Origin of the sequence: Streptomyces flavalbus (genome assembly GCF_042674625.1) — a bacterium.
Taxonomy (GTDB): domain Bacteria; phylum Actinomycetota; class Actinomycetes; order Streptomycetales; family Streptomycetaceae; genus Streptomyces; species Streptomyces flavalbus.
In genome coordinates this window covers 1,762,511-1,875,217 of sequence record NZ_JBHTEB010000001.1, presented here as the reverse complement: position 1 = coordinate 1,875,217, position 112,707 = coordinate 1,762,511, and the positions used below count along the sequence as shown (strand labels likewise).

Below are 112,707 nucleotides of genomic sequence, written 5' to 3'. Positions count from 1 at the left end.
CGACGTCATCGAGGACCAGGCCAAGTCCGCCACGGACGGCCTCGTCAGCGAGCTGCGGATCAACTGGGTGTGGATGCCGCCGTGGGGCCCGGACAAGATCACGGACGACGGGCGTGAGCAGTTGCGCGCGCTGGGCTTCAACGTCTGAGTTCGTCTGAGGCGTCTCAGCCGGATGAGACGTTCCGCGTACGAGCGTACACAGCGATGTGTACGCTCGTACGCATGGGTTACCTGCTGCTCGCCGGTGCCATCGCGGCGGAGGTCGCGGCGACCACCGCGATGAAGTACAGCGACGGCTTCAGCAAGCTCTGGCCGTCACTGGTGACCGGACTGGGGTACCTGGTCGCCTTCGTGCTGCTCGCGCAGACCCTGAAGACCGTGTCCGTGGGCACGGCGTACGCCATCTGGGCCGGGGTCGGGACGGCGGCCATCGCGACGATCGGGATGCTCTTCCTCGGCGAGGGCATGAACGCGGCCAAGGCCGCCGGGATCGCGCTGATCGTGGTCGGCGTGGTCGTGCTCAATCTCAGCGGCGCGCACTGATGGCGCGGCGCTACGACCCCGAACGGCGGCGTCGGATCATCGACGCCGCCATGCGTGTCGTGGGGGAGAAGGGCATCGCCGGGCTCAGCCATCGGACGGTGGCGGCGGAGGCGGACGTGCCGCTGGGCTCCACGACGTACCACTTCAAGACCCTCGACGAGCTGCTGGTCGCCGCGTTGCGGCAGGCGAACGAGGGGTTCGCCCGGCTGGTCGCCTCAAGGGACGGTCTCAGCGATCCCGCGAGTGACCTCGCCGCCGAACTTGCCGCTCTGATGGGCGAGTGGTTGTCCGGTGATCGTGCCGGGGTCGAGCTGGAGTACGAGCTGTATCTGGCCGCCCTGCGGCGACCCGCGCTGCGGTCCGTGGCCGCGGAGTGGGCGGACGACCTCGCCGGGCGGTTGGCGCGGCGGGTGGACGCGGGGACCGCGCGGGCGGTGGTGGCGTTGGTGGACGGGATCTGTCTGGAGGCGCTGCTGTTCGGTGTGCCGTACGACGAGGGGTGGGCTCGGGAGATGCTCGGCAGGGTCATCGGGTGACGGGTGGGGTGGTTGCTCGTTCGTTGCCGGGTGCGGGTTGTGGTGGGCTGGTCGCGCCCGCGCGGCGGAGCCGCATATGGACACAGCCCCGCGCCCCTATAGGTTGGCTGGCCAGCCGTTGGTCGTATGGCGGACCGGTTCGCTCCCGTGGGGGCGAGGGCGTTAGGTTGCCCTTATGACCGACACGACTGCTCCTCGTACCACCGGCGCCGTGGCCGCCGGGCTTGCCACGGTCGCCGCTGACGGCACCGTTCTCGACACCTGGTTCCCCGCGCCCGAGCTGGCCGTCGAGCCCGGACCGGCCGGGACCGAGCGGCTGGACGCCGCGCGTACCGCCGAGCTGCTCGGTACGCACGCCGTGACCGCGCTCGGCAGGGACGAGGTGCGCGGTGTGGAGGTCGTCGCGGTCCGCACGGTCATCTCCTCGCTCGACGACAAGCCGCTGGACACCCACGACGTCTATCTGCGCCTGCACCTGCTCTCGCACCGGCTGACCCGGCCGAACGAGCCCAACCTTGACGGCGTCTTCGGCCTGCTCGCCAACGTCGCCTGGACGTCGCTCGGCCCGGTCGCCGTCGACACCCTGGAGACCGTGCGGCTGGCCGCCCGCGCCCGCGGTATGCACCTGAGCGTCTTCGGCGTCGACAAGTTCCCGCGGATGACCGACTACGTCGCCCCGTCCGGGGTGCGGATCGCCGACGCGGGCCGGGTCCGGCTCGGCGCCCACCTCGCCTCCGGCACCACCGTGATGCACGAGGGTTTCGTCAACTTCAACGCGGGCACCCTCGGCAGCTCCATGGTCGAGGGCCGGATCTCGCAGGGCGTCGTCGTCGGGGACGGCTCCGACATCGGCGGCGGTGCCTCCACCATGGGCACGCTGTCCGGCGGCGGCAAGGAGCGGGTGGCCATCGGGCAGCGGTCCCTCGTCGGCGCCGAGGCCGGTATCGGCATCGCGCTGGGTGACGACTGCGTGGTCGAGGCGGGGCTGTACCTCACCGCGGGAACCCGCGTCACCATGCCCGACGGGGAGATCGTCAAGGCCCGTGAGCTGTCCGGCGCCTCCAACATCCTCTACCGCCGCAACTCCGTGACCGGCACCGTCGAGGCCCGCCCCAACAACGCCGAGTGGGGCGGACTGAACGACATCCTGCACGCCCACAACTGATCACGAACATCACTTGAAAGAATTACCCTCCGTGACCTCGGAGGCGTTTTTCCCGATGAACGGGTGAACGCAGGGTCCGAGAGACGAGGGTGGAGCGATGAGGAACGAGCGGTTGGGGACCGGGGTGGCCGTCGCCGCGGCGGCGGCGGTGTGCTGGCTGTCGGCGGCGGGTGTCGCGCACGCCGACGAGACCAACACCGCCTCGCACAACGGTCCGCGGGTCGGGCTGGTCAACGTCGGCCAGATCGACGACCCGATGGAGGACGTGCTGGAGCACTTCCGGCTGGTCGGGGACGAACTGGTCGCCGACTGAACGCCGTACGAGGGGCCCACCGCCGGTCAGGCGGTGGGCCCCGTCGCGTGCGCGTACGCCGTCAGCAGGCCGTCCACCGCCCGCGGGGACGCCGCGCGCAGCGGGGCGCGGACCGGGCCCGCGGGCAGGTCGAGCCGGTCCAGGAGGGCCTTGGCCGTCACCGCGCCGGGGAGGCCCGCGCACATCATCGCCTCGACCAGCGGGACCGCCGCCCGCTGGAGCCGGGCCGCCGTCGCCGTGTCGCCCGCGTCGAACGCGTCCAGTACGGCACGCAGTTGACGGGGGATCACATTGGCGACCGTGCTGACGTAGCCCGCCGCGCCGACCGCGTACAGGGCGAGGTCGTGCTCGTCGCAGCCCGCGTAGTACGCCAGCTCCGTGGCCGCGATGAGCTTCTGGGCGGCGAGGAAGTCGTAGGAGCAGTCCTTGACGGCGACGATCCGGGGGTGCCCGGCGAGCCGGAGCAGCGTCTCCGGCTCGATGCGGGTGCCGGTGCGGCCCGGGATGTCGTAGAGCATGACCGGCAGGGCGGAGGCGTCGGCGATCTCCCGGAAGTGGGCCTCGACGGCGTCCTGCGGCGGTCGGCTGTAGTACGGGGTGACGACGAGGACGCCGTCCGCGCCCGCCTCGTGCGCGGCGGCGGTGAGCTGGAGGGTGTGCCGGGTGTCGGGGGTGCCGACGCCCGCCACGATCACGGGCCCGGGGCCCACCGCCTCCCGGACGGCGGCGATCAGCGCCGCCTTCTCCGCGTCCGTCGTCGTCGGTGACTCGCCCGTCGTGCCGGAGAGCACCAGGCCGTCGCAGCCCTCGGCCACCAGCCGGGCGGCGAGCCGCCGCGCGCCGTCCAGGTCGAGGCCGCCCGACGCGGTGAAGGGCGTGACCATCGCGCAGAGGGCGCGGCCGAAGGGGGGCGTGGAGCCGGTGTAGGTCATGGCAGCAGTGTCGACGCGGTGATCATTCAGATCTACTTAATTCTGCTGCGAGGTACCGGCAAGGGGTCCTTAAGTGTCGCACCTCGTGCGCCCCCTCAGGCGCCCTGCCGAACGGGGCCTTCATGGGTCACCATGGCTGGGACGGTCATCGACCCCAGTTCATGGGAGGCGTCATGAAGCTCGGCAAGGCACTCGCCACCGGAGTCGCGCAGGAGCGGCCCGGCACCCACGAGGAAGCGACCCCACTCCCCGAGGAGACCACCGGTGAGGTGCGCGCCGAGGCCGCGCCCTCCGTGCCCGAAGAGGTGCCGGTCGCCCGATGAGGCTGCGGCTGCCGGAGGAACGCCCTGCGGAGCCGCCGACCGGATACAAGATCGCCCGCCCGGTGCTGTCCCAGGACGGCACCCGGGCCGGGTTCACCGGGGTGTCGCTGGGCGGCACGCTGCCGTACGGGGTCCTGGCCGACGCGTCCTGCGCCTACGGCCTGCGGCACCGGGCACCGCACCGCCGCTGCGACTGCGGCTTCCACTGCGTGCACGAGCGCGCGGTGGCCGAGGGGCTGCTGTGCACCACCGAGCACCGGGGCGCCGTACTGCTCCACGTCACCGTCCTGGGCGCCTACATCCGCTTCGAGCGCGGGTTCCGCTACGCCCGCCAGCGGGTACGCACGGCGACCGTCGGCCCGTGCGCCTGCGGCGCCACCGCGGTCGCGCTGGCCGACGCGGGCTGGGGGCGGCCCGGCTGGCGGGGCCTCGGGGCCGCCTGCGCGGGGTGCGTGCGGGGGCGTACGTCGCTGTCGCTGGCGGCGTTCGCGCGGCTGGCGGGGGAGGGGCTGCGGGTGGTCGCCGGGGAGGGGAGGCCCGCCGACGCCTTCGGGGTGCCCGAACTCGTCGCCGAGGCCGCCCTGTTGCAGGCCCGCCTCGACTGGTTCCAGACCCAGTTGGCCCGGCTCGGGCAGGGGCGCGAGGGTGGTGCCACGGCACAGGGGTAGCGCCGTGCGCGCCGGGTACCCGGATGGTCGCTGACCGAGGCGGGCACATGCCTGTGCCCACCGAGGAGATCAACGGAAGGGTACGTCGATGACGGACAGGGCAGCCAAGGGGACCGGTGGCGCGAAGGGGCCCGACGAGCTGCGGCAGCAGGTGGAGCAGACCAGGGGCCGACTCGGTGACACCGTGGAGCAACTGGCGGCGAAGGCGGATGTGAAGGGCCGGGCCCGCGCCCGCGCGGCCGACTTCAGGGACAAGGCCGGTGCGATGACGGTCCAGCTTCGCAGCAGCGCCGCGCAGGCCGGGCACACCGTGCAGGACCGGGCGACCCAGGCGGGGCACGTCGTGCAGGGCAAGGCCAGCCAGGCGGGCCACGCCGTGGAGCACCGGGCACCGCAGCCGGTCCGCACGGTCGTGCAGGCCGGGCTGCGCCATCCGCGGCCGGTGCTGGTCGCGGGGGCGGCGGCCGGTGCGGCGGTGGTCGCGGTGGGCGTGCTGCGGCGACGGCACAACGGGCACTGAGCGGAAGTGGTGGGGCGTACGGGCGTACGCCGGGCGCGGTCAGGGCGGCCAGGGGGTCGTCCGGGCCGCGCCGTTTTTGGCGGGCGGCTTGACCTCAAGTTTGGTCGAGGTTGAAGGGTGGAGCCGTACGCCCGAACCGCGACCGCACGGAGGCCCGGCATGACCCGCCGTACCGACACCCACCCCGACCTCACCCGCCCGGACGTCGGCGCGCCCCTGTTCAGCACCTGGCGGGTGGACACCCCCGACCGGCAGCGCGCCACCGTCGACGCCATCGCCCGCACCTGGCAGCGCCGCCCGTGGCCCACCGCCGACCTGCTCTCGTACCACGTCTACACCGGGACCGACGGCGCCACGCTCCTGCACCACTCCCAGTGGACCGGCGAGCACGCCTACGAGGCGTTCGCGAAGACCCGGCGCCAGGAACGGGTCGACGAGATCGACACCGCCGTCCCCGGCATCCAGCGGCTGGGACTCGGCCGCTACCGCCATCACCGCTCGCACACCCGCGCCGCCGGGGACGACAGGGTGCCCGGACTCGTCGTCACCGTACGGATCGACTTCGAGCCGCACGCGGCCGAGCGCCGCGAGGACTTCGCCGACACGGTGCTCGCCGCCCTCGCCGACGACCCCGACGGCCACCGCGGTCTGATCTCCGCCCACTTCCACCTCAGCGCCGACGGCACCCACGTCCTCAACTACGCCGAGTGGGAGAGCGGTCGGGCCTACGACGAGAGCCTGGCGGCGCCGTCGACGCCGACGTGGGAGCGGGTGCGGACGTACCCCGGCGTGCGTGGCTTCACCGGCAGCCGGTACGCGCACGCCCTCGGGCTCGTCCCGGAGTGAGTCACCGGTTCCGGCCACTTCTGAGGGATTCGGCCATGTCCGGTGGCCGACCAGGAGATGAACCGGGCGGCATGGGTGGAAATCCGTCTAGGCTGAGCGGCTGAACCTCACCTCCTAGGAGAACCAGCCGATGTCAGACAGCTCCCCCCTGCCGCCGGTGCGGTTGTCCTCCGAAGCGGAGCTGGCGCGCGCCGCGCTGGCCACGCCGCTGCTGTCCCGGGCCGCCCGCCTCGCCCGCTGGGCGGGGCCCGCGACCCGGGTGGACGCCGGGGGCGGGCTGGCGGAGGAGCACCTGCCCGCGGCGGCCGAGGCGCTCGGGCTGACCGGCGAGGACGCCGCCGCGTACGCCAGCGAGGCGTGGCGGGTCGCCGTGGACACCGGGCTCGTGGAGATCACCGACGAGGACGAGGGCACCGTGACGGCGGGCGCCGACCTCGCGGTGCTCACCGGCGGCTCGCCGCAAGACGTGCTCGGCGTGTGGCTGGCCGCCCTGGAGACCGTCCTCGCCGACGCGAGCGTGCCCGACCTGGACCCGCTGATGGAGGCGATGGACGAGGGCGGCCGGGTCGACCTGTCCGAGCTGGGCTGGGACCCCGACGCGGAGGCGGCCTTCCTCGACGGGGTGCTCGGCAGCCTGTACCTGCTCACCGTCACCGAGGACGGCCCCGGTGACGTGCCCGTGCCGCTGCCCGCGCTGGCCGCGTCCGTGCTCGTGCCCGGCGACATGGCCGAGCCCAGCAACGACGTCCTGGAGCAGGTGTCCGAGGCGATGATGCGCCTGGACGACCAGTTCCGGGTGCTGGAGCCGGTGGGCCTGGTGGAGTACCAGCCCGTCGACGAGACCCTGCTGGCCGACGCCGACGAGGAGCCCGCCGCGCCGGTCGACGACACCGACGTCTCCCGCTACGGCATGGTCCGGCTCACCCCCCTCGGCCTCTACGGGCTGCGCGCCCGGCTGCTGGAGTCCGGCGTCGAGGCACCCGCGGTCGGTGACCTCGCCGACAAGGGCGCGGACGTGCTGCTGGACGGGACCGCCGCGTTCGGGCCGCGGGCCGCGCAGGCCGAGACCGAGCAGTGGCTCGCCCGCCGCCCGCCCCTCGCCGCCGCCCGGGAACTGCTGGCCGCCGCCCGCGGCTCCGACGCCGGGGCACCGCTGCGCAGGCTGCGCTGCCAGCAGGCGCTGTCGCTGGTCGGCGCGGAGGCCGAGCCCGCGCTGCGGGAGGTCCTCGACGACCCCGAACTCGGCGGGCTGGCCCGGGTGTGGCTGACCGAGCAGGGGCTGCCGGACGTGCCCGCGCCGTCCCAGGACATGATCTTCTGGCTCACCGTCGACACCCTCGCCGCCCAGCTCGCCGCCGAGGGCAACTCCGACGAACTGCGCGCCCTCGTCGAGGGCCTCGCCCAGCAGCACAGCGGCTTCTTCACGGCGGCCTGGCGCGTCGACCACCCGGCCACCGCCGACGTCCTGGAGGCCATGGGCCGCCTGCACCCGGACAAGAAGGTCGCCAAGGAGGCCCGGAAGGCGGCCTTCAAGGCGCGCTCACAGCACGGCGGTTGACGTGCGCTGAGAGGGAACGCCCCGGGTGGGCGAGGGACTGGGGCCCCTTACAGCGCCTGGGCCGCGGGCTTCACCATGTTGCGGACCGTGCGGGCCTTGACGAAGTCGCCCATGGCCGTCATCTCCCACTCGCCGGAGAACTGCCGGATCAGCTTCGCCATCATCACGCCGGTCTGCGGCTCGGCGCTGGTGAGGTCGAAGCGGACCAGCTCCTCGCCCGTCGTCGCGTCCAGGAGGCGGCAGTACGCCTTGGCGACCTCGGTGAACTTCTGGCCGGAGAAGGAGTTCACGGTGAAGACCAGGCCGGTGACCTCCTGCGGGAGACGGCCGAGGTCGACGGTGATCACCTCGTCGTCGCCGCCGCCCTCGCCGGTGAGGTTGTCACCGGAGTGCTTGATCGCGCCGCCGACGATGCTGAGCTTGCCGAAGTAGCAACTGTCGACGTGGTTGCGCTGGGGGCCGTAGGCGATGACCGAGGCGTCCAGGTCGATGTCCTTGCCGCGGTAGGCGGGCTCCCAACCGAGGCCCATCTTGACCTGGGAGAGCAGCGGGCGCCCGCCCTTGACGAGGGACACGGTCTGGTTCTTCTGGAGACTGACCCGCCCCTTGTCGAGATTGATCTTCCCGGCGCCGGGAGCGGGGGCGGCGGGGGCGGCCGGGGGCGCGGGCGGCATCGGCGGGGTCACCGCGGCGGCCGGGACCGGCGGCGTGACCGGCGCGGGCGCCGGGGTCGGGGTCTGGACGGGGGCCGGGGCCGGTTCCTCCACCGTGACGCCGAAGTCCGTGGCGATGCCCGCCAGGCCGTTGGCGTAGCCCTGGCCGACCGCGCGGGCCTTCCACTGGCCGTTGCGCAGGTAGATCTCCACGACCACCAGGGCCGTCTCACTGCCGAGCCGCGGCGGGGTGAAGGTCGCCAGGACGCCGTTGTCGGCGGCGTTGCGCAGGGTGGCGGTGGGTTCGATGCCCTGGAAGGTCTGGCCCGCCGCGTCCGGGCTGGCGGTGACGACGATCCGCTCGATGCCCGGGGGGACGGCGGCGGTGTCGACGGTGATCGCGTCGGGCGCGGTGCCGCCGCCCGACCGGTAGGTCACGCCGGGTCCGCTCGGCTGGTTGTAGAAGATGAAGTCGGCGTCCGAGCGGACCTTGCCGTCGGCGGTGAGGAGGAGGCCCGAGACATCGAGCCGCACCGGTGCGGTGACGTCCACCGTCACACGGGGGGCGGTCAGCGGGATGTTCGAGCCGGGGGTCATAGCGGTCATGCCGGGTGAACGATCGAAGCCCTCTTACCGTTCCCTTACCCGGCCCATACGGCGGCGGCCGTCAGGGCACCACCACGATCTTGCGGCCCACGCCCGCCTTGAACTGGTCCAGGGCCTCGGGGTAGCGGTCCAGGGGGACGCGGTCGCTGATGAAGACGGACGGGTCGAGGACGCCGCCCGCGAAGAGTTCCGCCGCGCGTTCGAAGCTGTGCAGGACGGCCATGGAGCCGGTGATGGTGATCTCCTGGTTGTAGATCCGGTACGGGTCGATGGTCACGCGGGTCGCGTAGTCCGCGACGCCGAACTGGAGGAACGTGCCCGCCTTCGCCACCCGGTCCAGACCGTCCTGGATCGCCGCCGCGTTGCCCGTCGCGTCGATGACCAGGTCCCAGCCCTGGGGGCGGTCCAGCTCGTCGGGGTTGGCGGCGGCGGCCGACACGCCCAGGTGGCGGGCGGTCTCCAGGCGGGAGGGGTTGACGTCCACGATGTCGACGCTCGCCGCGCCGGTCCGCTTGGCCAGCTCCAGCATCATCAGGCCCATCGTGCCCGAGCCGTAGATCAGCACGTGCGCGCCCAGGCGGGACTTGAGGACGTCGTAGCCGCGGACCGCGCAGGACAGCGGCTCCACCAGGGCCGCGTCCTCGGTGCGGACGTGCTCGGGGAGCTTGACGCAGTTCGCGACCGGCGCCACCGCGTACTGGGCGGCGCCGCCCGCCGTCGTCACGCCGATCGCCGCCCAGCGCTCGCACATGTTGTTGTGGCCGTCGCGGCAGTAGCGGCACTCGTGGCAGTAGAGGGAGGGGTCCACCGCGACCCGGTCGCCGACCGCCAGCTCCGTGACCTGGGTGCCGACGCCGACCACCGCGCCCGCGAACTCGTGGCCCGGCACGATCGGCAGCTTCGGCGCGAACTCGCCCTGGAGGATGTGCAGGTCGGTGCCGCACAGGCCGCACGCGGCGACCTCGACGACGACCTCGCGCGGGCCCGGCGTCGGGTCCGGGACCTCGGAGACGACGGCGCGGCCCACGGACTCGATGACGGCGGCCTTCATTTGACGGCTCCCAACGACAGGCCCTGGACCAGCTTGTCCTGGGCGGCGAACCCCGCGGCGAGCACCGGCAGGGAGATGACGAGCGACGCGGCGCACACCTTCGCCAGGAACAGGCCCTGGCTGGTGATGAAGCCGGTGAGGAAGACGGGGGCCGTCTCGGCCACCACGCCGGTGAGGACCCGGGCGAAGAGGAGTTCGTTCCAGGAGAAGATGAAGCAGATCAGGGCCGTGGCCGCGATGCCGGGCAGGGCGATCGGCGCGACGACGCGGCCGAGGACCGTCGGCAGCCTCGCGCCGTCGATCTGGGCCGCCTCGATGATCGCCACCGGGACCTCGGAGAGGAACGACTGCATCATCCACACCGCGATCGGCAGGTTCATCGCCGTGTAGAGGATGACCAGCGCCCAGACGTTGTCGAGCAGTCCGGTGTTCTTCGCGAAGAGGTAGATCGGCAGCAGGCCCGCCACCAGCGGCAGCATCTTGGTGGAGAGGAAGAAGAACAGCACGTCCGTCCAGCGCTTCACCGGCCGGATGGAGAGGGCGTACGCGGCCGGGAGCGCCAGCAGCAGGGTCAGCAGCGTCGAGACCACCGACGCCATCGTGGAGTTGATCAGCGCGGGCCAGGGGCTGGCGCCGCCGTCCACGCCGAAGAACTCGCGGTAGCTGTCCAGGGTGAGCGAGGCGGCGAGCGACGGCGGGTTGGTCGCCGCGTCGGCCTCGGAGTGGAAGGACGTCAGGACCATCCACAGGAGGGGCGCGACGAACAGCAGCCCGGCCAGCCAGGCGGTGACACCGAGGGCCGCGCCCTTGATCCGGTGGCCACGGGGGCGGGGCGGGGTCGCGGTCGTGGTGGCCATCAGCGGGACACCTCCTCACGGAACAGCGACGACACCACGCGCAGCGCGAAGGTCGCCAGGATGATCGAGCCGATGACGACGACCACGCCCGCCGCGGAGGCGAGACCGTTCTCGTGCGCCTGGTAGAAGGTCTGGTAGATCGTGTAGGGGAGGTTCGCGGTGCCCAGGCCGCCGGAGGTGATGGTGAACACCGCGTCGAAGTTCTGCACGATGTAGATCGAACCCAGCAGGATGCCGAGTTCCAGGTAGCGGCGCAGGTGCGGCAGCGTGATGTGCACGAAGACCTGCCAGTCGCTGGCGCCGTCCATCCGCGCCGCCTCGACGAGCTGCGGGTCCCGGCTCTGCAGCCCGGCGAGCAGGATCAGCATCATGAACGGCGTCCACTGCCAGACCAGCGACGCCTCCACCGCCATCAGCGGCATCTCGGAGATCCAGTCCGGCTGCGCGGCCCCGTCGCCGCCGATCCAGTGCAGTACGCCGTTGAACAGGCCGTACTCCGGGTTGAACAGGACGTGCTTCCACAGCAGCGCCGCGGCGACCGGCACCAGCAGGAACGGCGCGATGAGCATGGTCCGCACGGCCGCCCGGCCCCGGAACCGGCGGTCGAGGAGCAGCGCCAGCAGCAGCCCGAGCAGCAGGCTGACCAGGACGACCGTCGCCGTCAGGACGATCGTCGTCCAGACCGACCTGCGCAGCTCCGGGGTGCTCAGCACCTCCGAGTAGTTGGACAGGCCCGCGAACTTCCGGTCGTCCGGGTAGAGCGCGTTCCAGTCGAAGAACGAGATCACCAGCGTGGCGACGAAGGGCAACTGCGTCACGACGACCATGAAGATCAGCGCGGGCAGCAGGGGCGCCCGGGTGGCCCAGGCGCGCATCCGGTTCGGCCGCCGGGCCACCGGCCGCGCGGGGGCGGCGGCGACCCGGGTGGGGGGCGTGGTGACGGTCATGATCCCTCGTACTTCTTGCCGACCGACTCGGCGAGGGACTGCGCCTTCTCCAGGGCGCTGTCGACGGACTGGCGGCCCGCGATGGCGGAGCTGATCTCCTGGGAGACCTTGGTGCCGAGGTCGGTGAACTCGGGGATGCCGACGAACTGGATGCCGGGTGCGGGGCGGGGCTGGACGCCCGGGTCCTCCGGCTTGGCGCTGGCGATGGCGTCGCGGGTGACGTCGGCGAAGGCGCCCGCCTCCTTGCGGTACTGCGGGATGTCGTAGGTGGAGGCGCGCTTGCCCGCGGGGACGTTGGACCAGCCGATCTCCTCGCCGACGAGCTTCTCGTACTCCTTGCCGGAGGCCCAGGAGATGAACTTCCAGGCGTTCTCGGCGTTGCCGGACGCCTTCTGGATGCCCCAGGCCCAGGTGTAGAGCCAGCCGGAGCTGTCGGTCTTCTCCACCGGCGCCGCGACGTAGCCGATCTTGCCCTTCACCGGGCTGCCCTTGGCCTCCAGGGACCCGGCGCCCGCGGTGGCGTCGTACCACATGGCCGTCTTGCCCTGCGTCATGTTGTTCAGGCACTCGGCGTAGCCCGCCTGGGGGGCGCCGGACTCGCCGTGCTCGCGGACCAGGTCGACGTAGAACCGAGTGGCCTCCTTGAACTCCTTGGAGTCCAGCTGGGCCTGCCAGTCCTCGTCGAACCAGGTGCCGCCGAAGGTGTTGACGACGGTGGTGAGCGGGGCCATCACCTCACCCCAGCCGGGCAGGCCGCGCAGGCAGATGCCCTTCATGCCGGACTCCGCGCCGTCCACCTTCGCGGCGAGGTCGGCGACCTCCCGCCAGGTGGGCTTCTCGGGCATCGTCAGGCCCGCCTTGTCGAAGACGTCCTTGCGGTACATCAGGAAGGAGGACTCGCCGTAGAAGGGCTCGCCGTAGAGCTTGCCGTCCTCGGCGGTGAGCGCCTGGGTCATCGGGGGCAGGACGTCGGCCTGGTCGAAGGCGGTGTCGCCGTCGACGTAGGAGTCCAGGGCGTGCAGCCAGCCGTTCTTGGCGTAGATCGGTATCTCGTAGTTGCTGAGGGTGGCGACGTCGTACTGCCCCGCCTGGTTGGCGAAGTCCTGGCTGATCTTGTCGCGGACGTCGTTCTCCGGGAGGACGGTGAAGTTCACCTTGATCCCGGTGTCCTTGGTGAAGTGGTCGGCGGTGAGCTTCTGCAACTCCACCATCTGCGGGTTGTTCACCATGAGGACGTTGATGGCGTTGCCGTCGGAGGAGCCGGAGCCGCCCGCGCCGGAGCAGGCGGCGAGCGGGGTGATCAGCGTCCCTAGGGCGGCCACGGCGAAGAGGGTGCGTGGCGCCCGTCGGCTCTGGGTTCGCATACGGTACTCCCGAACAAGTAGGGGCAAAGATGGATAAAGAGGGCGTGTTGCGGGTGTGTGGTCCTACGCGAGGGCTCGGGTGCGGGGTGGTGTCAGACGCGGATGACCTGGGGGCCCAGCAGGGAGTAGCGGTGGGCCTCGGCGGCGGGCAGCAGGGTGCTGGTGACGATCGTCTCCAGGGCGCCGACCTCGGCGAACCGGCAGAAGCTGACCGCCCCGAACTTGGTGTGGACGCCCGTGAACACCGTGCGCCGGGCGGACCGGATGGCCTGCGACTTGACCTCGCTGACGGCCGGGTCGGGGGTGGTGAGGCCGTGCTCGCGCGAGATGCCGTTGGCGCCGATGAAGGCGAGGTCGATGACGAACCCGGCGAGCATCTTCGTCGTCCAGTGGTCGACGGTCGCCAGGGTGCCGGAGCGGACCCGGCCGCCGAGCAGCAGCACCGAGACGTTCTCGGCCTCGGCGAGCGAGCCCGCGACCGGCAGGGACGCGGTGACCACGGTCAGCGGCCGGTCCCGGGGCAGTGCCTCGGCGACGAGCTGCGGGGTGAAGCCCTCGTCGACGAAGACCGTCTCGGCGTCCCCGAGCAACTCGGCCGCCGCGACGGCGATCCGGCGCTTCTCGGGGACGTGGCTGGTGGCGCGGAAGGCGAGCGTCGTCTCGAAACCGGCGCTCTCCACGGGGTAGGCGCCACCGTGGGTGCGGCGCAGCAGGCCGTGGTCCTCCAGGACGCGCAGGTCGCGCCGGACCGTCTCCTTGGCCACGCCCAGCTCGGTGGCGAGTGCGGTGACGTCCACCGCGCCGGTGGCGCGCGCCACGCGCACGATCTCGCGCTGGCGCTCCTCGGCGCTCCTCGCCGCCTTCGCCGTCGTCATCGTCGACTCCCGCTTCCGTGCTCCGCCCTGGTACGGCCCTCCCCGGGCGCCGGAGCTGCCCGTTCGGGCCCCGAGGTGGTCATGGGGGAAGTTCTACAGCGGGGATTCGACGCTGAACAGGTCTGTTACGAATCCGATGGTGCCCGGTTGTGCCCGTTTGGCCGTGTCGGGGTCCGTCTCGGACCTGCGCGGGTGTGACGGGTGGGGTGGGATCGGGCACGGCGGATGCCCGAATGCCGGAGCGGGCGGGCCCGTTCGGTGCCCGCCCGCTCCCGCGAACGTCCGCTTTCGGCCGCCGAGGCCGAATCCGCGACGCCGGTCAGCGTCTCTCTCAGTACGGCCACACCGGCGGGTCGGTGACGAAGTGGCCGCCGAGGGTGGTGTGCGCCGGGTCGGCCGGGTCGTTGAGGTCGCCCTGTTCGGCGATCAGCTTCTCGGCGTACGGCTCGGAGTCGTCCTGCGGCGCGTAGCCGAGCGCTCGCGCGGAGCTGAGGTCCCACCACAGGCGGGTGTTGGCGGAGGAGCCGTAGACGACGGTGTGGCCGACGCCCTCGGCGGTCAGGGCGGCGTGGAAGAGGCGGGCGCCGTCGGCGGGGCTCATCCAGATCGAGAGCATCCGCACGCTGGTCGGCTCCGGGAAGCAGGAGCCGATGCGCACCGAGACGGTCTCCAGGCCGTGCTTGTCCCAGTAGAACTGGGCGAGGTCCTCACCGAAGGACTTGGACAGGCCGTAGAAGGTGTCCGGGCGGTGCGGGGTGTCGACGGGGATGAGGGGGTCGTCGCCCTGGGGGCGCGGGGTGTAGCCCACCGCGTGGTTGGAGGAGGCGAAGACGATCCTGCGCACGCCCTCCTCGCGGGCCGCCTCGTACAGGTTGTACGTGCCCTCGATGTTCGCCTTGAGGATCTTCTCGAACGGGGCCTCAAGTGAGATCCCCGCGAGGTGGATGACCGCGTCGACCCCGCGCACCGCCTCGCGCAGGGCCGCCCGGTCCGCGAGGTCCGCGGTGATCGCGTCCGGCGCGCCCTCGACGGGGCGTACGTCCAGCAGGCGCAGCTCGTAGCCGTACTCGGGGAGCAGGTCCCGCATCAGGGTGCCGAGTCCACCGGCGGCACCGGTGAGCAGAACGGTACGGGGAGCGGGCATCCTGGGGTCTCCTCGGGTCCTCGAAGCTCCGTGGCTGGTCAGCCGTATTCATATCCCGGATTCATATGGGTGGACAAGGTGCGGAGCGCGCCACTTGCCTGCCGAGGGTGGCGGAGCAGGTGTTCATAAACATAAACTCTGATCAGAGACTTGCACGAGTCGCATGATGTGGTCCACCCGTACCCGTCTTCCAGGGAGAGCCCGTGACGCCTGCCGACCTCGCCGCCCGGCTCAGTATCCCCAGCGGGCCGCTGTTCTTCCCGGTCACCGCCTTCGGCCCGGACGGCGCCGTCGACCTCGACGCCTACCGCGCGCACGTGCGCCGCGGGGTGGAGGCCGGGGCCGCCGCCGTCTTCGCCTGCTGCGGCACCGGGGAGTTCCACGCGCTGACGCCGGAGGAGTTCGAGGCGTGCGTGCGGGCCGCCGTCGAGGAGAGCGGCGGGCGGGTGCCGGTGCTGGCGGGCGCCGGGTACGGGACCGCGCTCGCCGTGCGGTACGCGCGGCTCGCCGCGGCGGCCGGGGCGGACGGGCTGCTCGCCATGCCGCCGTACCTCGTCGTCGCCGGGCAGGAGGGGCTGCTGCGGCACTACCGCGAGATCGCCGCCGCGACCGCGCTGCCCGTCATCGTCTACCAGCGCGACAACGCCGTCTTCACCCCTGACACGGTCGTGGAACTCGCCCGCACGGAGGGGGTCATCGGCCTCAAGGACGGCCTCGGTGACCTCGACCTGATGCAGCGCGTGGTGAGCGCCGTCCGCACCCAGGCGCCCGGTGACTTCCTCTACTTCAACGGGCTGCCGACCGCCGAGCAGACCCAGCTCGCCTACCGCGCCGTCGGCGTGCCGCTGTACTCCTCCGCCGTGTTCTGCTTCGCCCCGGAGATCGCCCTCGCCTTCCACCGGGCGCTGGAGACCGGCGACCGCGCCACCGCGGACCGGCTCCTCGACGGCTTCTACCGCCCCTTCGTCGAACTCCGCGCCCAGGGCCGGGGGTACGCCGTCGCCCTGGTCAAGGCGGGCGTACGGTTGCGCGGACTGGACGTCGGCGAGGTGCGGCCCCCGCTGCACGAACCGGGCGAGGACCACGTCAAGCAGCTCGCCCAACTGATCGAGCGCGGCCACGCGCTGCTGGAGGAGTCGGCCAAGTGAGGACATCGGCGTTCGTCTACCCGTGGGACGTCAACGGGGACCCCAAGGCACCCGCGCGCCTCGCCGCGCTCGGCGTGGGCCAGGTGACGCTGGCCGCCGCCTACCACTCCACGCGCGCCCTCACCCCCCGCCACCCGCGCCACCGCGTCGTCACCGCCGAACACGCCGCCGTGCTCTACCCGGTGGCCGAGGGCCGCTGGGCCGGACGCGTCCCGCGCCCCTACCCGGCCGGTGACTGGGCGCCCGGCGACGCCTACGGCGAGGCCGCCACCGCCCTCGCGGAGGCGGGTCTCGAGGTGCACAGCTGGGTGGTCCTCGCGCACAACTCCCGGCTCGGCGCCGAGCACCCGCACACCTCGGTCGTCAACGCCTACGGCGACCGCTACCCGTGGGCGCCGTGCATCGCGCAGCCCGCCACGCGCGCGTACCTCACCGACCTGGCGGCCGAGGCGGCGGTGCGGCCCGGGGCGCGCGGCACCGAGCTGGAGTCCCTCGGCTGGTACGGCCTGGCGCACCTGCACGCCCACGACAAGACCGGCGGCGTGGGACTCGGGGACGCCGGGCAGTACCTGATGTCGCTGTGCTTCTGCCCCGACTGCCGCGCCGGGTACGGCGCCCAGGGCCTCGACGCCGACGAACTCGCCGCCGCCGTACGGGAGGCGCTGGAACCGGTGTGGCGGGGGGCGCCCTCCGACGGGGGCTGGGCGGGCGTGGAGAAACTCCTCGGCGAGCCGAAGGCGACCGCCACGCGCGCGTGGCGTGACGGCACCGCGCGCAGCCTCCAGGAACAGGTGGTCGCCGCCGTCCGCGCGGCGGCGCCGGGCGGCTTCCAGGTCCTGCTGCACGCCGACCCCGTCTCCTACCACTGCGGCGCCAACGCGGGCGTCGACCCCGCGCACATCCTCTCCGTCGCCGACGGGGTGGTGGTGCCCTGCACCGGCGGGGCCGGTGCGCTGACGCCGTTCGCGGCGCGGGCGCGGGACGGCGCCGTCCTCGCCGCCAACCTCACCGTCGTCTCCGGCATGGGCGGCAGCCCCGGCACCCTGGCGACGGACGCCCGGCGCGCCCTGGACCTGGGGGCCAGCGAACTGCGGCTGTACCACGCCGGGCTGGCGTCGGACGCGGACCTGACGGTGGTGGGGGAGGCGTTGCGGGGGCTCTGACGGTCAGGCCCGGAGCGGGTGGCGGAGCTGAGCAACCGACAGCAACTGGGCCGCGCCCAGCAGCACCAGCAGCGGGCCGTAAGGGAGCGGTTCGACCAGGGCCGCGCCCGCCGCGAGGCCGAGCACGTTCGGCACGAACACCAGCGTGCTCGCCGTGGCCGCCGCGCGGCCCCGCAGCCCGTCCGGCGTCAGCCGCTGCACGGCGGTGAACGCGGCGATCAGCACGCACGGCAGGCCCGCGCCGACCGCCGCGCTGCCCACCAGCGCCAGCGGGTCGGACGGCACCGCGCGCAGCGCCACCGCCACGCCGGTCAGGGCCATGCCGCAGGCCGCGAACCGGCGTTCCCCCAGCCACCGCAGCGCGGCGCCGGAGGCCAGGCCCACCGCGACCGACCCGGCGCCCTGGACGGCGGCGAGCACACCGGCGTACGCGGGCGGGTGACCGAGGCCGTCGACGACGGCGTACACCAGCGCGCCGTTGACCCCGGCGCACAGCATCGTCGTACCGGCCGCGACGACGAGGGGGCGCAGCCGCGCGGTCCCCCACAGGTGGCGCACGCCCTCGGCGGTGCGGGCCCGCCAGCCCGTCGTCGGCGGCGCGGGGCGGGGGCCGTCGGACCGCAGACCGGCGTACAGGGCGGTGGCCAGCAGGAACGTGGCCGCGTCGAGGAGGACGACGGCGGTGCCGCCGTACGCCGCGTACACCCCCGCACCGGCCAGCGGGGCGACGAGTTTCATGCCCTCGTTGGCGGTCATGCGCAGGCCGTTGAAGTGGCCGAGCAGCGCCGGGTCGAGGGTGGTGGCGACGAGCGCGGACTCGGCCGCGTCCTGGACGACGCCCGCCGCGCCGTAGGCCAGCAGCACCGCGAGGACCAGCCAGACGTCGCCGGGTGAGTCGACGGTGAGGAGCGTCAGCAGCAGGACCGCCAGCAGCAGGTTCGTGGTGATCAGCAGGGGCGTGCGGGGGAACCGGTCGGCCAGGGTGCCGAGCAGCGGGCCGCACAGGACCGGCGCCCACATCGCCAGCAGGGTGAGCGCGGCCAGCCCGTTGGAGCCGGTCAGGTCCTTCACCCACACGCCCGAGGCCAGCCACAGCGCGGAGGTGCCGAAGCCGGAGACCACCACCCCGGCCAGACACCGGCCCGCCGTGCGGTCGCGCAGCACGCGCACGGCCGTCCATGTCGTCGTCGTCATGTCTGGTCATCGTCGCCCTAAGGGGGGTCGGCCGGGATCGGGCAGGTGCCCTAGAGACCGGGCCGCCGACCGATGAGTCGCGGCCGCCGCATCGGTCTGCCTCCCGATGGACCGATCCCAGGTGAGGAGCACCCGATGAACGACCCGACCGCGCACGCCCCCGTCGACCTCGGCGCGCAGACCCGTATCGTCGCCGCACTCGTGGCCGGTGTCGGCGACGACCGGCTCGCGGACCCGACGCCGTGCCCGAAGCTCGCCGTGCGCAACCTGCTCGGGCACCTGCTGGGGCTCGCCGTGGCCTTCCGGGACGCCGCCCGCAAGGACCTCGGCCCCACCACCGACACCAGCCCCGACAGCGTCGTACCGGACATCGGGCCGGGCTGGCGGGAGGAGCTGCCCAGGGCGCTGGACGAACTCGCGGAGGCGTGGCGCGACCCGGCCGCCCTGACCGGCGAGACCCGCGCGGGCGGCGTGACCCTGCCGGGCCCGGTCGCCCTGGCCGTCGCCGTCGACGAACTGGTCATCCACGGCTGGGACCTGGCCCGCGCCACCGGCCAGCCCTACGCCCCCGACCCGGCCGCCCTCGACGTCACCCACGACTTCGTGCGCGCCGTCGCCGCCGAACCCGAGCCGTCGCCCGGCCTCTTCGGACCCGCGGTGCCGGTGCCGCCGGACGCGCCGCTGCTGGACCGCGTGGTGGGGCTGAGCGGCCGGGACCCGGAGTGGGGCGCGCACCTCTGAGCAGGCGGCCTCGGATTTTCTCTGTCAGAAGCATTGACGAAACACAGGGGCGCTCTTACCTTCATCGCGTCGTACGTCGTACGTCATATATGAGACGCGATATGTGAGATCCGAGAGGCGCGCATGACCTCTGTGCCCACGCCCATCCCCTCCCGCACGCAGTACGTGCTGGAGGGGATCAAACACCGCATCCTCACCGGGCAACTGACGCCAGGTCAGGCCCTGGTCGAGACCGAGCTCGCCGCACAGTTCGGGGTCTCCAAGACCCCGGTGCGCGAGGCGCTCAAGACCCTGGCCGGGACCGGACTGGTCGTGATGAGCCAGTACAAGGGCGTCACGGTGCGCATGGTGGACGCGGACATGGCGCGCGAGGTCTACGACGTCCGGCTGCTCCTGGAGCCCGAGGCGCTCCGCCGCACCGTGCGCCGCAGGGCCTCCCTGGACGCCGCCCGATCCGCGCTGACCCGCGCCGACCAGGCCACCGACACCGCCGAACGCTCCCTCGCCAACCGGGAGTTCCACCGCGCGCTGTACGTCCCCTGCGGCAACCCGCTGCTCGGCCGGATGCTCGACGAGGTCCGTGACCAGGCCGCCCTGGTCTCCGCCGTCGCCTGGGCCGCCGACCCGTCGTGGGAGCGCGAGGCCAGCGAGCACCGCGAGATCCTGCGGCTCGCCGCCGAGGGCGACGCCGACGGCGCGGCGCGCGCCCTGCACGCCCACATCGAGTCGTTCGTGCTGAAGGCCTTCCCCGACGCCGGGACCGAGGCCACCGAGGTCCAGGGAGAGGACGGTCAGGAATGACAGCGACGTTCGAGGTCCAGCGGGCGGCACTCGCCGACGTGGTGGCGATCCCGGTGACCCCGTTCGCCGAGGACGGGTCCGTCGACCAGGACACCCACCGCGCCCTGCTGCGCCGACTGCTCGACGGCGGTGTCACCACCCTCACCCCCAACGGCAACACCGGCGAGTTCTACGCCCTCTCCCCCGAGGAGCGCCGCCTCGTCACCGAACTCACCCTCGACGAGGCGGGTGACCGGGGCGTGGTCCTGGTCGGCGTCGGACACGACGTGCCCACCGCCGTCGCCTCCGCCCGGCACGCCCGCGAACGCGGCGCCGCGATGGTGATGGTGCACCAGCCCGTCCACCCCTACGTCTCCCAGTCCGGCTGGGTCGACTACCACCGCGCCATCGCCGAGGCCGTGCCCGAGCTGGGCGTGGTGCCGTACATCCGCAACGCCCAGCTCTCCGGCGCCCGGCTCGCCGAACTCGCCGACCACTGCCCCAACGTGATCGGCGTGAAGTACGCCGTGCCGGACGCCGCCCGGTTCGCCGCCTTCGCCCGCGACGCCGGTCTCGACCGGTTCGTGTGGGTGGCCGGGCTCGCGGAGCCGTACGCGCCGTCCTACTTCTCGGCGGGCGCCACCGGCTTCACCTCAGGGCTGGTGAACGTCGCCCCGGCCGTCTCCCGGAACATGATCGAGGCGCTGCGCTCGGGCGACTACCCGGCCGCGATGAAGGTGTGGGAGCAGATCCGCCGCTTCGAGGAGCTGCGCGCCGCGCACGGCTCCGCCAACAACGTCACCGTCGTCAAGGAGGCCCTCGCCTCGCTCGGCCTGTGCCGCCGTGAGGTGCGTCCGCCAAGCAAGCGCTTGCCGGAGAGCGAGCGCGCCGAGGTCGCCGCCATCGCCGCCGGGTGGTCCATATGACCGACGCGACGACCCCGCGCAGGCGCCCGGAGGAGCTGCGCAGCCACCAGTGGTACGGCACCGACGGACTGCGCTCCTTCAGCCACCGCGCCCGCACCCGCCAGCTCGGCTACCTGCCCGAGGAGCACCTCGGCAAGCCGGTCATCGCCATCCTCAACACCTGGTCCGACATCAACCCCTGCCACGTCCACCTCCGGGACCGGGCGCAGGCCGTCAAGCGCGGGGTGTGGCAGGCGGGCGGCTTCCCGCTGGAGTTCCCGGTCGCCACGCTCAGCGAGACGTTCCAGAAGCCGACCCCGATGCTCTACCGCAACCTCCTCGCCATGGAGACGGAGGAGCTGCTGCGCTCGTACCCCGTCGACGGGGCGGTGCTGATGGGCGGCTGCGACAAGTCCACGCCCGCGCTGCTGATGGGCGCGGCCAGCGTCGACCTGCCGACGGTGTTCGTGCCCGCCGGGCCGATGCTGCCGGGCCACTGGCGCGGCGAGACCCTCGGCTCCGGCACCGACATGTGGAAGTACTGGGACGACAAGCGCGCCGGGCTCATCGGCGACTGCGAGATGACCGAGCTGGAGAGCGGCCTCGCCCGCTCGCCCGGTCACTGCATGACCATGGGTACGGCGTCCACGCTGACCGCCGCCGCGGAGGCGCTCGGCGTGACCGTGCCGGGGGCGTCCAGCATCCCGGCGGTGGACTCCGGGCACGACCGGATGGCCGCCGCGGCGGGCCTGCGCATCGTCGAACAGGTCCACAAGGGCCGCACGCTCCGCCAGATCCTCACCCAGGAGGCGTTCGAGGACGCCGTCACCACCGTCCTCGGCCTCGGCGGCTCCACCAACGCCGTCATCCACCTCATCGCCATGGCCAGACGCGCGGGCGCCCGGCTCACCCTGGACGACTTCGACCGCATCGCGCGCACCGTGCCGGTGCTGGCCAACGTCCGGCCCGGCGGACAGACGTACCTGATGGAGGACTTCCACTTCGCGGGCGGCCTGCCCGGGTTCCTCTCCCGCGTCACCGACCTGCTCCACCTGGACCGCCCCACGGTCTCCCACGACACCCTGCGCGAGCAGCTCGCGGGCGCGGCGGTCCACAACGACGACGTCATCCGCCCGCGCGGCAACCCGGTCGCGGCCGAGGGCGGGGTCGCGGTCCTGCGCGGCAACCTCTGCCCGGACGGCGCCGTCATCAAGCACATCGCCGCCGAACCGCACCTGCTCAAGCACACCGGACCCGCGGTCGTCTTCGACGACTACAGGACGATGCAGCGCACCATCAACGACCCGGCGCTGAACATCACCGCCGACAGCGTGCTGGTGCTGCGCAACGCCGGACCCAAGGGCGGCCCCGGGATGCCCGAGTACGGCATGTTGCCGATCCCCGACCACCTGCTGAAGCAGGGCGTACGGGACATGGTGCGGATCTCCGACGCCCGGATGAGCGGCACCAGCTACGGCGCCTGCGTCCTGCACGTCGCGCCGGAGTCGTACGTCGGCGGACCGCTCGCGCTGGTGCGCACCGGCGACGAGATCACCCTCGACGTCGCGGCACGCACCCTGCACCTGCACGTCGACGACGCCGAGCTGGAGCGCCGCCGGGCCGCCTGGACCCCCCCGCCCGCCCGCTACGAGCGCGGCTACGGCGCCCTCTACAACGACCAGATCACGCAGGCCGACACCGGCTGCGACTTCGAGTTCCTGGCCTGCTCGGGCCACGTGCCGGACCCGTACGCGGGTTGACGGACCCTCAGTCCCAGCACGGCCAAGCACGCACCGCGCACCCCAAGAAAGCGCTTCACCGACAGCTCCGCAGACAGCTCCACCGACAGCTCCACCGAGAACGGAGAACAGTCATGGCCCAAGCCGCAGCCGTGGCGAAACCGCCCGCGCCACCGAGGCGGCGCCGTGCCTCCGCCACCCCGCGCAGGCTGCCGTACCTGCTGATCGCCCCGGCGGCCCTGCTGATGCTGGGCTTCATCGCCTACCCGGTGTTCAGCGTCTTCTACTACAGCCTCCAGGACTACAACCCCACCAAGCCATGGCGGAACGGCTTCGCGGGCTTCGACAACTTCGTCCACGCCTTCACCGAGGACCCCCTCTTCTGGGACACGCTGGTCTTCAGCGCCAAGTGGGTCGTCGTCGAGGTCGGACTCCAACTGCTGTTCGGACTCGCGCTCGCCCTCATCGTCAACCAGACCTTCGTCGGCCGGGCCCTCGGCCGCGCCATGGTCTTCTCCCCGTGGGCCGTCTCCGGCGTGCTGACCAGCGCCATCTGGGTGCTGCTCTACAACTCCCAGACCGGCATCACCCGCTACCTCGCGGACATGGGCATCGGCTCCTACGGCACCAGTTGGCTGTCGGACCCGTCCACCGTCTTCCCCGCGGCGATCGTCGCCGACCTCTGGCGCGGCGTCCCCTTCTTCGCCATCCTCATCCTCGCCGACCTCCAGTCCGTCTCGAAGGACCTCTACGAGGCCGCCGAGGTCGACGGCGCCAGCCGCCTCAAGCAGTTCTGGCACATCACCCTGCCGCACCTGAAGGACGCCATCGTGCTGTCCACGCTGCTGCGCGCGGTCTGGGAGTTCAACAACGTCGACCTGCTCTACACCCTCACCGGCGGCGGACCGGCGGGCGAGACCACCACGCTGCCGCTCTACATCGCCAACACCAGCGTCGACGCCCACAACTTCGGCTACGCGTCCGCCCTGACCACGGTCGCGTTCGTGATCCTGCTCTTCTGCTCGATCGTCTATCTGCGGCTGAGCAAGTTCGGAGGTGACAACAAGTGAGCGCCACCAAGGAAGCCCCCGTCGCGCCGCCCGCGCGTCGGCACGCCGCACCTCAGCCGCACCGCCCGGCCACCCGGCACCGCGCCTGGGACGAGGCCCCCCGCTGGCAGATCTACCTGCCGCTGTCGATCTACCTGCTCTTCACCCTCGTCCCCTTCTACTGGATGCTGCTGTTCGCGCTGCGCCCGGCGGGCTCCACCTCGCTGGTGCCCTGGCCGATCACCTTCGACCACTTCGAGAAGGTGTGGACCGAGCGGAGCTTCGGCACCTACTTCGAGAACAGCGTCTACGTCGGTGTCGCCACCCTCGTGACCACCACCGTCGTCGCCCTCGCGGGCGGCTACGCGCTCGCCCGGTTCGACTTCAGGATCAAGCGGGCGTTCATGCTGGCGCTGCTCTGCTCCCAGTTCGTGCCGGGCGCGCTGCTGCTGGTGCCGCTGTTCGAGATCTTCGCCGAACTCCAGATGATCAACTCGCTCGGCAGCGTCATCATCGCCGAGACGGTGTTCCAACTGCCGCTGTCGATGATCCTCATCAGCAACTTCATCAAGAACGTGCCGTACTCCCTGGAGGAGGCGGCCTGGGTCGACGGGTGCGGTCGCTTCACCGCCTTCCGCCTGGTCGTGCTGCCGCTGCTGCGCCCCGGACTGATCGCGGTCGGCTCCTTCGCCTTCGTGCACTCCTGGAACCACTTCCTGTTCGCCCTGATGTTCCTCAACAACCAGGGCAAGCAGACCATCCCGGTCGGCCTGAACACCCTGATGAGCGCGGACAGCGTCGACCTCGGCGCGCTCGCCGCGGGCGGCATCATCGCCGCCGTCCCGGTGGTCCTCGTCTTCGCCTTCATCCAGAAGTGGCTGATCACCGGCTTCAGCGCGGGGGCGGTGAAGGGATGACCACACCGGGGATGACCACACCGGGGATGACCCCACCACCGCCCGTCCCCGTCGTCCTCGCGGGCGCCCGCGGCCACGGCCGCTGGCACGTCGAGAACATCCGCCGCCTCACCGAGCGCGGCCTGGTCCGCCTGGTCGGCATCTGCGAGCTGACCCCGCTCACCGAGGCCGAGTACGGCGGCGAACTCCCCGCCCAGTCCGATGACTTCGGCGCGCTCCTGGAGTCGACCGGCGCCCGGGCCGCGGTGGTCTGCACCCCGATCCCCACCCACACCGACCTGGCGCTGACCGCCGCCCGCCGCGGCGTGCACCTGCTCCTGGAGAAGCCCCCGGCGCCGTCCTACGCGGAGTTCCGCCGGATGGCCGACGGGGTCGCGGAGGCGGGCGTCGCCTGCCAGATCGGGTTCCAGTCGCTGGGCTCGCACGCCCTGCCCGCCATCCGCGAGCTGATCGCCGAGGGCGCCATCGGCGAGGTGCGCGGCATCGGCGGCGCCGGGGCCTGGGCGCGCGACGAGGCGTACTTCCGGCGCGCGCCCTGGGCGGGCCGACGGCGGCTGAACGGCGTCGACGTGATCGACGGGGCGCTGACCAACCCGCTCGCGCACGCCGTCGCCACCGCCCTGGCGCTGGACGGCGGCACCCGCGCCGAGGACGTCACCGCCGTCGAGACCGAGCTGTGGCACGCCAACGCCATCGAGGCCGACGACACCTCCTGCGTGCGGATCACCACCACCGCCGGACGCCAGGTCACCGTCGCCGCCACCCTGTGCGCCGAGCACCCCGGCGACCCGTACGTCCTGGTGCACGGCAGCCGCGGCCGGATCACCTTCTGGTACAAGCAGGACCGCGTCCTCCTCCAGCGTGCCGACCACGGCCCCGAGGAGTACGAGTACGGCCGCACCGACCTGCTGGAGAACCTCGTCGGCCACCTCACCACCGGCGCCGACCTGCTCGTCCCCCCGGACGCCACCGGCGCCTTCATGAGGGTCGTCGAGGCAGTCCGCAGCGCCCCCGACCCGGCCCCGCTGCCCGACACCGCCTGGCGGACGCTGCCCGCCGAACGGCGCCGGATCGTGCCCGGCGTCGACGGTCTGGTGGCCGCCGCCGCCGACACCCTGTCCCTGTACTCCGAACTGGGCGCCGACTGGGCGCCGTACCAGCCCCAGGCCCCGCGGAAAGAGGTGAGCGCCCGATGACCACCCCCGACTCACCGGTGCTGCGGGTCGCGGGCCGCCCCGTCGGCCGCTACGTCACCCGGCCCGAGCTGCCCGACCGGCTCTCCCCGCGCCCCTATCTGCACCCCGTCACCACCCTCTCCGGTACGGCGGTCACCGAGCTGAGCCCCGCCGACCACCTCCACCACCTCGGCGTCGGTGTCGCCGTTCCCGACGTCGAGGGGCACAACTTCTGGGGCGGGCGCACCTACGTCCGCGACCAGGGCCCGACCGAGCTGGCCAACCACGGCTCCCAGCGGCACGTCGCCTTCCCGCTGCGGGACCCGGACGGCTTCGTGCAGGAGCTGCGCTGGATGGCCGGGGGCGGCGAGCTGCTGCGCGAGCGCCGCACGGTCGCGGCCACCGAACTCACCGCCACGGCCTGGGCGCTGGACTTCACCTTCGCCCTCACCAACACCACCTCCGCCCCGCTGTCCATCGGCAGCCCCGCCACCAACGGGCGCCCCGGCGCGGCCTACGGCGGCTTCTTCTGGCGGGCCCGCAAGGAGGCCACCGCCCCGGAGGTCTTCACGCCCGACGCCGAGGGCGAACAGGACGTGCACGGCCGCCCCGCCGACTGGCTGGCGCTCGCCGGATCGACCTGGACCCTGGTGTTCGCCGGGGTCACCGACGCCACCCGCCGCGACCCCTGGTTCGTGCGCACCGCCGAGTACCCCGGCGTCGGCTCCTCCCTCGCGCACACCGAACGCGTCCCCGTCGCGCCCGGCGACACCCTGGTCCGCCGCGTCGTGACCGTCGTCGCGGACGGCCACCTCGACCGGGACGAGGCGACGGCCCTGGTCCGCAAGGCGGTGACGCAGTGAGCCCAGTGAGCCCGGAGACCGAGACCTACGCCAACCCCGTCCTCAACGCCGACTGGTCCGACCCGGACGTCATCCGTGTCGGGGACGACTTCTACCTCACCGCCTCCAGCTTCGGCCGCGCCCCCGGACTGCCCCTGCTGCACTCCCGGGACCTGGTCAACTGGACCCTCGTCGGCCACGCCCTCGAACGCCTCGAACCGGCCGCCGAGTTCCGCGTCCCCCGCCACGACTGCGGCGTCTGGGCCCCGTCCCTGCGCCACCACGACGACCGCTTCTGGATCTTCTGGGGCGACCCCGACCAGGGCGTCTACCAGGTCAACGCCCCCGAGATCCGCGGCCCGTGGACCGCGCCGCACCTCCTCAAGCCCGGCAAGGGCCTGATCGACCCCTGCCCCCTGTGGGACGAGGAGACCGGCGAGGCGTACCTCGTGCACGCCTGGGCGAAGTCACGCTCCGGCGTCAAGAACCGCCTCACCGGCCACCGGATGCGCCCCGACGGCACCGCCCTGCTCGACGACGGCGAGGTCATCGTCGACGCGGACCGCATCCCCGGCTGGTTCACCCTGGAGGGCCCCAAGCTCTACCGGCACGACGGCTGGTTCTGGATCCTCGCCCCCGCCGGGGGAGTGGAGACCGGCTGGCAGGGCGCCCTGCGCTCCCGTGGGTTCTTCGGACCGTACGAGCACCGGATCGTCCTGGAGCAGCGGGACACCGACGTCAACGGCCCCCACCAGGGCGGCTGGGTGCGCACCGCGACCGGCGAGGACTGGTTCCTGCACTTCCAGCAGCGCGGCGCGTACGGCAGGGTCGTCCACCTCCAGCCGATGCGCTGGGGCCCGGACGGCTGGCCGGTGCTCGGGAACGACGGCGCCCCCGTCGCCGTACACCGCCGCCCCGACCTGCCCCCGCAGCCGCCCGCCGCGCCCGCCACCGACGACGACTTCCCCGGCGGGCGGTACGGCCGCCAGTGGCAGTGGACCGCCAACCCCGAGGACGGCTGGGCCACCGAGCACTCCGCCGACGGGCTCCGCCTCACCTGCGTCCGCTCGGCCGCCGCGCACGACCTGCGCAGGCTGCCGAACGTGCTGACCCAGCGGCTGCCCGGCCTCCCGAGCGTGGTCGAGGTGGAGCTGCGGCTCGACAGCGACGCGCCCGGCGCGCGGGCCGGACTCGCGGTGCTCGGTGACGCGTTCTCCTGGATCGGGCTCCAGCGCGGGACCGACGGGACGGTCCACCTGGTGCACCGGTTCGCGGAGTCCGTCGCCGAGGCCGAACGGGACGCCGACCACCCACGGACCGCCCCCGAGGGCCGCGCCACCCTGCGCGTCGAGATCGGCGCCGGGGCCCGCTGCCGCTTCTCCTACGACGTCGGGGACGGCCCGCGTCCCTCCGGCCCGGTCTTCGCCGCCACCCCCTGGCGCTGGGTCGGTGCCCTGCTCGGCCTGTTCGCCCTCGCACCGGAGGGCTCCGGGCACGCCGGGGCGGCCGAGTTCACCCGGTTCAGGATCAGCGCCCTGTAACCGCCCAAGCCCCACAACTCCATCACTCCGGACCGCGCCCCACGCCGCCCGGAGACCTCCGTTGGATCCCGAAGAAGCGACTCAAAGAAGAGAGCCGACCCTATGAACACCAACAAGCGCAGAAGCACCACCGGCAGGCAGCGGCTGTCGGCCGCCGTCGCCCTGAGCGCCGTCCTCGCGCTCACCGCCACCGCCTGCGGCGACGACGGCAGCGGCGGGGGCGGCGACAAGGGCGCCGACGGCAGCGGCACCGGGAAGATCGTCTTCTGGGACAACAACGGAGGTGTCCGCACCGACGTCTGGAAGGAGATCATCGCCGACTTCGAGAAGGCCAACCCGGACATCGACGTCGAGTACGTCGGCATCGCCTCCACCGAGTACCAGTCCAAGGTGGACACCGCCATCCAGGGCGGCGGCCTGCCCGACGTCGGCGGCGTCGGCGCGGCGATGCTCGCCGGGTTCGCCGCGCAGGAGGCGCTGGAGCCGCTGGAGAACCGGCTCACCGGCTCCTCCCTCAACGGCAAGCTCAACGACGACATGATCGAGTCGCTGAAGGCGGCCGGTGACTCCGAGCGCCTGTACTCGGTGCCGACCTCCGCCAACAACGGCGTCCTGTACTACCGCACCGACCTCTTCGAGAAGGCCGGTCTGGACGAGCCGACCACCTGGGACGCCTTCTACGAGGCCGCGGAGAAGCTCACCAACGCGGGCAAGAACGAGTTCGGCTACACCATCCGCGGTGGCGCCGGTTCCATCGCGCAGGCGCTGGACGCGATGTACGGGCAGTCCGGGATCACGTCCTTCTGGGATGCAAGCGGTGAGAAGACCACCGTCAACGACCCGAAGAACGTCGAGGCGCTGGAGAAGTACGCCGCCCTGTTCAAGAAGGTCACGCCCGCCGCCGACCTCAACAACGACTTCACCAAGATGGTCGCCCAGTGGGACTCCGGCACCATCGGGATGCTCAACCACAACCTGGGCTCCTACCAGGACCACGTGAAGGCGTTCGGCGCGGACAAGTTCCGTGGCATCCCGCAGCCGGTCGGGACCGGCGGCAAGCGGGTGCAGGTGTCCAACCCGGTGGACGGGCTCGGCCTGTTCAAGAGCAGCAAGAACAAGGACGCGGCCTGGAAGTTCATCGAGTTCGCCGCGGGGCACGAGTCGAACTCCAAGTTCAACCAGTCGGCCGGGCAGGTGCCCGCGAACCTCGACGCGGCGAAGGACCCGTGGGTGTCGGAGGCGGAGCCGACGAAGCTGGCGGCCCAGGCGCTGACGGACGGCTCCACGACGATCGTGCAGTTGCCGTACTACCTGCCTGACTGGAACACCATCTCCAAGGCCGACAACGAGCCGAACTTCCAGAAGGTGCTGCTGGGGAAGATGAGCGCGAAGGACTTCTGCGACACGCTCGCCGAGCAGTTGAACGAGGCGCAGGCCGAGTGGAACGAGCAGCACGGCTGACTGTGCCGGGGGGCGGCTCGTGGTTGTTCGGCTGCGGGCCGTCCTTGGCTGGGCGCGCAGTTCCCCGCGCCCCTGAGGACGTCCACTGTTCCCCTTTCGGAAGGTACCGACGTGTCGCTTAGTCGTCGGCAAGTTGCTGGTGCCGCTTTTGCCGCCTTGCCCTTGAGTACTCTCGCCGGGACCGCTCAGGCCCAAGAGCAGCGGGCCCGCACCCTCTTCATCGCCGGGGATTCCACCGCCGCGCAGAAGTACGCCGATGCCGCCCCCGAGACCGGGTGGGGAATGGCGTTGCCGTTCTTTCTGAAGCATGACACCCGGGTCGCCAATCACGCCGTGAACGGGCGGAGTTCGAAGAGCTTCGTCGACGAGGGGCGGCTCGATGTCGTACTCGGCGCGATCCGGCCCGGCGATCTCCTGCTCGTCCAGTTCGCGCACAACGACGAGAAGAAGGACGACCCCACCCGGTACACCGAGCCGTGGACGACGTACCAGGAGCACCTGCGGCTGTACGTCGACGGGGCGCGGGCGCGCGGGGCGCGGCCGGTGCTGGTGACGCCCGTGGAGCGGCGGCGGTTCGACGCCGCAGGGAACGCGGTGCCGAGCCACGGTGAGTACCCCGCGGCGATGCGGGCGCTGGCCGCGGCGGAGGGCGTGGCGCTGCTGGACGTACAGGCGCTGTCGCTGGCGCTCTGGCAGGAGCTGGGCGTCGAGGCGACGAAGACCTACTTCAACTGGACCGCCACCGAGCAGGACAACACGCACTTCAACCCGCCCGGCGCGGTCGCCGTGGCCCGGCTGGTCGCGCGGGAGCTGCTGCGGACGCGGGTGCTCGCGCCGCGCGACGTACGGCGGCTGGCGGAGGAGATCCCCGAGGAGTGGATCACCTGGCCGCAGGCCGCCGCGTAACACCCCCTGAAGCTGAGAGAAGGAGAGCCGCACCATGGAAGCAAAAGGCTGGCATGGGCATGTCAGAGTGGCCGCGTTGGTGGGCTGTACCGCCCTCGTGGTGTCCCTGACCGGTACCGCCGCCCAGGCCCACGGCCGGGACCTCGGGCGTCAGGTGCTCGGCGCCCACGACGGCTGGGCCGCCGAGGGCACCGGGACGACCGGTGGGGCGGCGGCCGACGCCGCGCACGTCTACACCGTGACCACGTGGGAGGAGTTCCGGGCCGCGCTCGCGGACGGCGGCTCCGCGCCGAGGATCGTCAAGGTGAAGGGCACCATCGACGCCGTCTCGCGGGGCTGTGAGGCGTTCGAGGCGGAGGGGTACGACTTCGACCAGTACCTCGCCGACTACGACCCCGCGGTCTGGGGCCACGACACCCCCGTCAGCGGTGAGCAGGAGGACCTGCGGGCCGCGTCCGCCGCCAACCAGGACAAGGCCATCAAGGTCGACGTCCCGGCCAACACCACCATCGTCGGCGTGGGCCGCGACGCCGCGATCCTCGGCGGCAGCCTGCAGATCCGGGGCGTGGACAACGTCATCGTCCGCAACCTCACCATCGAGGCCCCCATCGACTGCTTCCCGCAGTGGGACCCCACCGACGACAACAAGACCGGCGCCTGGAACTCGGAGTACGACGGCGTCGTCGTCTACGGCTCCACCCATGTGTGGGTCGACCACAACACCCTCACCGACGGCCGCTACCCGGACTCCACGCTGCCGTCGTACTACGGCAAGGTCTACCAGCAGCACGACGGGCTCCTCGACATCGTGCGCGGCGCCGACCACGTCACCGTGTCCTGGAACTCCTTCCGGGACCACGACAAGACCATGCTGATCGGCAACAGCGACAGCGCGGGCGCCACCGACGCGGGCAAGCTGAGGGTCACCCTCCACCACAACCGCTTCGAGGGCATCGTCGAGCGGGCGCCCCGCGTCAGGTTCGGGCAGGTCGACTCGTACAACAACCACTTCGTGGTGACGGCGGACCAGCCCTACGGCTACGTCTACGGCATCGGCAAGGAGTCGCGGCTGTACGCCACCGACAACGCGCTGTCGCTGGCGGAGGGCGTGAGCGTGGCCAAGGCGCTGAAGAAGTGGAGCGAGGCGCCGCTGACCGCCGAGAACAACTACGTCAACGGCAAGAAGACCGACCTGATCGCCGTGCACAACGCGGAGATCCCCGCCGAGACCCTCCAGTCCGGCGCGGGCTGGACGCCCACCCTGCGCACCACGGTGCACCACCCGAAGGCGGTCCCGTGGATCGTCGACCTGGGCGCGGGCGCGGGCAAGCTGCGCTGACCCCGACCGGCTGACCGGGGCGGCGGCGCTCCCGCCCCCGCCCCGGCCCCGTCCCCCCTCCCCCCGAGCACCAACCTCCTTAAGGACCACCACCCTGATGTCCCTCACCCGCAGAGACCTCCTCCTGGCGGGCGCCGGGGCGGGCGCGGCCCTGGGCCTCGCCGCCGTCCCCGCCCACGCCACCGGACGCCGTCCCTTCGGCCGTCACGGTTCGCCCGCCGCCCGGCCCAGCGACCGCCACCTCTACGTCGACCCGCACGGCCGCGGCGACTTCACCACCGTCCAGGCCGCCGTGACCGCCGCCACCGGCGGCGGCTGGACCCTCGTCCTCGCCCCCGGCACCTACCGCGAGACCGTCGCCGTCAGCTCCGACCGCACCGCCATGACCTGGATCGGCGCCGCCGAGGACCCCCGGGCCACCGTCATCGTGTACGACAACGCCGCGGGCACCCCGAAGCCCGACGGCTCCGGCACCTACGGCACCAGCGGCTCGGCCACCACCACCGTGCAGGCCGACGGCTTCACCGCCCACTGGATCACCTTCGCCAACGACTGGCTGCGCGCCGACCACCCCGGCGTCAGCGGCACCCAGGCCGTCGCCCTCAAGGCACAGGGCGACCGCACCGCCTTCTGGCACTGCCGGTTCCTCGGCCACCAGGACACCCTGTACGCCGACACCCGGTCCCTGGACGCCTTCGCCCGCCAGTACTACGCCCACTGCCACATCGAGGGCGACGTCGACTTCGTCTTCGGCCGGGCCACCGCCGTCTACGAGCACTGCCACTTCCGCACCCTGGACCGCACCGACCTGACCGGCGCGCCCTACGGCTTCGTCTTCGCGCCGTCCACGGCGGGCGCCAACCCGCTCGGCTACCTGGTCACGCGCAGCCGCGTCACCAGCACGGCGCCGGACGCCTTCTACAAGCTGGCCCGGCCCTGGGTGCCCAGCTCCGACCCGACCGCGCGGCCCATGCTCACCGTCCGGGAAACCTGGCTGGGCCCGGGCATCGACGCGGTGGCGCCGTACGCGAACATGCGGGACGCCTACCCGTGGCAGTCGATGCGGTTCCGTGAGTACGCCAACTCCGGCCCCGGAGCGGTCGTCTCCGTGCCCGAGAACCGGCCGCGGCTCACGGCCGAGGAGGCCGCCCGGCACACCCGGCGCGCCTACCTCGGCGACTGGCGGCCCGATGACCTGGGTCAGTCGTAGCTGAGGTCGGAGGCCGTGTAACGGCAGTACGTGCCGTCGGGTCCGGAGCCCAGTTCCTTCGGCTCGGCGCCGGTGTCGTTGCCCTGGAAGCGGGTGCACGGCTTGATCTTCTTGCCGCTGTCGCCGTGGATGCGGACGCCGCGCAGCGCCGCCGTCTCACCGAAGTTGGAGTTGATCCCGACGATCGACTTGCCCGGCGCGGTGACGTCCACGTCGTTGATGATGACCTGGCGGTTCTTGTACTGCGTGGAGCAGTTGCCGCAGGTCCGCACCAGCTTGCCGAAGTCGGAGACCTGGAACTTGGTCACGACCAGCTTGCCCGCGCCGTTGAACTGGAAGACCTTGTCGTCGGCCTTCCTCGCGCCGCCGCCGTACACGGTGTAGACCGCCGAGGACGACTTGCCCTTGAAGGTGGCGGCGTCCTCGCCGACGTCCTCCCACCAGACGTTCTGGAGCGTGCAGCTACCCGAGCAGTGCACGCCGTCCGCGGCCGGGGAGCCCAGGATGACGTTCTTCAGCACCGCGCCGTCGGCCAGCTTGAAGATCGGGTCCTGGCCCTCGTCCTGGCCGTCGCCGCCGAGCGCGCCACTGCCGTAGAAGCGCTGGTAGCCGCCGTCGTAGGTGCCGGAGACCGCGATGGTGCTGCTGACCGCCTTGCTGCCCTTGGCCGTCGGCCAGGCGGACGCGGCGCCCGCCGTGGAGAGCAGGGACGTGGTGGCCAGCGCGGCGCCGGTGAGACCGAGCGCGGCCACCGAGCCGATCACGGCCCGCCGCCTGGTGAGCCCGCGGCGGTGCCGGGCGCGCTGTTCTGCTGGAGCACTCATGTGCCGAATCCTTCGTGGGATGGTGACTGTTGCGCCTTCTGGTCGCCACCGGTGCGCGCGAGGTTGCCGTGACCTCGAAAAAAATCTCCCGGACCGCCCGCGGCGCCTAGTCGTCCTCGCCCTGGGGCGCGAAGTCGCCCGTCACCGCGTGCGGTTCGGCGTTCGTCGTCGTCGTGTGGACCGTGTAGTCGTCGTCCCCCGCGTCCCGGCCGCCGCGCTCGTGGTCGTACTGGCCCGCGAAGACGAACTCGCCCTCCGGGACCGTACGGCCCTCCTTGAGCGCCCAGGTGTAGACGAGGTAGCCGTCCCGTTCCGTCACCGCCAGGTCGAAGTCGGCCTCCGGCAGGGAGCGCCAGGCGCCGGTGGAGGTGACGCCGCCGGTCTGGGCGATCCGCAGCTCGACGGTGAGGGACGCCAGCCGCTCGGTCGTCTTCACGGTGACGTTGCTCTGCGCCCAGAACTCGTTGCTGTGCGGGTCCACCGAGCCGTCCGACCAGAGCGGGCCGTCCGCGACGTCCGTCGCGGTCGCGGGCGGCGCGCCGGTCGAGGTGGCCGTGGACGACGGCGTGCGCGAGGCGGACGCGCTGGGCGCGCGGGACGCGGCGGAGGCGCTCGGCGACGGGTCGGGCGGTGGCGCGGGCGGACGGCTGGTGGCGTCGGGGGACGGCGTCGGCGTCGCCGACACGGCGACCGTGCCCTGCGGCGGGGCGTCCTCCCTCACCGCGGACGCCACCGCGTACCCGCCGACCGCGAGGACACCCGCGACCGCGGCCGTGGCCCCGGCGACCCGCAGCCAGCCCCACACCGGCGGCAGCACCGCCCCATCCCCGCCGGGCCGCTCCCGCTCGGCCATCCCGCGCTCGATCCGGGCCATCATGCGGGCGCGGTCGGGCTGGTGCGTCCCGGCCGCCTCACGCAGTTGGGCGCGCAACTCCTCGTGCACGTCCCGCCTCATCGGTTCCTTCCTCCGCCCTCTGACGTGGGCACCATCGCCGTCCGCAGCCGCCGCGGGGCGCCCGCCGCGCCCTCCGCCCCGAGCAGCCGCTGGAGCTCCGCCATCCCCTTGGAGGTCTGGCTCTTCACCGTACCCACCGACACCCCGAGGGTGAGCGCGGTGTCCTTCTCCGACAGGTCGAAGGCGTGCCGCAGCACCACGCACGCCCGCTTGCGGAACGGCAACCGACGCAGCGCCTCCTGGACGTCGACCACCCCCGGCACGTCCGGGTTCTCGGTCCTCTCCTCGCGCTGCGACCAGAACAGCGCGATCCGCCGCCGCTCGCGCACCGCGCTGCGCACGCGGGTGCGGGCCAGGTTGGCGACCACCCCGCGCGCGTACGCCACCGGATGGTCGGCGGCGCGGACCCGGTCCCAGCGGTGCCAGAGCGCCAGCAGGGCGTCCGCCGCCAGGTCGTCGGCGGCGTCCGGCTCACCGGTCAACAGGTGGGCCAGCCGGGCCAGTTCGGCGTAGTGACGCTCGAAGAAGGCGTGGAACTCCACGGAGGCCGCGTCGTCGACGACTGTCCCCACGGGCTCTCTCCTCGCAGCGATGGCCCGGCGTCGAACAGCCGTACGCCGGGACGAGATCCGGACTGTACCAGTGATCACTGAGCACGCCGTACGAGGGTTCGAACAACGTATGGCGGACCGAACGGCCTGACGGTGATTCCGTAACACGGGGAAAACCTGAAACGCACTCGGCGGGGGAACAATCCAGCCAGCATCCGCACACTGATCACCCGGCACCAGGGAGCAACCGCCATGCCAGACACACAGCAGGTGACCGACCGGCCAAGTCCCCCGCCACCAGCGGCGAACGGCGTCGACCGGTTCTTCAAGATAACCGAGCGGCGCTCCACCATCGGGCGGGAGATACGCGGCGGCTTCGCCACGTTCTTCACGATGGCCTACATCCTTGTCCTGAATCCCATCATCCTGGGCAGCGCCGAGGACAAGTACGGCCACCACCTCGACGCCGTCCAACTCACCACCGCCACCGCGCTGGTGGCCGCCGTGATGACGGTCATCATGGGCGTCGGCGGCAACCTGCCGATCGCACTCGCCGCCGGGCTCGGCCTCAACGCCGTCGTCGCCTTCCAGATCGCCCCGATGATGAGCTGGCCCGACGCGATGGGCCTCATCGTCCTCGAAGGACTGCTGATCTGCGTGCTGGTGGTGACCGGGCTGCGCGAGGCCGTGATGCACGCCATCCCGCAGTCGCTGAAGCAGGCGATCAGCGTCGGCATCGGCCTGTTCATCGCCCTCATCGGCTTCGTGGACGCCGGGTTCGTCAGCCGCGTCCCGGACGCCGCGAACACCACCGTGCCGGTCCAGCTCGGCGGCACCGGCACCCTCAGCGGCTGGCCCCTCCTGGTGTTCTGCGTCGGGGTGCTGCTGACCATCGGGCTGCTCGCCCGCAAGGTCAAGGGCGCCATCCTCATCAGCATCGTCACCATGACGGTCGTCGCGATCCTCATCAACTCCGCCGCCGACATCAAGAGCTGGGGCCTGACCACGCCCGAGTGGCCCGACAAGGTCGTCGACACCCCCGACTTCGGACTGCTCGGCGAGTTCAGCCTGTTCGGCGCCTTCGACGAACCCGGCGTCGGCGTCATCACCGTCGTCCTGCTGGTCTTCACCCTGATCCTGTCCGACTTCTTCGACACCATGGGCACCGTCGTCGGCATCAGCGCCGAGGCCGGGCTCCTCGACGAGGACGGCAAGGTGCCGGACCTGAGCCGGGTGCTGCTCATCGACGGCGCCGCCGCGGTCGCGGGCGGCGCGGCCTCCGCCTCGTCGGCCACCTCCTACATCGAGTCCGCCGCCGGGGTCGGCGAGGGCTCCCGCACCGGCTTCTCCAACCTGGTCACCGGCGGCCTGTTCGCCCTCGCCCTGCTGTTCACCCCGCTGCTGACCATCGTCCCGCTCCAGGCCGCCGCGCCCGCCCTGGTCGCCGTCGGCTTCCTGATGATGACCCAGGTCAAGCACATCGACTGGGACCGCTACGAGATCGCCATCCCGGCGTTCCTCACCATCGCCGTGATGCCGTTCACGTACTCCATCACCAACGGCATCGGCGCCGGGTTCGTCGCCTACGCCCTCATCAAGACCGTCCTCGGCAGGGCGAAGGACGTCCACTGGCTGCTGTGGGGCGCCGCCGCGCTGTTCCTGGTGTACTTCGCGATCGACCCGCTGGAACAGCTCCTCGGCGTGAAGTGAGCCGCTAGTCGCTCAGGGCCGCCTCCATCATGGCCTTGGCCACGGGGGCGGCCAGACCGTTGCCGCTGACCTCCGAGCGGGCCGCGTCCGACTGCTCGACGACCACCGCGACGGCGACCGCCTTGTCCGAATTGTCCGACTTGGCGTACGAGGTGAACCAGGCGTACGGCGTCTGGCTGTTGTTCTCGCCGTGCTGGGCCGTGCCCGTCTTGCCGCCCACCTCGGCGCCGGGGATGCGCGCGTTGGAGCCGGTGCCCTCGTCGACGACCGTCCGCATCGCCGACGTGAGCTGCTCGGCCGTCCCGGCGCTCACGATCCGCTGGGACGCGGCACCGTCGTCGTACTCCTCCAGTACGTCGCCGTCGCTGTCGGTGATCTTCGAGACCATGTGCGGGGCGACCAGCTCACCGCCGTGGGCGAGCGCCGCAGACACCATCGCCATCTGGAGCGGCGTCGCGGTGACGTCGAACTGGCCGATGCCGGTCAGCGCGGTCTGCGCGTCGTCCATGCCGGTCGGGTAGACGCTCTCGTAGGCGCGCACCGGCACGTCCCGCTCGTCGTCGTTGAAGCCGAACCTCTCCGCCATGGCCTGGACCTTCTCCGCGCCGAGGTCGACGGCCATCTTCCCGAAGACGTTGTTGCACGAGTACTGGAGCGCGGTGCGGATCGTGGCGTTCTCGCAGGGCGCGTCCGGGTTCTCGTTGGACAGCACCCGGGTGGTGCCCGGCAGGGTGTACGGGTCCGGGCTGTCGGTCCGGTCGTCCACCGAGTCGTACAGGCCGTCCTCCAGCGCGGCGGCGGCCACCACCAGCTTGAACGTCGACCCCGGCGGCAGCGGCTGGCGCAGCGCGCGGTTGGTCAGCGGCCTGTCCTCGTCGGCGTTGAGTTCCTGCCACGCCGACCCGGCGGTGTTGGCGTCGGTCAGCGAGGACGGGTCGTACGACGGTGTCGACACCACGCCGAGAATCCGCCCCGTCGACGGGTCGATGGCGACGGCGGCGCCCTTCTTGTCGCCGAGCGCCTCGTACGCCGCCCGCTGCACGTCCGGGTCGATCGTCGTCACCACGTCACCCGGGTCGGCCCGCTCCCCGGTCACGGTGTCCAGCACCGTCCTGAGGCGGGTGTCCGTGCCGTTGAGCAGGTCCTGGTAGACGCCCTCGAGCTGGGTGGACGCGTACGCCTGCGAGGCGTAGCCCGTCACCGCCGCGTACAGCTCGCCGTCGGTGTACGTGCGCTTGTAGGCGAGGTCGCCGGAGGTCCGGGCCGAGCCGGTGACCGCGTGACCGGCCACGATGATGTCGCCGAGCGGGGCCGCGTACGTCTCGATCGCGTTCCGCCGGTTGTCCTTGTCGTCCGCGAGGGCCTGGCCTTCGTAGAACTGCACCCAGGTGGCCCGCACCAGCAGTGCGAACACCAGCAGCAGCGTGAGGACCGAGGCGCGCCTGATCGTCTTGTTCATCCCGCGGAGAAGACGAACGGGGCGGACCGGGGCGTTCCCGTCCGCCCGCTTTCTCATCAGGTGTTCATGAAGGGCACCGGTCGCCTCACCCCTCCAGGTGCAGCACGACCTCTTCGATCTCCTCACCGCGCGCCTGCGCGAACCCGGTGGTGTGCGCGGTCACCCGGAAGCCACAGCGCTCCAGGACCCGCAGCGACCCGGCGTTGTCCGCCGCCGCGCGCGCGTACAGCGGACGCTCGGGCACCTCCGCGAGGAGCTGGCGCAGCGCGGCCGTCGCGATGCCGCGCCCCCAGTAGGCGCGGTCGATCCAGTACGTGACCTCCCGCTCGCCCGGCGTCCCGTACACCGCCGCGCTGCCCACCACGTCACCGTCGGCGAGCACGGTCCGCACCACGTCGTCCGAGGCGCGGACGCGCGCCCAGTGGGCGTCGAAGGCGTCCCGGTCGGCCGGGTCCTTCGCGGTGAAGGCGGCCATCCGGAGCGACTCCGGGTCGTTCATCTGCCGGAAGAACACCGGCAGGTCGCTGTCGTGTACCGGGCGCAGGGCGATCAGCATGGGGTTTCAGAGCCTCCGGGTGGCGAGGGTCAGGCGGTCACGGGCGTCGAAGAGGGCGTCCTTCACCATCTGCTCGTGGGCGGGCGTCAGCCGCGCCACCGGGATCGAGCAACTGATCGCGTCCCGCGCCGGGGTGCGGTACGGGATCGCCACGCCGAAGCAGCGCAGGCCGAGGGTGTTCTCCTCGCGGTCCACGGCGAAGCCCTGCTCCCGCACCTGGTGCAGCTCCTCGATGAGCCTCTCCCGGTCGGTGATGGTGTGCTCGGTCAGCGCGGGCAGCGTCTCCGGGAGCATCTTGCGGACCTGCTCGTCGGAGTAGGTGCTCAGCAGCGCCTTGCCGAGGGAGGTGGAGTGCGCGGGCAGGCGGCGGCCGACGCGGGTGAAGGGGCGCAGGTAGTGCTGCGACTGGCGGGTGGCGAGGTAGACGACGTTGGTGCCGTCGAGCCGGGCCAGGTGGATGGTCTCGGTGGTGTCGTCGGAGAGCCGGTCCAGGGTGGGCCGGGCGACCGCCACCACCTCGTCGCCGTCGATGTAGGAGGTGCCCACCAGCAGCGCCCGCACGCCGATGCCGTACCGGGTGCCGGTCGCGTCGGTCTCCACCCAGCCCAGCTCCACCAGCGTGCGCAGCAGCATGTACAGGCTGGACTTGGGGTAGCCGACGGCCTCCTGGACCGCCGCGAGGGAGTGCATACCGGGGCGCCCGGCGAAGTACTCCAGCAGTTCGACCGTCCGTACCGCGGACTTGACCTGCGCGCCGCCCCCCGTCTCGCCAGCCGACATCGCCCTTTGACCCCTTCGTTCGACGAGGACCTGAAGATATAGTCTCCAGCAGCATATTCACCATCAGAGACAGCGTTCAGTATATCGAACAACCCTGGTGGATGACCCAGATACACGTGGAGGGACCCGCGGTGGCAGCAGCACCAGTCTGGAGTGTCGACCCCCGAACCGGGAAGCAGCGGGAACAGGTTGCGGTGGAGGCCACGGCCCAGGAGGTGGACGCCGCCGTCCGGGCCGCCCATGACGCCCGCGGCTCCCTCGCCGACCGCGCCGTGCGCGCCGCCTTCCTGCGGACCGCCGCGGACGCGCTGGAGGCGGCGAAGGACGGCCTGGTGGAGACCGCCGACGCCGAGACCGCGCTGGGCCCGGTCCGGCTCACCGGGGAACTCGCCCGCACCTGCTTCCAGCTCCGGGCCTTCGCCGACATCGTCGACGAGGGCGCCTTCCTGGACGTCGTCATCAACCACCCCGACGACACCGCCACCCCGCCGATTCCCGACCTGCGCCGCTACAAGGTGCCGCTCGGCGTCGTCGCCGTCTACTCCGCCTCCAACTTCCCCTTCGCCTTCTCCGTCGCGGGCGGCGACACCGCGAGCGCGCTCGCCGCGGGCTGCCCGGTCGTCGTCAAGGCCCACCCCGACCACCCGGCCCTGTCCGAACTGGTCGCCAAGGTGCTGCGCCGGGCCGCCGCCGAGCACGGCGTGCCCGAGGGCGTGGTCGGTCTGGTGCACGGCTTCGAGGCGGGCGTCGAGCTGATCCAGCACCCGCTGGTCGCCGCGGCCGGGTTCACCGGCTCGGTGCGCGGCGGGCGCGCCCTGTTCGACGCCGCCGCCGCCCGTCCGGTGCCGATCCCCTTCCACGGCGAGCTGGGCTCCCTCAACCCGGTGCTGATCACCGAGGCCGCGGCGGCCGAGCGGCCCGAGCAGATCGGCGGCGGCCTCGCGGGCTCGATGACGATGGGCGTCGGCCAGTTCTGCGTCAAGCCCGGCTTCGTCCTCGCCCCGCAGGGTCCGGCGGGCGACCAACTGCTGAAGTCCCTCACCGAGGCCGTCAGCGACACCGCGGCGGGCGTCCTGCTCGACCACCGGATGCGGGACAACTTCCTCGCCGGGATCACCGAGCGCACCCAGCTCCCCGGCGTGGAGTCCCCGGTCACCCCCGGCGCGGCCAGCGAGCACACCGTCAGCCCCGGCTTCCTCACCGTCCCGGCGGCGAAGCTGGCCGAGGAGGGCGAGTACGACCTGCTGCTCGAGGAGTGCTTCGGCCCGGTGACCGTCGTCGCCCGGTACGCCGACGAGGCCGAGGCCAAGGCGGTGCTGTCGCGGCTGCCGGGGAACCTCACGGCGACGGTGCACCTGTCGACGGAGGAGGCCGCGGGGCAGGGGCGGGGCCCCGAACTGCTGGCCGAGCTGACGCCGCTGGCCGGTCGCGTGCTGGTCAACGGCTGGCCGACGGGGGTCGCGGTGGCGCCCGCGCAGCACCACGGCGGGCCGTACCCGGCGACGACGTCCACGTCCACGTCCGTGGGCGGGACGGCGATCGAGCGCTGGCTGCGGCCGGTGGTGTACCAGAACGCCCCGGAGGCGCTGCTGCCGCCGGAGCTGCGGGACGCCAACCCGCTGGGGCTGCCGCGCAGGTTCAACGGGCAACTGGAGCGGTAGCCGGTCCGGCATGGGCCGGGAAGGCGCAGGTCGGGGCGGACGTATAAGCGTTCCTTAGCGGAATCACGTATTTATTCGCGATGGACTTGGGGAGCCGCGGGTCGCAGAGTGGACCCATGGAGACCTTCGAGAGCCTCGTCCGCACCGAGTTCCGCCCGGAGAACACCTACCTCAACACCGCCAGCACCGGGCTGCTGCCCGCCCGTACGGTCGCCGCGATGCGTACGGCCGTGGAGGCGGCGTCCGTGGGGCAGCCCACGGACATGTTCGACGACGTCGAGGCGTCCCGGGCGTCCTTCGCGCGGCTGACCGGCGTGGCGGCCGACCGGGTGGCGGCCGGGGCGTCGGTCGCCGTCTACTCGGGGCTGGTCGCCGCCTCCCTGCCGGAGGGCGCCGAAGTCGTCACCGCCGAGGGCGACTTCAGCTCGGTGGTGAACCCCTTCCACGTCCGCGCCGACCTCAAGGTGCGCACCGTGCCGCTGGAGGGCGTCGCCGACGCGGTGCGCCCCGGCACCGCGCTGGTCGCGGTGAGCGCCGCGCAGTCCGCGGACGGCCGGATCGCCGAGCTGCCCGCGATCCGCGCGGCGGCCCGCGAGCACGGCGCCCGCACCTACGTCGACGCCTCCCAGGCCGTGGGCTGGCTCGACTTCGACGCGGACGCCTACGACTACACCGCCGCCGTCGCCTTCAAGTGGCTGTTCTGTCCGCGCGGGGTGACGTTCCTGACCGTCCCCGGCGACCTCGGGGGGCTCACACCGCTGTTCGCCGGGTGGGTGGCGGGCCAGGAGCCCTGGGCGAGCTGCTACGGCCCGGTCGGGGAACTCGCCCGCTCCGCCCGCCGGTTCGACGAGAGCCCCGCGCTGTTCTCCTACGCGGGGGCCCGGCGCTCCCTCGCCCTGCTGGAGGAGATCGGCGTGGCCGCCGTACGGGAGCACGACCTCGGGCTCGCCGCGCGGTTCCGGGCCGGGCTCGACGCGCTCGGGCACGCGGCGGTGGCCGCGCCCGGGTCACCGATCGTGTCGGTGCCGGGGCTCGGCCACCGGCAGTCCGCGCTCAGCGGCGCGGGCATCGAGGTGTCGGACCGCGCGGGCAACCTCCGCGCGGCCTTCCACCTCTACAACACGCCGGCCGACGTGGACCGGCTGCTCGACGCGCTGTCCGGCTGAGCCGCTTCAGCGCACCGGCGTGAAGTCCCGGGCGCCGATGAACTCCGGTCGGCGCACCGGGGCGGCGAAGGGCTCCACGGCCTGGTTCTCCACGCTGTTGAACACGATGAAGACGTTGCTGCGGGGGAACGGCGTGATGTTGTCGCCGGAGCCGTGCATACAGTTGCAGTCGAACCACACCGCGGAACCGGCGCGGCCGGTGAACAGCCTGATGCCGTACTCGCTCGCCATCTCGGTGAGCGCCTCGTTGGACGGCGTGCCCGCGTCCTGCATCTGGAGGGACTTCTTGTAGTTGTCCTTCGGGGTGGCGCCCTCGCAGGCCAGGAACGTCCGGTGCGACCCCGGCATGATCATCAGGCCGCCGTTGGTGTCGAAGTTCTCGGTCAGCGCGATCGAGACGGACACCGTGCGCATGTTCGGCAGGCCGTCCTCGGCGTGCCAGGTCTCGAAGTCGGAGTGCCAGTAGAAGCCGCTGGCGCCGAAGCCCGGCTTGACGTTGATCCGGGACTGGTGGACGTACACGTCGGAGCCGAGGATCTGCCGGGCGCGGCCGACCACGCGCTCGTCGCGCACCAGCGAGGCGAACACCTCGCTGATCTTGTGCACCTCGAAGACCGAGCGGATCTCCTGCGACTTCGGCTCCACGATCGAGCGCTCGTCGGCGCGGATCGCCGGGTCGGCGATCAGCCGGTTCAGCTCGTCGCGGTAGACCTTGACCTCGTCGTCGGTGATCAGGTCCTCGATGGCGAGGAAGCCGTCACGGTCGAACGACTCCAGATCGGCGCCGGGGATCGGGCCCGGCGTGCCCGGGGCGCCCCAGACGACGGGGTCCTTGCGGGGGATCCTCACCTCGGCGGTGCCCCGGCTGGGGTAGAGGTCGGTGACGGTGGTGTTCGTGGTCGTGGTGGTCACTGGGACTCACACCTCCTCGGTGAGCAGGGGGTAGACGCCGTTCTCGTCGTGGTCCTCACGTCCGGTGACGGGCGGGTTGAAGACGCAGATGCAGTGGAAGTCCTCCTTGACGCGGAGCGTGTGCCGCTCGTGCCCGTCCAGGAGGTACATGGTCCCGGGAGTGATCGTGTACGTCTTCCCGGTCTCGCGGTCGGTCAGTTCGGCCTCGCCCTGGGTGCACACGACGGCCTCGACGTGGTTGGCGTACCACATGGACGTCTCGGTCCCGGCGTACAGGATGGTCTCGTGCAGGGAGAAGCCGACCTTCTCCTTGGCGAGCACGATGCGTTTGCTCTCCCAGGTCCCGGACGCGGACTTGACGTGCCGGTCGGTGCCTTCGATGTCCTTGAAGGATCGGACGATCACGGTGTGGCGATGCCTCCTCGTAGGCGTGGGTGTTCGGTCGTTCAGACGGTGGCCGGTGCGGTCTCCCGCACGGCGCGGGCCAGCGTGCGCAGGCCCTCGTCCAGCTCGTCGGGGGTGATGGTCAGGGCGGGCAGCAGCTTGACGACCTCGCTCTCCGGACCGGAGGTCTCCACCAGCAGCCCCAGCTCGAAGGCGCGCTGCGCGACGCGGCCCGCGCGCTCCTTGTCGTGGAACTCCATGCCCCACACCAGGCCCCGGCCGCGGTACTCCTTGACGTCGGCGAGGTTCTCCTCGGTGATGGCGATCATGGCCTGTTCGACCTGCTCACCGCGGGCGCGGGTCTGCTTCTCCATGGCGGAGCCGTCGGTCCAGTACGCCTCCAGCGCCGCCGTCGCGGTGACGAACGCCGGGTTGTTGCCGCGGAAGGTGCCGTTGTGCTCGCCCGGCTCCCAGATGTCCAGCTCCGGCTTGAACAGGCAGAGCGACATCGGCAGGCCGTAGCCGCTGATGGACTTGGAGACGGTGACGATGTCGGGCGTGATCCCGGCCTCCTCGAAGGAGAAGAAGGCGCCGGTCCGGCCGCAGCCCATCTGGATGTCGTCGACGATCAGCAGCATGTCCTGCCGCTCGCACAGCTCGGCCAGCGCGCGCAGCCACTCCGGGCGGGCGACGTTGATGCCGCCCTCGCCCTGCACGGTCTCCACGATCACCGCGGCGGGCTTGTTGAGGCCGGAGCCCTGGTCCTCCAGGAGCCGCTCGAACCACAGGAAGTCCGGGACCCGGCCGTCGAAGTAGTTGTCGAACGGCATCGGCGTGCCGTGCACCAGCGGGATGCCCGCCCCGGCCCGCTTGAAGGCGTTGCCGGTCACGGCGAGGGAGCCGAGCGACATCCCGTGGAAGGCGTTGGTGAACGACACGATCGCCTCGCGCCCCTTCACCTTCCGCGCCAGCTTCAGCGCGGACTCCACGGCGTTGGTGCCGGTCGGGCCCGGGAACATGACCTTGTAGGGCAGGTCACGGGGGCGCAGCACCAGGTTCTGGAAGGTCTCCAGGAACCGGCGCTTGGCGGTCGTCGACATGTCGAGGCCGTGGGTGACGCCGTCGCGCTCCAGGTAGTCGATCAGGGCGCGTTTGAGGACGGCGTTGTTGTGGCCGTAGTTCAGCGACCCGGCTCCGGCGAAGAAGTCGAGGTACTCGTGGCCGTCCTCGTCGTACATGCGGCTGCCCTGGGCGCGGTCGAAGACGGCGGGCCAGCCGCGGCAGTAGCTGCGCACCTCGGACTCCAGGGTCTCGAAGACGCTCAGGTCGGGCTGGGTGATGGTCACGGCGAATCGCTCCTCGGTGCGACAGTGGGCCTGTGATGAGTCGGTGCGGGTTCTCGGACGGAGTTCGACTGATCGGTCAGCGGTTCGACAGGTCGGTCAGCGGGGCGATGCGGTAGAGGACTTCCGGGTCGTGCGGGCCGTCCGGGAAGTGGTCGGTGGCGAACAGCACCTCGCGCTCGACCCGGGCGCCGTGCCGGGCGGCGTACGAGGTGAACAGCCGCTCGGAGGCGGTGTTGCCGGGCGTGATGGTGGTCTCCACGGCGTCCAGACCGCGCTCGGCGGCGACCTGGGTGGTCAGCGCGTCAAGGAGCCGGGCCGCCAGCCCCCGGCCGCGGTACGCGGCGTCCACGGCGACCTGCCACACCAGCAGCGTCCCCGGGCGGTCGGGGCGCAGGTACCCGGTGACGAAGCCGACCGGCTCCCCGTCGTCCCCGCGGGCCACCACCGAGGTGCCGGAGAAGTCACGGCACCACAGCAGATAGGCGTAGGAAGAGTTCAGGTCGAGGGTTCCGGATTCCTTGGCCAGCCGCCAGAGAGCGGCCCCGTCCGTCACCCCCGGACGGTCGATGTACAGGTCTGCGTGTGCGGCGGTCATGCGAATTGAATTTACCGAGAGAAAAATGAAATTGCATGGCCGCAGACCCTTGGGTCCCGTGGTCCGATGTGTTATCGCGCGGGCGCGAGTGATCACCCCGGCACTGTCCGACCTGGGATGATTTCACCCGTAAATACGGCGCAAATCGGGCGCGCTTGTGTGACGAGTCACAAACACGTAACCCTTGCGAGACGCGCCCGAATTATGTCGCTTGGCCTTGGTGAAACCTTAGTGTTTAGGCTGCGGAAAAGCGGGCAGAAGAAAACGGGAAGCTGCGCTCCGTAGAATTATGGAATTGGGGATTGTGGAATCCGGTGAAGGCCAGGAATTTAGGAAACCGTCATCCGCGCCAGCTCTCCCCGGCCGCCCGCAGCGCCGCCCCCGGGTCCACCTGAAGGCCCTCCTCCGCCAGCGCCGCGCCCAGCGCCACCAGACAGCCGCGCACCGCGCCCGGCGTGGCGTCGGCGCCGTAGTGGTTGACCCGGACCATCTCCTTGGCCAGCGCGCCGCCCCCCGCGGCCAGCGGCAGCGCCGGGTCGACCGCCAGCGCCCGCGCCACCAGCTCCGCCGCCACCGTGCCGGACGGCACCCGCAGCGTCGTCGCGACCGGCGCCGCCTGGGCGTCCGCCACCACGTACGGCTCCAGGCCGCCGCCCAGCGCCCGCGCCCCCGCCCGGGTCGCCGCGGCGGCCCGCGCGTGCCGGGCCATCACCGCGTCCAGGCCCTCCGCCTCGATCCGCGCCACACACGCCTCAAGCCCGAGCATCTCCAACTGCGCGGGCGCGTGCGGCAGCGCCCGGCGCCCCCCGTCGAGCCAGCGCTCCTTCCAGTCCAGCAGCGACAGGTACGACCGCCGCGGCGCCCTCGGGTTCGCCGCCATCCGGGCCCACGCCCGCTCGCTCACCGACACCGCCGACACCCCGGCCGGACCGCCCATCGCCTTCTGCGCCCCGATCACGCACAGGTCCACGCCCCAGGCGTCCGGCAGCACCGGCTCCGCCCCGACCGAGGCGACCGCGTCCAGGTAGAACAGGGCACCCCGCTCCCGTACCACCGGGCCGATCTCCGCGACCGGGTTGGTGTTGCCGGTCGCCGCCTCCGCGTGCACCAGCGAGACGAAGTCGATCTCCGGGTGCGCGGCGAAGGCGTCCCGGATCTGCTCGGCCGTGACGGCGGTGTGGAAGGGGACCGCCAGGTCGATCACCGTCGCCCCGCAGTCCCGCAGCCAGTCACCGAAGGTCTGCCCGTAGGGGCCGGTGATCACGTTCAGCGCGGTGGTGCCGGGACCGGCCGTGGCGCGGATCGCGCCCTCCAGCGGCAGCAGCGCCTCACCCTGCATGATCACGACGTCCTGCGCGGTACCGAGCAACCGGGCCACCCGGTCCTCGATCGAGGCGAAGCGCTCGGCGCTCAGCGGCGCCAGCTCCAGGAAGGGATGGGTCACGGCGGTGCTCTCTTCGGCGTGCGGCGGAACAGGACGAATGGTGCCGAGCTTAGGCCAGCGCCTCCAACCCCCCATCACCGGAGACTTCTTAGGCCGGGCGGCCTCGTAGCCAAGGGTTTAATTTGAGGAACCCCAACATCTCCTTATAATCGGAAGTCACAGTTTCTGCACAGGAGGTCCCCCGTGATCACGCTCCTAGGGCGCCGGGCCCGCGTACTGGCCGCCACCACCGCGACGGCCGGGCTGGTCCTCGTGGCCGGTTGCTCCTCGGACGACGACGGCGGCAGCGGCGGCAAGACCGCCGCGGGCGGCGTCGAACTGGTCAAGGGCGGCCAGCTCACGACCTGCACCCACCTGCCCTACCCGCCCTTCCAGTCGGAGATCGACGGCAAGGTGCAGGGCTTCGACGTCTCGCTGATCGACCTGGTCGCCGACGACCTGGGCGTGCAGCAGAAGATCGTCGACCAGCCCTTCGAGAACTTCAAGACGGGTGGCTCCCTCAACGCCGGGCAGTGCGACCTGGCCGCCGCCGGTATGACCATCACCGACGAGCGCAAGAAGAACGTCGACTTCTCCGACCCGTACTTCGAGGCTACCCAGGCCGTGCTGGCCGACAAGGACAGCGGCGTCGGCTCCTTCGCGGACCTCAAGGGCAAGAAGGTCGGCGCCCAGGCGCAGACCACCGGCGAGGACTACGCCAAGAGCCAGGGCCTGGACCCGGTCTCCTTCGAGTCCTCCGACGCCGTCCTCAACGGCCTGCGCACCGGCCAGGTCGACGCCGTCGTCATCGACTACCCGGTCGTCCAGGGCTGGCTCAAGGACAAGGCCAACGCCGACGCCTTCACGGTGGCCGAGCAGGTCAACACCGGTGAGCAGTACGGCTTCACGGTGAAGAAGGGCAACGACAAGCTCCGCGAGGCCATCAACAAGGCGCTCGCCCAGGCGAAGTCCGACGGTACGTACAAGAAGCTGTACGAGCAGTGGATCGGCCCGTACGACGAGGACGCCGCCGCCTCCCCGGCCGCATCCTGACCCCATGGCCGATACCGACACACCCGTAGTACAGCCGAAGAAGAAGGGCCTCACCCGGCGGCAGAAGTGCAGCCTGTCCCGGGGGGCCCAGTACGCCGTGTTCGTCGCCGCCGTGATCGCGTTCGCGGTGGCGGCGGACTGGGACCGGCTGCGCAACCAGTTCGCCCAGAAGGCCATCGCGGAGCAGATGTTCCCCGAGGTCATCACGCTGGCGCTGAAGAACACCGTGCTCTACACGGTCACCGGCTTCGCCGTCGGACTGGCCCTCGGCATGGTCATCGCCCTGATGCGGCTGTCGTCCGTGGGCCCCTACCGCTGGCTCGCGGGCGTCTACATCGAGATCTTCCGCGGGCTGCCCGCCCTGCTGATCTTCATCTTCATCGGCGTGGCCGTGCCGCTGGCCTTCCCCGGCACCGAGATCCCCGGCGGCACCTACGGCAAGGTCGCGCTCGCGCTCGGCCTGGTCGCCGCCGCCTACATGGCGGAGACGATCCGCGCCGGGATCCAGGCGGTGCCCAAGGGACAACTGGAGGCGGCCCGCTCGCTGGGCTTCTCGCCCGCCCGCGCGATGGTCTCGATCATCATCCCGCAGGCGTTCCGGATCATCCTGCCGCCGCTGACCAACGAACTCGTCCTGCTCTTCAAGGACTCCTCGCTGGTGCTGTTCCTCGGTGTCACCCTGGAGGAGCGGGAACTGTCGAAGTTCGGCCGCGACCTCGCCAGCCAGACCGCCAACTCCACCCCCATCCTGGTGGCGGGCCTGTGCTACCTGCTGATCACCATCCCGCTCGGCTTCGTCGTGCGCCGCATGGAGGCCAAGGCACAGGAGGCCGTGCGATGACCCGTCCCGAGATCGAGGTCCGTGGCCTGCACAAGGCGTTCGGCGACAACGAGGTCCTCAAGGGCATCGACCTGGAGATCCAGCGCGGCGAGGTGGTCTGCGTCATCGGCCCGTCCGGCTCCGGCAAGTCCACGCTGCTGCGCTGCGTGAACCTGCTGGAGGAGCCGACCAAGGGCCAGGTCTTCGTCGGCGGCACCGAACTGACCGACCCGGACGTCGACATCGACGCCGTACGCCGCCGCATCGGCATGGTCTTCCAGCAGTTCAACCTCTTCCCGCACCTCACGGTCACCGAGAACCTGACGCTGCCGCAGCGCCGGGTGCTGCGCCGGGACAAGGCGACGGCGGCGAAGGTGGCCGCGGAGAACCTGGAGCGGGTGGGCCTCGCGGAGAAGGCGTCCGCGTACCCCGCCTCCCTCTCCGGCGGCCAGCAGCAGCGCGTCGCGATCGCCCGCTCGCTCGCCATGGGCCCCGAGGTGATGCTCTTCGACGAGCCGACCTCGGCGCTCGACCCCGAGCTGGTCGGTGACGTCCTCGCGGTGATGCGGATGCTGGCGACCGAGGGCATGACGATGATGGTCGTCACCCACGAGATGACCTTCGCCCGCGAGGTGGCGGACCGGGTCGTCTTCATGGACGGCGGCGTGGTCGTCGAGGACGGCGACCCCGCACAGGTCATCGGCTCCCCCCGCCACGAACGCACCCGCCACTTCCTCTCCCGCCTCCTCGACCCGGCGATGGCCGAGGTGGAGGAGGAGACGTCGGACCAGGTGGGCAGGACCTCCTAGCGCCTGACTATCGTGCGGTGCATGAGTGGTGGTGAGGTACTGCACGTCACGGGACGGGTGCTCGTCGGTCCCGAGGAGATCCGCGACGACCTGTGGGTGATCGACGGGCGGATCTCCTACGACCGCCCCGTCGGCGCCCGCGACGTCCGCACGGTGTCCGGCTGGGCGCTGCCCGGCCTGGTCGACGCCCACTGCCACGTGGGCCTGGACGCGCACGGCGCGGTGCCCCGGGACGTCGCGGAGAAGCAGGCGCTGACCGACCGCGAGGCCGGGACCCTGCTGATCCGCGACGCGGGCTCGCCCTCCGACACCCGCTGGATCGACGACCGCGACGACCTGCCGAAGATCATCCGCGCCGGTCGGCACATCGCCCGCACCCGCCGCTACATCCGCAACTACGCCCATGAGATCGAGCCCGAGGACCTGGTGGCGTACGTCGCCCAGGAGGCCCGGCGCGGCGACGGCTGGGTCAAGCTCGTGGGCGACTGGATCGACCGCGACCTGGGTGACCTGGCGGCGTGCTGGCCGCGCGGGGCCGTGGAGGCGGCGATCGCCGAGGCGCACCGGCTGGGCGCCCGGGTCACCGCGCACTGCTTCGCGACGGACTCCCTGCCGGACCTGGTGGAGGCGGGCATCGACTGCGTCGAACACGCGACGGGCCTGACGGAGGACCTGATCCCGCTGTTCGCCTCCCGGGGCGTGGCGATCGTCCCCACCCTGGTCAACATCGCCACGTTCCCCGGCCTCGCGGACGGCGGGGAGTCCCGCTACCCGCGCTGGGCGGCCCATATGCGGCGGCTGTACGACGCCCGCTACGACACCGTCCGCGCCGCCTACGACGCCGGGGTGCCGGTGTACGTCGGCACGGACGCCGGGGGCGCGCTGGCGCACGGGCTGGTGGCCGGTGAGGTTGGGGAACTGGTCACCGCGGGCATCCCGCCCGTCGAGGCGCTCTCGGCGGCGTCCTGGGCCGCCCGGCGCTGGCTCGGCCGTCCCGGCCTGGACGAGGGGGCCCCGGCGGACCTCGTGGTGTACGACGCGGATCCGCGGGCCGACGTGCGGGTGCTGGGGGCGCCGCGGTGGGTGGTGCTGAACGGGCGGGTCGTCGAGGGAGGATGACGATTCGGCCGTCTGTGCGGGATACCCACGATGGGGTGAAGTGACGCTGGATGGCTGACCGTTCACTCTCCGTGGGTAATTCTTGGCGGGTCCCGAGCAAGTCCGCACGGCTCCATGCCCGTTCCGCGTGGCTCCGTGCCTGTTGAGAGGTCCCACCATCGTGAACAGCACGTCCTTCCGCCTGCCCGCACGCCGTCTCACCACCGCCGCGGTGGCCACCGCCCTGGCCGCCGGACCGGTCGCGTTATCCGGCGCGCACCCCGCGCACGCCACCGGCGACGAGGGCCACGCCAGCGCGGCGGTGCTGCGCACCGGGCTCGACGTGGCGCTGCTCAACAAGACCGTGCGGGTGCCGCTCACGGTCTCCCTGAACGAGGTCGAGGCGCCTCAGAGCGCGGAGAAGACCGCGCTGACGGCGCGGCTGGACGGCGTGGACGGGGGACGCCCCTTCACGGTCCTGGGGGCGGAGGTGGCGCAGGCCAAGGCGACGGTGACGGCGTCGAAGGCCGAGGCGTCCACCCATCTGGCGCGGGCCTCGCTCCACGTCCCCGGGTTGCCGCTGCTGTCCCTGATCGAGGTCGAGGGGATCACCTCCACGGCGACCTGCGTGGCAGGGAAGGCGCCGGTCGCCGAGGCCAACGTGCTGGGGGCGGTGACGGTGCTCGGGAAGCGGGTCACCCTGACCGCGGGCGGTACGACGAGGGTGGCCGTCCCCGGCGTCGGTGAGGTCCGCCTCGACCTGTCGAAGCGGGAGACCACGACGCGTACGGCGACGGCGACCGCGCTGGAACTCGCCGTCGAGGTGAACCCGCTGGAGCTGAACGTGGCCGAGGTGACCGGGTCCCTCACGCTGGCGGAGGCCACCTGCGAGGCGCCGCCCGCGCCCGTCCGCACCACCACGGAGCCGTCCGCGCCGCCCGCCGCGGACGTCAGGCCGCAGGGGGTGCCTGCGGAGACCGGGCTCGCTGAGACTGGTGGGAGTTCCGTGACGCCGTATGTGGCGGGCGGGGCTGTGGCGTTGCTGGTGGTTGGTGGGGGAGCGCTGAGCTTGACTCGGCGTCGGGGGGTGGGTCGCGCGGCCCGGCGCTAGCGGGGTGCCGCTGCGCCCACCCTCCCCCAAGCTCTCGGCTTCGCTCGAGCAGGGGGGACCCCCATCGCCCCAGCGGCACGACTGCCCGCAGCTATGCCTGAGGCGTTGCCCGCCGCAAGGCCGTCAGGAACGCGTCCGTCGTCCCCCGGTCGCGTACCGCCAGCCGTAGCCACTCGCCGTCCAGGCCGGGGAACGTGTCGCCGCGGCGGACCGCGTACCCCAGGTCGCGCAGACGGCGCCGGACGGCGGGCGCGCCCGGCACCCGGACGAGGACGAACGGGCCCTCCGCTGGCCCCACCACCGTCACCCCGGCCGGGGCCAGCTCCGCAAGACCGGCGACCAGGTGGGCCCGGTCCGCGGCGATCCGGTGGGCCGCGTGGGCCGCCTCCGCCAGGGCGCGGGGGCCCACGCAGGCCTCGGCGGCGGCCAGCGCCGGGGTGGACACCGGCCAGAGCGGCTGGGCGCGTGCCAGGTCGGCGATCGTGTCCGGCGCGGCGAGGACGTAGCCGATGCGCAGCCCGGCCAGCCCCCACGTCTTGGTCAGGCTGCGCAGCACGATCAGACCGGGCACGTCGGTCCGCCCGGCCAGCGCCTCCCGCTCGCCCGGCACGGCGTCCATGAACGCCTCGTCGACGACGAGGAACCGCCCCGGCCGGGCCAGCGCGGCGACCTCCCGAGCCGGGTGCAGCACCGACGTCGGGTTCGTCGGGTTGCCCACGACCACCAGGTCCGCGTCCTCCGGCACCGCCGCCGGGTCCAGACGGAAGCCGTCCGACGCCCGCAGCAGCACCCGGTCCACACTGTGCCCGGCGTCCCGCAGCGCCGCCTCGGGCTCGGTGAACTGGGGGTGCACCACCACCGGGCGCCGCACCTTCAGCCCGCGCGCCAGCAGCACGAACGCCTCCGCCGCGCCCGCCGTCAGCAGTACCCGCTCCGCGGGCAGCCCGTGCCGCGCCGCCACCGCCGCCCGCGCGGCCCGCCCGTCCGGGTAGGCGGCGAGGCCGGTGAGCGACGCGGCGATGTGCTCGCGCAGCCAGCCCGGCGGGGTGTCCGCGCGGACGTTCACCGCCAGGTCGACCAGGGCCGAACCGTCGTCGCGTACCTCCGCGTCCCCGTGGTGACGCAGGTCGTGCCCGTCAGTGGTGTGCATGGGAGTGGCTGTGTCCTCCGTGGTGATGGTGGTGGCCGTCACCGTGGCCGTGCCCGTCGTCGTCGGGGTGGAAGTGCGGCTGCTGCGGCGCGCCGACCTTGTCCTCGAAGCCCGGCAGCGCGATCCGGTACACGCACGAGTCGCAGTTCATCCGCAGGTTGCCGCCGACCGCCTCCCGGTACCGCTCCATCACCAGGTCGAGGAGTTCCGGCTCGGGGCCGATGACGTCCGCCGACCGCACCTCCACCTCCGGGTGCGCCGCCGCCCAGCCCTCGGTCTGCTCACGGACGCGGTCCGGGAGGATGCCGGTGAAGAGGAAGTAGGGGAGGACGACGATCCGCCGCGCGCCCAGCTTCGCGCACCGGTCGAGGCCGCCCGGCACGTCCGGCGCGGCCAGCGACACGAACGCCGTCTCCACCCCGGCGTACCCGCGCCCCTCCCACAGCAGCCGTGCCGCCTTGTGCACCTCGGCGTTGGCGTCCGGGTCGGTCGACCCGCGCCCCACCAGCAGCACCGTCACGTCGGCCCGGTCGTCCGGGGTGCGCCCGCCGCCGAGGGCCTCGTCCAGGCGCCGTTCCAGCACCGACAGCAGCGCGGGGTGCGGGCCCAGCGGGCGGCCGTAGGAGTACGTGATCCCCGGGTGCCGTTCCTTCTCGCGGGCCAGCGCGGCCGGGATGTCGCCCTTGGCGTGCCCGGCGGACACCAGCATCAGCGGGACGGCGGCGAAGCGCCGTACACCGCGCTCCACCAGTTCGGTCACCGCGTCGCCCAGCGGCGGCGGGGACAGCTCGATGAAGCCGCCCGCGACGGGCAGTTCGGGGCGGCGGCGGCCCAGCTCGCGCACGAAGGCGCGGAACGCCTCGGCTCCGGCGTCGTCCCGGGTGCCGTGACCGGCGATGAGCAGGGCGGGCGGCGGCGGGGTGGTCACGGGTTCTCCTCAGCGGAAGTCGGGTGGTACAGCAGGGCGTTGAGCGCGGCGGCGGCGACCGCCGAACCGCCCTTCTCGGACACGTTGCTGACGGCGGGCAGCCCGCTGTCGCGCAACGCGGCCTTGGACTCGGCCGCCCCGACGAAACCGACGGGCAGACCGATGACGAGCGCGGGGGAGGCGTCCAGGGTGAGCAGCTCCTCCAGGGCGGTCGGCGCGCAGCCGATCACCCACAGCGCGCCGGGCCCGACCTGCTCGTAGGCGAGCCGGACGGCGTGCGCGGAGCGGGTCAGGCCGGGACCGGCGACGGCGTCCTTCAACCGGCAGACGGTCTCGCGGCGGGTGATCCCGGCCGCCACCATCTCCACGTCCACGACGACGGGCGCACCGGCGTGCAGCGCGGCGTGCGCCGGGACCAGGTCCGCCTCCGCCATGACCAGGTCGTCGGCGTACTCCAGGTCGGCGGCGGAGTGGATGACCCGCTCCACCACCGCCCGGGTCAGCGGCGGGAGGCCGGAGGTGTCCAGGCGGGCGCGCAGCCGCCGGAAGGACTCCTGCTCGATGGGGTGGACGACACGGCTCACTTGGGCTCCTCCTGCCAGCGGTAGCCGCGCGGGGTCACCATGCGGCCCGCTATCCGCCGGGTCGCGGTGTTGCCGACCGTGACCACCGTCATCATGTCGACCGTCGCCGGGTCGAGTTCCGCGAGCGTGGTCACCCGGCTGGACTCGTCCGTGCGGGACGCGTTCCGCACGACGCCGACCGGGGTGCCCGGCTCCCGGTGCTCGGCGAGGATGCCGAGCGCCTTCGGCAACTGCCAGTCCCGGCCCCGCGAGCGCGGGTTGTAGAAGGTGACCACGATGTCCGCCTCCGCCGCAGCCCGCACCCGCCGCTCGATGACCTCCCACGGCGTGTGCAGGTCGGACAGGCTGATGGAGACGTGGTCGTGGCCCAGCGGCGCGCCGAGGACCGCCGACGCCGCCAGCGCCGCCGTCACCCCGGGCACCCCGACCACGTCGATGTCGTCGGACGCCTCCGCGAGCGCCGGGGACGCCATCGCGTACACGCCCGCGTCGCCGCTGCCGATCAGCGCCACCGCGTGCCCGCGCCGCGCCTCCGCGACGGCGGTGCGGGCCCGCTCCTCCTCGGCGCCGAGCCCGGACTCCAGCACCCGCGTGCCCGGTCGCAGCAGGTCGCGGATCTGGTCGACGTACTGGTCGAGCCCCACCAGCACCGACGCCCGCCGCAGCTCGGCCAGCGCGCGCGGGGTCAGCAGGTCGCGGGCGCCGGGCCCGAGGCCGACCACCGCGAGCCGACCGCGCCCCGGCCGCCGTACCACCGCGCAGGTCGCCATCGCGGGCCGCGCCGCCGACTTCCGCTTCGGCACGAGGAGTTCACCGCCGCGCACCAGCGCCGCCGCCTCCGCCACCGACGGGGTGCCGACGGCCGCGAGCGGGGCGTCCGACGGGTTGGGCACCTCCACCTGGGACAGCTCCTCGGCGGAGTAGGTGACCACGGGCACCCCAAGACGCTCCGCCGCGCCGACGATGCCGGGCTCCTTCGCCTTCGCGTGCACGGTCGCCAGCTCCGCGACGCTCCGCGCCGACAGCCCCGCGTCCGACAGCGCGCCCTCGACCAGCCCCAGCACCTCGTCCACCGGGGCGCCCCTGGAGGCGCCGACGCCGACCACGAGGGACGGCGGCCGCAGCAGCACCTCCCGCTCGCCGGGCGCCACGGCCCGGTCGGTGACGCGCACGGTGTACGCCGCCCGGCCCGGCTCCGTCAGCGGCAGCGCGGGCAGCGGCCACGGCACCTCCGCGTCCAGCGCGACCGGCTCACCGTCCAGCAGCGCCCGCGTCACCCGGGCCAGGTCGCCCTCCACCGGGAAGCCGAGGGTGTCCAGACCGGGCAGCCCGACCGCGTCGGTCGCCGTCGTCACCACCGGCTCGGCACCGAGCACCGCGCCCACCTCGCGGGCGAGGTCGTTGGCGCCGCCGTCGTGCCCGCCGACCAGCGACACGGCGTACCGCCCGCCCTCGTCGACGCACACCACCCCGGGATCGGTCCGCTTGTCGGCCAGCAGCGGGGCGAGGAGCCGTACCACCGCGCCCGTCGCCAGGAAGCACACCAGTTGCTCGCACTCCGCGAACGCGGCCCGCACGGCACCGGGCACCGGACCGTCGTACACCCGCGTCCGGTCCGGCCAGGCCGCGGCCAGCCGGTCCCGGGCCGCCGCCCCCGCCGCGGTGGCGGAAATGAGGCCGATCACTGGTCAACTCCTTCTTCAGTACCGGTGCGGGGACGCTCGCCCCACAGCAGGAAAACGGGATTGGCCGCCGCGAGCCGGGTCACCTCGCCCGGCAGCGGCGCCAGCCGGGACGACTGCAACAGCACCCCGTCACACTCCAGACCGGCGCCGGTCAGGGCCGCCCGCACCGCGGGCACCCGGTCCAGCGCCGCCACCGCCACCACCACCGTGCGCCGGGCGCGCCGCGCGCACGCCGTCACGATCGCGGGCAGCTCACGCCCCCCACCGCCGACGAACACGGCGTCCGGGTCGTCCAGGTCGGACAGCACCGTCGGCGCCGCCCCGTGCACCACCCGTACGGCGACCCCGTGCGCGGCGGCGTTGGCGCGGACCCGCCCCACCCCGTCCGGCGTCTTCTCCACGGCGGTGACGGCGGCACCGAACCGCGCGCACTCCACGGCCACCGAACCCGACCCCGCGCCGACGTCCCACACGTGGTCGCCGAGCCGCGGCCCGAGCCGGGCCAGCGCCAGTGCCCGCACCTCGAACTTGGTGATCATCGAGTCCCGGTGCGCGAAGGCGTCCTCGCCCAGCGCCCACCCGGCGGGCCCCGGACCCGGCCCCGCGACCGTCCGCACCGGCCCGAGCACCCGCGCCGGGTCCAGGCACAGCACCACGCTCACCACCGACCCCCAGTCCCGGGCCGCGGCCTCGGCGGGCGTCACCCGCTCCACCCGCTCCCGCGCCGGATCGCCCAGCGCCGAGGCGACGACCAGCACCCGGTCGTGGTGCAGCAGCGCCGCGCCCAGCTCGGCCGGACCGGCACCGGGACCGGTCAGCACCGCCACCTTCGGCCGCGCCCGGCACACGTGCACCGCCGTCCGCGGCTCCCGCCCGTGCGCGCTGACCACCACCGCGTCCTCCCACGGCAGCCCGACCCGCGCGAACGCGGCGGCCACCGACGACACCCCGGCCCGCACGTCCAGCCGCTCCGCCCCGAACCGCTCGGCCAGCGCCCGCACGATCCCGAAGAACCCCGGGTCCCCGGAGGCCAGCACCAGCACCGGCCGCTCCTTGGCGACGTACTCCCCGATGGCGTCCAGCGCGGGCGCGAGCGGCCCGAGCACGATCCGCTCGACCCCCTCGGGCAGCCCTACGGCGTCCAGGTGGCGCTGCCCGCCGACGACGAGGTCGGCCCCCGCCACCAGCTCGGCCGAGGGCGGCGGCGCCCCCGTGCCCGTACCGACGACCGTGATCACGTCCGCGGCCCCCGCGCCGCGCGCAGCTCCCTGCGGGCCTCCGGGTCGGCCTTGCGGTACCCGTGGAAGTGGCCGGGGTGGTACAGGTGCGAACGGGTGCCGTGCGCGTCGAGCGCCGGGCCGACCAGGAACAGGGTGTGCTTCCAGAGCTTGTGCTCCTTGACCGTCTCCTCCAGCGTCCCGATCGTGCACCGCACCACCAGCTCCTCCGGCCAGGTCGCCTGGTAGGCGACGACCACCGGAGTGGACGTCGGATAGCCGCCCTCCAGCAGCTCCCGCACCAACTGCCCGCTGCGCGCCGCCGACAGGAACACCGCCATGGTGGTGCCGTGCCGGGCGAACTCCCGCACCTCCTCACCCGGCGGCATCGGCGTCTTCCCGCCGCCCAGCCGGGTCAGCACCACCGACTGCGCCACCTCCGGGATCGTCAGCTCCCGCCGCGCGAGCGCCGCGACCGCGGAGAACGCGGACACCCCCGGCACCACCTCGGTCGCGATCCCGATCTCCGCGCACCGGTCCAACTGCTCCTGCGTACCGCCCCACAGCGCCGGGTCACCGGAGTGGATGCGCGCCACCCGCAGCCCCTGCGCGCACGCCCGCTCGTACACGGCGACCACGTCCTCCAGCGACATGGCCGCCGAGTCCAGGATCTCCGCGCCCTCCCGGGCGTGCTCAAGGACCTCCGCCTGCACCAGGCTCGCCGCCCAGATCACCACGTCGGCCTCGGCGATCGCCCGCGCGGCCCGGAACGTCAGCAGATCGGCGGCGCCGGGCCCGGCACCGACGAAGGTCACCTTGCCGGTGGAGGCATCGGCCATGAGTCGGAGTCCTCTCCTGAGAAACGTCTCTGTGGTGGGTGTACTGCGGTTGCTACGGCCGGACGTGCGCACACACGCCGCGATCCGCTACCAAAGGGGGATGGCGGTCTTCGTCGCGCTCGGCGCGTTCCTGATGACGCTGGCGGGCGGCTGGACGGCACAGCGCGTGACGGACCGCCGCCACCTGGTGCTGGGCCTCGCGGGCGGCCTGATGCTGGGCGTCGTCGGCCTCGACCTGCTGCCGGAGGCGCTGGACGCGGCGGGCGACGAGGTGTACGGCGTCCCCGCCGCGCTGCTCCTCTTCGTCGCCGGGTTCCTCCTGGCCCACCTCGTGGAACGCCTGCTCGCCGCCCGTCAGGCCGCGCACGGCGCCGAGGAGCGCGACGGCCGCATCCCCGAGGTCGGCCTCACGGCCGCCGCCGCGATGGTCGGCCACAGCGCCATGGACGGCATCGCCATCGGCGCCGCCTTCCAGGTCGGCGGCGGCATGGGAACCGCGGTCGCGCTCGCCGTCATCGCCCACGACTTCGCCGACGGCTTCAACACGTACACGATCACCAGCCTGTACGGGAACGCCCGCCGCCGCGCCCTGACCATGCTGGCCGCGGACGCGGTGGCCCCCGTCGCGGGCGCCGCCTCCACGCTCCTGTTCACCATCCCGGAACGCCTGCTCGGCTGCTACCTCGGCCTGTTCGGCGGCGCGCTGCTCTACCTGGCGGCGGCGGAGATCCTCCCCGAGGCCCACCACCGCCACCCCGCCCGCCCGACCCTGCTGTGCACGGTCGCCGGGGTGCTGTTCATCTGGCTGGTCGTGGGCGTGGGGGAGTGAGACGCGGCGGGTCACAGCTTCCCGCCCCGCCCGCCGTCCCGCCGCGCGGGCGCGATCAGCGTCGACAGGTACGGCAGTACGGCCCCGTCCAGCTCGGCGGCGGGCCGGACCGACTCCTCCGGCAGCCCCAGCGCCGACCCCCACACGGCACCGTCGAGCCGCCCGCTGTCCCGCAGCGCCGCCACGACCTCGGCGGCCTGCCGCCCGAACTTGTACGCGACGACGGTCCCCGGCCCCTGGAGGGCGTCCTTCAGCACCCCCGACCCGGCGGTCACCGGCACCAGCGTCAGCGGCTCGGTCCCCTCGGTGAGCACGGCGCCCGACCGCGCGGCGAGATCCTGCATGGCGGTGATCCCCGGCACGGTCTCCACGACCAGCCCCGGCACCGCGCCCGCGACGGTCTGCGCCAGATAGGTGAAGGTGGAGTACACGTTCGGATCGCCGATCGTCGCGAACGCGACGTGCCCGTGCTCCCGCAGCAGCCCCGCCACCCGCTCACCGGCCGCGTCCCACGCCGCCTCCCGCCGCGCCCGGTCCGTCCGCTCGTTCAGCGCGAACACCACCCGGACGACCTTCTCGCCTGGCACGTAGTGCAACACGGTCGCCTCGGCCCGCCCCCGCTCGCCGGTGTCCATCACCGGTACGACGACGACGTCCGCCGCCCGCAGCGCGTTGACCCCCTTGACCGTCACCAGCTCCGGGTCACCGGGCCCCACCCCGACCCCGACCAGCCTGTACTCACCGCTGCTCATGACGTCCGGCACCTCTCCACGAACCGACGAGCCACACCGGGCGCCGACGCCCAGTGCGTGTGCAGATAGCTCGCGTGCACCCCGCGCTGTACGAACCCCTCGACACGGGGCCGCGCCCCGCGCACGCCCCAGGCGGGCGCGTCCCCCGCGCCCGGCTCGACGACGGTCCGGTGGAACTCATGGCCGCGCATCCGCGTCCCCGCACCGGCCAGCACGCTGTCACCGACGGCGACGGCGTCGCGGTACCCGAGCGTGAGCCGCTCCGACATCCGCGCCCCGGCGTCCAGCACCCCGCACATCGGCTGCCCGTCCAGCTCCCGGCACAGGTACAGCAGCCCCGCACACTCGGCCGCCACCGGCCCCCCGGCCAACGCCAGCTCCCGCACGCCCTTCCGCAACGCCTCGTTGGCCGACAGCTCCCCGGCGTACACCTCGGGGAACCCGCCCCCGATGACGATCCCCCGGGTCCCCTCGGGCAACTCCTCGTCCCGCAACGGATCGAAGGCGACGACATCGGCCCCCGCCGCGGCAAGCAACTCCCCGTGCTCGGCATAGGAGAAGGTGAAGGCAGGCCCACCAGCAACGGCAACGACAGGCCGACGGTCGCGGACAGCCCGTCCGGCACTTCCAGCCCGTCCGGCGTTTGAGGACGAGGCCCCTTCGGGGCCGAAGGGGGGTCTGGGGGCACAGCCCCCAGGGACGGGACGGGAAGGGGCGGCGGGGGCGAAGAAGCAACAGCCGCACCGGCATCCCACCCCGCACAACCCAGCACCCCAGCGCTACGCGCCAGCGCAACCAGCCCTTCCAGATCGCACCCGTCGGCGACCACCGCCCCCATCGCCGCCACCGCGGCAACGGCCGCCCCCCGCCGCTCAGCGACCGGCACCAACCCGAGGTGCCGAGACGGCGTAGCCACAGGCGCAGCCCGCCGCAACACCCCCAGCACCGCCACCCCCACCGACTCCAACGCCTCCCGCAACAACGCCTCGTGCCGGTCCGACCCGACCTTGTTGAGGATCACGCCCCCCACCCGCACGTCCGGGTCCCAGGACACGAACCCGTGCACCAGCGCCGCCACCGACCGCGCCTGCGCCGACGCGTCCACGACCAGCACCACCGGCGCCCGCAACAGCTTCGCGACCTGAGCGGTGGACGCCAGCTCACCCTCGCCCGCGGCCCCGTCGTACAGCCCCATGACCCCCTCGACCACGGCGATGTCACACCCGCGTGCACCGTGCGCGAACAGCGGCGCGACCAGCTCGGGCCCGCACAGGTACGCGTCGAGGTTCCGCCCCACCCGCCCGGTGGCGAGCGCGTGGTAGCCGGGGTCGATGTAGTCCGGCCCGACCTTGTGCGGGGACACGGCGAGCCCCCGCGCGGCGAACGCGGCCATCAGCCCCGTGGCGACGGTGGTCTTACCGCTGCCGGAGGAAGGCGCGGCGATGACCAGCCGTGGCACGGACACGGACGAGGACATCACCACTCGATGCCCCTCTGCCCCTTCTGCCCGACGTCCATGGGGTGCTTCACCTTGGACATGTCGGTCACGAGGTCCGCGAAGTCGACGAGCTTCTCGGGAGCGTTCCGCCCGGTGATGACGACGTGCTGCGTCCCCGGCCGCTCCCGCAGCACGGAGATCACCTCGTCGGTGTCGACCCACCCCCAGTGCATCGGGTAGGCGAACTCGTCAAGCACGTACAACTTGTACGTCTCGGCGGCCAGATCCCGCTTGACCTGCTCCCACCCCTCCCGGGCCTTCTCCTCGTTGTCCATCTGCGAGTCCCGCTGAACCCAGGACCACCCCTCACCCATCTTGTGCCAGTCGACGGACCCGCCCTCCCCGGACGCCCCCAGCACCCGCAGCGCGTTCTCCTCGCCGACCTTCCACTTCGCCGACTTGACGAACTGGAACACCCCGATGGGCCACCCCTGGTTCCAGGCGCGCAGCGCCAGCCCGAAGGCGGCGGTGGACTTGCCCTTCCCCACCCCCGTGTGCACGACGACCAGCGGCCGGTTACGCCGCTGACGGGTCGTCAGTCCATCGTCCGGTACGACACTCGGCTGTCCCTGCGGCACTACGCGGCCCTCCTCGACGTCACGTCCTTCACCAACCCGGCGATCGCGTCCGCCCGCAGCTCGTCGAGCGTCACGGCGGTCCCGCCCAGCTCCCCGGCGAGCCGCCCGGCCAGCCCCAGCCGCACCGGCCCCGCCTCGCAGTCCACGACGACGGAGGCGACCCCGTCGGCCGCGAACAGCCGCGCGGCGCGGGAGGCCAACGCCACGGGCTCGGGCCCACCGGTGGCCCGCCCGTCGGTCACCACCACGACCAGCGCCCGCCGCGCGGGGTCCCGCAGCCGCTCCACCCGCAGCACGTCATGCGCCCTGAGCAGCCCGGCCGCGAGCGGCGTCCGCCCACCCGTGGGCAGCGACTCCAGCCGTACGGCGGCGGCGTCCACGGACGACGTGGGCGGCAGCGCGACCTCGGCGGCCGAACCCCGGAAGGTCACCAGCCCCACCTTGTCCCGCCGCTGGTAGGCGTCGAGCAGCAGCGACAGCACGGCACCCTTGACGGCACCCATCCGCTGCCGGGCGGCCATCGAACCCGACGCGTCGACCACGAACAGCACGAGATTCCCCTCGCGCCCCTCCCTGACCGCCTGCCGCAGGTCGTCCCGGCGCACCACGAGCCCCGGCCCCGACCGCCCACGCGCCCGCTGGTGCGGCGCCGCGGCCCGCACGGTCGCCGCCAGGTGCAGCTTGGTCAGCGCACCCCGGGGGCGCCGTGCCCCGGTCGTCCTGCCGTGCTCGGTCCGCGCCCGCGAACGCCGCCCGGCGGTGCCCTCCCCGATCCCGGGCACGCTGAGCACCTTGGTCCGGAACGGCTCGGAGGCCCGCACGGGAGACTGCTCGCCGCCCGCACCGCTCTCCGCCGCCCGCGGCTCACCGGCCTCACCACCGCCCTGCGGCCCGGCGTCCGGCGACGGCCCCTCGCCGCCACCACCGCCGGGCCCGTCGGGACCGGGATCGGGATCAGGGTCGGGGTCGTCGTCGGGGGAGTCCCCGGAGAACTCCTCCAGCGTCTCGTCGAGCTTGTCCTCGTCGAGACCGGGCGTGTCAAAGGGATTGCGCCGCCTGCGATGCGGCAACGCCAGCAGCGCGGCCTGCCGCACGTCCTCCGCCAGCACCTCCGTCCGCCCGGCCCAGGCTGCCAACGCGGTCGCGGTCCGCGCCATCACGATGTCGGCCCGCATCCCGTCCACCTCGAACGCGGCACAGGTCGCCGCGATCTGCCGCAGCGCCCCGTCGCCGAGCCGCACGGACGGCAACAACCCCCGCGCGGCGACGATCCGCTGCCGTACGGCGGCCTCCTCGTCGGCCCACCGCGCGGCGAACCCGTCCGGATCGTCGTCGTAGGCGAGCCGCCGCCGCACGACCTCCACGCGCTGGTCGGGCTCCCGGGAGGCGGCGACCTCGACGGTCAACCCGAACCGGTCGAGGAGCTGGGGCCGCAGTTCGCCTTCCTCCGGGTTCATGGTCCCGACGAGCAGGAACCGCGCGGCGTGCCGCACGGACACCCCCTCACGCTCGACGTACGAGGCCCCCATGGCGGCGGCGTCGAGCAGCAGGTCGACCAGGTGGTCGTGGAGCAGGTTGACCTCGTCGACGTACAGAATCCCGCGATGGGCCTGCGCCAACAGCCCGGGCTCGAACGCCTTCACGCCCTCCGCCAGCGCCCGCTCGATGTCGAGCGCCCCGACGAGCCGGTCCTCGGAGGCCCCGACGGGCAGCTCGACCATGCGGGAGGGCCGCTCGGCGCCGTCGCCGGGCTCGTGCGGCCCGTCGGGACAGGCGGGGTCCACCGCGGCGGGGTCACAGGAGAACCGGCACCCGGGGACGACCGCGACCGCGGGCAGCAGCGCCGACAGCGCGCGCACGGCGGTGGACTTGGCGGTCCCCTTCTCGCCACGCACCAGGACGCCACCCACCTGCGGCGACACCGCGTTGAGCAGCAGGGCCAGCCGCAGGTCGTCCTGACCCACGACGGCCGTGAACGGAAACGGGGTGGTCACTTGTCGTCGCCCTCCAGGTCGCCTTCCAGCTCTAGATAGGTGGCGCGCAGCCGCTCCAGCGTGTCCGCGTCCGGCTCCGCCCACAGCCCCCGGTCGGCCGCCTCCAGCAGCCGTTCGGTGATGCCGCGCAGCGCCCACGGGTTGGACTGCTTCATGAAGTCCCGGTTCTCCGGGTCGAAGACGTACTCCGCGCTGAGCTTCTCGTACATCCAGTCGTCGACGACGCCCGCCGTGGCGTCGTACCCGAAGAGGTAGTCCACGGTCGCCGCCATCTCGAAGGCGCCCTTGTAGCCGTGCCGCCGCATGGCCGCCATCCAGCGCGGGTTGACCACCCGGGCCCGGAACACCCGGTGGGTCTCCTCGCCCAACGTGCGCGTCTTCACCTGGTCCGGAGTCGCCGAATCACCCACGTACGCCTCGGGGTTCGCCCCGGTCAGGTGCCGCACCATGGCGACCATGCCGCCGTGGTACTGGAAGTAGTCGTCGGCGTCGACCAGGTCGTGTTCGCGTGTGTCGACGTTCTTCGCCGCCACCGCGATCCGCCGGAACGCCGTCTCCATGTCCCCCCGAGCCGCGCGCCCGTCCAGCCCCCGCCCGTAGGCGTAGCCGCCCCACACCGCGTACACCTCGGCGAGGTCCGCGTCCGAGCGCCAGTTCCGGGCGTCGATCAGCGGCAGCAGCCCCGCCCCGTAGGCCCCGGGCTTGGAGCCGAAGATGCGGGCGGTGGCCCGGCGCCGGTCCCCGTGCTCGGCGGCGTCCTCGTCCACGTGCGCCCGGACGAAGTTGGACTCGGCGGGCTCGTCCAGCTCCGCCACCGCCCGTACCGCGTCGTCGATCAGCCCGACGACGTGCGGGAACGCGTCCCGGAAGAAGCCGGAGATGCGCACCGTGACGTCCACGCGCGGTCGGCCCAGTTCCGCGAGCGGCACGACCTCGAACCCGGTCACCCGCCGCGACGCGTCGTCCCACACCGGACGGCACCCGAGCAGCGCCAGGATCTCCGCGATGTCGTCGCCCTGGGTGCGCATCGCGGACGTGCCCCACACGGTCAGGCCGACGGACTTCGGGTACGTGCCGGTGTCCTCCAGGTACCGCCGCACCAGCGAGTCGGCCAGCGACTGCCCGACCTCCCAGCTCAGCCGGGACGGGATCGCCTTGGGGTCGACGGAGTAGAAGTTCCGGCCGGTGGGGAGGACGTTGACCAGACCGCGCGTCGGGGACCCGGAGGGCCCGGCCGGGACGTAGCCGCCGTCCAGCGCCCGCAGGACGTGCCCGATCTCGTCGCTCGTGCGCGCCAGCCGCGGCACGACCTCCACGCAGGCGAACTCCAGCACCGCCACCGCCTCCGGCAGCTCCACCCCGACGACCTCGCGCACCAGCGCGGGCACCGCCGCGGCCTCCCAGCCGCGCGCCTCCATGCCCTCCGCGCACCGCCTGCACAACTGCTCCAGCAGGTCGATCGCGTCGGCGGCGGACCGCGCGGGCCCTTCCACCAGCTCCGTCAGCTCCACCGGCACCTTCACCGGCGCCCCGGGCTCGGCCAGCAGCTCCTTCTCCACCAGCCCGAAGTGCTCGGCGAGGCAGGCCCGCAGCCCCGGCAGCGCGTTCGCCCGCCCGCCCCACACCTGGGAGGCCCGCAGCACGGCCAGGACCAGGTTCACCCGTGGCTCCCCCACCGGCCCGCCGCCCAGCACGTGCAGGCCGTCCCGGATCTGCACGTCCTTGATCTCGCACAGATAGCCGTCGATGTGCATGACGAACTCGTCGAACTCGGCGTCGTCCGGCTGCTCGTCCACGTGCAGGTCGTGGTGCAGCTCCGCCGCCTTCACCAGCGTCCAGATCTGCGCCCGCACGGCCGGGGCCTTCGTCGGGTCGAGGTCGGACACCAGCGCGTACTCGTCGAGCAGTTGCTCCAGCTTCGCCAGGTCCCCGTACGTGTCGGCCCGGGCCATCGGCGGCACCAGGTGGTCGACGACGGTGGCGTGCCCGCGCCGCTTGGCCTGGGTGCCCTCGCCGGGGTCGTTGACGATGAACGGGTAGATCAACGGAAGGTCCCCGAGGACGGCGTCCGGCGCGCAACCGCCGCTCAGCCCCAGCCCCTTGCCCGGCAGCCACTCCATCGTGCCGTGCTTGCCCATGTGCACGACGGCGTCGGCGCCGAAGCTGTTCTCCAGCCAGCGGTAGGCCGCCAGGTAGTGGTGGGACGGCGGCATGTCGGGGTCGTGGTAGATCGCGATCGGGTTCTCGCCGAAGCCGCGCGGCGGCTGGATCATCACGACCACGTTCCCGAACCGCAGCGACGCCAGGACGATGTCCTCGCCGTCGACGTACAGCGACCCCGGCGGCTCGCCCCACGCCTCGACCATCGCGTCCCGCAGCTCCGGGTCCAGCTTCTCGAACCACGCCCGGTAGTCCGCGAGCGGCACCCGCGCGGGCGCGGCGGCGAGCTGGTCCTCCGTCAGCCACTCCACGTCGTGGCCACCGGCCTCGATCAGCCGGTGGATCAGTTCGTCGCCGTTGTCGGGGTGGCCCTCGACGCCGTACCCGGCGTCCCGCAGCGCGTCCAGGACCCGGACCGCGGAGGCGGGGGTGTCCAGGCCGACCGCGTTGCCGACGCGGGAGTGCCTGGTCGGGTAGGCGGTGAAGACGAGCGCGATCCGCTTCTCGGCGTTGGGCCTGTGCCGCAGCCGGGCGTGCCGCACGGCGATCCCGGCGACCCGTGCCGCCCGCTCGGGGTCGGCGACGTACACGGGGACGTCGTCCGGGCCCTGCTCCTTGAAGGAGAACGGCACGGTGACGAGCCGCCCGTCGAACTCGGGGATCGCGACCTGCATCGCCGCGTCCATGGGGGAGAGGGCGGCGTCCGACGCCTCCCACGCGGCCCTGGACGAGGTCAGGCAGAGCCCTTGCAGCACGGGCACGTCCAGCTCGGCCAGCGCGCCGACGTCCCAGGACTCCTCGTCGCCGCCCGCCGACGCCTGCGAGGCGTGCGTGCCGCCCGCCGCGAGGACGGTGGTGACCAGCGCGTCCGCCCGCCCCAGCAGCTCGTACAGTCCGGCGTCGGCGTCGCGCAGCGAACCGCAGTACACGGGCAGCGCGTTGGCGCCCTTCGCCTCGATCGCGTCGCAGAGGGTGTCCACGAAGGCGGTGTTGCCGCTGAGTTCGTGGGCGCGGTAGAAGAGCACGCCGACGGTCGGACGGTCGTCCAGGACCGGGCGTGCGCCGTGGACGCCGTACTCCGGCATCCGCCGCGGCTCCTCGAACCCCTCGCCGGTCAGCAGCACGGTGTCGGAGAGGAACCGGGCGAGTTCGGTGAGGTTGGCGGGCCCGCCCTCGACCAGGTAGCGCAGCGCCTCCGCGACGACCCCGGCGGGCACCGAGGACTCCGCCATCAGCTCGGCGTCCGGCACGGCCTCGCCGCCGAGCAGCACGGTCGGCACCCCGGACGCCTTCAGCGCGGCGAGCCCGTCCTCCCAGGCGCGCTTGCCGCCCAGCAGCCGTACGACGGCCAGGTCGGCGCCGTCGAGCAGCGCGGGCAGCTCGGTCGCGACGTCCACGCGGGCCGGGTTGCCGATCCGGTACGCGGCGCCGGTGGCGGCGCGGGCCGCCAGCAGATCGGTGTCGGCGGTCGACAACAACAACACTGTGCTCATGCGGGCGCTCCCGGGGGGATGAAGGGCAGTCCTGGTGGCGCGCCGGACTCGATGAGCCGCCACAGCGCGTCCGTGTCCGCGTGCTGTTCGATCAGGTCGCCGAGCCGGTCGAGCTGCTCCTCGCGCAGCGCGGCGAACGACGTGTCGGGGGCGGGCACGAAGCGGCGGCCCGCGGCGTCCGCCACCTCGCGCAGGAAGGCCCGCCTGAAGCCGTCCGACTCCAGGGAGCCGTGCCAGTGGGTGCCCCAGGTCTGGCCGACCCGGCAGCCGTCCAGGAAGGGGTCGCCGCCCTCGACGGTGGCGACCCCGTGGTGGATCTCGTACCCCTCGACCCGCTCCCCGAGGGCCTCTCCGACGGGCCGGGTGAGGGTCTTCTCCCGCGCGAACCGCACCCGCACGGGCAGCACGCCGAGCCCGTCCACGAGCCCCCTGCGGCTCTCCACGTCGTCCTCGATGCGCTCCCCGAGGACCTGGAAGCCGCCGCAGACGCCGAGCACGGGCCGCCCCTCGGCCGCCCTGCGGACCAGCGCGTCGGCGAGCCCGCGCTCGCGCAGCCACTCCAGGGCGCGGACCGTCCCACGGGTCCCCGGTACGACGACCAGGTCCGCGTCGGCCAGTTCCTCCGGCCGGTCCACGAACCGCACGACGACGCCGGGTTCGGCGGCCAGCGCGTCGACGTCGGTGAAGTTGGACATCAGCGGGACCGCGCAGACGGCGACGCGCAGCACGTCCGCGCCGACGGGCGGGGCGACGTTCGACTCGCGGACGGTCCCGCGCAGGGACACGCGGAGTCCGTCCTCCTCGTCGATGCCGAGCCCGTGCCGGTACGGCAGCACGCCGTACGTCCGCCGCCCGGTGAGGCCGTGCAGCATGTCGAGGCCGGGTTCGAGGAGGGAGACGTCTCCGCGGAACTTGTTGACGAGGAACCCGGCGACCAGTTCCTGGTCCTCCGGGGACAGCAGCGCGACCGTCCCGAAGAAGGAGGCGAAGACGCCGCCGCGGTCGATGTCCCCGACGACCAGCACGGGCAGCCGGGCGTTCCGGGCGATGCCCATGTTGACGATGTCGGTGCGGCGCAGGTTGATCTCGGCGGGACTGCCCGCCCCCTCACAGATCACCGCGTCATACGTGCCCCGCAACTCGGCCAGACAGTCCAGCACGGTCCCGAGCAGCCGCTGCTGCCGCCCGCCGTGGTACCCGCGGGCGCTCAGCTCACCGACCGGCTTGCCCAGCAGCACCACCTGACTGGACTGCTCCCCGCCCGGCTTGAGCAGCACGGGGTTCATCAGCGCGGTCGGCTCGACGCGGCACGCCTGCGCCTGCATGGCCTGCGCCCGCCCGATCTCGGCGCCCTCGCGGGTCACGAACGAGTTCAGCGACATGTTCTGCGCCTTGAAGGGCGCCACCTTCACGCCCTGCCGCACCAGCCACCGGCAGATCCCGGCGGTGACGACGCTCTTGCCCGCGTCGGAGGTGGTGCCCGCGACGAGGAGTCCCCCACCGGTCATGCCGTACGCCTCCTGCCGTTGACGAGGACTCGTGCCGCCGCGCACACGCCGAGCGCGAGCACGCCCACCCGCCGCGACAGCCGTACCGCCCGCTCCACGTCCGCCACGGCGACGGGCCGCCCGGCGTCCCCGTTGAGCACCGGACGGTGCTCGATACGCCCGCCGTACGACAGCGTCCCGCCGAGCCGCACCCCGAGCGCGCCCGCGAACGACGCCTCCACGGGCCCGGCGTTGGGGCTCGGGTGCCTCCCGGCGTCCGCCCGCCAGGCCCGCACCGCACCGCGCGTGTCGTCCCCCGCCAGGGCGGCGAGTACGGCGGTCAGCCGCGCCCCCGGCCACCCGGCGAGGTCGTCGAGGCGGGCGGCGGCCCAGCCGTAGCGGCGGTAGCGGGGCGACTTGTGGCCGACCATGGCGTCCAGGGTGTTGACGGCCCGGAAGCCGAGCAGCCCCGGCACCCCGGCGACGGCGCCCCACACCAGGGCGCCCACGACCGCGTCGGAGGTGTTCTCGGCGACCGACTCCACCACCGCCCGCGCGATCCCGTCCGCGTCCAGCGCCTGCGGGTCCCGCCCGCACAGGTGCGGCAGCCGCTCCCGCGCCCCCTCGACGTCCCCGGCCGCCAGGGCGCCCCCGATGGCGCGGGCCTCCCGGCCGAGCGAGGTGCCGCCGACGACCGCCCAGACGGCGACGCCGGTCAGCGCGACGGAGGCGGCGGGGGAGGACCGTACGGCACGGGACGCCAGGGCGCCGAGGGTGACGGCGCCACCGGCGCACACCGCGGTGTGCAGGGTGCCCCAGCCCCGGTGGTCGCGCCACAGCACGCGCTCCACGGCGGTCGCGGCGCGCCCGAAGGCGGCCACGGGGTGGCCGCGGCGGGGATCGCCGAACAGGAGGTCACCGAGGAGACCGGCGGTGGCGCCGTACGCGAAGACGCGATCGGCACGCATGGGGCTCAGCCGACCGTGGGGTCAGGGAAGGGCGGGTTCGGGTCTCCGGTGCGGGACCGCAGGCGGCAGCCGAGCATCGCGATATGTCCTCACTCAGGGTGTCCACGCCCTGGTTCGACGAGACCGGCGGTGAGAGTTCCTGGCTCCCGGGGATGGTCGTCCCCGGTCACAGTGGCGGGACCGCGCCGGATTCGCACCGGGCTTCCTCTCCTGCCGCCGTACATGGCTCGGGCAGTCCACCATGCCCCCGAACGGCAGTCAACTTGCCGTTGACCTGCGGGGCTGGAGTGTGTGGAGGCCCACACCGGGACGGATGGCACGGGGGATGCCGCTATCACGGCGCTGGCCCCGGGGTGGACCCACTCGCGGCTGATTCACCTTCAGCGGGCGGCTTTGCCCGGTCCGCTTGTCCGCCCGACGTGCGGGCGCCTGGAATGTCCCGTACGTGAGGGGAGGCGGCGCGGCGTGGCGTACGTGGGCGAGATGCTGTTGGACGACGGTCAGGTCGTCCTGCTGGAGGTGGCGGGCGACGGCCCGGCCGGGGTGCGGCGGGTGGCGCGGGGCGGGTCGGTCGCGGGCGCGGCCGAGACGCTCCAGCAGGCGCTCGCGCGGGTGCGTCCCGCCCTCGGCGCGGTCCTGGACGGGGCCCGCGGGCTGCCCCGGCCGCCCGGCACGGTGACCGTGGAGTTCGGCGTCACGCTCAGCGCGGAGGCGGGCGTGGTGGTGGCGCGGGCGGCCAGCGAGGCGCACTTCAGCGTCACCATGGAGTGGACGAACCCGGACGGCGCCGGTGTCCCCGGCCAGCGCGATGCCGACGCCTGACGGTGAACTCCCGCACGCCATCGCCCGGTTCTGGCACACCGGCGCGGAAGGCGGGGTCACCGGCTGCGGGTTCCTGATCGAGGGGCGGACGCTGTGCACCTGCGCGCACGTCGTCGCGAGCGCCCTGGGCACCTCCGACACGGACCCCGAGCCGCCCACCACCCCGGTCACCGTCGACTTCCCCCTGCTGCCCGAGCCGTCCCCCCGTCTCACGGCCACCGTCACCCGCTGGCGCCCCGTCAGCGGCGACGGCGGCGGGGACATCGCCCTGCTGCGCCTCGCGGAGCCGGTGCCGGGCACGGCGCCGGTGCGGTTCGCGGGCGGTACGGCGGTGTGGGACCACCGGTTCCGCGTGCTCGGGTTCCCGCCGCGCACCGAGGACCACGGGGTGTGGGTGCGCGGACGGCTGCGCGCGCCGGTCGGCAGGGGCTGGACGTCCATGGAGACCGCCCGGCCCGCGCCCGGCACCGGCCCCGCCATCGGGCACGGCTTCAGCGGGGCACCCGTGTGGGACGCCGAGCAGGGCGGCGTGGTCGGCATGACGGTCGCCGCGGACACCGGCACCGGCGCGACGACGGCGTACCTGATCCCGGCGCCCCTGCTGCTGGGCCTCGACGAGGGCCCGCGGCCCTCCCCCTTCCGCGGCCTGGAACCCTTCCGCGAGCAGGACGCCGCCGTCTTCTTCGCCCGCCGCGCGGACAGCGAACGCATCGCGGCGGCGCTCGCGGCCCACCCGTTCGTCCCGGTCGCGGGCGCGTCGGGCGTGGGCAAGTCCTCGCTGGTCAGGGCGGGGGTGCTGCCCCTCCTGCGGTCCGCGGGCCACACGGTCACGGACTTCGTGGGCCAGCCGGACACCGACCCGGTGCGCACCCTCGCGGAGGCGCTGGCGGCCCGGTTCCCGCCCGCGGCGGGGCTGGCCCGCGAGCTGTGCGCGTCCCCCGACCGCACCGGTACGGCGGTGCTGCTCGGCGCGCGGGTCCTGGCGCACGCGGGCACGGCGGGCCACGTCATCCTGCTCGACCAGTTCGAGGAGACCGTCGGCGCCCGCCCCGCCGACGCCCGCGCCCTGCTCGACGTCCTGCTGCCCATGACCCGCGCCGTCCACCCCGAGGGCCGCCGGTTCCGTGTCCTCGCGACCCTGCGCTCGGCCTCGCTGGAGGACCTGGTCACCGGCGGTCGCGCGGAGGCCCTGAGCGGCACCCTCCAGATGGTCGCCCCGATGACGCCGGGCCAGCTCGACCAGGTGGTCCGGCGGCCCCTCGACACCGTGCCCGGCGTGGAGTTCGAGCCCGGTCTCGCCGAGCGGGTCGTCACGGACGCGGGCGCGGAGCCGGGCGCGCTGCCTCTGGTGGAGTTCGCGCTGGCCGAACTCTGGGAACGCCAGGACCGGGGCCGTCTCACCCATGCCGCGTACCGGGAGATCGGCGGGGTGGAGGGTGCCCTGTCCCGCTACGCCGACGACCAGCTCCGGAGGGTCTGCGAGACGCCGGGCGGCCCGGACCCGGCGGTGGCCCGGCGCCTCTTCGAACGCCTCGCGCGCCCGGTCAAGGGCAAGGAGTACGCCCGGGTCGCCCGCGCCTTCGACCACCTCCCGCCCGAACTGCGCGCCGCCGCCCAGTCCCTGGCCCGCACCCGCCTCCTCGTCCTGGCCCGCGACAGCTCGGGCCGCGAGACGGTCGCCCTCGCCCACGAGTCCCTGGTCCGCCAGTGGCCCACCCTGCGCGACTGGCTCCACGACTCCCACGCCTTCCTCACCTGGCACGAGAAGCTCCGCGGCCGACTCCGCGAGTGGGAGGACGGCGATCGACATGTCGACTTGACGCTACGCGGCCAGGAACTGACCACCGCCCGCGACTGGCTGTCCACCCGCCCCGGCGAACTGTCCCCCGAGGAGACCGAGTTCATCCACCTCAGCCGCCTCCACCGCCGCCGCTCGGTACGCCGGGGGCGCACCGGGGTGGCGCTGGTGGCCTGCCTGGCGGTGCTGGCGGGGTTGTTGGGGGTGGCGGCGTGGGACCAGTTCCGGGACGGGAAGCGGAAGGCGCTGGACGAGGCCGCCGAACGGCTGGTCGGCCTCGCGGACGAACGCGCCCAGAACAACCCGGTCGACGCGGCGCTGCTCGCCCTCGCGGCCCGCCGTACCAGTGACACGCCTGAGTCCCGGGGCGCGCTGATGCGGTACGAACTGTCCCTCGCCTCCCTGGACTCGGTGCACCGGGTCCTCCCCGAGGGCACCGTGAAGGACGCCGCCGCCTCGGCGGACGGGCACCGGATGGCCGTCCTCCACGAAGGGCCGCGGCGGAACCGGCAGGTGTTCCTGCTGGCGGACCTGGAGACGCGGGAGCCGCGCAAGGTGCCGTTGCGTGGCGCGCCCGACTTCGTGGACAAGGTGGCGGTCAGCGACGACGGGCGGCGGATCGCCGCCGGTGCGGCGGACGGGACGGTGCGGGTGTGGACCGTCGACGAGCCGGTGCCCAGACGGATCGCCGCCGCCCGGCCGTGGGACTGGAGGCCCGATCCGCCAGCGTCGTACACCGACAGGCTCGACTTCTCGTCGGACGGGCGGGGCCTGCTGCACACCGTGGCCACCGAGGAGGGGGAGATCTGCTCCGCGGAGGAGCTGGGTGGCTGGCTGCGGGTGGCGGAGGTCGGCCCCGGCGGCCTACGGGAGCGGAAGCCGCCCCGCACCGAGGGCCTGCTGGCCCCCGGCGAGTGCCTGGACGGCGTGACGCTGAGGTCCGTCGACGACGGTGGGCTGACGGTGACCGTCGTGCGGCGCGACGCGAACGACGAGGTCTACGCCAGCCGGTCCACCGCCGGGGAGCCCACGGAGGAGGGTCTGGACGGGGTGTCCCTGGACCCGGCGGGGCGGACGCTGGGGACGAGCACGCCGGGCGGCGGGTTCTGGCGGATCCGGCTGGACGCGGCACGGTGGACCGGTCCGAAGGGGCGGTGGGCGGCCGGGTACTCCGCGCGGTTGGCGACCGACGCCACGGGCCGCTACCTGGTCCTGGACAGCCGTGATGACCTGAGCGAGTACCAGGACACCGCGGGACGTCTCCTGCTCCAGGACCTCGTCACCGGGCGCCGCTACTCCCTGGTGCTGCCGCTGGAGATGGGCACGGAGACGTTGAGCGTGGTCAGCTCCGCCCGGGGCCCGCTCCAGGTGTACGCCATGACGGAACAGGACCTGCTCGTCTTCCGGGTCCGTCCCACCCGGTACCCGTTGGGCGGCACGGACGAGGGCGGCGTGATGTCCATGGACCGCGCGTCCGGGTCCGGTGCCGTCGCCGCGCTGCTCCAGCGCAGCACGGGCCCCGGACCGGCGGACTGCCTCCTCCACGTGGCGGTGTCCGACGCGCGCGGCCAGCGGCGGGCGCCGGTCCGCCTCAAGCCCCATCCCACCGGTCCGGAGGAGAAGGTCGTCCTCAGCCACGACGGGACCGCCCTCGTCCTCTGGCGGACGAACGGGTGGGTCCTGTACGCCACCGAGCGGCTCTCCCGGGTGCCGGGTGAGGGCCACGGGATGGAGGTGAAGGACGTACGGCCCTACGGCGCCACCGGCTTTCTGCTGCTCACCGGGAAGGGGCTGGTGGTGCTCGACGGGCGGACGGGAGAACGCCGGACCGTGCCGCAGGTGCGGTGCGGGCGGGGACTGGGCGTGGCGGAATCCCGGTGTGGCCTGGTGCTCGACCGTCCTCGGCACCCGGGGGAGTTCCTCGTCCTGCGGGAGGACGGCAGCACGGAGCTGTGGCGGCTGGCGGCTGACGGGGCGGAACGGCGGGGGCCGCCCGTCTTCCTGACGGTGGACGGCGTGGAGCGGAACGCGGTGGCCCGGTCGGACGGCGAGGTCGTCGCCGTGACCACGGCGACGGGCGTGGAGCTGTGGCGGCCCGGCTCCGTCACGCTGGAGCAGCTCACGACGGAGAGCGTCACGCTGACGGGGGTGTACGAGAAGGGACGGCTCCTGGTCTACGGCGCCGACGACGTCGAGGTGTGGGACGACCGGACCAAGGAACGGAGATGGGTGCTGCACGCCTCCGCCCGCCACTGGGTCTTCGACGGTGACCTCCTGCACGGCCTCACCTCCTACGGCCGCCTCACCTACGACCTCGGCCGCCTCACCGACGGGGACCCGGCGCCGCTGTGCGCGCTGCTCGGGCCCCGCCCTCCCGACGTCCGCGCGTCCCCGGCGGTCGCGGCGCTGCGCGTCCCCGAGGAGGCGGACATGGCTCCGCCCTGCCAGGAGCACCCGTAGGCGTCCCGCAGGGCGGTAAGGGGGGTGAGAAGTCAGGCCACGATCAGATAGATCCCGTACGCCACCGCCGCCGCGCAGGCCGCGAAGCAGGCGTACGCGCCGGTCACCGCGACCGCGTCCGAGCCGCCGCGCTGGGTGGCGCGCTCGTGGCGGGAGAGGCCCGCGATGCCGAGGGTGAAGAGGGCCACGAGGGCCACGGTGGCCACGAGGCTGACGCCGAAGACGGAGCCGAGGGCCGCCCAGTCGATCTTCATGCTGCTGTTTCCCTAACTGCCCGTGAGCGCGGGGCTCAGACGGTCGTCTTGGTGTCGGGGGTGGCGGGGACGGCGGCGGCCAGTTCCTCGGCCGCGGCGACGGTCGGGGGCGGGGACACCGCCGCGATGGCCGCGGTGACGACCCCGGCGGGCTCCTCGGCCACCGGCTCCACCGCGTCCACCGGCTCCGTGGCGTTCACGTTGGTGTGGTCCACGACCTCGCGCCGGGAGACCTTCCAGATGGCGGCGCTGGAGGCGACCAGGAAGACGGCGACCAGCGCGGTGCCCCAGTCGCCCAGGTCGGTCACGTACTCGGCGAGCGCGGCGACCAGCGCGGCGGCGGGCAGCGTCAGACCCCAGGCGACGAACATCCGGGTGGCCGTCGACCAGCGCACCACACCGCCCTTGCGGCCCAGGCCCGCGCCCATCACCGAACCGGAGACGGAGTGCGTGGTGGAGAGCGAGAAGCCCAGGTGGGAGGAGGCCAGGATGACCGTCGCGGCGCTGGTCTGGGCGGCGAAGCCCTGCTGCGGCTGGAGGTCGGTCAGGCCCTTGCCCATGGTGCGGATGATCCGCCAGCCGCCGAGGTAGGTGCCGAGCGCGATGGCGAGGCCCGCGGAGAGGATGACCCACACGGGCGGGTCGGAGTCGGGGGCGAGGGAGCCACCGGCGACGAGGGCGAGGGTGATGATGCCCATCGTCTTCTGCGCGTCGTTGGTGCCGTGGGCGAGGGAGACCAGGCCCGCGGAGGCGATCTGGCCCGCGCGGTAGCCCTTCCGGGCCGACTCGCCGTCGGCCTTGTGGCCGAGCCGGTAGGTCAGCCGGGTGGCCAGCAGCGCGGCGGCGCCCGCCACCAGCGGCGCGGCGAGGGCCGGGATCAGCACCTTGGTGACGAGCACGTCACCGTGGACGGCCCCGACACCGGCGGACGCGATGGTCGCGCCGATCAGGCCGCCCATCAGGGCGTGCGAGGACGAGGACGGCAGTCCGACGAGCCAGGTCACCAGGTTCCAGAGGATCGCCCCGACCAGCGCGGCGAAGATGACCTCGGGACGGATACCGCTTTCGTCGACCAGTCCCTTGGAGATCGTGTTGGCGACCTCCACCGAGAGAAACGCACCGACAAGGTTGAGGACGGCGGACATGGCCACCGCGACCTTGGGCTTGAGAGCACCGGTCGAGATGGTGGTGGCCATCGCGTTCGCGGTGTCGTGGAAACCGTTCGTGAAATCGAACGCGAGAGCGGTGATCACCACAATCGCGAGGATCAGCGAGATGCCTTCCATTTACCCAGGCAATCGTTCGAGGTCATTGGCTGGATGAACGTAGGTAACCCAGGTGAACGAAAGGTGAACTGGGGAGGGCTTGAGGGTGTCCGTCCGTGTGAGTTGGGGCTCATGGTTCAGACCAGCTCCCCTCCACCCCGGCGGGCCGGGTTCCGGCACCGGCTGAAAGGATCACGACATGGCCGAAGAGGGACGCGCACAGCGGGGCCCGCGAGACCCCGGGAACGGCACCGGCGAGCGGGAGGAGCGCGCCTGGCGGGCGCTGGTGGAGACCGCCCGCCGCACCGTCGCCGACGGACTGGTCGTCGGCACCTCGGGCAACGTCTCCGTCCGCGTCGGCGACACCGTCCTGGTCACCCCCTCGGGGGTGCCCTACGACCGGCTCACCCCGGCCGACCTCACCGGTGTCGACCTCGACGGACGGCAGGTCCGCGGCACCCTGACGCCGACCAGCGAGCTGCCCATGCACCTCGCCGTGTACCGCGCCACCGGCGCCCGCGCCGTCGTCCACACCCACGCCGTGCACGCCACCGCCGTCTCTCTCCTCGTCCCCGAGCTGCCGCCGGTGCACTACATGACCGGCGCACTCGGCGGACCCGTACGGGTCGCCCCCTACGCGACCTACGGCACCCGGGAACTGGCCGAGAACATGCTGCGCGCCCTCACCGACCGCTCCGGCTGCCTCCTCCAGAACCACGGCACCCTCACCTACGGCGACACCCTCGACCAGGCGTACGACCGCACCGCCCAACTGGAGTGGATGTGCCGCCTCTGGCTCACCGCCGCCTCGGTGCCGGGCCACACCCCCACCCTGCTGTCCGACCGGCAGCTCCGGGAGGCGGCCGAGCGCCTCAAGGGCTACGGACAGCGCCCCTGAGGGCCACCCCGAGGGCCACCTGAGGGTCGCCCCGCTGGCCCCCCGCCACCTCCGCCACGACACTGGAGCCGTGCGCACTGCCAAAGCGACGGCCGCCGCCGTCACCGCCGTACTCGGGGCCGGTGCCGCCGCGGTGGCCGTGGGCCGGGTCGCCAGCGCCGCGGCGCTCAAGGCCCCGCCGGGACGCCCGCTGCCCACCGAACCCCGGCTCACCGTGCACGGCACCGCCGCCGGGCAGGTCGCCCTCACCCGGGACCTCGCCGCGCTGCGCCCCGGCACCTACGGACTGTCCGGGGACGGCTCCCACGCCGTCGTCGGCCCCGTGCTGCGGGCCGAGTCCCACCCCGCCGACACCGTCGTACGCCGCCTGGAACGCGTCACCCACGGCACCCTCGAACCCGGCGACAAGGTGTGGCTCACCCCGAACCTGCACGTCGGCAACCCCCGCACCGCCCTCGGCCTGGACCACGCCGACGTCGACGTCCCCGGTGAACTCGGCGCCCTGCCCGCCTGGTTCGTGCCGGGCGCCCGGGACACGTGGGTCATCGCGGTGCACGGCCTCGGCACCACCCGCGAGCACCCCCTGAACGTCCTGGGCCTGCTGCACCGCCTCCGCTTCCCGGTGCTCTCCCTCGCCTACCGCGGCGACCTCGGCGCCCCGCGCTCCCCGGACGGCCTGCACCACCTCGGCGAGACCGAGTGGCGCGACGTCGACGCCGCCATCCGCTACGCCGTGCGCTACGGCGCCCGCCGGGTCGTCCTGCACGGCTGGTCCACCGGCGCCGCCATGGCCCTGCGCACCGCCGTCCGCTCCCCGGTCGCCGACCGGGTCTCCGGACTGGTCCTCGACTCCCCGGTCCTCGACTGGGAGTCGACGCTGCGCGCCCTGGCCGCCGCCCACGGCACCCCCGGCGTCCTGCTGCCGCTGGCCCTCCGCGCCGCCCAGGGCCGCACCGGACTGCACGGCGACCACACCGCCGACGACGACGCCGACCGGCTCACCGCCCCGACGCTGGTCTTCCACGGCCCCGACGACACCGTCGCGCCCTGGGTCCACTCCCGGCGCCTCGCCGCCCGCCGACCCGACCGGGTCGCCCTGCGCACCGTCCGCGGCGCCCCGCACGGCGCCATGTGGAACGCCGACCCCGAGTCCTACGAGGAGTCACTCCGCCGCTTCCTCACCCCCCTGATGTGAACCCTGATGTGACCCATGATGTGAACCGTGATGTGACCCCTGAGGCGACCGCGCCCGCCGCACACCCCGCGCCCCCTCCCGTACACCCGCGCGTCACCATTCCGCTTGGCGTCCGTTCAACGCCGGACCACCGGCGTGACCACCCCTCCCGACCCCCACCGGAACCCCGCGCTCCGCCCACCCCCAGGGCCCCCACGGGCATTCCGTTTGGGTTTTCGGACCGTCAACCGGAAGACTGCACCCGTGACGTCCCGTATCCCGCGCGACTCCAGGCTCCGACTCGTCCGCCCGCGACCCCTGGCCGCCGCCCCCCGAGCGATGGAACAGCGGCGCCCGCGCCGCCCCGCCCCCCGCCCGCCGGAGGGCACGCCCGCCCCCTCGGAACTGGCCGGAATGGCACGCGCCCAACTGGCCGGTGCCGCCCGCGTCGCCCGCTGGGCCGACGCCGCGCTGCGCCCCGGCCGCACCGGCGCCACCGCCGACGGCAAGGCCACCCTCTCCGACGCGACCGCCGAACGGGCGGCCCTCGAACTCGGTCTGACACCCGCCCAGGTCCGCGCCGACTGGGACACCGCCCGCCTCGCCGGACTGGTCGAGGTGCACGGCGGCAACGCCCGCCCCGGCTGGCGGCTGCGCGCCTGGGACCGCGACGACAGCGCCGTACTGCGCGGCTGGGTCGCCCTCTTCGACGCCTGGTCGCTCGCCCATCCGGAGCCCGCGCGGCAGCCCGCGGCCCTCGCCGAGGTCGTCTCGGCCATGCCCCAACTGCTCTCCTTCCTCCAGCTCTCCGCCGGGCCCGTCCCCGTCGCCCAACTCCTCGACCTGCTCGAACAACGCGTCCGCGAACTGCGCACCGAACGCTGCGAGATCCCCTACGGCCCCCAGCCCGAACCCCAGCCCCAGCAGTTGGACGACACCCCGCTCGCCCCGCTCCTGGACTGGGCCCTCGGCGCCCTCGCCGCCGTCGGCGCCCTCACCTACGGCGACGGACAGGCCACCCTGACCCCGCTCGGGAGCTGGGCGGTCTGGGTCAAGCTGGAGCAGATCTGCGTCGCCGCGCAGAGCCCCGCGGGCAACATCGAGGCGTCCGCCGAGGAGATGCTGCGCGGCTGCGCCCAGCTCCGCCCCAACGCCGCCCGCGCCGAGTACCGCGCCTGGCTCGCCGCCCGCACCGTCGGCGGCGCCGTCACCGAACTCCTCGACGCCGCCCGCGGTGAGGACGCCCTGCTGCGCGGCCTCGCCTTCGAGGCGCTGCGCGTCGTCGGCGCCCCCGCCGAGCCCGAGGTGCGCGCCGTCCTGGACGAGCCGACGCTGCGGCCCTACGCGCTGCTGTGGCTCGCGGAGCACGACGGCACCGACCCCGAGGACGCCCACGAGGTGCTCACCCGGGAGGAGGCCACCTGGCTCTGGGTCGACACCGCCGCCGCCGTCGCCGACCACGGCGAGGCCCCGCTGCTGGTGCGGCACCTGGAGTCCGCGGTGCAGCCGACCGTGCCCGCGCTGCTCGACGAGGTGCGCGCCGTCGGCCACCCGCGCACCGTGCAGGTGCTCGTCGCGCTGGCCGCCGCGCACCCCGACCCGGCGCTGGCCAAGGCGGTGCGCCGCGCGGCCTTCCAGGTGCACACCGGGGGGAGCTGACCCGGGCCCCGCCCCCGCCGCGTCCCGGTCCGGCCCGGCTCAGACCGTGATCTCGGGGGCGTACGTCCCGAAGCTCCAGACGTTGCCCTCGATGTCGCGGGCCATGTAGTCGCGGGAGCCGTAGTCCTGGTCGGTCGGCTGCATCAGGATCTCCGCGCCGTGGTCCACGGCCCGCTGGTGGTGTGCGTCGACGTCGTCCACGACGACGTACACCCCCGTCGGGCCCGCGCCCTTCATCGCCTCGTCGAAGCGCCCGCCGCGGCCCTTGGAGCCGAGCATCACCACCCCGCCGCCCTGCGCCAGCTCGGCGTGCAGCACCGAGCCGTCCTCGCCCTCGTACACGGACAGCTCGGTGAAGCCGAACGCCTCCGTGAGCTGCCGGATCGCCGCCTTCGCGTCGGCGTACAACAACGTGGGGCAGATCCCCGGACGCCCACCGCTCGCGCCTGCCATGCCGATCACTCCCTCGTGAGAGACCCTCGGAACCCGTCTGCCGCCCAGTCTCGCAGCCAGCACGGACAACGCCCCGGAAAAACGGCTTGCGCCGCCCCGTTAGACTGGCCCCATGGCCATTCTCCTCGCGCATTAGACGGCGGGAACGTCCTCAGCCGCCCACCCCGCCCTCCCATCCGCCCTGGAGTCTGTCCGTGATCTCCGCCTCCGGCATCGAGCTGCGCGCCGGTGCCCGTGTCCTCATCGAGTCCGCCACCTTCCGCGTCGCCAAGGGCGACCGCATCGGCCTGGTCGGCCGCAACGGCGCGGGCAAGACCACCCTCACCAAGTGCCTCGCGGGCGAGGGCATCCCCGCCGCGGGCACCATCACCCGCTCCGGCGAGGTCGGCTACCTCCCGCAGGACCCCCGCACCGGCGACCTCGACATGCTCGCCCGCGACCGCATCCTCTCCGCCCGCGGCCTCGACGTACTGATCCGCAAGATGCGCGACAACGAACAGCGCATCGCCAGCGGCAAGGGCGCCACCCGCGACAAGGCCATGAAGCAGTACGAGCGCCAGGAGACGGAGTTCCTCACCAAGGGCGGGTACGCCGCCGAGGCCGAGGCCGCCACCATCGCCGCCGCGCTGAACCTGCCCGACCGGGTGCTCGGCCAGCCCCTGCACACCCTCTCCGGCGGTCAGCGCCGCCGTATCGAGCTGGCCCGCATCCTGTTCTCCGACGCGGACACCCTGCTCCTCGACGAGCCGACGAACCACCTCGACGCCGACTCGATCGTCTGGCTGCGCGACTACCTCAAGACCTACCGCGGCGGCTTCATCGTGATCTCCCACGACGTCGACCTCGTCGACACGGTCGTCAACAAGGTGTTCTACCTGGACGCCAACCGCGCCCAGATCGACATCTACAACATGGGCTGGAAGCTCTACCAGCAGCAGCGCGAGGCCGACGAGAAGCGCCGCAAGCGCGAGCGCGCCAACGCCGAGAAGAAGGCCGCCGCCCTGCACTCGCAGGCCGACAAGATGCGCGCCAAGGCCACCAAGACGGTCGCCGCGCAGAACATGGCCCGCCGCGCCGACAAGCTGCTCGCCGGTCTGGAGGCCGTCCGGCAGTCCGACAAGGTCGCCAAGCTGCGCTTCCCCGAGCCCGCGCCCTGCGGCAAGACCCCGCTGATGGCCGAGGGCCTGTCGAAGTCGTACGGCTCGCTGGAGATCTTCACCGACGTCGACCTGGCCATCGACAAGGGCTCCCGCGTGGTCATCCTCGGCCTCAACGGCGCGGGCAAGACCACCCTGCTGCGGCTGCTCGCCGGGGTGGAGCAGCCCGACACCGGCATGGTCGTCCCCGGCCACGGACTCAAGCTCGGCTACTACGCCCAGGAGCACGAGACCCTCGACCCGGAGCGCACGGTGCTGGAGAACATGCGCTCCGCCGCCCCCGACATGGACCTCGTGGAGGTCCGGAAGGTGCTCGGCTCGTTCCTGTTCTCCGGCGACGACGTCGACAAGCCCGCCGCGGTCCTCTCCGGCGGCGAGAAGACCCGGCTCGCCCTGGCCACCCTGGTGGTCTCCTCGGCGAACGTCCTCCTCCTCGACGAGCCGACCAACAACCTCGACCCGGCCAGCCGCGAGGAGATCCTCGGCGCGCTGCGCACCTACAAGGGCGCGGTCGTCCTGGTCACCCACGACGAGGGCGCCGTCGAGGCGCTCCAGCCGGAGCGGATCATCCTGCTGCCGGACGGCGTGGAGGACCTGTGGGGCTCCGACTACGCCGATCTCGTCGCCCTCGCTTGATCGAATGAGTGATCCACGGGGGATGGATCATTCGGCCCATCGGTGATCCACCATCTGTGTGAGATCTCCTCGTACCGAGGTGTGTCCTACATCGATTTCGCGGCCGAGTTCCCCGTCGCGGGGGGCTCGGCCGCGACGCGTTTCTGACCTGCGTCTTCGCGGGGGAACCCGTTCGGCGGTACGGGCGCGACCCTTTGGAATTGGCTGTTCCGCTTGTGTGGACGTGCTCCTGTCGTCAAAACCCTCTCGCATGGACCTTGCCGAATGGGTGGCCATGACGGCCCGGAGGGGTGATCATGAGGAGACCAGAGCGCACTTCCCATGAGGAGGCACGGGTGGCCGAGACTCTGAAGAAGGGCAGCCGGGTGACCGGCGCCGCGCGCGACAAGCTCGCGGCAGACCTGAAGAAGAAGTACGACGCCGGTGCGAGCATCCGGGCGTTGGCCGAGGAGACCGGCCGCTCGTATGGCTTCGTGCACCGGATGCTCAGTGAGTCGGGCGTCACGCTGCGAGGGCGTGGCGGGGCGACACGGGGCAAGAAGGCCGCCTCGGCCTGACCCCCGGGCGGCCCACCGTCTCCGAGGGTGACCACCCGGTCGGGCGACCGATCGGCCGGGTGGTTACTGTGCAGTCACTTATGACCGCACCCATCGGAGGCGTCCCATGGCTTCGCTCGACTCGGTAACCGAACCGGTACTCGACAAGGACGGCGTACGGCTCACCGTCGACGACGCGGTCGCGACGGTGACGCTGACCAACCCGGCCAAGCGCAACGCGCAGAGCCCCGCTCTGTGGCGGGCGCTGGCCGAGGCGGGCCGCCTGCTGCCGGGCACCGTCCGCGTGGTCGTGCTGCGCGCCGAGGGGAAGTCCTTCTCGGCCGGGCTCGACCGGCAGGCGTTCACGCCCGAGGGCTTCGACGGCGAGCCGTCCTTCATCGACCTGGCACGCGGCGGTGACGCCGAGCTGGACGCGACCATCGCCGAGTACCAGGAGGCGTTCACCTGGTGGCGGCGCAGCGACATCGTCTCCATCGCCGCCGTCCAGGGGCACGCCATCGGCGCCGGGTTCCAGCTCGCCCTCGCGTGTGACCTGCGCGTCGTCGCGGACGACGTGCAGTTCGCCATGCGGGAGACCAGCCTGGGCCTGGTGCCGGACCTGACCGGGACGCACCCCCTGCTGGCCCTCGTCGGCTACGCCCGCGCGCTGGAGATCTGCGCGACGGGACGCTTCGTCGGGGCCGCGGAGGCCGAGCGCACCGGGCTGGCCAACCTCGCCGTGCCCGCGGACCAGCTGGACGACGCGGTGCGGGACCTGGCCGCGGCACTGCTGGCCGCGCCCCGGGACGCCGTCATCGAGACCAAGGCGCTGCTGCGCGGCGCGCAGGAGCGGTCGTTCGAGGAGCAGCGGGTCGCGGAGCGGGCCGCGCAGGCGCGGCGGCTGCGGGACCTGGCCGGGGTCGGTGAGTAGCGGGCGCGTCAGAGCACGGCGGTGACCAGCACCGCCACCGACGGGTGGCCGGGCAGCGCCTCGCCCACCCGGGCGCGGACCTCCCGCGCCACGTCCACCGCCCGGTGGTCCGCCCGCACCGCCAGCTCCAGCCGGACGTGCGGGCGCGGCAGGGCGGCGTCCGCGCCGCTGTCGGTGAGGTGGACGGGTCGGCCCAGGGCGCCCGTCAGGCGGTCCACGCCGGGTACGGCGAGGGCCGCCGCCGCGGCCCGCGCCTCCGTGGGCTCCGTCGCCTCCCGGGCCCGCGGCGGCTCCGGCGCTGGCGTGCGCTCCGGGGCCCCGCCGTCCTCCAGCAGGCCCTCCTCCAGCAGGCCCGTCACCCGCAGGTCGATCTCCGCCACCGTCAGGCCCAGCCGCCGTGCCGCCGCCTCCGCCAGGGCCGTGCGCAGCCGGGCCGCCGACGCCGGGAGCGGTTCGGCGGACGACGCCTCGAAGTCCGCGGTCAGCCGCAGCGGGCCGGGCGGCAGCGCGCTGGGCGGCGCCGGTACGGCGGGGTCGTAGGTGTGCTCCGGGTCGGCGAGGCCGATCCTCGTCCGGCCCAGCCGTACCCCGGGCACCGCGAGCGCCGCGTGCTCCAGTACCGTCCGGGCCGCGCCCTCCGTCAGCCAGGCGCCGTCGCGCGGGCCGCCCAGCGGGAGGAGTCTGCCGAGGCCGAGCTGCTGCCGTACCGCCTGTGTCCAGTCCGCCGTCATTCCTCCAGCCTGCCCCATTCCTGAAGCGCGGTGCGGCAACCCGGCTTACGGTGGTCGAAGGACGACCACCGAAAGGGACGTACGGCGATGACCGACATGGACCAGAACCGCACGCAGACCCCCGAGGGCCAGGGCGAGCCGCAGACCAGTACCCGCAAGACGGCCACCCGGCGCGGTGGCGGCGACCCGGGCACCCGGGGCCGCACCACCATCGCCGACGGCGTCGTGGAGAAGATCGCCGGACTCGCCGCCCGGGACGTTCTGGGCGTGCACGCCATGGGCAGTGGGATCAGCCGCACCTTCGGGGCGGTACGCGACCGGGTGCCCGGCGGATCGAAATCGGTGACCCGAGGGGTCAAGGCAGAGGTCGGTGAGGTGCAGACCGCGCTGGACCTGGAGATCGTCATCGAGTACGGCGTCTCGATCGCGGACGTCGCGCGGGCCGTGCGGGAGAACGTCATCGCGGCCGTGGAGCGGATGACCGGTCTCGAGGTCGTCGAGGTCAACATCGCGGTGAGCGATGTGAAACTCCCGGACGAAGAGGAAGAGGAGCCGGAGCCCCGGATCCAGTGACGCGCACAACTGAACGGCTGAGGAGCGCACCATGAGCATGGCCGTGGTCGGCATGATCGCCGGGATGGCGTTGGGCTTCGCCGGCTACTTCGGTGGATTCGGCGCCTTCCTGCTGGTGGCGGCCCTGGGCGCCGTCGGGTTCATCGTCGGCCGGTTCCTGGAGAGCGACCTGGACCTCGGTGACTTCTTCCGTCCGCGTGACGACCGGCGGCGGTGAAGCGCGTGAACGGTACGGCGCAGGAGGCGGCCGGTGCGGCCCACGGACCCCTGGCCGTCGTCCCGCCGGGGGAGCGCGGCGCCCTGCGGATCGCTGACCGGGTCGTCGCCAAGGTCGCCGGGCAGGCGGCGCGCGAGGCGCTCGGCCCCCTGCCGCCGGACGCCTCCCGCCCGCACGCCAGCGTGGTGGTCCACCGGGACACCGCCCGGGTCCGCGTCCACCTGGAACTGGGCTACCCCGGCGCGATCGGCGCCCAGTGCGGGGCGGTGCGTCGCCGTGTCGCGGAGCGGGTGAACGCGTTGGTGGGCATGGAGGTGCCGGAGGTCGCCGTCCACGTGGAGCGGCTGCACCTGACCCCGGCGCACGGCGCGGCACAGGGGAGGACGCGATGAGCGAGCCCCAGAGCCCCCAGGGTTCCCCGGGCTACCCGGGCTCCGGCAGCACCCAGCGGCTGCCGGTCATCGAGAAGCCGGACGGCGGCGCCTTCGACCAGTCCGCGTCGGGCGCCTCCTGGGAACCGGCGCCGACCGCGCTCGACGGCGACGGGCGGGAGAGGCGGCGCTTCTGGTCCGCGCGGCGCGTCCCCGCCGCCGTCGTCGCCGTGCTGACGCTGGGCGTCGTGGGGCTGTTCCTCTACGACATCGCCGCGGTCCGCGCCGACCGGCCGGGGATGCGCTGGCGCCGCGAACTCGCCGACCAGCTCGCCCACCGGCCCCTGGACGACACCTGGGTGCGGGTCGGCGCCGGGGTCGCCGCCGCGCTCGGGCTGTGGCTGCTCCTGCTGGCGGTGACGCCGGGGCTGCGCGGTGTGCTGCCGATGCGGCGGGTCCGTCCCGACGTGCGGGCCGGGCTGCACCGCGACGCCGCCGCGACCGTGCTGCGGGACCGGGCGGTCGAGGTGTCCGGGGTGCAGTCGGTGCGGGTGCGGGTGCGCCGCCGCAAGGCCGATGTGCGGGCGGTCTCGCACTTCCGTGAACTGGACGACGTACGCGCTGATCTGGACACCGCGCTCGCCGACGCGGTCGGGACGCTGGGCCTGGCCCGGCCGCCCGCGCTGTCGGTGCGGGTGCGGCGGCCCGGCCGGAAGGGGTGACCGCGGTGCTCAAGTCCGTCAACCGGGTGCTGCTCGGGCTCGTGGGCCTGGTCCTGGTGGTGCTCGGCGGTGCCGTCCTCGCCGTCGGGTTCGGGGTGGAGCCGCCGTCGTGGTGGCTGCACCAGGGCCCCGACGACGTGCTGCTCAGCGACGCCGAGCGGACCCGGTGGCGGGACGAGGGCTGGTGGTGGCCGGTCGTCATCGCGGCCCTCGCGGTGCTGCTGCTGCTCGCCCTGTGGTGGCTGACGGCCGTGCTGCGCCGCCGTCGGCTGGGTGAGGTGCTGATCGACACCGGTGACGGGGAGAGCGCGCTGCTGCGCGGCCGGGCCATGGAGGACGCCCTCGCCGCCGAGGCCGTCCACCTCGACGGCGTCTCCCGCGCCCACGTCCACCTCACCGGCCGCCGCACCGCGCCCGCCGCGCGGGTACGGCTGCTGGTGGAGCCCGACGTCGCCCCCGCCGCCGCGCTGCGCGACCTCACCGAGGGGGCCATCGGGCACGCCCGGGACTCCGCGGGCCTCGCGTCGCTGCCCACGGAGGTCCGGCTGCGCGGCGTGCGGCACCGCGCGGAGCGGGTGTCGTGACGGGCCGTCAGAAGCCGTGGCGGGCGCCGCCGTCGAGGGGCAGCATGACGCCCGTCAGATAGGACGCCGCGGGGGAGAGGGCGAACGCCGCCGCGCGCCCGAACTCCTCCGGCGTGCCGTAGCGGCGCAGCGGGATACGGGACTCCGCCGCCGCCCGGGTCGCCTCGGGGTCGGCGGACAGGGCGTCCAGCTCGCGCACCCGGTCGGTGTCGAAGCGGCCCGGCAGCAGGCCGACGACGCGGATGCCGCGCGGCCCCAGCTCCACGGAGAGCGACTTGGCCAGCCCGGCGAGCCCGGGGCGCAGGCCGTTGGAGATGGTCAGGCCCGGGATCGGCTCGTACACCGAGCCCGACAGCACGAAGCCGATGACGCCGCCCGGCTCCAGCTCCGCCGCCGCCGTCCTCGCCAGCCGCGCGGCGCCCAGGAACACCGACTCGAACGCCGTACGCCACTGGTCGTCGCTGTTGTCGGCGATGAACCCGGGCGGCGGGCCGCCGACGCTGACGAGGATGCCGTCGAGGCCGCCGAACCGTTCCCGCGCGGCGGCGACCAGCCGGGCGGGGGCGTCCGGGTCGCCGTTGTCCGCGGCCAGCCCGGCCGCGCCGGGGCCGAGTTCGGCCGCCGCCTCCGCGACGCGCCCCTCGTCCCGCCCGGTGATGACCACCTTCGCCCCGTCGGCCAGCAGGGCGCGCGCGGTGGCGTTGCCCAGTCCGCGCGTGGCCCCGGTGACGACGTACACCCGGTCCTTCAGTCCAAGATCCATGGTCCCTATCCTGCCCCGTCGTCCCCGTAGAGGGCGAGGGCGGTGTTCACCAGGCCGATGTGGCTGAACGCCTGCGGGAAGTTGCCGAGCTGGCGGTCGGCCACCGGGTCGTACTCCTCCGACAGCAGTCCGACGTCGTTGGTGCGCTCGACCAGCCGCTCGAACAGCTCCTCGGCCTCCTTGCGGCGGCCGGTCGCGTGCAGCGCGTCCGCCAGCCAGAACGAGCAGACCAGGAACGTGCCCTCGCCGCCGGGCAGCCCGTCGACGACCGCCTCGTCCGCGGTGTAGCGGCGCAGGAAGCCGTGGTGGCTTAGCTCGGCGCGGATCGCGTCGATGGTGCCGGTCACCCGCGGGTCGTGTGGCGGGAGGAAGCCCACGCGGGCGACGAGCAGCAGCGAGGCGTCCAGTTCCGGGGAGCCGTAGGACTGGGTGAAGGTGTTCCGTTCGGCGTCGTAGCCCTTCTCGCACACCTCGCGGTGCACCTCGTCGCGCAGTTCCCGCCAGCCCTCCAGATCGCCCTCCAGTTGCGGGTACGACTCCAGCGCGCGCACCGCCCGGTCGGCGGCCACCCACACCATCACCTTGGAGTGCGTGAACTGGCGGCGCCCGCCGCGCACCTCCCACAGGCCCTCGTCCGGCTGCCGCCACGCCGTGCGCAGGAACTCCAGCAGCGCGACCTGGAGCGCCCACACGTCCGGCCGGGAGTGCAGCCCCGCGCGCCGGGCCAGCGCCAGGGAGTCCATCACCTCGCCGTAGACGTCGAGCTGCAACTGGCGTACGGCGTCGTTGCCGACCCGGACCGGGGCGGTGCCCGCGAACCCGCTCAGCCAGGGCACCTCGTACTCGGTCAGCCGCCGCTCGCCCGCCAGGCCGTACATGATCTGGAGGTCGGCCGGGTCGCCCGCGACCGCGCGCAGCAGCCAGTCGCGCCACGCCTCGGCCTCCTCGACGTAGCCCGCCGCCGTCAGCGCGCCCAGGGTGAGGGTGGAGTCACGCAGCCAGCAGTAGCGGTAGTCCCAGTTGCGGACCCCGCCGAGTTCCTCGGGCAGCGAGGTGGTGGGGGCGGCGACGATGCCGCCGGTCGGCTTGTAGGTGAGCGCCTTGAGGGTGATCAGGGAGCGGATGACGGCGTCCCGGTGCGGGCCGTCGTAGCGGCAGCGCGCGGTCCACGCCCGCCAGTCGGCGACGCTGTGCCGCAGCGACTCGTGGGGGTTGACCAGTGGGGGGCGCGGCTCGTGGGAGGGGTGCCAGGTCAGGACGAAGGCGACCTGCTGCCCGGCGGTGACGGTGAACTCGGCGTGCGTGCCGAAGTCCTCGCCCCAGGTGTGCACCTCGGGCTCGCTGCGCAGCCACACCGAGTCCGGGCCCGCGACCGCCACCCGGTGCCCGTCGGACCTGCGCACCCACGGCACGACGGAGCCGTAGTCGAAGCGCAGCCGGAGCGTGGAGCGCATGGTCACGCTGCCGCGCAGGCCCTCCACGATCCGTACGACGTCGGGGGCGCGGTCCCGCTGCGGCATCAGGTCGGTGACGCGCACCGCGCCGTGCGGGGTCTCCCACTCGGTGTCCAGGACCAGGGTGTCGGGGCGGTAGGCGCGCCGGGTGCACGGGCCGGTCGCGTCCTTCGGGGCGAGCCGCCAGTGGCCGTTGTCCTCGTCGCCGAGCAGCCGCGCGAAGCAGGCCGCCGAGTCGAACCGTGGCAGGCAGAGCCAGTCCACCGAGCCGTCCCTGCCGATGAGCGCGGCGGTCTGTTCGTCGCCGATGATCGCGTAGTCCTCGATGCGCCGGTCCACGCAGGTGCGGGTTCCCGGGGGAGGTGGGGGGCAATCAGGGGGAGCGGCTGGGCGGGTGACGCGGGCCGTGTGCGTCAGACCGTGGCCGGTTCCGGCTCGGTCGGCTCCGGCGTCTCGGCCGTCGCCGCCGCCCGGTCGCGGGCCTCGCGGCGGACCAGGATGACCCAGCCGGTGGGCACGCCCGCGGCGAACAGCCACCACTGGACCGCGTAGGCCATGTTCAGCGCGGCGTTCTCCCGGCCCGGGTCGCCGAGCTGCTCCGGGGTGTCGCCCGTGGGTTCGGGTGCCGTCTGGACGACGTAGCCGCCGAGCACCCGGGCGCCGAGGCGGTCCGCCTCCCGCTCGCTGCTGATGAGCATGATCTGCCGGTCCGGCAGGTCGTCGAGGTCCCGGATGCCGCTCGCCTCGGTCGTCTCGTCGGGCATCAGACGGCCGGTGACGGTGGTCTCACCGCGCGGCGGCGCCGGGATCTCGGGGAACGCGGTCTGGCTGTCGGGGTCGGCGGGGATCCAGCCCCGGTTGACGAGCAGGACCCTGCCGTCGGTCAGGACGAACGGGGTCAGGACGTGGTAGCCGATCCGGTCGTTTCCGTTGGTGCGGCGGCGGACGACGACCTCGTCGTCGGTGTCGAACCGGCCCTTCGCGGTGACCGTGCGGTACCGCTCCGCGCGGGTCACGGTGTGCCCCGGGGACGTCAGCCGCTCCACCGGCACCGGGTCGGCGGCCAGCGCGTCCTCGACGAGCTGGTTGCGGGCGGCGCGCTCGTCGTGCCGGTGTAGCTGCCAGAAGCCGAGCCAGATCATCGTGGGGATGAGCAGCAGGGCGACCAACGTGGTGATCACCCACTGGCGGGACAGAAGGAAGCGGTACACCCCACGACCGTACAACTCGGTCGTGGGGTGCCTTCAGCCGGGTGCGCGGTGGCCCCGGGGTGGGGCCGGGGTCACACCTTGTCGACGATGCCCACCCTGCCCTCCGCGCGGGCGCAGTGGGCGCCGCAGTACCAGTGGCCCTCGACCTCCACGCCCTGGCCGATGATCTGCACCCGGCAGTGCTCGCAGATGGGGGCCATGCGGTGGATCGCGCAGGAGAAGCAGTCGAAGACGTGGACCGCGCCCTGGGCGTGCACCTCGAAGGTCATACCGTAGTTGTTGCCGCAAACTTCGCATGTCGCCATGGGGCACAGGGTGGGCCGTCGGCGCGGCGCGGGCGAGCGGGTGGCGGGCGAGTCGCCGGGAATCACCCGTCCGTACGGCTCACCCCTCCGACGCCGGTTCCACGTCACCGAGGAGCTGTCCGAAGGCCGCCTCGTCGACCACCGGGGTGCCGTACTGCCGGGCCTTGACCACCTTCGAGGTGCCCGAGTCGGGGTCGTTGGTGACCAGCAGGCTGGTTAGCCGGGACAGGCTCGTCGCGACGTGCAGCCCGGCCTCGGTGGCGCGGTCCTCCAGCAGCTCCCGCTCGACGGAGGTGTCCCCGGAGAACGCCACCCGCATCCCCTGCTTGAGGCGTTTGCCCGCTTCGTACCGGCCTGGGTTGGGATAGGGACAGGCGGGTCTCTTGCGGGCGGGGCGCCAACTGCTCGCCCGGTACCCGCCGTAGCCGCCGGGGCCGCCCGCCTGCTGGCCGATCCGCGGTGCCGGGCGGTCCGCCCACTCGGTCAGCGGACGGCACTCGTGCAGCGGCAGCCGCACCCCGCCCTCGGCGGCGGCCCGCAGGCTCGGCCGGAACGCCTCCGCCAGCACCCGCGCGTCGTCCAGCGCGTGGTGCGCCCGGCGCTGCACCACGCCGAAGTGCGCGGCGAGGGACTCCAGCTTGTGGTTGGGCAGCGGCAGCGCCAGCTCCTTGGCGAGCGCGATGGTGCACAGCCGCTGCCGCACCGGCGCCTCGCGCTCCGCGCGCGCGTACTCCCGGGCGATCATCTGCCAGTCGAAGACGGCGTTGTGCGCGACGAGGACCCGGCCGTCGAGCCGGGCCGCGAACTCCTCGGCGACGTCCGCGAACAGGGGCGCGTCGCGCAGCACCTCGCTCGTCAGGCCGTGGATCCACACCGGGCCCGGGTCGCGCTCCGGGTTGACGAGCGTGTACCAGTGGTCCTCGACCTCGCCGCGGGCGTCCAGCCGGTAGACGGCCGCGGAGACGATCCGGTCGTCGCGGGCCAGGCCGGTGGTCTCCACGTCAACGACCGCGTATCCCTGGGGATACGCGGTCGGCCACGCGGTGAGGGGCGACCCTGCGGTCGTGCGGTCTTCGAGCATGGTCCCTGAGGATACGGGCCGGGACTGACAGCGCCCGCCCGAACCCGCCCGCCGCCGGTGTCCATTGGCGGAGATCGCCAACAAGCAAGCGCGTACCGCCGGTAATACTTGTCGGTAACAACGTCTAGCCGTGGCCCGCTGGCGGTCCTACCGTGCAGCCATGCCGAACCTCCCCGATGTCGTGGTCTGGTCGATACCCGCCTTCGTGCTGCTCACCGTCGTCGAGATGATCAGCGTCCGGCTCCATCCCGACGAGGACGCGGCCGGGTACGAGGCGAAGGACGCCGCGACCAGCCTCACCATGGGACTCGGCAGCCTCGGCTTCGACTTCCTGTGGAAGATCCCGATCGTCGCCCTCTACACCGCGCTCTACGAACTCACGCCGCTGCGCGTGCCCGTGCTGTGGTGGACGGTCCCGCTGATGCTCCTCGCGCAGGACTTCTTCTACTACTGGTCCCACCGCGGCCACCACGTCATCCGCGTCCTGTGGGCCTGCCACGTCGTCCACCACTCCAGCCGGAAGTTCAACCTCACCACCGCGCTGCGCCAGCCCTGGACCTCTCTGACCGTCTGGCCGTTCTACGTCCCCCTCGTCGCCCTCGGCGTCCACCCGGCGGCGCTCGCGTTCTGCTCCTCCGCGAGCCTCGTCTACCAGTTCTGGATCCACACCGAGCGGATCGACAAGATGCCCCGCTGGTTCGAGTACGTCCTCAACACCCCGAGCCACCACCGGGTGCACCACGCCTCGCAGGGCGGCTACCTGGACCGGAACTTCGGCGGCATCCTCATCGTCTGGGACCGCCTCTTCGGCTCCTTCGTCGCCGAGACCGAGCGCCCGGTGTACGGGCTGACCAAGAACATCGACACCTACAACCCGCTGAAGGTCGCCACCCACGAGTACGTCGCCATCGCCAGGGACCTGCGGGCGGCGCGGAGTTGGCGCGAGCGCGCCGGGCGGGTCTTCCGCGGGCCGGGCTGGGCCCCGGCGCCGAACCCGGCCGCCGCCGCGGAGCCGTCCGAGAAGACCGTGCCCGCGTGACGCTCCCGCGCGCGACGCTCGCCGCCTTCCTCCTCACGCTCGCCGCCGACCTGGCCGCGCTGGCGGCGGACCTCGACGCCGGGCACACGGTGGCCAAGGCGCTCCTCATGCCGCTGCTCGCCGCGTACGCCCGCCTCTGCGGCGCCCCGCGACTCCTGCTCGCGGCGCTGCTGTTCGGCTGGGGCGGGGACCTCCTGCTGCTGTCGGAGGCCGAGCCCGCCTTCCTCGCGGGGATGGCCTCCTTCGCGGGCGGCCACGTCTGCTACCTCGTCCTGTTCGCGCGGTACGGCACCGCACGCGCGCGTGGCCTGCTCCCGGGCTACGTCACCGCCCTCGCCGTCACCGTCGCGCTGCTGTGGCCCGGACTGCCCGCCGACCTCCGCGCCCCCGTCGCCGGGTACAGCCTGCTGCTCACCGCCATGGCGTACGGCGCGACCAGGCTCGGCCCCCTCGCCGCGACGGGCGGGGCGCTGTTCCTGCTGTCGGACACGCTGATCGCCACCGGCGTCGCCGACTGGCCCCAGCTCCCGGCCCCCGACCTGTGGGTGATGCTGACGTACGGGGCGGCGCAGGCGCTGCTGGTCCTGGGCGCCCTCACCACGCTCACCAAGGGCGGCGCCCGCGCGAGCCTCCCGGCGACCGCCTGACGCCTCACCAGCGGACCGGCACCGGCACCGCCGTCAGCAGCCCCGACGCCGCGACCACCGCGCCCAGCGCGAGGACCTCCGCCCGCGCGGGGGAGCAGGCGGTCAGCGGGTCGGCCGCGCGGCGCAGCCGTCGCCGCGCGCACAGGGCGAGCGCCGCCACGGCGGCCACCAGGAGCACCTTGGCCAGCAGCACCCGCCCGTACGCCGTCGACGTGAGCTGCTCCACGACCGTCTCCGGTGGCATCCGGCGCAGCGAACTCCACACCCCCGTCGCGGTGATCGCGGCGAGCAGACCGACGGCCACGCGCGCGTAGCGCCCCAGCAGCGCCGCGCCCGCCGCCGTGCCGCCCCAACAGCGCAGGGTGCGCAGGGCGGCCACCAGACCGCCGACCCACAGGGCGGCGCACGTCAGGTGCACCAGCGTCAGTCCCGAGCCGACCCACGGGGTGTGCTCGGTCGTGGGGTGCGCGCGCAGCGCCTCCGCGACGACGACGGCGGCCAGCGGCCACACCGGGGTGCCGGGCCGCCGCGACAGGGCGCACAGGCAGCCCGCCACCGCGAACGCGTTCACCTCCAACAGCGCCAGCCTGCCGTCCCGGGAGGCGTGCAGCCCGCCCGCGTCGATCTGGGAGAGGCTCTCCGGCACCAGGTTGCCGCTCGCGACCACCGCGGCGAGGCCCAGCGCGGCGGCGAACCCGACGGCGGCGGCGACCGGCGCCCAACTTCGGGGCCGCTCCTTGGGGGCGCCGGGCACCCGGTCGGCCAACTGGTGCACCAACAGCTCGCCCACCGGCACGCACAGCGCCGCGCACAGCACCGCCCGCAGCAGGGCGATCCCCCCGGCGCCGGGAGCGGCGGCCTCCCCGGTGCCGCGCAGGGCGGCGGACGGCCCCAGCAGCGGTACCAGCGCCCCCAGCGCCGCCAGGACCAGCACCGCCGCGGCCCGGCGCACGCCGGGTGCGGCGGCGGCCCCGGTTCCGTCGGCGGCCTCGGAGGTCGGTCGTGTCAACGTCACCACACGATCTTCACCAGCCGTCACGGACCGGGGCAACTCCAGAGAGGCACCGCCTCCTCCGTGCTCCTCGCTCCCTACTTCGTCACGGCGTCCAGCGCGTCCGCCATGCCGAACCCGTAGAAGCCGTTGTAGTTCTTCGGGCCCTCGCACACCGCGTCGACCTTGCCGTCGCCGTCGATGTCGTACGGGTCGGTGCACGCGGTGGCGTCGGCCTGCGCGTACAGCAGGGCCTTCACCATCGCCGGAGTGGCGCGCGGGTGCGTCGACTTGATGAGCGCGGCGACGCCCGCGACGTGCGGGGACGCCATCGACGTACCGGCCATGTAGCCCCACCGGCCACCGGGCAGCGGGCCGAGGATCAGACCGCTGGTGGCGGGGGCGTCCGGGGCCTGGTAGCGGGTCGAGTCGCCACCGGGGGCGGCGATGTCGATGACGCCCAGACCGTGGTTGGAGAACGACGACTTGAGGCCCTTCGCGCCGGTCGCGGCGACCGTGACGACACCCGGGAGCTGGGTCGGTATGTCGAAGCACTCGCTGGGGTCGATGACCCGCTCGGTGGGCTCCGGCACGTCGTTCGGGGAGACCGGGTCGGTGATCTCGTCGGCGGCGAGGTCGTAGTTCTCGTTGCCCGCCGCGGCGACGTTGACCGCGCCCTTGTGCTCCGCGTACCGCGACGCCCGGGTGATGGCCTCGACGAGGGCCTTCTGGTCGGGGTCGTCGACGCAGTTGAAGTACCACGGGTCGGTGTAGTAGCTGTTGTTGGTGACCTCGACGCCGTGCGTGGCCGCCCACATGAAGCCGCAGACCACGGCCTCGGTGTAGAAGTAGCCGTCCGGGTTGGACACCTTGATGCCGGACACCTTCACGCCCGGCGCCACCCCGGTCACGCCGACGCCGTTCTTGGCGGCGGCGATCTCCCCGGCCACGTGGGTGCCGTGCGGGCTCTCCGCCGCGCTCGGCCGCCAGGCGCCGTCGGTGGTGTCGGGCTTGCCGGTGACGCAGTTGACGGACGCGTCCCGGTCGAAGTTGGGCGCGATGTCCGGGTGGGTGTCGTCGACGCCGGTGTCGATGACGGCGACGGTCACCTTGCTGCTGCCCAGCGACTTCTCGTGCGCCTGGTCGGCCTTGATGGCGGGCAGGTCCCACTGGAGCGGTTCGAGCGGGTCCTGACCGGCGACGGCGTCCACGTCCGCGAGGTCGTCGGCGCTGAGCACCTTCGGGGTGCCGACGTCGGTGGTGGACTGCGCCGGCAGCGGCGCGTTGCGGGTGGCACCGGCCGACTGGACGCCGTGCGCCCGGCGGATGGTGGCGGCGAAGTCCGGGTTGTCGGAGTGGACGACGACCACGCCGATCGCGTCGTACGACGTCAGGATGGTGCCACCGGCCTTGCCGATGGCCTTCTTCAGGGACGGCGACGGACCGTGGCCGGGGCGGATGTTGACGACGTAGCTCAGCGAGGTGGCGTCGGCCGTGACGGCGGGGGCGGCGGGCTCGGCCGCGGTGGCCGTGGCGTTGGGCAGGAACGCCAGGGCGGTCGCCATGGCCATCCCGACCGGGATCGCCAGGGCACGGCGGTGACGCGGGGCGGTCACTGTCATAGGTGGTGGTCTCCAGTTCTTCCGCTGATGGGGGGAGTTGCTACTTGACCGCGCGGAGCGCGTTGACGATCCCGAAACCGTAGAACCCGTTCACGCGCGTGCCGCCCTCGCACACCGCGTCCTGGGTGCCGTCGCCGTTCTGGTCGTACGACTCGGGGCAGCCCGGGTTGTCGGCCTGCGCCTTGAGCATGAGCTGGAGCTGCGCCGGGGTGGCCCACGGGTGGGTCGACTTCAGCAGCGCGGCGACGCCGGAGGCGTGCGGGGCGGCCATCGAGGTGCCCTGGAGGAAGGCGTAGGCGTTGTTCGGCATCGTGGAGAGGATGCGGCCGTTCCGCGACGGCGTGTCCGGGATCTGGTAGAGCCGGTCGCCGCCCGGCGCGGCCACGTCGACGACCTTGTGGCCGTACGAGGAGTAGTACGACTTCAGGTTCTTGACGCCGGTCGCGCTGACGGTGACGACGCCGGGGAGCTGGGTCGGCAGGTCCAGGCACTCGCTGGGGTCGATGGTCCGCTCGACGGGGGTGGTGTCGTTCGGGCTCGACGTGTCGACGATGGCGTCCGAGGCGAGGTCGTGGTTGGAGTTGCCCGCCGAGGCCAGGTGCAGGGTGCCCTTGGTCTGGGCGTACAGCTGGGCCCGGTTGACCGCGTCGACGACCGCCTTCTGGTCGGGGTCGTCCATGCAGTTGTAGAGCCACGGGTCGATGTAGTAGCTGTTGTTGGTGATCTCCACGCCGTGGTCGGCGGCGAAGACGAAGGCGCAGACGACGGCCTCCGGGTAGAACAGGCTGGTGTCGGGCTCGCTCACCTTGATGGCGGAGACCTTGACGCCCGGCGCGACCCCGGCCACGCCGATGCCGTTGCGGGCGGCGGCGATCTCACCGGCGACGTGCGTGCCGTGGTAGTCGTCCGCGGTGTACGGCCGCCAGGCGCCCTCGCTGGTGTCCGCGACACCGCCGACGCAGTTGGCGGACTGGGACGCGGAGAAGTTCGGCGCGAGGTCGGGGTGGGTGTCGTCGACGCCGGTGTCGATGACGGCGACGGTGACCTTGCGGGAGCCCGGGTTGATCTGGGCGGCCTGGTCGGCGCCGATCGCCCGCAGGTCCCACTGGTCGGCCTCCAGCGGCTCGCTCTGCGCGTCCGCCGCCGAGGCGGCCTCGGTCCGCGCGGCCTCGGCCGCGGTGAGGTAGTCGGCGCCGCCGACGTCGGTGGTGCCCGCGGCGGCCAGCGGCGCGGTGCGGGTGGCGCCCGCCGACTGCACGCCGCGCGCCGCGCGTATCTGGGCCCCGAAGTCGGGGTTCGCGGAGTGCGCGACGAGCACGCCGATCTTGTCGTACGTGGTGACGACGGTGCCACCGGCGGCGGCGACGGCCCGCTTCACCGACGCGATCGTGCCGCGGTCCACCGCGGTGTTGACGACGTACGTCAGCGTGCCCTCGGCCGCCCGCTCCGCCGTGGTGGGCTGGGTGCTGGGCGCGGCGGACGCGGCTGCGGGCAGGAACCCGAGCGAGGCGGTCAGCGACAGCACCACCGGTACGGCGAGGGCGAGTCGACGTCTGGAACGCGGCTGGGACATGGGGTCTCCACATCATCCGGAAACGAAACCGGCCCGAGACACAGGTGGTGCTCGGGCAGGTACATGACGGGTCTGGCAGGGCTGAAGCTATCTCCCGAAGCCGCTGGCCAGCAATGACTTCCTCGAACTGACTTCGCCCCGATCCCGCGGCCGTGCCGGAAAGAAACACGATGCGTTGAACCGGTATCCGCGTGGCGCCGTGGACCTTGGGCAGAGAACGCCCGCACCATCGAGCGCCCCCCTTTTGGATCACGCCTCCGGCGCCTACCATCGCCAACCGGCCGTGTGACCCACATCACAGAAATGCCAGAGCCGTCATGTCCGTCGTACGAGGAGACTCCGTGGCTACCGACGCACCGCCCCCCTCGAAAGCCGTACACCAACTCCCCTCCGCGGAGGAGTTCGTGGAGGTGCAGCAGAGCGCGGAGTTCGGTGAACTGCGCCGCTCCTACCGCTCCTTCGCCTTCCCGCTGACCGTCGCCTTCATCGTCTGGTACCTGCTGTACGTCCTGCTGTCCAACTACGCGGGCGGCTTCATGGGCACCGAGGTCTTCGGCAACATCAACGTCGCCTTCGTCTTCGGCATCGCCCAGTTCGTCACCACCTTCCTCATCGCCTGGTGGTACTCGCGTCACGCCGACGCGAAGCTCGACCCCCAGGCTGAGGCGATCAAGAACCGGATGGAGGGCGGCGCATGAGCCCCGCGATCACCCTGGCCGCCAACGAGGCCAGCGAGCACCGACCGCTGATCATCACCCTTTTCTCCCTGTTCGTCCTCGCCACCCTGGCGATCACGGTCTGGGCCGGACGGCAGACGAAGGACGCCGCGGACTTCTACGCGGGCGGCAGACAGTTCAGCGCCTTCCAGAACGGCCTCGCCGTCTCGGGCGACTACATGTCCGCCGCTTCCTTCCTCGGTATCGCGGGCGCCATCGCCCTCTTCGGCTACGACGGTTTCCTGTACTCCATCGGCTTCCTGGTCGCCTGGCTGGTCGCGCTGCTGCTGGTGGCCGAGCCGCTGCGCAACTCCGGCCGCTACACCATGGGTGACGTGCTCGCCTACCGGATGCGCCAGCGGCCGGTGCGCACCGCCGCCGGTACCTCCACCATCGTGGTGTCGATCTTCTACCTGCTGGCCCAGATGGCGGGCGCGGGCGTCCTGGTCTCCCTGCTGCTCGGCATCACCTCCGACGCGGGCAAGATCCTCATCGTCGCCCTGGTCGGCGTACTGATGATCATCTACGTCTCCATCGGCGGCATGAAGGGCACCACCTGGGTCCAGATGGTCAAGGCCGTGCTGCTCATCGGCGGCACCATCCTGATCACCTTCCTGGTGCTGCTGAAGTTCAACTTCAACATCTCCGACCTGCTCGGCACCGCCGCCGACAACAGCGGCAAGGGCAAGGCGTTCCTGGAGCCCGGCCTCCAGTACGGCGCCACCGCCACCACCAAGATCGACTTCATCTCCCTCGGCATCGCCCTGGTCCTGGGCACCGCCGGTCTGCCGCACATCCTGATCCGCTTCTACACGGTGCCGAACGCCAAGGCCGCCCGTAAGTCCGTGAACTGGGCCATCGGCATCATCGGCGGCTTCTACCTGATGACCATCGCCCTCGGCTTCGGCGCCGCCGCGCTGATCTCCCAGGACGAGATCATCGCGTCCAACCCGTCCGGCAACACCGCCGCGCCGCTGCTCGCGCTGCACCTCGGCGGCGTCGACTCCGCGTGGGGCGCGATCCTGCTCGCCACGATCTCCGCGGTGGCCTTCGCGACGATCCTCGCGGTGGTCGCGGGTCTCACCCTGGCGTCGTCGTCCTCGTTCGCCCACGACATCTACGCCAACGTCATCAGGAAGGGCCAGGCCACCGAGAAGGAGGAGGTCCGCGCGGCCCGCCTCGCCACCATCGGCATCGGCGCCGTCTCCATCCTCCTCGGCGCCCTCGCCCGCGACCTGAACGTGGCCGGTCTGGTCGCGCTCGCCTTCGCGGTCGCGGCCTCCGCCAACCTGCCGACGATCCTCTACAGCCTGTTCTGGAAGCGCTTCACCACCCAGGGCGCCCTGTGGTCGATCTACGGCGGTCTGATCGTCGCCACCGGCCTGGTGCTGTTCTCGCCGGTCGTCTCCGGCGACCCCAAGGCGATGTTCCCGGACGTCGACTTCGCCTGGTTCCCGCTGAAGAACCCGGGCATCATCTCGATCCCGTTCGGCTTCCTGATGGGCTGGCTCGGCACGGTCCTGTCCAAGGAGGAGCCCGACGCCGACAAGTACGCGGAGCTGGAGGTCCGGTCCCTGACCGGCACCGGCGCCCACTGAGCCATCCTCCTCCCCCCGCGCGGCCGCGTCGTAGCTCCTTACGACGCGGCCGCGTCCCATGTCGTGGGATCGGACTCTGGTGATGTCAGTGGCGTCGCGTACGCTCGACGGAGTACGAGAACCGGGAGGGGTTACGTGCTCATCGACACCTACGGCCGGGTGGCCACCGATCTGCGGGTCTCACTGACCGACCGGTGCAACCTGCGCTGCACGTACTGTATGCCCGAGGAGGGCCTGCAGTGGCTGGCCAAGCCCGACCTGCTGACGGACGACGAGGTCGTCCGGCTGATCGACATCGCCGTGACCTCCCTGGGCGTCCGCGAGGTCCGCTTCACCGGCGGCGAGCCGCTGCTGCGGCCCGGGCTCGTCGGCATCGTGGAGCGCGTGGCGGCCCTGTCCCGGCGCCCCCAGATGTCCCTGACCACCAACGGCATCGGCCTCAGGCGCACCGCGGGGGCGCTGAAGGCGGCGGGCCTGGACCGGGTCAACGTCTCCCTGGACACCCTCCGCCCCGACGTCTTCAAGACCCTGACCCGCCGCGACCGCCACCGCGACGTCCTCCAGGGCCTGGACGCCGCCCGCGAGGCGGGCCTGACCCCCGTCAAGGTCAACTCGGTCCTGATGCCGGGGCTGAACGAGGACGAGGCCCCCGACCTGCTGGCCTGGGCCGTCGAGCACGACTACGAGCTGCGCTTCATCGAGCAGATGCCGCTGGACGCCCAGCACGGCTGGAAGCGCGACGGCATGATCACCGCCGGTGACATCCTCGCCTCCCTGCGCACCCGCTTCGACCTCACCCCGGAGGGCTCGGAGGAGCGCGGCTCCGCCCCGGCCGAGCGCTGGCTGGTCGACGGCGGCCCGCACCGCGTCGGCGTGATCGCCTCGGTCACCCGCCCCTTCTGCCGGGCCTGCGACCGCACCCGCCTCACCGCTGACGGCCAGATCCGCACCTGCCTCTTCGCCACCGAGGAGACCGACCTGCGCGCCGCCCTCCGCTCCGACGCCCCCGACGAGGAGATCGCCCGCATCTGGAAGCTGGCGATGTGGGGCAAGAAGGCGGGCGCGGGCCTCGACGACCCGACGTTCGTCCAGCCGGACCGGCCGATGTCGGCGATCGGCGGCTAGCGACTGTCCGCGGGGCGGCTCACAGCCCCCTGGCCTCGATGACCCGCTGCTCGGCCGTCTCCACCGCGAAGCGGGCGGCGGGATCGTCCCCCGCCCGCCGCACGGCGCCCCGCACCAGGGCGAGGTAGAACAGCGCCGGTGCGCAGGGCGTCCACCGCTCCGGCGGCTCGTCGGCGATGAAACCGAGCACGGACTCGGGGTCGGCGGGCACGAACTCGAACCGGTCGTGCTCCCACTTGTCCGTGACACCCCGGGTCCAGCGCAGCCGCAGCGTGTCCTCGTCCAGCTCGGGCAGCACCGCCCGGAAGAAGGCCGCCCACTGGTGGTTGTTCAGGTCGAGCCCGAAACCGAGCAGCTCCAGGTCCAGCTCGTCGGTGGCGTGCACGGCGAGTTCCTCGAACAGGGCGCGCCGGGCCACCGCGTGCAGACTGATCGGGCTGCCGTCCCCGGGCAGGTCGTGCTGCCGGGCCATGCCCTCGTTCGCGGAGGAGTTCCACCGCGAACTGTTCGGCCCGGCGACCTGGGCGCTGCGCCGCGAGAACAGCATCCTGCCGTCCTTCCCGGTCTCCAGCGCCACGTTGATGCCGAAGCTGCAGTTCATCCACGCCGGTGCCAGCGCCGGGTCCTCGCCCTCCAGGTACTGCTCGCGCAGCGTCAGACCGTTCTTCTGCTTGCGCTCCAGGTTGAGCGACGTGGTGAGGAAGTCGTAGTAGTCGGCGTCCTGCAAGGTGAGGGTGACCACCGGGTCCTCCGCCAGGTGGTTGCGGCTCACCGTGATCCGCTCGACGGCGAAGCGCTCGTTGTTCCAGCGGTGCGGCAGGCCGAGGGCCTCGTTGCGCAGCTCCTCCTCCTCGATGGAGTGCCGCCAGCCGCCGATCTCCTCGGGGAACTCCACCCGCTGGCGCCGGTACAGGACGCGGACGTCCTCCTCCCGGATGGGACGGGTCCCGTCACCCTCGTAGATGTGACAGTTCGTCTCCCGGCCGACCAGCGTGAACCTGTCCCGAGACATCGGCAACTCCCCGTTCAGTAAGCTCTGTTGCGGCTGACAAAACTACAGCCCGGACAGGGGCACGAGGGGGGCGAGGTGGGCGGTCACCTGTCGCTGGTCCGCTCCGAACGGCGCTCGTCGTCCCTGGTCGGCACCGTCGCGGTGGCCGACTACGCGCATCCCGACGAGGACACCCGGCAGCAGCGGAGACTGCGCAACGTGGCGGACGTCCGCGACCGCTTCACCGCCATCGCCCGCACCTCGCTGGGCTTCGGGGAGAGCCTCCCCCTCGACACGGACGGCACCGACTTCCAGCAGTTGTGGGAGACGGGACTGGCGAACTTCCTCGCCCACGGCGCCGAGCGGAAGATCCTCTACTGGACGGGACACGGCGTCCACCGCACCGACCAGGGGTACTTCCTCGCCTGCTCCGACTCCTGGGCCTCCGGGGAGTTCGCACCGGAGCGCGCCGTCTCCCTGACGGGGCTCGTGGACCGCATCCTGCGCTCCGACCACGAGACCGACACCCTCCTGATCATCGACGCCTGCTCCTCCCACACCCAGCTCCCCGCGGCCCTGCGCCACGCCCTGAGCCTGGAGCAGGCCAGCGTGGCCAGGGCCCGGCAGACCAGGCAGGCCGGTTTCGCCGTCATCGGCACCTCGGGGGTCGACGCGCGCATCCCCGAGGGCCGGTGGGTGCGCTGGCTGGAGGAGGCCCTCGCCAAGCCCGACTTCGTGGCCCCCGACCACGCCCGCCCCTTCGAGCCCTCCGCCCTCTACCTGCCCCTGCCGTACCTGCGGGACGCCGTGGACGCCGAGGCCGCCGCCTCCGGCCTCGACGAACCCGAGCAGCGCCCCGGCTACACCGAGGTCCGCTCCCTGCCCAACAGCTTCCTGGACAACCCGCACTTCCAGGACAGCGAACGCCGGGTCTACACCCCCGCGGTGCTGGTGAAGCGGAAGCCCTGGGTCGAGGCCGAGCAGTTCGGGCTGGAGGAGGGCAGCCACCTCAGCCGCCACTTCGCGGGCAGGCACCACGCCCTGGGCCGGATCGTGCGGTGGATGGACACCCACCCCAAGGGGCTCCTCGCGGTGACGGGCCTCGCGGGCACGGGGAAGACCGCCCTGCTCGGCCGCCTCGCCGTCACCTCCGCCCTCGAACCGCGCGAGGCCCTCCGCTCCGACCTGCCCCCCTCGACGCTGCCGCGCACCGGCACCATCCACGCCGCCCTGAGCTGCCGGGGCCAGTCGGTGCACTCGCTGATCACCGCACTGTGGGACGTCCTGGCGCACATCGAGGGCATGGGACCCCGGCCCGAGGGGGCGGTCACTCCGGAGTCGTGCTGCACCGCCGTCGACCAGCTCGTCTCCCGGGCCGGTTCCCTGAACCTGCTCTTCGACGCGCTCGACGAGGCCCTCCCCGACCAGGCCCACGACATCGCGCGCCACCTGCTCAACCCGCTCTCCGCCCTCCCCGGCGTCCGCCTGGTCGTCGGCACCCGGCCGCAGCCGCGCAGGCGCACCACCGCGCCCACCGAGGAGGAGTCGCTGCTGGACACCCTGAACCAGAGCGTCCGCCCGGTGGTGCTGGGCGACGACGACGAGGCGCGCCGGAGCATCGCGGGCATGGCCCTGTCCGTGCTCGCCACGGAGGGCTCCCCGTACCAGGGGCGGGCGCGGGACGACGACCGCGACTGGACCGCCCGGCTCATCGCCTCCCACAGCCACGGCTCGTTCCTGGTGGCCCGCCTCACCGCGACGGAACTCGCCCGTCGGCCCCGGGTCGTCACCGAGGCCGAGCTGTCGTCCTGGATGGGTTCCGGCGGCATGGACCTGCACAGGCGCCTCCACGAGGAGGTGGGCCACCTCGTCTCCCAGCGGGGCGCGGAGCGCGCGCACGAGGTGCTGCGCGCCCTGGCCGTGATCCAGGGGAACGGACTGCCGCCGGGCAAGGTCTGGCTCTCCCTCGCCAACGCGCTGCGGGACGAGGGCGGCCCCGAACTCGCCCTCGGCGACCTGCAACGCGTGTGCCGGACCGCCGGGGGCGGCATCATCGCCGCCCAGCGGGCCCCGCGCGCTGACGGCACGGTCCACACGACCTACCAGCTCGCCCACCCCAGCTACGGCGAGTTCTTCCTCACCGGTGCCCGACTGGACACCCAGACCGCCCACCAGAAGGTCGTGACCGCGCTGCGCGCGCGGACCGGGGGCGACTGGAGCAGGGCGGACGAGTACACCGTCGACTACCTCGGCGCACACGCCGCGCAGACCGGGCGGGGGGAACTGCACGCGCTCTTCGAGGACGTCGACTTCCTGCTGCACACCAACCCGGACGTGATGCTGCCGCTGGCGGCCACCCTGGCCCGGGACTGCGACGGCGCCGCGCTGTACGGACGGGTCGGGGGCGACTTCCGGCAGTCGCCCTCCCCGCTCACCGCCGAGGCCCTGCTGTCCCGCAGGGCGCTGCTGCGGGCCACCGCGTTCGTCAGCCACCGGGACGCCACCTACCGGGCGCTCGCGGGGACCGACGCGTTCCTGCCCTGGCAGGAGTACTGGACCGACATGCGGCCCGACCCCCTGGAATGGCGCCGCGCCGCCCCCCTCGGCGGGGCCAGGACGCTGAGCTGGCGCGCCGGTACGGGCGCGGCGGAACTGACGGCCGGGGACACGCTGACCGCGGGCGGACGCGGCGAGATCCTCGTCCTGAACCCGCAGTCGGGCACCCGGCTGCTGACCCGCCGCACCCGGGACGCGACCGGTGAACGGGGGAGCGCCCTCACCGAGGTGCGCGAGGTCGGCGCCGGACCGCACTGGACCACCATCGCCCGCGACGACCAGGCCATCTACTTCTGGCACTCGGGCTCCCGGCTGCCCGACCACGTCTACCACTGGGGCGGCGCCGTCCGGGCCCTGGCCGCGGCCCAGCGGGCCTCGGAGACCGTCGTCGTGGCGGCCGACGGGCAGCGGATGTGGATGTGGTCCTGGAAGGGCGGCCCGCGCCGACACGGCACCCACCTCACCGACATCCGCATGATGGACGCCGAGCGGCTCGCCGCCCTGCGGATGGAGCCCCGGCTGTTCGTGCTGGTCGCCGGGGAGCGCGCGCGGCTGTTCGAGGTGGACCGCCGCACGCAGGGGTCCCGCGGCCTGCTCCCGGAGGGCACGGACCTGGGCGAACTCGGGGCCTCCGCGATGGCCGCCGCCGCGACCGCCGAACCGGACCACGGCCCGGCACCGGGGCAAACGGGGCGGGCGGGGCGGCAGCGGGGCTGGATCGCGGTCGCGGACGGCAGCCGTATCCACGTCTGGAGCTGCGAGACCGACCCGGACGCCCCCGTCGCGCCGCCCACCGTGCGACTCGTCAGACGACTCGACTCCTCCGCGCGGGGACTCGCGTTCGGACGCCACGGCGACACCCTGCTCCTCGCCGGTTACGAGGAGGTCGCCGTCCGGGTCTGGGCCGTCGAGGACCCCCGCCGTGAGGCGTCCTTCCAGCTCACCGCGCCCAGGGACAAGGCCCTGGCCTTCGAGCCCGGCGGACGGGGGCTGCTCGCCGCGGCCGACGGCTCCGACATCCGGATGATCGACGTGGTGCCCGCGCTCGCGTCCGGCCACGTCACGCGGCGGCGCCCCAGCAACCAGAACGCGGCGGTCGCCCTCGCCGGGGCGGCGGACGGCCCGCCCCTGCTGTGCCGCACCTGGGCGGACCAGGTCCTGGTGTCCCGTCCGGACCTCGGCGCCCCGGCCAGCGCCCCCGTCACCGCGCTCGCCCACCCCAAGCCGGTGCGGGCGGTCGACGCGGTCCGCGTGGCGGGCGGCTGGACGGTGGCCGCGGCGGGGAAGCGCACCGTACGGACGTGGCGCCTGGCCGAGGACCTGTCCGTCGTGGCCCAGCACGACCTCACGCTCGGCGGGGACGCGGGCGAGGAGGCCCCGTCGCTCCGTCTCGTCGTGGACCCCGACGCCGCGCGGGTGCGGCTCTACGTGCCGGACGGCGGACGCGTCGTCCACGCCTCCCTGCCCGCCGACGCCTCCCGGGGCTGGCGGACCGGGGAGCCGGTCTGGGCCGGGCTGCGCTGCCGCGGCGTCGACGCCAGGGCCATGCGGGACGGCACGCACTGGCTGGCCGCCGACGCCGGTGGCGAGCTACGGCTGTGGAGCCACGACAAGGACCGTCCGCGGGAGGAGCACCACCTCGATTCCGTGCGTCCCGCCGGTCTCGTCCTGGGCGAGTTGTACGACCCGGAGGACGCCGAGTCCTTCCCCCTGCTGGCCTGGGACGACGGCGGCGTCTACGTGCAGGACTGCTCGGCCGGGTACGACGCCCCGCCGGAACGGCTCCCGGGCGAGCTGCCCAAGGCGAGGTCGCTGGTGTTCGCCGGTCCTCCGGAGCGGCCGGTGCTGCTCGTCAGCGACGACCGGATGGCACCGCGCGTGTGGGACGTACGGGCCAGGACCTGGCTGCACGCACCGGGCGTCCCGTGGCGCGGGTACGCGGTGCACGCCACGGCGGCGGCGCCCGACCCGGAGGGCCTGGTCGTGGCGCTCCAGGGGAACGACCGGTGCGATCTGATCCGGCTGCCCCACGCCTTCTTCGCGGGGCCGCCGAGCACGACCGACGTGAGGTGACGCAGGTGAGGGAGGGCGTAGGTGGAGCACGACCTGGTGGTGTTCGTCCCCGGATTCCTCGGCAGCCGACTGCTCAGGGACGGCAGGGACGTCTGGGGCGAGTGCGGCGACGCGCTGCTCAACTCGCCGCCCACCGCACGGGCCCTGGCGGAGGTCGCCCTTCCCCCGGGCCTCGGTGACGAGCCGCCCGAGGACCGCTTCCGGCTGACGGCGGACGGACTGCTCAGGACGCCGGACTCGCTGCCCGGACTCCTGTCCACCATGGGCTACCCCGACCTGCGCGCGGCGCTCGGTGAACCGGTCGACGGCCAGTACGTGCCCTTCGCCTACGACTGGCGCCTGTCCCACCGGCTCGTCGCCGCGCGGTTGGACACGGCCGTGCAGCGGGCGCTGACCCGGTGGACCGAGCGGGTGGACACGCACTACCCGGACCGCCCGGACGACCCGAAGGTCGTCCTCGTCTGCCACTCGACGGGCGGACTCGTCGGCCGCTACTACCTTGAGTGCCTCGGCGGCCGGGAGACCGCGAGGACGCTGGTCACCCTCGGCACCCCGCACAAGGGCCTCGCCCAGGCCGTCCGGCTCCTGACCGGTCACGCGGTCGGCGACGGCGGCGACCTGACCACGGACGCCCTCACGCTGAACGAGGTGCTGCGCGACTTCGCCCTCAACCTGCCGTCCGTCGCCCAGCTCCTGCCGGTCTACGACGCCGTACGGGTCGAGGGCAGGAGCCGTCCGCGCCCCCTCACCGACCGCCGGTACCCCGTCCCCGGCCTGCCCACCGCCCTCGTCCAGGACGCCCGGTCCTTCCACGCCGAGTTCACACGGGCACGGGACGCGCACCGGCGCACCGACGCCGGTGGCCGCCTGCCGTACCAGGTGTACTGCGTCGGCGGCACCGCCCATCCGACGCCACGGACGATCGGACTGTCCGCGGACGGCCAGCACGTGCTCACCGACCGCGACGACGCCCTCGGCCCCGGCGACGGCACGGTCCCGCGCGAGTCGGCCGTCGCGGACTGGGCGCTCCAGGACCGCACGGAGGTGCTCTGGACGGAGCACCGGAACGAGGACATGGCGGGTACCGCCCTCCGGGACTGGCTCGTCGCCCTGCGCAAGGGCGATCCGGTGGGCGGGATGCTCGCCGGGGACGAGGAGATCACCCTGCACGCCCCGACGGAGATCGCCGCTGGCCGGGCGTTCGAGGTATCCGTCCTCGGGCTCAACATCCAGGACCGCGACCTGCGGGCCGTCATCTGGCGCGTGGGAACGTCCGCCAGGGAACCGGTCGTCTTCTCGGCCAACGGGACGGGCCGGTTCCGGGCCGAGATGGTGGGGAAGCCCGGGAAATGGGTGATGGAAGCGGTGGTCAAGGGGCCGATGCGCGCCGACCGCAAGGTCATCACGGTCTATACGGCCTGACACCGACCTCGACCCGGAAGGAGCGCGACCATCACCGCGTCCCAGGCCCCTGACTGGCCGCACTGTGACCGCACCGGAGCCCGTGGCCCCTGCCACGGCCGCCGCGTCGAGCCGTACCCGGCCTGCCTGGCGCACCTCGGCGCGACCGAGCGGGCCGCCCACCTGAACGGGCTGGAGCCCGGCGCCGACCTCGACCACCGGGGCACCCCCTTCACCCAGGACCTGCTGGACGAGCTGCTGACCGCGCTCAGGGACCCGGCGACGGGACGGTGCCGCCTCGGCAGGGCCGACTTCGACGAGGCCCGGTTCAGCGGCGACGCCCAGTTCCAGCGGGTGGACGTCACGGGCGTCGCCTCGTTCGGCGCCGCGCGCTTCGAGGGTGGCGCGTGCTTCGAGACGGTCAGGTTCGAGGCGGGGGTCAGGTTCGGGGAGACGCAGGTCGCCCAGGACCTCTGGTTCGAGGACGTGGAGATGCGTGCCGAAGCCTGGTTCCACCGGGCCAGCGTCGGCGGCACCCTCCGGTTCTCCGTCCGGGAGGTAGCTGGTGACGCCGTCTTCGAGGAACTGGCCGTAGGCGGTGACGCGGCGTTCAGCGGGACGGAGTTCTGGGGGATCGCCCGGTTCGCCGGGGCGAAGGTCGGCGGTGCGGCCTGGTTCGACGGAGCGGTCTTCCACGAGGACGCCCGCTTCGACGGGGCCGAGATCACTCGGACCGCCTGGTTCGACGGGGCCGGGTTCCACCAGGAGGCGTGCTTCGACGCGGCGACGCTGAAGGACGACGTCTCCTTCCAAGGCGCGCGCCTCCACCGGGGCGCCTCGTTCGGCGCGGCGGTCATCGGGGGCGACGCCGGGTTCGGCGCGGCGGACGTACGCGGCGACCTCGCGTTCCGCAGGGCCACCTTCCAGCGCACGGCGACGCTCGGCCCGGTGGTGTTCCCGGCGGCGCTGGACCTGTCCGACGCGGTCTTCGAGTCCGCCGTGACGATCGAGGCCGCCGTACGGGACCTGCGCTGCCGACGGACCCGGTGGGCGTCGACGGCGGCCCTGCGCCTCCGGCACGCCACCGTCGACCTGAGCGACGCCGTGCTGGAGTTCCCGGTCGGCGTCGCCAGCCGCTCCCGCCCGTTCCTCGCGGAGGACGGTACGGAGATCGACGAGGAGGGGCTGCCCGACCCACGGGTGCGGGTCACGTCCCTGAGGGGCGTCGACACCGCGCACCTGGTGCTGACCGACGTGGACCTGACGCGCTGCCTGTTCGCGGAGTCGGTGCACCTCGACCAACTGAAGCTGGAGGGGCGGTGCCCCCTCCCGCTGCCTCCCGCCGGGGTGCGCTGGCGCGGCCGGGCCCCGCTGCTCTGGACCCGGCGCGGGACCCTGGTCGAGGAGCACCACTGGCGCGCGCGGCGGCCCGGCGCCGACGGGTGGACGCCCGCCCCGGACGGCACGGACGTACGGGAGCCCGCCGCGCTGGCGCCGGTGTACCGCCAGTTGCGCAAGGCCCTCGAAGACGCCAAGAACGAGCCGGGGGCGGCGGACTTCTACTACGGCGAGATGGAGATGCGCCGTCACGACCCCGATGCGCCGGGCGGCGAGCGCGCGCTCCTGCACCTGTACTGGGCGGTGTCCGGCTACGGCCTGCGGGCGCTGCGCACGCTCGGGTGGCTGCTCCTCGCCATGACGGCCACCGTGCTGGCGATGATGCTGTGGGGCCTGCCGCGGCACGACCCCGACCCGGTGAGCACCGGGCGCACCACCGGCGACACCGTCACCCTGACCACCCGCACCCCGGACCCCGTGAACCCCTCCGGGCCGTACGCCGGGCGCCTGTCGTCCGAGCGGTTCGAGAAGGCCCTGCGCGTCGTGATCAACTCGGTGGTCTTCCGGTCCTCGGGACAGGAGCTGACCGTCGCGGGCACGTACGTCGACATGACGTCCCGGGTCGTCGAACCCGCCCTGCTAGGCCTCGCCGCCCTCGCCGTCCGCAGCCGGGTGAAGAGGTAGACGGCAGGCGTCAGGCGCCCTGGGCCGCGTCCCACTCCGGGAGGGTGACGACGTCCTTCAGGAACCCCCGCACCCCCAGGAACTGCGACAGGTGCTCGCGGTGCTCCTCGCACGCCAGCCAGGTCTTGCGCCGGTCCGGGGTGTGCAGCTTCGGGTTGTTCCAGGCCAGTACCCAGACGGCGGCGGCACGGCAGCCCTTGGCGGAGCAGACGGGGGTGGTCTCATCAGTCACAGGTATGTCTCACAGCCGCGGGAAAAGGCGACGCCGAGCAGCCACGGGGGGAGCTGCCCGGCGTCGGTCCGTCGCTCCGACGGGGGATGCGGAGCGCCTACGAAGTATGTCACGCCTTACCGGTCGCCGGGCACCGGAACTGCACGATCGATATGAGCTTTTCTTGAGCTTGGCTGGAACCGTAGGTGACAGGTCGCGCAGCCGCCCCCACCGTCACGGCCGGTCGCGCGCCTCGCCCACGCCCTCCGCCGCCGCGGTGGGCTCCGGGGTGTCCCGGGGCGGCAGGATCATCGGGGGGGTCGGTGCCGTGACGAAGGTTGACGGCAACGACGGCGCGTTCTCGCGCCCCGCGTTGGCGATCACCACGGCGATGTAGGGGAGCACCGCCCCGAGGACGAGCGCCACGATCGCCACGTGCCGCTCGACGTTCCACAGGCTGGCCGCGAGGATCACCGACAGCGTCCGCACGGACATCGAGATCACGTACCGGCGCTGGCGCCCCCGGACGTCCTCCGCGAGGCCCTGGCGGGCGCCGGTGATCCGGAACACCTGGGCGCCGCCGCCGTCATGTCGCTTCCGCATCACACTTCCACCATCCGCCCGCATCGGACTCGCCCGGTCCAACCCCCACGTTACGCCGCGCGTCCGCCGCCTTCGAGAGTGGGGGCACCTCTGGTGGCAAGGGGCCACGGGGCCCCGGCGAGGGACGTCCCCCGGATGGCCGTACGCGAGGTGCGGATGCCCGGGGCGCGGCCGAGACTGGGCGTAATGCCCGGAACGAGCGGTACGAGGAGGCGGCCATGGGATGGTTGTGGGCGATCATCGTGGGATTTGTGCTGGGCCTGATCGCCAAGGCGATCATCCCGGGCAAACAGCACAGCCCGTTGTGGCTGATCACCATCTTCGGCATCCTCGGCGCGGTCGCGGGCAACGCGCTCGCGCGGGCCGCCGGGGTCGACGCGACCAGCGGCATCGACTGGTGGCGGCACGTCTTCCAGGTGATCGCCGCGGTGATCATCGTCTCCGTGGGCGACCGCCTCTACATGGCCGTGCGCGGCAACCGACGCCGGGCCTGAGAGGCGTACGACCCCCAGACCCGGCGTCCGCTGGAACAGCTTTCAGGCGCCTGGAACAGCTTTCAGGCGCCTGGAACAGCTTTCAGGCGCCGGTGACCTCGACGGCGGCCAGGTTCTTCTTGCCGCGCCGCAGCACCAGCCAGCGGCCGTGCAGCAGGTCCTCCTTGGCGGGGACGGCGTCCTCGGAGGCGACCTTCGCGTTGTTCACGTAGGCACCGCCCTCCTTCACCGTGCGCCGCGCGGCCGACTTGCTGGCGACCAGGCCGACCTCCGCGAACAGGTCGACCACCGGACCCGGCTCCGCGACCTGGACGTGCGGCAGCTCGGAGAGGGCCGCAGCCAGCGTCCGCTCGTCCAGCTCCGCCAGTTCGCCCTGGCCGAACAGCGCCCGGGACGCGGCGATCACGGCCGCCGTCTGGTCCGCGCCGTGCACCAGCGTCGTCAGCTCCTCGGCCAGCGCCCGCTGCGCCGCCCGCGCCTGCGGACGCTCCTCGGTCTGCCGCTCCAGCTCCTCCAGCTCCTCCCGGGACCGGAAGGACAGGATGCGCATGTATCGGCTGATGTCCCGGTCGTCCACGTTCAGCCAGAACTGGTAGAACGCGTA

General features: G+C 73.1%; 104 protein-coding genes, 1 pseudogene and 1 riboswitch (2 of these 106 only partly in view). Of the genes and pseudogenes, 56 read left to right on the top strand and 49 right to left on the bottom strand.

Translation table 11 applies throughout. From position 1 onward, the window contains the following. The 5 genes from ACFQZ6_RS08260 to ACFQZ6_RS08240 form a co-directional block, all read left to right on the top strand. Positions 1-148, top strand: partial view of a metal-sulfur cluster assembly factor gene (locus tag ACFQZ6_RS08260; RefSeq protein ID WP_381606168.1) — the 3' end only. 185 nt of this gene lie to the left of the window's left edge; only the last 148 of its 333 coding nucleotides appear in the window; the start codon falls outside the window, past its left edge; it ends in the stop codon at positions 146-148. 74 nt (positions 149-222) lie between these two features. Further along, positions 223-543: a DMT family transporter gene (locus tag ACFQZ6_RS08255; protein ID WP_381606166.1), complete on the top strand. Its 321-nt coding sequence runs from the start codon at positions 223-225 to the stop codon at positions 541-543. Beyond that, the gene (locus ACFQZ6_RS08250; RefSeq protein WP_381606164.1) at positions 543-1,079 is read left to right on the top strand and encodes a TetR/AcrR family transcriptional regulator; all 537 of its coding nucleotides are present in this window, start codon (positions 543-545) and stop codon (positions 1,077-1,079) included. Before ACFQZ6_RS08255 ends, ACFQZ6_RS08250 begins: the two co-directional genes overlap by 1 nt. 175 nt (positions 1,080-1,254) lie before the next feature. Further along, a complete protein-coding gene (dapD, locus tag ACFQZ6_RS08245; RefSeq protein WP_381606162.1) occupies positions 1,255-2,244 on the top strand; it encodes a 2,3,4,5-tetrahydropyridine-2,6-dicarboxylate N-succinyltransferase in 990 nt (329 codons plus the stop codon). Positions 2,245-2,341: 97 nt separating this feature from the next. Further along, positions 2,342-2,557 carry a hypothetical protein gene (locus ACFQZ6_RS08240; protein ID WP_381606160.1) on the top strand — a complete coding sequence of 72 codons (216 nt, stop codon included), beginning with the start codon at positions 2,342-2,344 and terminating at the stop codon, positions 2,555-2,557. Between the two features lie 26 nt (positions 2,558-2,583). Here ACFQZ6_RS08240 and dapA read toward each other — a convergent pair whose 3' ends face one another. Beyond that, a complete protein-coding gene (dapA, locus tag ACFQZ6_RS08235; RefSeq protein WP_381606158.1) occupies positions 2,584-3,489 on the bottom strand; it encodes a 4-hydroxy-tetrahydrodipicolinate synthase in 906 nt (301 codons plus the stop codon). A 173-nt stretch (positions 3,490-3,662) separates the two neighbouring features. Here dapA and ACFQZ6_RS08230 point away from each other — a divergent pair, with 173 nt between their 5' ends. The 5 genes from ACFQZ6_RS08230 (at position 3,663) to ACFQZ6_RS08210 (ending at position 7,404) form a co-directional block, all read left to right on the top strand. Then, complete coding sequence (locus ACFQZ6_RS08230) at positions 3,663-3,812, top strand: hypothetical protein (protein ID WP_381606156.1); 150 nt, start codon at positions 3,663-3,665, stop codon at positions 3,810-3,812. Beyond that, on the top strand, positions 3,809-4,480 hold the full coding sequence (locus tag ACFQZ6_RS08225; RefSeq protein WP_381606154.1) for a hypothetical protein: 672 nt from the start codon (positions 3,809-3,811) through the stop codon (positions 4,478-4,480). The genes ACFQZ6_RS08230 and ACFQZ6_RS08225 overlap by 4 nt, the downstream gene beginning before the upstream one ends. Positions 4,481-4,568: 88 nt before the next feature. Beyond that, entirely contained in the window at positions 4,569-5,000 is a 432-nt protein-coding gene (locus tag ACFQZ6_RS08220) for a DUF3618 domain-containing protein (RefSeq protein WP_381606152.1), read from the top strand. 159 nt (positions 5,001-5,159) lie between these two features. After that, the gene (locus ACFQZ6_RS08215) at positions 5,160-5,846 is read left to right on the top strand and encodes a hypothetical protein (protein WP_381606150.1); all 687 of its coding nucleotides are present in this window, start codon (positions 5,160-5,162) and stop codon (positions 5,844-5,846) included. A 130-nt stretch (positions 5,847-5,976) separates the two neighbouring features. Further along, on the top strand, positions 5,977-7,404 hold the full coding sequence (locus tag ACFQZ6_RS08210) for a hypothetical protein (protein ID WP_381606147.1): 1,428 nt from the start codon (positions 5,977-5,979) through the stop codon (positions 7,402-7,404). A gap of 47 nt (positions 7,405-7,451) precedes the next feature. Here the strand turns inward: ACFQZ6_RS08210 and ACFQZ6_RS08205 are convergent, their stop codons facing one another. From ACFQZ6_RS08205 to ACFQZ6_RS08175, 7 genes are all read right to left on the bottom strand, one after another. Next, positions 7,452-8,654: a TerD family protein gene (locus tag ACFQZ6_RS08205; RefSeq protein WP_381618143.1), complete on the bottom strand. Its 1,203-nt coding sequence runs from the start codon at positions 8,652-8,654 to the stop codon at positions 7,452-7,454. Between the two features lie 70 nt (positions 8,655-8,724). Beyond that, the gene (locus ACFQZ6_RS08200) at positions 8,725-9,714 is read right to left on the bottom strand and encodes a zinc-dependent alcohol dehydrogenase family protein (protein ID WP_381606145.1); all 990 of its coding nucleotides are present in this window, start codon (positions 9,712-9,714) and stop codon (positions 8,725-8,727) included. After that, a complete protein-coding gene (locus ACFQZ6_RS08195) occupies positions 9,711-10,571 on the bottom strand; it encodes a carbohydrate ABC transporter permease (protein WP_381606143.1) in 861 nt (286 codons plus the stop codon). Before ACFQZ6_RS08195 ends, ACFQZ6_RS08200 begins: the two co-directional genes overlap by 4 nt. Then, the gene (locus ACFQZ6_RS08190) at positions 10,571-11,518 is read right to left on the bottom strand and encodes a carbohydrate ABC transporter permease (protein ID WP_381606141.1); all 948 of its coding nucleotides are present in this window, start codon (positions 11,516-11,518) and stop codon (positions 10,571-10,573) included. The genes ACFQZ6_RS08195 and ACFQZ6_RS08190 overlap by 1 nt, the downstream gene beginning before the upstream one ends. After that, on the bottom strand, positions 11,515-12,882 hold the full coding sequence (locus ACFQZ6_RS08185) for an ABC transporter substrate-binding protein (protein WP_381606139.1): 1,368 nt from the start codon (positions 12,880-12,882) through the stop codon (positions 11,515-11,517). Before ACFQZ6_RS08185 ends, ACFQZ6_RS08190 begins: the two co-directional genes overlap by 4 nt. Before the next feature lie 92 nt (positions 12,883-12,974). Then, entirely contained in the window at positions 12,975-13,757 is a 783-nt protein-coding gene (locus ACFQZ6_RS08180; RefSeq protein ID WP_381606137.1) for a DeoR/GlpR family DNA-binding transcription regulator, read from the bottom strand. A 331-nt stretch (positions 13,758-14,088) separates the two neighbouring features. Continuing rightward, entirely contained in the window at positions 14,089-14,901 is an 813-nt protein-coding gene (locus ACFQZ6_RS08175) for an NAD-dependent epimerase/dehydratase family protein (RefSeq protein WP_381606135.1), read from the bottom strand. A 203-nt stretch (positions 14,902-15,104) separates the two neighbouring features. On the opposite strand from ACFQZ6_RS08175, the gene ACFQZ6_RS08170 reads away from it, so the two are divergent. Continuing rightward, positions 15,105-16,049, top strand: a complete 945-nt coding sequence (locus ACFQZ6_RS08170) for a 5-dehydro-4-deoxyglucarate dehydratase (RefSeq protein WP_381606133.1) — start codon at positions 15,105-15,107, stop codon at positions 16,047-16,049. Next, positions 16,046-17,212, top strand: a complete 1,167-nt coding sequence (locus tag ACFQZ6_RS08165; RefSeq protein ID WP_381606131.1) for a hypothetical protein — start codon at positions 16,046-16,048, stop codon at positions 17,210-17,212. Before ACFQZ6_RS08170 ends, ACFQZ6_RS08165 begins: the two co-directional genes overlap by 4 nt. A gap of 3 nt (positions 17,213-17,215) precedes the next feature. On the opposite strand, the gene ACFQZ6_RS08160 is transcribed toward ACFQZ6_RS08165, so the two are convergent. Next, on the bottom strand, positions 17,216-18,406 hold the full coding sequence (locus ACFQZ6_RS08160; RefSeq protein ID WP_381606129.1) for an MFS transporter: 1,191 nt from the start codon (positions 18,404-18,406) through the stop codon (positions 17,216-17,218). Positions 18,407-18,541: 135 nt separating this feature from the next. Between ACFQZ6_RS08160 and ACFQZ6_RS08155 the strand changes: the two genes are divergently transcribed. The 13 genes from ACFQZ6_RS08155 to ACFQZ6_RS08095 all read left to right on the top strand — a co-directional run bounded on the left by ACFQZ6_RS08155 (position 18,542) and on the right by ACFQZ6_RS08095 (position 33,011). Continuing rightward, entirely contained in the window at positions 18,542-19,147 is a 606-nt protein-coding gene (locus tag ACFQZ6_RS08155; RefSeq protein WP_381606127.1) for a TIGR03086 family metal-binding protein, read from the top strand. 123 nt (positions 19,148-19,270) lie between these two features. Further along, complete coding sequence (locus tag ACFQZ6_RS08150) at positions 19,271-19,948, top strand: GntR family transcriptional regulator (protein WP_381606125.1); 678 nt, start codon at positions 19,271-19,273, stop codon at positions 19,946-19,948. Continuing rightward, positions 19,945-20,853, top strand: coding sequence for a dihydrodipicolinate synthase family protein (locus ACFQZ6_RS08145; RefSeq protein ID WP_381606123.1), 909 nt, complete (start codon positions 19,945-19,947; stop codon positions 20,851-20,853). The genes ACFQZ6_RS08150 and ACFQZ6_RS08145 overlap by 4 nt, the downstream gene beginning before the upstream one ends. Beyond that, the gene (gene araD / locus ACFQZ6_RS08140) at positions 20,850-22,592 is read left to right on the top strand and encodes an L-arabinonate dehydratase (protein ID WP_381606121.1); all 1,743 of its coding nucleotides are present in this window, start codon (positions 20,850-20,852) and stop codon (positions 22,590-22,592) included. Before ACFQZ6_RS08145 ends, araD begins: the two co-directional genes overlap by 4 nt. A 113-nt stretch (positions 22,593-22,705) precedes the next feature. Next, a complete protein-coding gene (locus ACFQZ6_RS08135) occupies positions 22,706-23,641 on the top strand; it encodes a carbohydrate ABC transporter permease (protein WP_381606119.1) in 936 nt (311 codons plus the stop codon). After that, positions 23,638-24,537 (top strand): carbohydrate ABC transporter permease, encoded by a 900-nt coding sequence (locus ACFQZ6_RS08130; RefSeq protein WP_381606117.1) that lies wholly within the window; start codon positions 23,638-23,640, stop codon positions 24,535-24,537. The genes ACFQZ6_RS08135 and ACFQZ6_RS08130 overlap by 4 nt, the downstream gene beginning before the upstream one ends. A gap of 11 nt (positions 24,538-24,548) precedes the next feature. Continuing rightward, on the top strand, positions 24,549-25,733 hold the full coding sequence (locus ACFQZ6_RS08125) for a Gfo/Idh/MocA family protein (protein ID WP_381606115.1): 1,185 nt from the start codon (positions 24,549-24,551) through the stop codon (positions 25,731-25,733). Then, positions 25,730-26,575, top strand: a complete 846-nt coding sequence (locus ACFQZ6_RS08120; protein WP_381606113.1) for a DUF6807 domain-containing protein — start codon at positions 25,730-25,732, stop codon at positions 26,573-26,575. Before ACFQZ6_RS08125 ends, ACFQZ6_RS08120 begins: the two co-directional genes overlap by 4 nt. Then, the gene (locus ACFQZ6_RS08115; protein WP_381606111.1) at positions 26,572-28,095 is read left to right on the top strand and encodes a glycoside hydrolase family 43 protein; all 1,524 of its coding nucleotides are present in this window, start codon (positions 26,572-26,574) and stop codon (positions 28,093-28,095) included. Before ACFQZ6_RS08120 ends, ACFQZ6_RS08115 begins: the two co-directional genes overlap by 4 nt. 102 nt (positions 28,096-28,197) lie before the next feature. Continuing rightward, positions 28,198-29,556 carry an ABC transporter substrate-binding protein gene (locus ACFQZ6_RS08110; RefSeq protein WP_381606110.1) on the top strand — a complete coding sequence of 453 codons (1,359 nt, stop codon included), beginning with the start codon at positions 28,198-28,200 and terminating at the stop codon, positions 29,554-29,556. A 111-nt stretch (positions 29,557-29,667) separates the two neighbouring features. Further along, a complete protein-coding gene (locus tag ACFQZ6_RS08105; protein WP_381606107.1) occupies positions 29,668-30,462 on the top strand; it encodes a rhamnogalacturonan acetylesterase in 795 nt (264 codons plus the stop codon). Positions 30,463-30,496: 34 nt separating this feature from the next. Beyond that, on the top strand, positions 30,497-31,801 hold the full coding sequence (locus ACFQZ6_RS08100; RefSeq protein ID WP_381606105.1) for a pectate lyase family protein: 1,305 nt from the start codon (positions 30,497-30,499) through the stop codon (positions 31,799-31,801). A 97-nt stretch (positions 31,802-31,898) separates the two neighbouring features. Next, positions 31,899-33,011, top strand: a complete 1,113-nt coding sequence (locus tag ACFQZ6_RS08095; protein WP_381606103.1) for a pectinesterase family protein — start codon at positions 31,899-31,901, stop codon at positions 33,009-33,011. Here ACFQZ6_RS08095 and ACFQZ6_RS08090 read toward each other — a convergent pair. From ACFQZ6_RS08090 to ACFQZ6_RS08080, 3 genes are all read right to left on the bottom strand, one after another. Continuing rightward, on the bottom strand, positions 33,002-33,835 hold the full coding sequence (locus ACFQZ6_RS08090) for a pectate lyase (protein ID WP_381606101.1): 834 nt from the start codon (positions 33,833-33,835) through the stop codon (positions 33,002-33,004). The genes ACFQZ6_RS08095 and ACFQZ6_RS08090 overlap by 10 nt on opposite strands. Before the next feature lie 106 nt (positions 33,836-33,941). Beyond that, on the bottom strand, positions 33,942-34,790 hold the full coding sequence (locus ACFQZ6_RS08085; RefSeq protein WP_381606100.1) for a hypothetical protein: 849 nt from the start codon (positions 34,788-34,790) through the stop codon (positions 33,942-33,944). Then, positions 34,787-35,362 carry a SigE family RNA polymerase sigma factor gene (locus tag ACFQZ6_RS08080; protein ID WP_381606099.1) on the bottom strand — a complete coding sequence of 192 codons (576 nt, stop codon included), beginning with the start codon at positions 35,360-35,362 and terminating at the stop codon, positions 34,787-34,789. The genes ACFQZ6_RS08085 and ACFQZ6_RS08080 overlap by 4 nt, the downstream gene beginning before the upstream one ends. A 231-nt stretch (positions 35,363-35,593) precedes the next feature. On the opposite strand from ACFQZ6_RS08080, the gene ACFQZ6_RS08075 reads away from it, so the two are divergent. After that, positions 35,594-37,051: an NCS2 family permease gene (locus ACFQZ6_RS08075; RefSeq protein WP_381606098.1), complete on the top strand. Its 1,458-nt coding sequence runs from the start codon at positions 35,594-35,596 to the stop codon at positions 37,049-37,051. A 4-nt stretch (positions 37,052-37,055) separates the two neighbouring features. On the opposite strand, the gene ACFQZ6_RS08070 is transcribed toward ACFQZ6_RS08075, so the two are convergent. From ACFQZ6_RS08070 to ACFQZ6_RS08060, 3 genes are all read right to left on the bottom strand, one after another. Continuing rightward, the gene (locus tag ACFQZ6_RS08070; RefSeq protein ID WP_381606096.1) at positions 37,056-38,510 is read right to left on the bottom strand and encodes a peptidoglycan D,D-transpeptidase FtsI family protein; all 1,455 of its coding nucleotides are present in this window, start codon (positions 38,508-38,510) and stop codon (positions 37,056-37,058) included. A gap of 85 nt (positions 38,511-38,595) precedes the next feature. Beyond that, positions 38,596-39,066, bottom strand: coding sequence for a GNAT family N-acetyltransferase (locus ACFQZ6_RS08065; RefSeq protein WP_381606094.1), 471 nt, complete (start codon positions 39,064-39,066; stop codon positions 38,596-38,598). A gap of 6 nt (positions 39,067-39,072) precedes the next feature. Continuing rightward, positions 39,073-39,846 carry an IclR family transcriptional regulator gene (locus ACFQZ6_RS08060; RefSeq protein WP_381606091.1) on the bottom strand — a complete coding sequence of 258 codons (774 nt, stop codon included), beginning with the start codon at positions 39,844-39,846 and terminating at the stop codon, positions 39,073-39,075. Between the two features lie 131 nt (positions 39,847-39,977). On the opposite strand from ACFQZ6_RS08060, the gene ACFQZ6_RS08055 reads away from it, so the two are divergent. Further along, positions 39,978-41,507 carry an aldehyde dehydrogenase (NADP(+)) gene (locus ACFQZ6_RS08055; RefSeq protein ID WP_381606088.1) on the top strand — a complete coding sequence of 510 codons (1,530 nt, stop codon included), beginning with the start codon at positions 39,978-39,980 and terminating at the stop codon, positions 41,505-41,507. A gap of 116 nt (positions 41,508-41,623) precedes the next feature. After that, on the top strand, positions 41,624-42,673 hold the full coding sequence (locus ACFQZ6_RS08050; RefSeq protein WP_381606086.1) for an aminotransferase class V-fold PLP-dependent enzyme: 1,050 nt from the start codon (positions 41,624-41,626) through the stop codon (positions 42,671-42,673). Positions 42,674-42,679: 6 nt separating this feature from the next. Here ACFQZ6_RS08050 and thpD read toward each other — a convergent pair whose 3' ends face one another. From thpD to ACFQZ6_RS08025, 5 genes are all read right to left on the bottom strand, one after another. After that, positions 42,680-43,585, bottom strand: a complete 906-nt coding sequence (gene thpD, locus ACFQZ6_RS08045) for an ectoine hydroxylase (protein ID WP_381606084.1) — start codon at positions 43,583-43,585, stop codon at positions 42,680-42,682. Between the two features lie 6 nt (positions 43,586-43,591). Then, on the bottom strand, positions 43,592-43,990 hold the full coding sequence (locus ACFQZ6_RS08040; RefSeq protein WP_381606082.1) for an ectoine synthase: 399 nt from the start codon (positions 43,988-43,990) through the stop codon (positions 43,592-43,594). A gap of 41 nt (positions 43,991-44,031) precedes the next feature. Continuing rightward, positions 44,032-45,315, bottom strand: coding sequence for a diaminobutyrate--2-oxoglutarate transaminase (gene ectB, locus ACFQZ6_RS08035; protein ID WP_381606080.1), 1,284 nt, complete (start codon positions 45,313-45,315; stop codon positions 44,032-44,034). A 76-nt stretch (positions 45,316-45,391) separates the two neighbouring features. Further along, positions 45,392-45,910, bottom strand: coding sequence for a diaminobutyrate acetyltransferase (ectA, locus tag ACFQZ6_RS08030; RefSeq protein WP_381606078.1), 519 nt, complete (start codon positions 45,908-45,910; stop codon positions 45,392-45,394). A gap of 340 nt (positions 45,911-46,250) precedes the next feature. Next, positions 46,251-47,354, bottom strand: a complete 1,104-nt coding sequence (locus ACFQZ6_RS08025; protein ID WP_381606076.1) for a pyridoxal-phosphate-dependent aminotransferase family protein — start codon at positions 47,352-47,354, stop codon at positions 46,251-46,253. Between the two features lie 183 nt (positions 47,355-47,537). Between ACFQZ6_RS08025 and ACFQZ6_RS08020 the strand changes: the two genes are divergently transcribed. The 5 genes from ACFQZ6_RS08020 (at position 47,538) to ACFQZ6_RS08000 (ending at position 52,224) form a co-directional block, all read left to right on the top strand. Further along, complete coding sequence (locus tag ACFQZ6_RS08020) at positions 47,538-48,386, top strand: transporter substrate-binding domain-containing protein (protein ID WP_381606074.1); 849 nt, start codon at positions 47,538-47,540, stop codon at positions 48,384-48,386. 4 nt (positions 48,387-48,390) lie between these two features. Continuing rightward, the gene (locus ACFQZ6_RS08015; RefSeq protein ID WP_381606071.1) at positions 48,391-49,227 is read left to right on the top strand and encodes an amino acid ABC transporter permease; all 837 of its coding nucleotides are present in this window, start codon (positions 48,391-48,393) and stop codon (positions 49,225-49,227) included. Then, the gene (locus ACFQZ6_RS08010) at positions 49,224-50,015 is read left to right on the top strand and encodes an amino acid ABC transporter ATP-binding protein (protein WP_381606069.1); all 792 of its coding nucleotides are present in this window, start codon (positions 49,224-49,226) and stop codon (positions 50,013-50,015) included. The genes ACFQZ6_RS08015 and ACFQZ6_RS08010 overlap by 4 nt, the downstream gene beginning before the upstream one ends. Before the next feature lie 21 nt (positions 50,016-50,036). Beyond that, positions 50,037-51,134 carry an amidohydrolase family protein gene (locus ACFQZ6_RS08005; RefSeq protein ID WP_381606066.1) on the top strand — a complete coding sequence of 366 codons (1,098 nt, stop codon included), beginning with the start codon at positions 50,037-50,039 and terminating at the stop codon, positions 51,132-51,134. A 160-nt stretch (positions 51,135-51,294) separates the two neighbouring features. Continuing rightward, positions 51,295-52,224, top strand: coding sequence for an SCO1860 family LAETG-anchored protein (locus ACFQZ6_RS08000; protein ID WP_381606064.1), 930 nt, complete (start codon positions 51,295-51,297; stop codon positions 52,222-52,224). A 91-nt stretch (positions 52,225-52,315) separates the two neighbouring features. Here ACFQZ6_RS08000 and cobC read toward each other — a convergent pair whose 3' ends face one another. The 6 genes from cobC to cobM are packed head-to-tail and all read right to left on the bottom strand — an operon-like array spanning position 52,316 to position 58,627. Then, positions 52,316-53,374 (bottom strand): Rv2231c family pyridoxal phosphate-dependent protein CobC, encoded by a 1,059-nt coding sequence (gene cobC / locus ACFQZ6_RS07995; RefSeq protein ID WP_381606061.1) that lies wholly within the window; start codon positions 53,372-53,374, stop codon positions 52,316-52,318. Continuing rightward, positions 53,361-54,302 (bottom strand): sirohydrochlorin chelatase, encoded by a 942-nt coding sequence (locus ACFQZ6_RS07990; protein ID WP_381606059.1) that lies wholly within the window; start codon positions 54,300-54,302, stop codon positions 53,361-53,363. The genes cobC and ACFQZ6_RS07990 overlap by 14 nt, the downstream gene beginning before the upstream one ends. After that, positions 54,299-54,886, bottom strand: a complete 588-nt coding sequence (locus tag ACFQZ6_RS07985; protein WP_381606057.1) for a precorrin-8X methylmutase — start codon at positions 54,884-54,886, stop codon at positions 54,299-54,301. The genes ACFQZ6_RS07990 and ACFQZ6_RS07985 overlap by 4 nt, the downstream gene beginning before the upstream one ends. Continuing rightward, on the bottom strand, positions 54,883-56,571 hold the full coding sequence (gene cobJ / locus ACFQZ6_RS07980; RefSeq protein WP_381606055.1) for a precorrin-3B C(17)-methyltransferase: 1,689 nt from the start codon (positions 56,569-56,571) through the stop codon (positions 54,883-54,885). Before cobJ ends, ACFQZ6_RS07985 begins: the two co-directional genes overlap by 4 nt. Next, positions 56,568-57,809 carry a precorrin-6y C5,15-methyltransferase (decarboxylating) subunit CbiE gene (gene cbiE, locus ACFQZ6_RS07975; RefSeq protein ID WP_381606053.1) on the bottom strand — a complete coding sequence of 414 codons (1,242 nt, stop codon included), beginning with the start codon at positions 57,807-57,809 and terminating at the stop codon, positions 56,568-56,570. Before cbiE ends, cobJ begins: the two co-directional genes overlap by 4 nt. Then, positions 57,806-58,627 carry a precorrin-4 C(11)-methyltransferase gene (gene cobM / locus ACFQZ6_RS07970; RefSeq protein WP_381606051.1) on the bottom strand — a complete coding sequence of 274 codons (822 nt, stop codon included), beginning with the start codon at positions 58,625-58,627 and terminating at the stop codon, positions 57,806-57,808. Before cobM ends, cbiE begins: the two co-directional genes overlap by 4 nt. 100 nt (positions 58,628-58,727) lie before the next feature. On the opposite strand from cobM, the gene ACFQZ6_RS07965 reads away from it, so the two are divergent. After that, a complete protein-coding gene (locus ACFQZ6_RS07965; protein ID WP_381606049.1) occupies positions 58,728-59,456 on the top strand; it encodes a ZIP family metal transporter in 729 nt (242 codons plus the stop codon). Positions 59,457-59,467: 11 nt separating this feature from the next. Here the strand turns inward: ACFQZ6_RS07965 and cobI are convergent, their stop codons facing one another. The 7 genes and pseudogenes from cobI to ACFQZ6_RS07930 form a co-directional block, all read right to left on the bottom strand. After that, entirely contained in the window at positions 59,468-60,220 is a 753-nt protein-coding gene (gene cobI, locus ACFQZ6_RS07960; RefSeq protein WP_381606047.1) for a precorrin-2 C(20)-methyltransferase, read from the bottom strand. Then, positions 60,205-61,685 (bottom strand): annotated as a pseudogene (locus ACFQZ6_RS07955) (cobyrinate a,c-diamide synthase). The gene cobI and the pseudogene ACFQZ6_RS07955 overlap by 16 nt, the downstream one beginning before the upstream one ends. Next, on the bottom strand, positions 61,685-62,284 hold the full coding sequence (gene cobO, locus ACFQZ6_RS07950; RefSeq protein ID WP_381606044.1) for a cob(I)yrinic acid a,c-diamide adenosyltransferase: 600 nt from the start codon (positions 62,282-62,284) through the stop codon (positions 61,685-61,687). The pseudogene ACFQZ6_RS07955 and the gene cobO overlap by 1 nt, the downstream one beginning before the upstream one ends. Beyond that, positions 62,284-64,278, bottom strand: a complete 1,995-nt coding sequence (locus ACFQZ6_RS07945; protein WP_381606042.1) for a putative cobaltochelatase — start codon at positions 64,276-64,278, stop codon at positions 62,284-62,286. The genes cobO and ACFQZ6_RS07945 overlap by 1 nt, the downstream gene beginning before the upstream one ends. Beyond that, positions 64,275-67,931: a cobaltochelatase subunit CobN gene (gene cobN / locus ACFQZ6_RS07940; protein WP_381606040.1), complete on the bottom strand. Its 3,657-nt coding sequence runs from the start codon at positions 67,929-67,931 to the stop codon at positions 64,275-64,277. The genes ACFQZ6_RS07945 and cobN overlap by 4 nt, the downstream gene beginning before the upstream one ends. Beyond that, positions 67,928-69,439, bottom strand: coding sequence for a cobyric acid synthase (locus tag ACFQZ6_RS07935; protein ID WP_381606038.1), 1,512 nt, complete (start codon positions 69,437-69,439; stop codon positions 67,928-67,930). Before ACFQZ6_RS07935 ends, cobN begins: the two co-directional genes overlap by 4 nt. Beyond that, the gene (locus ACFQZ6_RS07930) at positions 69,436-70,386 is read right to left on the bottom strand and encodes a cobalamin biosynthesis protein (RefSeq protein ID WP_381606036.1); all 951 of its coding nucleotides are present in this window, start codon (positions 70,384-70,386) and stop codon (positions 69,436-69,438) included. Before ACFQZ6_RS07930 ends, ACFQZ6_RS07935 begins: the two co-directional genes overlap by 4 nt. 133 nt (positions 70,387-70,519) lie before the next feature. Continuing rightward, a riboswitch (cobalamin riboswitch) is annotated at positions 70,520-70,594 on the bottom strand. A gap of 257 nt (positions 70,595-70,851) precedes the next feature. Between ACFQZ6_RS07930 and ACFQZ6_RS07925 the strand changes: the two genes are divergently transcribed. Together ACFQZ6_RS07925 and ACFQZ6_RS07920 are read left to right on the top strand one after the other, a co-directional pair. Further along, positions 70,852-71,208 carry a CU044_2847 family protein gene (locus ACFQZ6_RS07925; RefSeq protein ID WP_381606033.1) on the top strand — a complete coding sequence of 119 codons (357 nt, stop codon included), beginning with the start codon at positions 70,852-70,854 and terminating at the stop codon, positions 71,206-71,208. Beyond that, positions 71,177-75,466, top strand: coding sequence for an nSTAND1 domain-containing NTPase (locus tag ACFQZ6_RS07920; RefSeq protein WP_381606031.1), 4,290 nt, complete (start codon positions 71,177-71,179; stop codon positions 75,464-75,466). Before ACFQZ6_RS07925 ends, ACFQZ6_RS07920 begins: the two co-directional genes overlap by 32 nt. A 32-nt stretch (positions 75,467-75,498) precedes the next feature. Here ACFQZ6_RS07920 and ACFQZ6_RS07915 read toward each other — a convergent pair whose 3' ends face one another. Then, the gene (locus ACFQZ6_RS07915) at positions 75,499-75,720 is read right to left on the bottom strand and encodes a hypothetical protein (protein ID WP_381606029.1); all 222 of its coding nucleotides are present in this window, start codon (positions 75,718-75,720) and stop codon (positions 75,499-75,501) included. A 35-nt stretch (positions 75,721-75,755) separates the two neighbouring features. Continuing rightward, positions 75,756-77,006 carry an inorganic phosphate transporter gene (locus ACFQZ6_RS07910; protein ID WP_381606027.1) on the bottom strand — a complete coding sequence of 417 codons (1,251 nt, stop codon included), beginning with the start codon at positions 77,004-77,006 and terminating at the stop codon, positions 75,756-75,758. A 178-nt stretch (positions 77,007-77,184) separates the two neighbouring features. On the opposite strand from ACFQZ6_RS07910, the gene ACFQZ6_RS07905 reads away from it, so the two are divergent. From ACFQZ6_RS07905 to ACFQZ6_RS07895, 3 genes are all read left to right on the top strand, one after another. Continuing rightward, a complete protein-coding gene (locus ACFQZ6_RS07905) occupies positions 77,185-77,883 on the top strand; it encodes a class II aldolase/adducin family protein (protein WP_381606026.1) in 699 nt (232 codons plus the stop codon). Between the two features lie 70 nt (positions 77,884-77,953). Further along, positions 77,954-79,078, top strand: a complete 1,125-nt coding sequence (locus ACFQZ6_RS07900; protein WP_381606024.1) for an alpha/beta hydrolase — start codon at positions 77,954-77,956, stop codon at positions 79,076-79,078. Between the two features lie 243 nt (positions 79,079-79,321). After that, the gene (locus tag ACFQZ6_RS07895) at positions 79,322-80,716 is read left to right on the top strand and encodes a hypothetical protein (RefSeq protein ID WP_381606022.1); all 1,395 of its coding nucleotides are present in this window, start codon (positions 79,322-79,324) and stop codon (positions 80,714-80,716) included. 39 nt (positions 80,717-80,755) lie between these two features. Here ACFQZ6_RS07895 and ACFQZ6_RS07890 read toward each other — a convergent pair whose 3' ends face one another. Next, positions 80,756-81,169, bottom strand: a complete 414-nt coding sequence (locus ACFQZ6_RS07890; RefSeq protein WP_381606020.1) for a VOC family protein — start codon at positions 81,167-81,169, stop codon at positions 80,756-80,758. Between the two features lie 194 nt (positions 81,170-81,363). Between ACFQZ6_RS07890 and ACFQZ6_RS07885 the strand changes: the two genes are divergently transcribed. From ACFQZ6_RS07885 to ACFQZ6_RS07875, 3 genes are all read left to right on the top strand, one after another. Next, positions 81,364-82,962, top strand: a complete 1,599-nt coding sequence (locus tag ACFQZ6_RS07885; protein ID WP_381606017.1) for an ABC-F family ATP-binding cassette domain-containing protein — start codon at positions 81,364-81,366, stop codon at positions 82,960-82,962. A gap of 335 nt (positions 82,963-83,297) precedes the next feature. Continuing rightward, entirely contained in the window at positions 83,298-83,519 is a 222-nt protein-coding gene (locus ACFQZ6_RS07880) for a helix-turn-helix domain-containing protein (protein WP_018567695.1), read from the top strand. A 106-nt stretch (positions 83,520-83,625) separates the two neighbouring features. Then, positions 83,626-84,429 (top strand): enoyl-CoA hydratase/isomerase family protein, encoded by an 804-nt coding sequence (locus ACFQZ6_RS07875; RefSeq protein WP_381606015.1) that lies wholly within the window; start codon positions 83,626-83,628, stop codon positions 84,427-84,429. Between the two features lie 8 nt (positions 84,430-84,437). On the opposite strand, the gene ACFQZ6_RS07870 is transcribed toward ACFQZ6_RS07875, so the two are convergent. Continuing rightward, the gene (locus ACFQZ6_RS07870; RefSeq protein WP_381606013.1) at positions 84,438-85,160 is read right to left on the bottom strand and encodes a nucleopolyhedrovirus P10 family protein; all 723 of its coding nucleotides are present in this window, start codon (positions 85,158-85,160) and stop codon (positions 84,438-84,440) included. 87 nt (positions 85,161-85,247) lie between these two features. Between ACFQZ6_RS07870 and ACFQZ6_RS07865 the strand changes: the two genes are divergently transcribed. Genes ACFQZ6_RS07865 through amaP form a run of 5 tightly spaced genes read left to right on the top strand, consistent with a single transcriptional unit; the run spans position 85,248 to position 87,627 of the window. After that, positions 85,248-85,733 (top strand): Asp23/Gls24 family envelope stress response protein, encoded by a 486-nt coding sequence (locus ACFQZ6_RS07865; RefSeq protein ID WP_381606011.1) that lies wholly within the window; start codon positions 85,248-85,250, stop codon positions 85,731-85,733. Between the two features lie 31 nt (positions 85,734-85,764). Then, positions 85,765-85,950 (top strand): hypothetical protein, encoded by a 186-nt coding sequence (locus ACFQZ6_RS07860; protein WP_381606008.1) that lies wholly within the window; start codon positions 85,765-85,767, stop codon positions 85,948-85,950. Between the two features lie 5 nt (positions 85,951-85,955). Continuing rightward, the gene (locus ACFQZ6_RS07855; RefSeq protein WP_381606006.1) at positions 85,956-86,342 is read left to right on the top strand and encodes an Asp23/Gls24 family envelope stress response protein; all 387 of its coding nucleotides are present in this window, start codon (positions 85,956-85,958) and stop codon (positions 86,340-86,342) included. Beyond that, complete coding sequence (locus ACFQZ6_RS07850; RefSeq protein WP_381606004.1) at positions 86,339-87,043, top strand: DUF6286 domain-containing protein; 705 nt, start codon at positions 86,339-86,341, stop codon at positions 87,041-87,043. Before ACFQZ6_RS07855 ends, ACFQZ6_RS07850 begins: the two co-directional genes overlap by 4 nt. Then, complete coding sequence (gene amaP / locus ACFQZ6_RS07845; protein WP_381606002.1) at positions 87,040-87,627, top strand: alkaline shock response membrane anchor protein AmaP; 588 nt, start codon at positions 87,040-87,042, stop codon at positions 87,625-87,627. Before ACFQZ6_RS07850 ends, amaP begins: the two co-directional genes overlap by 4 nt. Positions 87,628-87,634: 7 nt before the next feature. Here amaP and ACFQZ6_RS07840 read toward each other — a convergent pair whose 3' ends face one another. The 5 genes from ACFQZ6_RS07840 to ACFQZ6_RS07820 form a co-directional block, all read right to left on the bottom strand. After that, the gene (locus tag ACFQZ6_RS07840; RefSeq protein ID WP_381606000.1) at positions 87,635-88,390 is read right to left on the bottom strand and encodes an SDR family oxidoreductase; all 756 of its coding nucleotides are present in this window, start codon (positions 88,388-88,390) and stop codon (positions 87,635-87,637) included. A 5-nt stretch (positions 88,391-88,395) separates the two neighbouring features. Continuing rightward, complete coding sequence (locus ACFQZ6_RS07835) at positions 88,396-90,183, bottom strand: glycoside hydrolase family 15 protein (protein WP_381605998.1); 1,788 nt, start codon at positions 90,181-90,183, stop codon at positions 88,396-88,398. Between the two features lie 74 nt (positions 90,184-90,257). Beyond that, positions 90,258-91,055 (bottom strand): SURF1 family cytochrome oxidase biogenesis protein, encoded by a 798-nt coding sequence (locus tag ACFQZ6_RS07830; RefSeq protein ID WP_381605996.1) that lies wholly within the window; start codon positions 91,053-91,055, stop codon positions 90,258-90,260. A 71-nt stretch (positions 91,056-91,126) separates the two neighbouring features. After that, positions 91,127-91,360: a hypothetical protein gene (locus ACFQZ6_RS07825; protein WP_079164494.1), complete on the bottom strand. Its 234-nt coding sequence runs from the start codon at positions 91,358-91,360 to the stop codon at positions 91,127-91,129. Positions 91,361-91,439: 79 nt separating this feature from the next. Next, the gene (locus tag ACFQZ6_RS07820; protein WP_381605993.1) at positions 91,440-92,441 is read right to left on the bottom strand and encodes a DEDDh family exonuclease; all 1,002 of its coding nucleotides are present in this window, start codon (positions 92,439-92,441) and stop codon (positions 91,440-91,442) included. A gap of 160 nt (positions 92,442-92,601) precedes the next feature. Here ACFQZ6_RS07820 and ACFQZ6_RS07815 point away from each other — a divergent pair, with 160 nt between their 5' ends. Together ACFQZ6_RS07815 and ACFQZ6_RS07810 are read left to right on the top strand one after the other, a co-directional pair. Next, positions 92,602-93,480: a sterol desaturase family protein gene (locus ACFQZ6_RS07815; protein WP_381605991.1), complete on the top strand. Its 879-nt coding sequence runs from the start codon at positions 92,602-92,604 to the stop codon at positions 93,478-93,480. Further along, positions 93,477-94,127, top strand: a complete 651-nt coding sequence (locus ACFQZ6_RS07810; protein WP_381605989.1) for a lysoplasmalogenase — start codon at positions 93,477-93,479, stop codon at positions 94,125-94,127. The genes ACFQZ6_RS07815 and ACFQZ6_RS07810 overlap by 4 nt, the downstream gene beginning before the upstream one ends. Positions 94,128-94,131: 4 nt before the next feature. Here the strand turns inward: ACFQZ6_RS07810 and ACFQZ6_RS07805 are convergent, their stop codons facing one another. The 3 genes from ACFQZ6_RS07805 to ACFQZ6_RS07795 all read right to left on the bottom strand — a co-directional run bounded on the left by ACFQZ6_RS07805 (position 94,132) and on the right by ACFQZ6_RS07795 (position 98,313). Next, a complete protein-coding gene (locus ACFQZ6_RS07805; RefSeq protein ID WP_381605987.1) occupies positions 94,132-95,142 on the bottom strand; it encodes a CopD family protein in 1,011 nt (336 codons plus the stop codon). Positions 95,143-95,216: 74 nt separating this feature from the next. Further along, the gene (locus tag ACFQZ6_RS07800; RefSeq protein WP_381605985.1) at positions 95,217-96,740 is read right to left on the bottom strand and encodes a S8 family peptidase; all 1,524 of its coding nucleotides are present in this window, start codon (positions 96,738-96,740) and stop codon (positions 95,217-95,219) included. A 40-nt stretch (positions 96,741-96,780) separates the two neighbouring features. After that, positions 96,781-98,313 carry a S8 family peptidase gene (locus ACFQZ6_RS07795; RefSeq protein ID WP_381605983.1) on the bottom strand — a complete coding sequence of 511 codons (1,533 nt, stop codon included), beginning with the start codon at positions 98,311-98,313 and terminating at the stop codon, positions 96,781-96,783. 341 nt (positions 98,314-98,654) lie between these two features. On the opposite strand from ACFQZ6_RS07795, the gene ACFQZ6_RS07790 reads away from it, so the two are divergent. The 3 genes from ACFQZ6_RS07790 (at position 98,655) to moaA (ending at position 101,752) form a co-directional block, all read left to right on the top strand. Continuing rightward, positions 98,655-99,011: a DUF485 domain-containing protein gene (locus ACFQZ6_RS07790; RefSeq protein WP_381605981.1), complete on the top strand. Its 357-nt coding sequence runs from the start codon at positions 98,655-98,657 to the stop codon at positions 99,009-99,011. Beyond that, positions 99,008-100,627: a solute symporter family protein gene (locus tag ACFQZ6_RS07785; protein ID WP_381605979.1), complete on the top strand. Its 1,620-nt coding sequence runs from the start codon at positions 99,008-99,010 to the stop codon at positions 100,625-100,627. The genes ACFQZ6_RS07790 and ACFQZ6_RS07785 overlap by 4 nt, the downstream gene beginning before the upstream one ends. Positions 100,628-100,762: 135 nt before the next feature. Then, positions 100,763-101,752, top strand: a complete 990-nt coding sequence (moaA, locus tag ACFQZ6_RS07780) for a GTP 3',8-cyclase MoaA (protein ID WP_381605977.1) — start codon at positions 100,763-100,765, stop codon at positions 101,750-101,752. 19 nt (positions 101,753-101,771) lie between these two features. Here moaA and ACFQZ6_RS07775 read toward each other — a convergent pair whose 3' ends face one another. Beyond that, a complete protein-coding gene (locus tag ACFQZ6_RS07775; RefSeq protein WP_381605975.1) occupies positions 101,772-102,764 on the bottom strand; it encodes a translation initiation factor 2 in 993 nt (330 codons plus the stop codon). 75 nt (positions 102,765-102,839) lie between these two features. Between ACFQZ6_RS07775 and ACFQZ6_RS07770 the strand changes: the two genes are divergently transcribed. From ACFQZ6_RS07770 to ACFQZ6_RS07760, 3 genes are all read left to right on the top strand, one after another. After that, entirely contained in the window at positions 102,840-107,372 is a 4,533-nt protein-coding gene (locus tag ACFQZ6_RS07770) for an NACHT domain-containing protein (protein ID WP_381605973.1), read from the top strand. Between the two features lie 21 nt (positions 107,373-107,393). After that, positions 107,394-108,794, top strand: coding sequence for an esterase/lipase family protein (locus tag ACFQZ6_RS07765; RefSeq protein WP_381605971.1), 1,401 nt, complete (start codon positions 107,394-107,396; stop codon positions 108,792-108,794). 333 nt (positions 108,795-109,127) lie between these two features. After that, positions 109,128-110,795 carry a pentapeptide repeat-containing protein gene (locus ACFQZ6_RS07760; protein ID WP_381605969.1) on the top strand — a complete coding sequence of 556 codons (1,668 nt, stop codon included), beginning with the start codon at positions 109,128-109,130 and terminating at the stop codon, positions 110,793-110,795. Positions 110,796-110,805: 10 nt separating this feature from the next. Here ACFQZ6_RS07760 and ACFQZ6_RS07755 read toward each other — a convergent pair whose 3' ends face one another. Continuing rightward, complete coding sequence (locus ACFQZ6_RS07755) at positions 110,806-111,027, bottom strand: hypothetical protein (RefSeq protein ID WP_381605968.1); 222 nt, start codon at positions 111,025-111,027, stop codon at positions 110,806-110,808. Between the two features lie 213 nt (positions 111,028-111,240). Further along, positions 111,241-111,609, bottom strand: a complete 369-nt coding sequence (locus ACFQZ6_RS07750; protein WP_381605966.1) for a DUF3099 domain-containing protein — start codon at positions 111,607-111,609, stop codon at positions 111,241-111,243. A 218-nt stretch (positions 111,610-111,827) separates the two neighbouring features. On the opposite strand from ACFQZ6_RS07750, the gene ACFQZ6_RS07745 reads away from it, so the two are divergent. Then, positions 111,828-112,103: a GlsB/YeaQ/YmgE family stress response membrane protein gene (locus tag ACFQZ6_RS07745; RefSeq protein ID WP_381605964.1), complete on the top strand. Its 276-nt coding sequence runs from the start codon at positions 111,828-111,830 to the stop codon at positions 112,101-112,103. Positions 112,104-112,185: 82 nt separating this feature from the next. On the opposite strand, the gene tyrS is transcribed toward ACFQZ6_RS07745, so the two are convergent. Further along, a protein-coding gene (gene tyrS / locus ACFQZ6_RS07740; RefSeq protein ID WP_381605962.1) for a tyrosine--tRNA ligase crosses the window boundary here: on the bottom strand, positions 112,186-112,707 show its end. 747 nt of this gene lie beyond the right edge of the window; 522 of the gene's 1,269 nt are visible here — the last part of the coding sequence; its start codon lies beyond the right edge, outside the window — the gene reads right to left on this strand; it ends in the stop codon at positions 112,186-112,188.

Excerpts from the sequence above, each read along its gene's own strand:
- ACFQZ6_RS08075 (WP_381606098.1), top strand. The coding sequence starts at position 35,594 with ATGCCAGACACACAGCAGGTGACCGACCGGCCAAGTCCCCCGCCACCA.
- ACFQZ6_RS08195 (WP_381606143.1), bottom strand. The coding sequence starts at position 10,571 with ATGGCCACCACGACCGCGACCCCGCCCCGCCCCCGTGGCCACCGGATC.
- ACFQZ6_RS08070 (WP_381606096.1), bottom strand. The coding sequence starts at position 38,510 with ATGAACAAGACGATCAGGCGCGCCTCGGTCCTCACGCTGCTGCTGGTG.
- ACFQZ6_RS08225 (WP_381606154.1), top strand. The coding sequence starts at position 3,809 with ATGAGGCTGCGGCTGCCGGAGGAACGCCCTGCGGAGCCGCCGACCGGA.
- ACFQZ6_RS08060 (WP_381606091.1), bottom strand. The coding sequence starts at position 39,846 with ATGTCGGCTGGCGAGACGGGGGGCGGCGCGCAGGTCAAGTCCGCGGTA.
- ACFQZ6_RS08180 (WP_381606137.1), bottom strand. The coding sequence starts at position 13,757 with ATGACGACGGCGAAGGCGGCGAGGAGCGCCGAGGAGCGCCAGCGCGAG.
- ACFQZ6_RS07850 (WP_381606004.1), top strand. The coding sequence starts at position 86,339 with ATGAGCGAGCCCCAGAGCCCCCAGGGTTCCCCGGGCTACCCGGGCTCC.
- ACFQZ6_RS08125 (WP_381606115.1), top strand. The coding sequence starts at position 24,549 with ATGACCACACCGGGGATGACCCCACCACCGCCCGTCCCCGTCGTCCTC.
- ACFQZ6_RS08200 (WP_381606145.1), bottom strand. The coding sequence starts at position 9,714 with ATGAAGGCCGCCGTCATCGAGTCCGTGGGCCGCGCCGTCGTCTCCGAG.
- ACFQZ6_RS08255 (WP_381606166.1), top strand. The coding sequence starts at position 223 with ATGGGTTACCTGCTGCTCGCCGGTGCCATCGCGGCGGAGGTCGCGGCG.
- ACFQZ6_RS08005 (WP_381606066.1), top strand. The coding sequence starts at position 50,037 with ATGAGTGGTGGTGAGGTACTGCACGTCACGGGACGGGTGCTCGTCGGT.
- ACFQZ6_RS08095 (WP_381606103.1), top strand. The coding sequence starts at position 31,899 with ATGTCCCTCACCCGCAGAGACCTCCTCCTGGCGGGCGCCGGGGCGGGC.
- ACFQZ6_RS07745 (WP_381605964.1), top strand. The coding sequence starts at position 111,828 with ATGGGATGGTTGTGGGCGATCATCGTGGGATTTGTGCTGGGCCTGATC.
- ACFQZ6_RS08065 (WP_381606094.1), bottom strand. The coding sequence starts at position 39,066 with ATGCTGATCGCCCTGCGCCCGGTACACGACAGCGACCTGCCGGTGTTC.
- ACFQZ6_RS08210 (WP_381606147.1), top strand. The coding sequence starts at position 5,977 with ATGTCAGACAGCTCCCCCCTGCCGCCGGTGCGGTTGTCCTCCGAAGCG.
- ACFQZ6_RS07915 (WP_381606029.1), bottom strand. The coding sequence starts at position 75,720 with ATGAAGATCGACTGGGCGGCCCTCGGCTCCGTCTTCGGCGTCAGCCTC.
- ACFQZ6_RS08100 (WP_381606105.1), top strand. The coding sequence starts at position 30,497 with ATGGAAGCAAAAGGCTGGCATGGGCATGTCAGAGTGGCCGCGTTGGTG.
- cobN (WP_381606040.1), bottom strand. The coding sequence starts at position 67,931 with ATGAGCACAGTGTTGTTGTTGTCGACCGCCGACACCGATCTGCTGGCG.
- ACFQZ6_RS08120 (WP_381606113.1), top strand. The coding sequence starts at position 25,730 with ATGACCACCCCCGACTCACCGGTGCTGCGGGTCGCGGGCCGCCCCGTC.
- ACFQZ6_RS07905 (WP_381606026.1), top strand. The coding sequence starts at position 77,185 with ATGGCCGAAGAGGGACGCGCACAGCGGGGCCCGCGAGACCCCGGGAAC.
- ACFQZ6_RS08150 (WP_381606125.1), top strand. The coding sequence starts at position 19,271 with ATGACCTCTGTGCCCACGCCCATCCCCTCCCGCACGCAGTACGTGCTG.
- ACFQZ6_RS08155 (WP_381606127.1), top strand. The coding sequence starts at position 18,542 with ATGAACGACCCGACCGCGCACGCCCCCGTCGACCTCGGCGCGCAGACC.
- ACFQZ6_RS08175 (WP_381606135.1), bottom strand. The coding sequence starts at position 14,901 with ATGCCCGCTCCCCGTACCGTTCTGCTCACCGGTGCCGCCGGTGGACTC.
- dapD (WP_381606162.1), top strand. The coding sequence starts at position 1,255 with ATGACCGACACGACTGCTCCTCGTACCACCGGCGCCGTGGCCGCCGGG.
- ACFQZ6_RS07795 (WP_381605983.1), bottom strand. The coding sequence starts at position 98,313 with ATGTCCCAGCCGCGTTCCAGACGTCGACTCGCCCTCGCCGTACCGGTG.
- ACFQZ6_RS08185 (WP_381606139.1), bottom strand. The coding sequence starts at position 12,882 with ATGCGAACCCAGAGCCGACGGGCGCCACGCACCCTCTTCGCCGTGGCC.
- ACFQZ6_RS07865 (WP_381606011.1), top strand. The coding sequence starts at position 85,248 with ATGACCGACATGGACCAGAACCGCACGCAGACCCCCGAGGGCCAGGGC.
- ACFQZ6_RS08010 (WP_381606069.1), top strand. The coding sequence starts at position 49,224 with ATGACCCGTCCCGAGATCGAGGTCCGTGGCCTGCACAAGGCGTTCGGC.
- ACFQZ6_RS08215 (WP_381606150.1), top strand. The coding sequence starts at position 5,160 with ATGACCCGCCGTACCGACACCCACCCCGACCTCACCCGCCCGGACGTC.
- ectA (WP_381606078.1), bottom strand. The coding sequence starts at position 45,910 with ATGACCGCCGCACACGCAGACCTGTACATCGACCGTCCGGGGGTGACG.
- ACFQZ6_RS08085 (WP_381606100.1), bottom strand. The coding sequence starts at position 34,790 with ATGAGGCGGGACGTGCACGAGGAGTTGCGCGCCCAACTGCGTGAGGCG.
- ACFQZ6_RS07815 (WP_381605991.1), top strand. The coding sequence starts at position 92,602 with ATGCCGAACCTCCCCGATGTCGTGGTCTGGTCGATACCCGCCTTCGTG.
- ACFQZ6_RS08240 (WP_381606160.1), top strand. The coding sequence starts at position 2,342 with ATGAGGAACGAGCGGTTGGGGACCGGGGTGGCCGTCGCCGCGGCGGCG.
- ACFQZ6_RS08145 (WP_381606123.1), top strand. The coding sequence starts at position 19,945 with ATGACAGCGACGTTCGAGGTCCAGCGGGCGGCACTCGCCGACGTGGTG.
- ACFQZ6_RS07875 (WP_381606015.1), top strand. The coding sequence starts at position 83,626 with ATGGCTTCGCTCGACTCGGTAACCGAACCGGTACTCGACAAGGACGGC.
- ACFQZ6_RS08220 (WP_381606152.1), top strand. The coding sequence starts at position 4,569 with ATGACGGACAGGGCAGCCAAGGGGACCGGTGGCGCGAAGGGGCCCGAC.
- ACFQZ6_RS08160 (WP_381606129.1), bottom strand. The coding sequence starts at position 18,406 with ATGACGACGACGACATGGACGGCCGTGCGCGTGCTGCGCGACCGCACG.
- ACFQZ6_RS08135 (WP_381606119.1), top strand. The coding sequence starts at position 22,706 with ATGGCCCAAGCCGCAGCCGTGGCGAAACCGCCCGCGCCACCGAGGCGG.
- cobM (WP_381606051.1), bottom strand. The coding sequence starts at position 58,627 with ATGGCCGATGCCTCCACCGGCAAGGTGACCTTCGTCGGTGCCGGGCCC.
- ACFQZ6_RS08090 (WP_381606101.1), bottom strand. The coding sequence starts at position 33,835 with ATGAGTGCTCCAGCAGAACAGCGCGCCCGGCACCGCCGCGGGCTCACC.
- ACFQZ6_RS08190 (WP_381606141.1), bottom strand. The coding sequence starts at position 11,518 with ATGACCGTCACCACGCCCCCCACCCGGGTCGCCGCCGCCCCCGCGCGG.
- ACFQZ6_RS07840 (WP_381606000.1), bottom strand. The coding sequence starts at position 88,390 with ATGGATCTTGGACTGAAGGACCGGGTGTACGTCGTCACCGGGGCCACG.
- ACFQZ6_RS07965 (WP_381606049.1), top strand. The coding sequence starts at position 58,728 with ATGGCGGTCTTCGTCGCGCTCGGCGCGTTCCTGATGACGCTGGCGGGC.
- ACFQZ6_RS07800 (WP_381605985.1), bottom strand. The coding sequence starts at position 96,740 with ATGACAGTGACCGCCCCGCGTCACCGCCGTGCCCTGGCGATCCCGGTC.
- ACFQZ6_RS08205 (WP_381618143.1), bottom strand. The coding sequence starts at position 8,654 with ATGACCCCCGGCTCGAACATCCCGCTGACCGCCCCCCGTGTGACGGTG.
- ACFQZ6_RS07750 (WP_381605966.1), bottom strand. The coding sequence starts at position 111,609 with ATGCGGAAGCGACATGACGGCGGCGGCGCCCAGGTGTTCCGGATCACC.
- ACFQZ6_RS08230 (WP_381606156.1), top strand. The coding sequence starts at position 3,663 with ATGAAGCTCGGCAAGGCACTCGCCACCGGAGTCGCGCAGGAGCGGCCC.
- ACFQZ6_RS07930 (WP_381606036.1), bottom strand. The coding sequence starts at position 70,386 with ATGCGTGCCGATCGCGTCTTCGCGTACGGCGCCACCGCCGGTCTCCTC.
- ACFQZ6_RS08015 (WP_381606071.1), top strand. The coding sequence starts at position 48,391 with ATGGCCGATACCGACACACCCGTAGTACAGCCGAAGAAGAAGGGCCTC.
- ACFQZ6_RS07775 (WP_381605975.1), bottom strand. The coding sequence starts at position 102,764 with ATGTCTCGGGACAGGTTCACGCTGGTCGGCCGGGAGACGAACTGTCAC.
- ACFQZ6_RS08050 (WP_381606086.1), top strand. The coding sequence starts at position 41,624 with ATGGAGACCTTCGAGAGCCTCGTCCGCACCGAGTTCCGCCCGGAGAAC.
- ACFQZ6_RS07910 (WP_381606027.1), bottom strand. The coding sequence starts at position 77,006 with ATGGAAGGCATCTCGCTGATCCTCGCGATTGTGGTGATCACCGCTCTC.
- ACFQZ6_RS08250 (WP_381606164.1), top strand. The coding sequence starts at position 543 with ATGGCGCGGCGCTACGACCCCGAACGGCGGCGTCGGATCATCGACGCC.
- dapA (WP_381606158.1), bottom strand. The coding sequence starts at position 3,489 with ATGACCTACACCGGCTCCACGCCCCCCTTCGGCCGCGCCCTCTGCGCG.
- ACFQZ6_RS07825 (WP_079164494.1), bottom strand. The coding sequence starts at position 91,360 with ATGGCGACATGCGAAGTTTGCGGCAACAACTACGGTATGACCTTCGAG.
- ACFQZ6_RS07820 (WP_381605993.1), bottom strand. The coding sequence starts at position 92,441 with ATGCTCGAAGACCGCACGACCGCAGGGTCGCCCCTCACCGCGTGGCCG.
- ACFQZ6_RS08110 (WP_381606110.1), top strand. The coding sequence starts at position 28,198 with ATGAACACCAACAAGCGCAGAAGCACCACCGGCAGGCAGCGGCTGTCG.
- cobC (WP_381606061.1), bottom strand. The coding sequence starts at position 53,374 with ATGCACACCACTGACGGGCACGACCTGCGTCACCACGGGGACGCGGAG.
- ACFQZ6_RS07890 (WP_381606020.1), bottom strand. The coding sequence starts at position 81,169 with ATGGCAGGCGCGAGCGGTGGGCGTCCGGGGATCTGCCCCACGTTGTTG.
- ACFQZ6_RS07785 (WP_381605979.1), top strand. The coding sequence starts at position 99,008 with ATGAGCCCCGCGATCACCCTGGCCGCCAACGAGGCCAGCGAGCACCGA.
- ACFQZ6_RS07860 (WP_381606008.1), top strand. The coding sequence starts at position 85,765 with ATGAGCATGGCCGTGGTCGGCATGATCGCCGGGATGGCGTTGGGCTTC.
- araD (WP_381606121.1), top strand. The coding sequence starts at position 20,850 with ATGACCGACGCGACGACCCCGCGCAGGCGCCCGGAGGAGCTGCGCAGC.
- ACFQZ6_RS07935 (WP_381606038.1), bottom strand. The coding sequence starts at position 69,439 with ATGACCGGTGGGGGACTCCTCGTCGCGGGCACCACCTCCGACGCGGGC.
- ACFQZ6_RS07870 (WP_381606013.1), bottom strand. The coding sequence starts at position 85,160 with ATGACGGCGGACTGGACACAGGCGGTACGGCAGCAGCTCGGCCTCGGC.